This window comes from Nonomuraea jabiensis (assembly GCF_014204795.1).
GTDB lineage: Bacteria > Actinomycetota > Actinomycetes > Streptosporangiales > Streptosporangiaceae > Nonomuraea > Nonomuraea jabiensis.
Window position 1 is genome coordinate 6,366,946 of the sequence record NZ_JACHMB010000001.1, and the last position, 115,343, is coordinate 6,482,288.

A 115,343-nucleotide genomic window follows, 5' to 3' on the forward strand; every position below is an offset into this window, starting at 1 on the left:
GCCCGCGGCGGTGCTGTCGTAGTCGACGAGCTTCAGCGCGGCCAGGTCGGCGGTCTTGTCCGACCGCTTCGCGGCCGGGTTGGTCGGCGCCTGGTACGCGTGGACGGTCGGCCCGATCTCCTGCGCCCCCGGCGTCAGCGCCCAGTCGATGTACTTCTTCGCGCCGGCCACGTTGTGCGCCCCCTTGACCAGCGCCACGCCGCCCACCTCGTAGCCCGTCCCCTCGGCCGGGAACGTGACCCGCAGGTCGGTGAAGCCCTGCTCCCGCGTGGCCACGCAGTCGTGGGAGAACACGACGCCCACGCCGATCTCGCCCCTGGCGGCCTGCTGCGCGGGCGCCGCGCCGGACTTGCTGTACTGCAGCACGTTCGGGTGCAGCCGCCTCATGTACGCCAGCGCCTCGTCGTCGGCGCCCCTGTGCAGCACCACCTGCGTCCACAGCGCCGTGTACGCCGTGCCGGACGTGGCGGGATGCGCGATGCCGACGTTCTGCCTGAGCGCCGGGTCCAGCAGGCCCTCCCACGACGTGGGCGCCGGCACGTGCTTCTCGGCGAGGACCTCGGTGTTGTCGCAGAAACCGAGCACGCCCACGTACACGCCGGTCCAGGTGCCGTCGCGGTCCTTGTACCGGTCGGGGATGGTGGCCGCGTTCGGCGAGACGTAGTCCTGCAGGAGGCCGTCGTCGGCCGCCGCGGCGTACCCGTCGGCCGGGCCGCCGTGCCAGACGTCGAACTCCGGATCGGCACGGCCCGCCTTGATCCGGGCCAGGGCCTCACCGCTGGACAGGCGGACGAACTCCGCGGGGATCCCCGTCTCGGAGGTGAAGACCGAGGTCATCGCCGCGCACCATTCCTCGGTGGCGCCGCACGCGACCACCACTTTCCCGGCGTCGGCGCTCGCCGCTCCGGGTGCGCGCGTGCACCCGGAGCAGGCGAGCACGAGGGCGGCGCCGATCGACAGGACCGGACGTGAGCGGACAAGAGGTGAAGCCATCGTCGACCTCCTGGAGCGGCTGAAGGGTTGCCATGCCGCAAAGCTAGGCCGTGGGGCGGGCCCCGCCGGTGACAGCGCGGTGAGCGTTGGTGACGGCGCCGTCACCTACCGATCGGGCTGGTCGGGCATCAGGTAGCCGGCGCCGCGCACCGTCTGCACGTACCAGGCGGCGTCGAGCGCCTCCAGCGCCGACCGCAGCCGGTAGACGGTGGACTTGACCACGTCCCGGCCGCCCTTCAGGTTGGTGGTGCCCCACACCTCCCGCAGCAGGTCCTGCCACGACTGCGGGGTGCCCCGCCGCGCCGCGAGGTGGGCGAGCAGCTTGCACTCGGTGTCCGTCAGGGTCAGCCGCCGCTCGCCGATGGTGACGGTGTGCCGGGCGGCGTCGATGACCAGGTCACCCGCCCGCAGCAGCGCGGGGCCGGTGTAGCGGCGCAGCACGGCCCGCGCCCGCAGGACGAGCTCCCTCGGGTGGAACGGCTTGGTCACGTAGTCGTCCGCGCCCCGCTCCAGCCCGGCGATGACCTCCTCGGGCCGGGAGAGCGCGGTGACCAGGATGACGGCGACCTCGGGGTACTTGGCCTTGATCAGCCCGCAGAGGGCGAGCCCGCCGAACGCCGGCATGAGCACGTCGAGGACGACCAGGTCCACGTGGTGGGTGCGGAGCAGGTGCATGGCGGTGGCGCCCTCGTGCGCCTCGATCGCGTGGAAGCCCTGCGTCGTGAGCGCGAAGGCGATGATCGCGGTCATCTGGGGTTCGTCGTCGACGACGAGCGCGGTGGACATGGAGGCTCTCCCTAGCCCGGCAGCGTGAACAGGAAGGTGGTGCCGTGCATCGACGTGGTGTCCACCATGATGGACCCGCCGTGCAGCTCGATGATCGTCTTGGTGATGACCAGGCCGAGCCCGGTGCCGTCGGCCAGCGGGCGGCCGGTCACGAACCTCTGGAACAGGCGCCGCCGCTGCTCCCTGGTCATCCCCGCGCCGTCGTCCGTGACGTACACCGCGATCCCCGTGTCGATGACCGCCACCCGCACGTCGATGCCGCCGCCCACGGTGGTGAACCGGCTGGCGTTGGACAGCAGGTTGGTCAGCGCCTGCACGATCAGCATGGGGTCGGCCTGGATATGCGGCGTGACCTGCGGGGTGTCGAGAGTGATGCGCTGCTTGCGCTCGGCGCACAGGGCGCGCATGGCGATGACCACGTCGCGCGCCACGACCGAGACGTCCACCTGCTCCAGCCGTGGCGTGAACAGCCCTGCCTCGATCTTGGCCTGGGTGAGCAGGCTCTCGCACAGGGCGATGACCTGCGCGCACTGCTGGTCCACGATGGTGATGAAGCGCTGCTGGTCCGGGGTCAGCGGCCCGGGGCTGCCCTCTCCCAGCAGGTCCGCCGCTCCCTTGATCATGCTGAGCGGCGTACGCAGCTCGTGGCTGAGCGCCGTCACCTGCTCGGCCCGCCGCTCGACCAGCTCGCCCAGCCTGGCCAGCTCGGCCTGCTGAGCCGCGGTCGCCCGCCGCATGGCGGCGACCGCCAGCCCGGCGCCGCCCACCAGCCCGGCGACCGCCGCCGTCGCCGGCCACGTCCCGGTCAGCACCGCCGCCACCGCGCCCGCGACCCCGATCACGCCGGTCAGCAGGGGTAATCGCGGCGACGTGGCGATGCCGGACAACTCCTTCCATCCCATCCACGCCTCCCTCGCCGGAACGTGCGGCATCGTGAAAAGGATGGCGTGCCGGTACGCGCGGCGGAAGCGGTGAGTTCCCTCTTGGCCCGGGAGGCCACGGCTGAGCCCGGCGTGGGTCCACCGGCACTGTCCCTTCGGCCAGGTCCAGCGCGCGCTTGGGCGAAGCCGGGGCGTGTGGTGGGCTCGGTCCGCCGTGGCGGTCGGCGCCTGGTCATCGCAGCCCAGGTGCCGGGGATGGGCGTGTGGGTGGAGTTGTGGCGTTGAAGTTGACGACGACTAGGGGGATGTGTCATCCTGAGGCGGGAGCGAGGTTGACTACAACATTAAATGTTGCCCTCCATGTCCCTTCTGGTTTATGCTGCCATTCCGCGCTGCCTTTCGCGACCCCTCATGTCCCGGTGACTGCCGGGCGCTCGGCATGCGCGCATTCGGTCCGCCGCTAGCTCCCGGAAGGACATCTGTTGGCAGCCTCGCGCAACGCCTCCGCCGTACCCGCTGGTCCCCGTCGCGTGTCTTTCGCGCGCATCCAGGAGCCCCTCGAAGTTCCTGACCTTCTCGCTCTGCAGACCGAGTCGTTCGACTGGCTGCTCGGAAACGAGAGGTGGAAGGCCCGGGTAGAGGCGGCTCGCCAGGCCGGGCGCAAGGACGTCCCGGCTCAGTCGGGCCTCGAAGAGATCTTCGATGAGATCAGTCCGATCGAGGACTTCTCGGGGACCATGTCCTTGTCGTTCCGCGACCACCGGTTCGAGCCGCCGAAGTACTCCGTGGAGGAGTGCAAAGACAAGGACATGACCTTCTCCGCCCCGATGTTCGTGACGGCGGAGTTCATCAACAACACCACCGGTGAGATCAAGAGCCAGACGGTGTTCATGGGCGATTTCCCGCTCATGACGCCGAAGGGCACGTTCATCATCAACGGCACCGAGCGTGTCGTGGTCTCGCAGCTGGTCCGTTCGCCCGGTGTCTATTTTGAACGCAATGTCGATAAGACGTCCGACAAGGACCTGTTCGGCTGCAGGGTCATCCCGTCGCGGGGTGCCTGGCTGGAGTTCGAGATCGACAAGCGCGACAGTGTCGGTGTGCGCATCGACCGCAAGCGCAAGCAGCCCGTTACGGTGCTGCTCAAGGCGCTGGGCTGGACCGGCGAGCGGATTCTGGAGCGGTTCGGCCAGTACGAGTCGATGCGGGCCACCCTGGAGAAGGACCACACGGCCGGCCAGGATGACGCGCTGCTGGACATCTACCGCAAGCTGCGGCCGGGTGAGCCGCCGACCAAGGAGTCGGCGCAGACCCTGCTGGAGAACCTCTATTTCAATCCCAAGCGGTACGACCTGGCCAAGGTCGGTCGTTACAAGGTCAACAAGAAGCTCGGCTCGGACACCGACATCAACGTCACCGTCCTGACCGAGGACGACATCGTCGCGATGGTCGAATACCTGGTGCGGCTGCACGCCGGTGCGGAGTCGGCGGACCTGCCGCTGGAGACCGACGACATCGACCACTTCGGCAACCGGCGGATCCGCAACGTCGGCGAGCTCATCCAGAACCAGGTCCGCCTGGGCCTGGCCCGCATGGAGCGCGTCGTGCGCGAGCGCATGACGACCCAGGACGTCGAGGCGATCACGCCGCAGACCCTGATCAACATCCGCCCGGTCGTGGCGTCCATGAAGGAGTTCTTCGGCACCTCGCAGCTGTCGCAGTTCATGGACCAGACCAACCCCCTGTCCGGCCTGACGCACAAGCGGCGGCTGAACGCCCTGGGTCCCGGTGGTCTGTCCCGTGAGCGGGCCGGCTTCGAGGTCCGGGACGTGCACCCGTCCCACTACGGCCGGATGTGCCCGATCGAGACCCCCGAAGGGCCCAACATCGGCCTCATCGGCTACCTCGCCTGTTTCGGCCGGCTCAACGCCTTCGGGTTCATCGAGACGCCTTACCGCAAGGTCGTCGACGGCAAGGTCACCGAGCAGATCGACTACCTCACCGCCGACGAGGAGGACCGTTACGTCAAGGCGCAGGCCAACACGGCGCTCAATCCCGACGGGTCGTTCGCCGAGTCCCGCGTCCTGGTCCGCACCAAGGGCGGTGAGACCGAGCTGATGCGGGCCGAGGAGGTCGACTACATCGACGTGTCGCCGCGCCAGATGGTGTCGGTGGCGACGGCCATGATCCCCTTCCTGGAGCACGACGACGCCAACCGGGCGCTGATGGGCGCGAACATGATGCGCCAGTCGGTCCCGCTGCTCAGGAGCGAGGCGCCGCTGGTCGGCACCGGCATGGAATACCGTGCCGCGACCGACGCCGCCGACGTCGTCAGCGCCGACAAGGCCGGGGTGGTCGAGGAGGTCTCCGCCGACTACATCACGATCTCCAACGACGACGGCACGAGCACGACCCATCGGCTGGCCACCTTCGACCGCTCCAACCAGGGCACGAGCTTCAACCAGAAGCCCATCGTCGCCGAGGGCGACCGGGTCGAGGTCAACCAGGTCATCGCCGACGGCCCCTGCACCGACAAGGGCGAGATGGCGCTGGGCAAGAACCTCCTGGTGGCGTTCATGCCGTGGGAGGGTCACAACTACGAAGACGCGATCATCATCTCGCAACGGCTGGTGCAGGACGACGTGCTGTCCTCGATTCACATCGAGGAGCACGAGGTCGACGCCCGCGACACCAAGCTGGGCCCCGAGGAGATCACCCGGGACATCCCGAACGTCTCCGAGGAGGTCCTGGCCGACCTCGACGAGCGCGGCATCATCCGCATCGGCGCCGACGTCACGCCTGGCGACATCCTCGTCGGCAAGGTCACTCCGAAGGGTGAGACCGAGCTGACGCCGGAGGAGCGGCTGCTGCGCGCGATCTTCGGTGAGAAGGCCCGCGAAGTGCGTGACACCTCGCTGAAGGTGCCGCACGGCGAGCAGGGCAAGGTCATCGGCGTGCGCGTGTTCTCCCGCGAGGAGGGCGACGAGCTGCCGCCGGGCGTCAACGAGCTGGTCCGTGTCTACGTGGCCCAGAAGCGCAAGATCACCGACGGCGACAAGCTGGCCGGCCGGCACGGCAACAAGGGCGTCATCTCCAAGATCCTGCCCGTGGAGGACATGCCGTTCCTGGAGGACGGCACGCCGGTCGACATCATCCTCAACCCGCTGGGCGTGCCCGGCCGGATGAACGTCGGCCAGGTGCTGGAGACCCACCTGGGGTGGATCGCCGCCCGCGGCTGGGACATCTCCGGCATCCAGGAGGCCTGGGCCGAGCGGCTGCGTGACAAGGGCTTCGAGAAGGTGGCCCCGCGCACCAACATGGCCACGCCGGTCTTCGACGGCGCCCAGGAGGAGGAGATCGTCGGCCTGCTCGACAGCACCGTGCCCAACCGCGACGGCGACCGGCTGGTCCAGCGCAGCGGCAAGGCCCGGCTGTTCGACGGCCGCAGCGGTGAGCCGTTCCCCTATCCCATCGCTGTCGGCTACATCTACATCCTGAAGCTGCTGCACCTGGTCGACGACAAGATTCACGCGCGTTCGACCGGTCCGTACTCGATGATCACCCAGCAGCCGCTGGGTGGTAAGGCGCAGTTCGGTGGCCAGCGCTTCGGTGAGATGGAGGTGTGGGCGCTGGAGGCGTACGGCGCCGCCTACGCCCTGCAGGAGCAGCTGACCATCAAGTCCGACGACGTTCTCGGCCGGGTGAAGGTCTACGAGGCCATCGTCAAGGGCGAGAACATCCCCGAGCCGGGCATTCCGGAGTCCTTCAAGGTCCTCATCAAGGAGATGCAGTCGCTGTGCCTCAACGTCGAGGTGCTCTCCAGCGACGGCAGCTCCATCGAGATGCGCGACACCGACGAGGACGTCTTCCGCGCGGCGGAAGAGCTCGGCATCGACCTGTCCCGGCGTGAGCCGAGCAGCGTCGAGGAGATCTGAGCCCTACGGCGGTCGGTCCGGCGCCTCCAGGGGAGGCGCCGGACGGCTCAGGCCGCGCCCGGCGCGGGGAGCGCCTGCTCGGCCCAGATGCACTTGCCGTCGGCGGTGAAGCGGGTGCCCCAGCGCTGCGAGAGGGCCGCGACGAGCTGGAGGCCGCGCCCGCCCTCGTCGGTCTCGGCGGCGCGGCGGATCCTCGGGGTGGTCTGGCTGCCGTCGGCGACCTCGCAGATGAGCGTACGGCTGCGCAGCAGCCGCAGCCGGAGCGGGCCCTTGGCGTGCCGGATGACGTTGCCGACCAGCTCGCTGGCCACGAGTTCGGTGGTCGTGACGAGGTCGTCCAGATGCCAGGCGGCGAGCTGGTCGCGTACGTGCTCGCGGGCCTCGCGGGCCGCGATCGGGTTGTCGGGAAGGGCCCAGGAGACGACGTCCTCGGCCGGCAGCCGGTGGGCGCGGGCGATGAGCAGGGCGGCGTCGTCGGGGAGCTGCTTGCGGGTCGGCAGCATGGCCTCGATGACGGACTCGCAGAGCCGGTCGAGGTCGCTCTCCGACAGGCCGCGGCGCAGGCCGGTCAGGAGCCGGGTGAGCTCGGCCAGGCCGCTCTCGATGTCGCGGGTGGAGGACTCGATCAGCCCGTCGGTGTAGAACACGAGCAGGCTGTCCTCCGGCACGCGCAGCTCGTGCGTGCTGAGGGGCGGCGCGGCGGCGCCGAGGGGCGGGTCGGGCGTCACGTCGAGGACGTGGACCGCGCCGTCGGGGCGGACCAGGGCGGGCGGCGGATGGCCGGCGCTGGCCAGGACGCACTCGCCGCTCGTCGGGTCGTACACCGCGTACAGGCAGGTGACGTAGGAGTCGTCGCCGAGGTCGCTGACGAGGTCGTTGAGGTGGGCGAGCAGCTCTCCCGGCGGCAGTTCGAGGTCCGCGAGGGTGCGTACGGCGGTGCGCAGGCGCCCCATGGTGACGGCCTCGGTCAGGCCGTGGCCCATGACGTCGCCGATGACGAGGGCGACCCGGTCCGCGGACAGCGGGATGATGTCGTACCAGTCGCCGCCGACCGCCGCGGTGCCGCCGGGCAGATAGCGGGCCGCGGCGGTGAGGCCGGGCAGGGACGGCAGGGCACGGGGGAGCAGGTGGCGCTGCAGCTCCTGGGCGCGGGTGTGCTCCAGGTCGTACATGCGGGCCCGGGCCAGGGCCTGGGCGATCAGCCCGCTGAGCGCCGTGAGCAGGGTGCGCTCCTCGCTGGTGAACTGGTGGGGCCGGTCGAAGGAGATCACGCAGTAGCCCAGCGGCTGGTCGGGCACGCGCAGCGGGAGGATGGCCCAGCTGTCCATGCGCGAACCGGCGGGGCCGCCGGCACCAGGCGGCCGCTGCTCGGCCGTCGACGTGATGAAGATCGGCACGTGGGACCGGAGCACGTCGGCGTAGACGGAGGGGACGGGGGCCGCCCCGTTCTGGAACTCGCCGAGGAGGTCGGTGGGGGAGCCGATGGACTCGACCAGGTGGAGGTGATCGCCCTCCCGGGTCAGGACGGCCAGCCCCGTGGCCCCGAACGGCGGCAGCACCTGCTCGGCGATGACCCGCATGACGTCGCGGAGCGTCACCGCGTCGCTGAGGGTGCGGGTCAGCTCCTGGATCCGCGCGGACCGCTCGGCGGCGGCCTGTTCGGCGGCCTCGCGCTGCTCGTCGTGGATGCGCTTGTCGGTGACGTCGGCGAGGTAGAGCGTCAGCCCGTCCGGCACCGGCACCAGGCGTACGTGGTACCACCGCTCGTCGGCCGGCCAGCGCATGTCGAAGCTGGCGGGCACGCGCTCGGCGACGACCTGGCGGCACATCGCCTTCAGCTCCGGCAGGCGGGCCGGGGCCAGCTCCCACAGCACCCGGCCGTTCAGGTCGCTGGACCCGAGGAGCCGCTCGGCGACGAGGTTGACGAACATGATCCGCCCGTCGCGGTCCACGGCGAGGAAGGCGTCGCTCATGTCGCGCAGCGCGCGGCCGGCCGACTCGCGGGCCACGCGGCTCTCGGTCGTGTCCCAGACCGTGCCGACCATGCGGACCGGCTCGCCCCGCTCGTCCAGCACCAGGCGGCCCCGGGCGTGCATCCAGCCCGTGGTCCCGTCCGGGCGGCAGGCGCGGTACTCGACCTCGTAGATGGCCCGGGTGCGGATGGCCTCCTCGGTCGCGGCCATCACCCGGGGCAGGTCCTTGGGGTGGACGATGTTCGACCAGGTGTCGATGTGGTGCGGCCTGGTCGCGGGGTCGATGCCCAGCATGGTCAGCGCCGGCTCGTCCCAGTAGAGCTCGCCGGTGCGGATGTTCCAGTCCCAGGACCCGATCTTGACGGCCTTCAGCGCCTTGCGCAGGCCGGAGTCGGTCGAGCGTTCCGGCCACCACGAGCCTTTCGGACCCGAGTCGGCGCCGGTCCTGGCCAGCCTCCTGGCCAGCCAGCCGGCCAGCGACCGCAGGAACTCCCGCTGGCCGTCGGTCGGCTCTGCGGCTCCGTCGCAGAGCACGGACAGCACGCCGAACGGCGGGCCGGGACCGCGCAGCGGGACGGCCGCCGCCGTCGCGGGCCTTTCCAGGCCGGATCGCGAGACGGGCAGGCAGGCGGGCGTCCCGTCACGCAGGACGCGCACGATCATGTCCCGGGTGCCGTCCCAGGCCTCCTGCGCCGCCGGGGGCAGCCCGGACGCGGCCACCAGCCGCGGCTCCCGGCTGCCGACCGGCCCGGCCCAGTGGATCATCCCGCCGAGCGCGTGCAGGTCGGCGACCGCCTGGTCCAGGGCGTACTCCAGCACCTCGATGTCGCTCAGACCGGCGCACACCGAGGTCAGCACGCTAAGGCGGTCCTCCCCCGAAGCAGTGACGGAGGAACGGTTCACCGCCATCCTCTCGCCCCCCAGTAGTCACGAGAGAGTAGGCCACCAGCCCGATGCCGGACGCTTCTTCCACAGACTAACGAAACGGCCGCCAAGGACAGGTAAAGCGGGTCAGCGGGCCGCGGCGGAGTACGCCTGCTGGAGGGCGGACAGGAACACGTCGGCCGGCTGGGCGCCCGACACGCCCCAGGTGTTGTTGAGCACGAAGAACGGCACGCCGCCGGCGCCGAGCCGTTGCGCCTCGCGGACGTCCGCGGCCACCTCACCGGCGTACGCGTCGCCGCCGACGACCCGCCGCACCTCCTCGTCGGGGAGCCCGACCTCGGTGCCCAGGCGTACCAGGGTGTCGGGGTCGTCGACCGCCTCGCCCTCGACCAGGTGCGCGCGCAGCAGCCGCTCGTGCATCGGATCGTCCAGGCCGTGCTCGGCGGCCAGCTGGCCGAGCCGGTGCGCGTCCAGGGTGTTGACCGCCACCGCGCGGTCGAAGTCGTAGGCCAGGCCCTCGGCGGCGGCCAGCTCGGAGACGTGACCGGTCATCTGCCGTACCTGGGCCGCGGTGCCGCCGACCTTCTTGGCCAGCATGTCGTACACCGGCTCGCGGACGCCCTTGGGGTGCGACGGATCGAGCTGGAAGCTGTGCCAGCGCACCTGGACCTGGTCGGCGTGCTCGAACCTGCCGATGGCCGTCTCCAGGCGCCGCTTGCCGATGTAGCACCACGGGCAGACGACGTCGGACCACACGTCGATCCGTACCTTTGCGCTCACAGGTAGCACACCCCGTCCGTGCACACCGGCGCGGCATCGGTGCCGACGGGGATCAGCGTCGGGAGGCCGGCCGGTTGAGGGTCGGTCTGGTCGGTGCCGTCGACCGGCGCCGGCGTCTCGAAGGGGGAGACAGACATGGTCACTTCCTAATAGTTACTTCTTGTATGCAACCTAAGGATAGGTAACCCTAGAGGTAACCAGGAAGAAGGTACATTCATGTCAGTTACGCACATGCGTGTGCCCTGGAAGGGAGGACTCCGGTGTCAGGCCCGTACCTGAACGTCCCCGTGCCCGTCCCAGCGGACGGCGACTGCCCCATCCGCGAGGTCCTCGACATCGTGGCCGACAAGTGGAGCGTGCTGATCGTCGTGCTGCTCGGGCAGCGGATCCACCGCTTCAGCGAGCTGCACCGCTCGATCGAGGGCATCAGCCAGCGCATGCTCACCCTCACCCTGCGCACCCTCGTACGTGACGGCCTCGTGGCCCGGACCGCCTACGCGACCGTCCCGCCGCGCGTCGAGTACGAGCTGACCGAGCTCGGCCGCACCCTGCTCGACCCGCTGACCGCGCTCGACGCCTGGGCCCGCGAGCACCGCGACGACATCGTGGCCGCCCGCCGTAAGCATGACGCCCCGGAAGCGGAGGCCGCCCGGGGGTGAGGGCTCTCACCCGCTGGTGCTGCGGCCGTACAGGTCCGCCGGGCGCACGGTGATGGCCGTCACGAGCAGGCCGTCGGCGGCGAGCCAGCGGCCGGCGAAGCCGGTCAGCTCGCGCCCGAGCACCTGGGGGCCGGGGACGAGGAAGCGGGCCGTGAAGGTCCCCGTACGGGTGAGCGTGACGTGGGCCTCGTCGAAGTCCAGCCAGCGCCGCGTCAGCGGGAACCACGCCTTGTAGACCGCCTCCTTGGCGCAGAACAGCAGCCGGTCCCAGTGGACGCCGGGACCGAGCCGGGCCAGGGCGGCGCGCTCCCGGTCGAGGGCGATGGCCGGCAGGACGCCGTCGGGGAGCGGCTCGTGGGGCTCGGCGTCGATGCCGACGGTCAGCGCGTCCAGGGAGACCGCGGCCGCCCGGTATCCGGCGCAGTGCGTGATCGCCCCGGCCACCCCCGGCGGCCAGCCGGGAGCGCCGCGCTCGCCGGGCAGGATCGGCACCGCGGGCAGCCCGAGCCGGTCCAGGGCGCGGCGGGCGCAGTGGCGGGCCGTGGTGAACTCGCGGCGCCGCTTGTCCACCGCGCGCGCGATGACGGCCTCCTCCTCGGGGAAGAGGGTCGCGTCCGGCGGGTCCCCGAACGCCTCCTCGGCGGCCACCCACGGCGGCAGGATCTTCTCGATCATGGCACGGGCAGGATCTGGCGGAGCCGGCCGGGCGGGGTGGGGCGGGAGCGCCACTCGCGCGGGTAGCCCAGGGAGACCTCCTCGAAGCGGACGCCGTCGTGCCAGGTGGTGCGGGGGATGTGGAGATGGCCGTAGACGGCCGCGCAGGCGTTGAAGCGCAGGTGCCAGTCGGCGGTGCGCTCGGTGCCGCACCAGATCGCGAACTCCGGATGGCGCAGGACCAGAGTCGGCTCGCGGACCAGCGGATAGTGGTTGACCAGCACCGTCGGGACGCCCGGCGGGAGGGCGGCCAGGCGGCGTTCGGTCTCGGCGACCCTGGCGGCGCACCAGGCGTCGCGGGAGTCGTGCGGGTCCGGATGGAGGAGGAACTCGTCCGTGCAGACCACGTCCTTGGCGTACGCGAGCGCGAGGGCCTCTTCCTTCGTCTCGGCGTCGGGGGTGCGGAAGGTGTAGTCGTACAGGACGAACAGCGGGACGATCACGGCGGGGCCGCCGGGGCCCGTCCAGGTCGGGTACGGGTCCTCCGGCGTGACCACGCCCAGGCTGCGGCAGACCTTCACCAGGTGCTGGTAGCGCTCCTCCCCGCGCAGCTGGACCGGGTCGGAGGGATGCGTCCACATCTCGTGGTTGCCCGGCACCCACACCACCTTCGCGAAGCGGCGGCTGAGCAGGGTCAGGGCCCATTCGAGGCCGGCGACCTCCTCCGACACGTCCCCGGCCACCAGCAGCCAGTCCGAGGGGTCGCCGGGCCGCAGGTCCTCGAGGATGCGCCTGTTCTCCGCGTAGCCGATGTGCAGGTCGCTGATGGCCAGCAGCGCGGTCATGCGCGGATCGTCTCCAGGGACTTGAGGATCGTCTCGGCCACGGCGGCGTTGTGGTCGCGGACGAAGAAGTGGCCGCCGGACAGGACGTGCAGCTCGAAGCCGCCGCTGGTGTGCGCCTCCCACGCCTGCGCCTCGGCCAGGCTCGTCAGGGGGTCGGCGTCGCCGGTCAGCGCGACGATCGGGCAGCCCAGCGGCGCCCCGCCCGCGAACCGGTAGGTCTCGATCGCCCGGTAGTCGGCGCGGATCGTGGCCAGCACCATCGCCCGCAGCTCGGGGTCGTCCAGCACCGCCGCCTCGCTGCCGTTCAGCGCCTTCAGGTGCGCCACCAGCTCGTGGTCGTCGAGCAGGTGCATCATGTCGTGGCGGACCCGGCTGGGCGCGCGCCGCCCCGACACGAACAACGTCACAGGCCCGTGGTCGCCGAGGGCCAGGGCGGTCTCGAACGCGACGAGCGCCCCCATGCTGTGCCCGAAGAACGCCCGCGGCCGGCCGTCCCCGGGGCCCAGGACGTCGGCGATGCGGCCGGCCAGCAGCCGCAGGTCGTTGACCGGCGGCTCGTGGCGGCGCTCCTGCCTGCCGGGGTACTGGACGGCGACCAGCTCGGCGGCGGGCGCCAGCGCCGCCCCCAGGGGGTGGTAGAAACCGGCCGAGCCTCCGGCGTGCGGGAAACAGATCACCTGCGCGTCGCTGTGCGGCGACGGATGGGAGCGGTGCAGCCAGGGATTGGCTCTCGTCACGGCGTCTCTCCTTCGGTTCTGGGGGCCTTCAGCGCGGGGACACTCAGTTCGGGGACGGGGAGTCGCGGAACTCGGCGGCGACGGAACGGACGTAGCGGCCGTAGCTGGACGCGGAGAGCTCGCTGCCCAGCCGGTCACAGGCCTCGGCGTCGATGAAGCCCATCCGGAGCGCGATCTCCTCCACGCAGGCGATGCGCACCCCCTGCCGCTGCTCCAGCACCTGGACGTACTGGCTGGCCTGGAGGATGGACTCGGGTGTCCCGGCGTCCAGCCAGGCGAACCCGCGCCCGAGGTCGACGAGCCGGGCCTTCCCACGCTCCAGATAGGTACGGTTCACGTCGGTGATCTCCAGCTCGCCCCGGGCGGACGGCTGCAGGTTCTTGGCGATGTCCACCACGTCGTTGTCGTAGAGATACAGGCCGACGATGGCCCGGTTGGAGCGGGGGTTGGCGGGTTTCTCCTCGATGGAGATGAGCCGGCCGTCGGCGTCGGTCTCGCCGATCCCGTAGCGTTCGGGGTCGCTCACCGGATAGCCGAACAGCACGCAGCCGTCCACGTCGGACGTGCTCTGCTGGAGGATGTCGAAGAACGAGTGGCCGTGGAAGATGTTGTCACCGAGCACGAGGGCCACCGAGTCGTCGCCGATGTGGTCGGCCCCGATGATGAAGGCGTCCGCCAGGCCGACCGGCTGGGCCTGCTCGGCGTAGGTGATGTCGAGCCCCAGGTGCGACCCGTCGCGCAGCAGGCGGGTCAGCTGGGGCAGGTCCGTGGGGGTCGAGATGATCAGGATGTCGGTGATGTTCGCCAGCATGAGCGCCGACAGCGGGTAATAGATCATCGGCTTGTCGTTCACCGGGAGAAGCTGTTTCGAGACGGCCAGGGTCAGCGGGTAGAGCCGGGTCCCGTGACCGCCCGCCAGAATGATGCCCTTCATGTCTGATTCCTTCGATGAAAACTCGTAAACGGAGATCAATCAGTGGGGGTGAGGGTGATCCTGCTCGCGGCGTGCCGTTCCACCTGCGCGCGGCTGTAGAGAAGCGGGAAATACTCGCCCGACCTCCAGCGCTCCGCGAGGTCCCGGTAGTGCGGGCTGCGCGGGTCGCCGGACTGGCCGGGCGCGTTCACGGCGCGGGAGTTGTCCCACCGGCCGACGTCCAGCACCATCTTGAACGAGGCCCCCGACGACTGCTGGAAGGTGGCCGCGCTGTAGGCCGACGCGTCCACCGTGTACGCCGAGCCGCCCCGGGGGAAGGGGCCGACGTCGGCGCCGACGGGGCTGGTGAACGTGGTGTACTGCAGCGCCCCCCATCTCCACGTGCGCGGGTCGGCGCCGAGCCGCCCGGCGACCTCGCGGTAGGCGGCGGCCAGCGACGTGTCCAGCAGCTTGTCCCGCGCGGCCGTCCCGCCGGAGCCGAACCATCGCTCCGGGTTCTCCAGCGCGTCGACCAGCAGGCGGGCGTCGACGATGGGGATGGAGTCCGCCACCTCGGGCGGCAGCACGGCGCGGCGGAAGGCCGGCGCGAGATGGCGCGAGAACCACGGCTCGAACAGCGCCGCCTCCGGCGAGTCCGCGTCCGCGACCCCGTCGTAGGAGCGGAGCAGCCGCAGCGCCCGCGTGGTGTCCGGGTCCGTGCTCGTCAGGCCGTCGAGCACGCGCACGATCCGCCGCGCGGGCGTGGACACCTTGTCGGCCTGCAGGCGGATGGAGTCCTCGACCGTGCCGCGCGGGCTCGACGCGAGCACCTCGTCGATGCGCTGCCTGCGGTAGGGCGGGTCCCACTCGAACCCGAGCTCGTCGGGGTGGCCCGAGGGGAGGTTGAACTCGTTCGCCGAGGCGACGAACCCCTGCGGCGGATTGTAGGAGCGGGGCAGGCGGGCGCCGTCGAGGAAGCCGTCCCACTCGTAGCGGCCGTCGCCCGGGACGGGCAGCAGGCCGTCGTAGCCGTCGCGCTTGGGGGTCAGGGCGCCGGGCACCCAGCCGATGTTGCCCGAGACGTCGGCGTACACCTGGTTCTCGGGAGGGCCGCCCCAGGTGCGCATGGCCGCCGAGAACTCCGTGAAGTCGCGGGCCCCCATGTACGTCATGCTGCCGAAGTAGGGGGACGTGCCGGGCTCCAGCCAGGTGGTGCGCACGGCGTACGCGAGGTTGCGCTGCCGGTCGATCTTGATCACCGGGCCGTGCCTGGTGAAGGGGAGCTCCACGTCGACCGGCGCCGCGCCCGCGACCGGCACCCGCTCGGCCGTCGTCCTGAACCGCTCCCAGCCGCCGCCGTACCGGTACCTGCCCGGGTCGGCGGGGTCGAGCTCGTAGACGTAGAGGTCCTCCTGATCGGCGCCGAAGATGGTCAGGCCGAACGCGATGGTGCCGTTGTGCCCCATCGAGATCCCGGGCAGCGCGGGCTCGCCGGCCCCGATGACGTCGAGCCCGGGGGCCGACAGGTGGGCCATGTAGCGCAGCGAGGGCGCCGTCAGCGACCGGTGCGGGTCGCCGGCCAGGATGGGGCGGCCCGTGGCGGTGCGGCCCGGCGAGATCGCCCAGCTGTTGCTGCCACCGTTGCTGCCATTGGGGTCCGCGGGGGAGGCGGGGGCCGGGCGTAACGCGCCGTTCTCGAAGACCACGCCCCGCGTGGCCAGCTCGTACGTCCGCAGCACGTCCATGGGCACGGCGCAGGGGTCGAGCCCCTTGGGCACGGCGGCGTCACGCTCGGGCTCCAGCCGCCACAGCGCCGCGGACGCCTTGGCCCCGCCCGCGCAGACGACGAGCGAGCGCAGCACCTCGCTGTAGAGGTTCTTGCCGATGCCGTGGCTCCTGATCCGCACCACGTCCTCCGGCCGCCACAGCGCGGGCGCGTAGCCGAGCTGCCGGAACTCGGGCGGCAGCAGCTCCGGGTTGCGCCCGAGCCGGCGCACGTAGGCGTTGATGCCCTCGGTGAAGCGGGTCGCGGCCCGTTTCGCCGCCGGGCCGTAGCTCGCCCACTCCCGGTCCATGTCACCGCGGTAGAGGAACATCCGCGCCGCCTTGTCCTGCTCCACGTACGCAGGGCCGAACACCGAGGAGAGCTCTCCCAGGCCGCGCCGCCGCCACAGGTCGATCTGGAACAGCCGGTCCCTGGCGGCGTTGAAGCCCTGGGCGAGGAAGAGGTCGTCGGTGTCGCGGGCGTAGATGTGCGGCACGCCCCACCGGTCCACGATCAGCTCGACCGGCTGCTTGAGGCCGGGGATCCGCAGGGTCTCCGCCTCCTGCGGGCGGGCGGCGGCGGGCAGCGTCGTCAGGGCCAGGACGAGCCCGGCGGCCAGCGCCGTTCCGGCACGCAGGCGTCTCCTCATGGCACAGCACCTCTCGTTCAACGCGGCTCATATCCTTTGAGGGGCTTCCACCAGTCGCGGTGCTCCAGATACCAGCGCACCGTCTCCGCCAGCCCCTCGGTGAACGGGACGCGCGGCGCGTAGCCCAGCTCCTTCTGGATCTTGGTGATGTCCACCGAGTAGCGGAAGTCGTGGCCCTTGCGGTCCGCCACCGGCCGGACCATGGACCAGTCCATGCCCATGATGTCCAGCACGCGCCTGGTCAGCGTCAGGTTGCTCAGCTCGGTCCCGCCGCCGATGTTGTAGACCTCCCCGGCGCGGCCGGACTCCGCGACCAGCGCGATGCCGTCGCAGTGGTCGTTCACGTGCAGCCAGTCCCGGACGTTCGCGCCGTCGCCGTACAGGGGCACCTGCAGCCCGTCCGCCAGGTTGGTGACGAACAGCGGGATGACCTTCTCGGGAAACTGATACGGGCCGTAGTTGTTGGAGCATCGGGTCACGCACACGTCCAGCCCGTGCGTCCGGTGGTAGGCCAGGGCGAGCAGGTCGGAGGACGCCTTCGACGCCGAGTACGGGGAGTTCGGGCTGAGCGGATCGTCCTCCGAGAACGAACCCTCCGGCGTGGAGCCGTAGACCTCGTCCGTGGAGACGTGCACGAACCTGCCGACCCCGGCCTCCAGCGCGCACTGCAGCAGCGCGTGGGTGCCGAGCACGTTGGTCCTGACGAACTCCGCCGACCCCTCGATGGAGCGGTCGACATGCGATTCGGCGGCGAAATGGACGACCAGGTCCACCTTCTCCATCGCGTCCCGCACGAGCGGCACGCCGGCGATGTCCCCGTGGACGAACCGCAGCCGGGGGTCGTCGAGCACCTCGGCCAGATTCTCCAGGTTCCCCGCGTACGTCAGCTTGTCCAGCACCACGACCTCGGCCTCCGCCAGCGCCGGATAGTGCCCCTGGAACACCCTGTTGACGAAGTTCGACCCGATGAAACCGGCGCCACCCGTCACAAGAATGCGCATCCTCAGTCCTCTTCGTAGGCCCTGTCCGGTCCGCCCGGCGGCGACTTCCATGACAGGACGCGCGCGGCGGCGTCGGCCAGTGAATTCCGGATATTTAGGGGGGACCGGCACCGGAAAAAGCTCTTCGGTCCCGCCGCGCCGTACATTTAGGGGCCGTTTAGGGGCTGACGGTACGGCACCCGGTCGTGCCTGCCGAAACCCGGTAGGGGTGGGGATAAGGGTTGGTGTGGGAGGGGTGCCCATGTAGCGTTCTTGCTGATGAGACCGGCCGAATTCAGCGCCGTCTCGGAAAATCGGTCGCACCCGTGCCCACGGCTTGTGAGAGGTGGCGAACGTGCGAGAAAAGACCTCCTTTTCGGAATCAAATCTTTTTGAGGGCGGACGACGTTGCTGACTATCAGCCCCACCGGCTCCCCTGTCGTTCAGGAGGAGCGCGAGCGCGATTTCCGTGAACCCGCCGTCCGCCTGGCCCGGCTGCTCGACGCCGGCTCCGTCGTGCCGCTGCACGACCCGGACGACAGCGGGGTGACCGCGGTGCGCGGGCGCGTCGCGGGACGGGACGTGATCGCCTACTGCACCGACGCCCTCAACATGGGCGGCGCGATGGGCGCGGAGGGCTGCCGCTGGGTCGTGGCCGCCATCGACGCGGCCGTGCTCGAAGGCGTTCCCGTGATCGGCCTGTGGCACTCCGGCGGGGCCCGGCTGGCCGACGGCGTCGAGTCGATGGACGGCGTCGGGAAGGTGTTCCGGGCGATGACCCGGGCCTCCGGCCGGGTGCCCCAGATCTCGGTCGTCCTCGGACCGGCCGCCGGAGCCGCCGCCTACGGGCCCGCGCTGACGGACGTCGTGATCATGTCGCCGGCCGCCCGCATGTTCGTGACCGGCCCCGACGTCGTACGCACCGTCACGGGCGAGCAGGTCGACATGGAGTCCCTCGGCGGCCCCGGCGCCCACGGCCGCAAGTCGGGCGTGGCCCACGTGGCCGTCGAGAGCGAGGCGGAGGCGTACCAGACGGCACGGCGCTTCACCGAGCTCTTCAACGGGCCGCGCACCTTCGACCCGGACCTGGTGAAGGACGGCGACGACCTCGGGGTGCTGCTGCCGGAGAACCCGCGCCGCGCCTACGACGTGCGGCCCCTGGTCCGCGAGCTCCTCGACGGCGGCGCGTTCGAGGAGCTGCAGCCGCGCTGGGCGGCCAACGTCGTCATCGGCCTCGGCCGGCTCGCCGGCGGGACCGTGGGCGTCATCGCCAACAACCCCCTGCGCAAGGGCGGCTGCCTCGACTCGCTCAGCGCCGAGAAGGCCTCCCGGTTCGTCCGCATGTGCGATGCGTTCGGCATCCCGCTGGTCGTGCTCGTGGACGTGCCCGGCTACCTGCCCGGCGTCGGCCAGGAGTGGGACGGCGTGATCCGGCGCGGCGCCAAGCTCCTGCACGCGTTCGCCGAGGCCGTCGTGCCCAGGGTCACGCTCGTCACGCGCAAGTCGTACGGCGGCGCGTACATCGCGATGAACTCCCGCTGCCTCGGGGCGACGGCGGTCTTCGCCTGGCCCCAGGCCGAGGTCGCGGTGATGAGCGCGGAGGCCGCCGTGGGCGTCCTGCACCGCAAGCGGCTGGCCGCCACCCCCGACGAGGACCGCGAGGCGCTGCGGCTGAGCCTCGTCGAGGAGCAGATCCGCACGGCCGGCGGCGTGGGCCGGGCCCTGGCGCTGGGCGTGGTGGACGAGGTGGTCGAGCCCGCGCACACCCGGCGGAGGATCGCCGAGGCCCTGGCCACGGCGCCGGCGCGGCGCGGCGACCACGGCAACATCCCCCTCTGACGGCGCCCTACTGATGGGAAAGGCGTACTGGCAGTGGCCAAGCAATCAACGGGAATCCTGGGAACGGGTTCCTACCTGCCCAAGGAAGAGGTCGCCAACGAGGAGGTGGCGGCCAAGGCCGGCGTGACCGCGGAGTGGATCCTGCGCAAGACCCACATCTCCGCCCGCCGCCATGCCGCTCCCGACGAGGCCACCTCCGACCTCGCCGTCCGGGCCGCCAGGAACGCGCTGAGCCAGGCCCGCGTCGACATCGACCAGATCGGCTACATCATCGTCTCCACCTCGACCGGCGACTCGCCCCAGCCTCCGACCTCCTGCCTGGTCCAGGACGCGCTCGGCGGGCGCGGCGCCGCCTGCTTCGACATCAACGTCGTCTGCAGCGGTTTCGTGTACGCGCTGGCGCTGGCCGACAGCCTCGTCGCGCTCCGCCCCGACACCTACGCGCTGGTGGTGGCCGCGGACGTGTACTCGCGCATCCTCGACGCCACCGACCGCCGCACGGCCGTGCTCTTCGGGGACGGCGCCGGCGCGGCCGTCGTCGGCCCGGTGCCGGAACACTCCGGGATCATCGGCTTCGACCTGACCAGCGACGGCACGGCCAGCCAGCTCATCCGGGTCGACGCCGGCGGCAGCAGGCTGCCCGCCTCCCACGAGACGGTCGAGGCCGGCGACCACTTCTTCCGCATGGACGGCCGCGGGGTCAGGAACTTCGTGATGGAGCACGTGCCGCCCGTCCTGGAGGGCCTGGTGAGCCGCGCGGGGTTCCGGCCGCACGAGGTCGACGTCTTCGTGCCGCACCAGGCCAACGGGGTCATGGTCACCGAACTGGTCGAACGCGTCGGCCTCACCGGCGCGCGCACCGCCCGGACGCTGGAGCGGTACGGAAACGTGGGCAGCGCCTCGGTCCCCGTGGCGCTCGACGAGGCGAACCGGTCGGGCCTCATCAAGGACGGCGATCTCGTCCTGCTCGCCGGGTTCGGCGGCGGCATGTCCATCGGGGCGTGCCTTCTTCACTGGTCGGCGCCGACGGTGCCGGTGTCACAGGAGGCGTGATGAGCGAGATGCGCAAGGTCGGCATCGTGGGGAGCGGGGTCATGGGCTCAGGCATCGCGGAGGCGTGCGCCCGCGCCGGGCTCGACGTGATCGTCGCCGTGTCCACGGAGGCGTCCCTCGCGCCCGCGCGGCGGCGCGTGACCGAGTGGCTCGACCGGGGCCTGCGCCGGGCCACGATCACCGAGGCCGAGCGGGACGCGGCGCTGGCCCGCGTCTCCTTCGTCACGGACCTCGCCGAGCTCGGCGACCGGCAGATCGTCTTCGAGGCCGTCCCCGAGAGCGAGTCGATCAAGCTCGACGTGCTGGGCGCGCTGGACAAGATCCTGGACGACCCGGACGCGATCCTCGCGTCGAACACCTCGTCCATCCCGATCATCCGGCTGGCGCGGGCCACCAGCCGGCCCGCCCAGGTGATCGGGGTGCACTTCTTCAATCCGGTGCCCGCGCTCCCGCTGGTGGAGCTCATCGGGTCGCTGCTGACGGCGGACGAGACGTACGCGCGGGCGGAGTCGTTCGTCGCCGGGACGCTCGGGAAACAGGTGATCAGGTCGCAGGACCGCGCCGGTTTCGTGGTCAACGCGCTGCTCATCCCGTTCCTGCTGTCGGCCGTGCGGATGGTGGAGAGCGGGTTCGCCCGCGCCGACGTCGTCGACCGGGGCATGGTGCTGGGCTGCTCCCACCCGATGGGCCCGCTGAAGCTGGCCGACCTGATCGGCCTGGACACGGTGGCCTCGATCGCGGAGGCCCTCTACGAGGAGTTCAAGGAGCCGCTCTACACGCCCCCGCCGCTGCTGCTGCGCATGGTCGAGGGCGGCCTCCTGGGCAAGAAGACCGGCCGCGGATTCTACGAATACGCCTAGCGGCCGGCGGACATCACAGAAAGGTTTTCGGACATGCAGATCCGCCAGCTCGGGGTGGACGGCGCGTTCCTGGTCGAGCCCAAGGTCTTCCACGACGACAGGGGGCTGTTCCTCGAGGCGTTCAGCCAGCCGGCGTTCCAGAAGGCGGTCGGCCACCAGCTCTCGGTCGCCCAGGTCAACTGCTCGGTGTCGCGGCGCGGGACCATCCGCGGCCTGCACGCCACCGCGCTGCCGGGCCAGGCCCGCTACATGACCTGCCCGCAGGGCGCCATCATCGACATCCTGGTCGACATCCGGGTCGGCTCGCCCACCTACGGCGAGCACGTCGCGGTCGAGCTGAGCGCGGAGAACCGCCACGCGCTCTACCTGGCCGAAGGGCTCGCCCACGGGTTCGCGCCGCTGACGGACCAAGCCACGGTCGTCTACCTGTGCTCCAGCACGTGGTCGCCCGACACGTCGATCCAGATCGACCCCCTGGACCCGGAGCTGGCCCTGCCCTGGCCGCCCAAGCGCGACCTGCTGTCGGAGAAGGACCTCGCCGCCCCGTCCCTGCGCGAGGCCGAGAAGCTCGGACTGCTGCCGGACTACTCCGCCTGCCGCGCCCGCTACGCCGAACTCGAGGACCCCGCCCTCGTCGGCTGACGACGGGCGAGACAGGCAAGGAGCACAGCCAATGATCCCGTTGTTCAAGGTGCCGATGTCCGACGAGGCGCCGGCCGCCGTCGCCGAGGTGGTCGGCAGCGGCCAGATCGGCCAGGGGGCCAAGGTCGTCGAGTTCGAGGAGGCGCTGGCCGCCAGGATCGGCAACCCCAGGGTGGCCACCGTCAACAGCGCCACCGCCGGGCTCCAGCTCGCGCTGCGCCTGGTCGCCGGCGACGACGACGGCCAGGGCGAGGTGCTGTCCACGCCGCTGACCATGGAGGCCACCAACTGGGCGATCCTGGCCAACCGGCTGCGGATCAAGTGGGTGGACGTCGACCCGGCCACCCTCAACGTCGACCTCGACGACCTGGCCAGGAAGATCACGCCCAGGACCCGCGCCATCATGGTCGTGCACTTCGCCGGATACCCGGTGGACCTCGACCGGCTGGCCGCCATCCTCGACGACGCCGAGGCCGCGTTCGGCTCCCGGATCACCGTGATCGAGGACTGCGCGCACGCCTGGGGCGCCACCTACCGCGGCGCGCCGATCGGCACCCACGGCAACATCTCCGTCTTCAGCTTCCAGGCCATCAAGCACCTCACCACCGGCGACGGCGGCGCGCTCGCGCTGCCCACCGACGAGCTGCACGAGCGGGCCAGGCTGCTGCGCTGGTTCGGCATCGACCGCAGCGCCGACCGGCTGCGCAACCCGCCCGACGTGCCCGAGTGGGGCTACAAGTTCCACATGACCGACATCAACGCCTCGATCGGGCTGGCCAACCTGGCCAAGGCGGACGAGGTGGTGGCCAGGCACCGCGACAACGCCGCCTTCTACGACCGGGAGCTCGCCGGCGTGCCCGGGCTGGAGCTGACCGAACGCGCTGGCGACCGCCAGTCCTCCTTCTGGATCTACCCGATGAAGGTGGACGACCGGGACGGGTTCCTCAAGCGCATGGACGCGGCCGGGATCATGGCCAGCAACGTGCACGAGCGCAACGACCTGCACACGTGCGTGCGCGAGTACGCCGCCCTGCTCCCCGGCCTGGAGCGGGTCGCCAGGCGCGTGGTGTGCGTGCCGGTGGGCTGGTGGGTCACCGACGAGCAGCGCGGCCACATCGTGGACACCATCAAGGAGGGCTGGTGACCTCGCCGCGGACCGCGATCGTCTTCCCCGGGATGGGCCCGGTCGCCTTCGCCGACGTCGCCGACTTCATGCGGGGCGATCCCGCGGCGCGGCGGCTGATCGCCGCCGCCGACGACGTCCTCGGCTACTCGCTGGTGGACCGCTTCCAGGAGTCCCGGAGCGACTACAGCGAGGCCGCCCAGGTGGCGTTCATGGTGAACTGCGTGGCCCTCGCGGACTGGGCCGAGCGGACCCTGGGCGTGGAGCCGTCGGTGTGCGTCGGCCCGAGCTTCGGCGGCAAGGCGGCCGCCGCGTACTCGGGCGCCCTGTCCTTCGAGGACGCCGTGCGCATGACGGCCGGCCTGGCCCGCTGCACCGACGACTACTTCGCCCACGAGCACCGGGACATCGTCACCCACTCCTTCGTGCGCACCCCCGAGCCCGCGCTGCGGGAGGTGCTGGCCGAGCTGGACGAGCGCGGCGAGTGGTACGACCTGTCCTGCTACATCGACCACGACTTCTACATGCTCTCCCTGGCCGAGCGGCAGGTGGAGTGGCTGCAGCAGCGGGTACGCGCCATCGGCGGGCTCCCGCTGTACACGATGCGCCCGCCGATGCACTCGGCCGCCTTCCGGCCGCTGCGGCGGCGGGCCGAGGAGGAGGTCTTCGACGGCCTCCGGTTCGCCGACCCGAGGCTGCCGGTGGTGGACGACCACGACGGCGCCCTGCTGACGACCGGGGACGGCGTGCGGACGATGCTGCTCGACGGCTTCGTACGGCCCCTGCGCTGGCCCGAGGTGGTGGCGGCGCTGCGGCGCCTGGAGGTGGCCAGGGTGTGCGTCTCCGGCCCGGACAGCCTGTTCGGCCGGGTGGCGGTCACCAGGGAGAGCTTCGCGGTGACACCGGTGAACCCGAGACTGGCGATGATGCCCCGCCCGGCTCCGGTGGCGTAGCCCGGCATGCGACGAGGCCACGGCTCACCTGGTGATGAGCGCGTGGCCTCGTCGCGGGCGTCAGCCGGCGGTCTCGGAAATCCGGCCCAGCGTGTTCCACAGGACGGCGGGGGTCTGGAAGGTCTCGGGGGTCAGCGCGTCGTCCCGGAATCGCACCCCGTACGTGTCCTCCAGGTCGCCCAGCAATTGCACGATGCCGAGCGAGTCGAGGCCGAAGTCCAGCAGCGCGACATCCTCCCGGAGTTTCTCGTCGGCCGGGAGAAAAGGCAGGTGCTGGCGCAGGATCTCCTCGAAGCGGTTGTCCCACATGGCGCGCGGATTCCTTTCTCAATCGAATTATCTGGACCTGACGTTATAGCGCGGAATCCCTGATGTCCACGGATTTGACAGAAGAATCTGATAAACATATTCCGGGCGGTCGCCCGGAATAATTGTGGCCGGAGGAACAATGACCGGAGAATGCAGCCCCGCCCTCTATGAATTCTTTCTGCGCGGTCTGGCGAAGTCGCCCGGCCGGGCGGCGTTCCGGGCCGGCGCGGACACCTTGACCTACGACCAGGTCCACCGGCTGGCCCTGCTGTGGGGCGGCGCGCTGCTGCGCACGTCGCCCACCGCCGTCGGGGTGCTCGCCGCCAAGGGGACCGTCTCCTACGTCGGGATCCTCGCCGGCCTCTTCGCCGGGGTGACCGTCGTGCCGCTGCAGCCGGACTTCCCGGCCGCGCGCACCAGGCAGATGATCGAGGCGGCCGGGGTGTCGGCGCTCGTCGTCGACGAACGCGGGCAGAAGATCGCCGAGGAGCTGCGGGGCCAGGGCATGGACCTCGCCGTCCTCGCGCCCGAGGCCGACCCGATGGACCCCGGGCTCGCCCTCCCACGGCCCCGGCCGGTTGATGCCGGCGACATCGCGTACGTGCTGTTCACCTCGGGTTCCACCGGGACGCCCAAGGGCGTGCCGATCACCCATGGCAACACCGCCCACTACTTCCGGTTCCTGGCCGGTCGGTACGACTTCACCAGCGACGACGTCTTCTCCCAGACGTTCGACCTGACCTTCGACTGCGCCATGTTCGACCTGTTCTGCGCCTGGGGGGCCGGGGCGACGTCCGTGGCCGTGCCGCCGCACGCGTACCGGAACCTGCCGCGCTTCCTCGCCGAGCAGGGGATCACGGTGTGGTTCTCCACCCCCAGCGCCATCTCGATGGTGCGCAGGACCGGTGGTCTCGGCGCCGCCGCCATGCCGTTCCTGCGCTGGAGCTTCTTCGCCGGAGAGGCGCTGAAGGTCGCGGACGCCACCGACTGGCAGCGGGCCGCCCCCGCCTCCGTCCTGGAGAACCTGTACGGCCCGACCGAGCTGACCATCACCATCGTCGGTCACCGCTGGTCCCAGGAGACCTCGCCCGGGCTGGGCGTCAACGGCCTGTCGCCGATCGGGTACGTCAACGACGGCCACGACCACCTGCTGCTCGACGACGAGGGACGGCCGACCGACACCGAGGGCGAGCTGTGGATCACCGGCCCGCAGACCACCCCCGGATACCTCGACCCCGAGCAGAACCACGGCCGGTTCGTCGAGCGCGACGGCCGCCTCTGGTACAACACCGGCGACCGCGTCCGGCGCGCCGCCAACGGCGAGCTCGTCTATCTCGGCCGGGGCGACGCCCAGGTCCAGGTGCAGGGCTGGCGCGTCGAGCTGGCCGAGATCGACCACGCCGTACGCGGCTGCGACGGCGTCGAGGACGCGGTGACGGTGAGCACCACGGCCGACGACGCCACCGCGCTCGTCGTGTTCTACACCGGAGCCCCCGCGCCGCCGGCCCGCTTCGCCGCCCAGCTCCGCAGGACGCTGCCGGCGGGCCTCATCCCCAGGCACTACCACCACCTGGACGAGCTGCCGCTGAACCCCAACCGCAAGGTCGACCGGGCCGGCCTGCGGGCCCGGGCCGCGGAGCTGGTCGGCTGAGCCGCGGACGCGGGGCTGGTTCAGCCCCGCATCCCGCGGCGCAGCGAGAAGATCATGTCCTCGCGCATCTTCTTCGTGATCTCGGCGTGCGCGATCACCGACGCGCCGTGGAAGGTCCCCGGATACAGTACGAGCTCCGTCGCGACCCCCGCCTGGACGAGCCGCTGGGCGTACTCGATGCCCTCGTCGCGCAGCGGGTCGAACTCGCACACCACCACCAGCGCCGGGGGCAGGCCGGTGAGGTCGCCGGCCCGCATGGGCGCCGCGTAGGGGGACACGTCCGGTCCTCCCGGAGCCGGGCCGTCCTTGAGGTAGTACCGCCACATGGCCTCGTTGTTGCGGCTGTTCCAGCTGGGCGTGTCGACGAAGTCCCGCATGGATCGCGTCGTCATCCGGTCGTCCAGCACCGGCACGTCCAGGAACTGGAAGCAGATCTCCGGGCCGCCGCGGTCGCGGGCGAGCAGCGAGACCGCCGCCGAGAGGTTCCCGCCGGCGCTGTCGCCGCCGACCGCGATCCGCCCGGGGTCCACGCCGAGCTCCCCGGCCGCGGCGTGCAACCACCTCAGCGACGCGTACGTGTCCTCCAGCGCTCCGGGGAACGGGGTGTCAGGGGAGAGCCGGTAGTCGACCGACACCACGACGGCGCCGACCCGGTCGGCGATCTCCGTGCACCGGGCGTCGAACACCACTAAGTCGGAGGCGACGAATCCGCCCCCGTGCAGGTAGAGGAGCGCCGGACGGGGGCGGTCCGCGGCGGGCGGCCGGTAGAGGCGTACCTTCACCGGTGGCGCGCCCTCGGGGCCGGGGATCTCGCGATCGCTGATGTCCACGGGCTGCTCGGGCGTGTAATGCGGGAGCTTGTCGTGGAAGGCCTGCTCTTCTTCGGGGGTGAGGGTGATCTCCCGGTTGACGACCTGGGAGAGTTCGACGTCGGGGATCATCGACGCCCACGGCGCGAGCTCTGAGTCGAGGTTGTAGCGCATGAGTTCATCCTCCGTGCCGGGGCGGGGCCGGGTCATCCGCCGAATGGCCGCGGCCGGGCGGGTGCGCCCGGCCGAACGGCGGTGTTCATGGGGTGGCGTTGCTACTGCGCGGTGGCGCCGCCGTCGATGGCCAGGGCCGCGCCGGTGATGAAGGCCGCGTCGTCGCTGAGGAGGAACGAGACGAGCGCGGCGATCTCGTCGGGACGCGCCGCCCGCCCCGAGGGGTTGGGCACCCGGGTCTCCAGCGGCCCGTCCAGCGGCGCTCCCAGCAGGTTGCGGAGCAGCGGGGTGTCGACGTTGCCGGTGACCAGCGCGTTGACCCGTAGGCCCCGCTCGGCGTTCTCCAGGGCGACGGCCCTGGTCAGGCCCACCACGCCGTGCTTGGCGGCCACGTACGGCGCCGCGCCCGGGATCCCGGCGCAGCCGTAGGTGGAGGCGTTCGTCACGATCGAGCCCCCACCCGTGGCCAGGATCGCCGGGACCTGGTGCTTGAGGCCGTAGAAGACGCTGGTGAGGTTCTGCTCCAGGTCCGCCCGCCAGTGGGCCTCGTCCACGTCGGACACCAACCCGGTCCCGTTCACGCCGCCGACGTTGTTGAACGCCCCGTCCAGCCGGCCGAACTCCGTGACCGCCGAGCGCACCACCCGTTCGGCGTCGGCCTCCACCGTGACGTCGGCCGGGACGAACAGCGCCCGGCCGCCCTTCGCCTGGATGTCGGCCGCCACCTGCGCGCCGACATCCTCGCGCCGGGCCGCGATCACCACGGCGCCGCCGTCGGCGGCGACCCGCTCCGCGACGGCCTTGCCGATGCCGGAAGTCCCTCCTGTGATCACGACGACCTTGGAAGCCAGGTCAGCAGCCACGTTTCATCCTCCGCAAGCTAGTTGTCCGCGGGTTCGCGGAACCGGTTGATCTGGTCGATGTGGCGGGCGCGGAACTCGGGGTCGTCGACGCCGAGACCGGGGCGCGGCGCCAGGCAGAGCACCCCGACCTTGCCGCTGTGGGCGTTCGCGTGGACGCGGCGGGTCGCCACCCCGACCTCGTCGAGGTCGTAGACGGCGGACAGGGTGGGGTGGACCGCCCCCTTGGCGATGAGCCGGTTGGCCTCCCAGGCCTCCCGGTAGTTCGCGAAATGGGTGCCGACGATCCGCTTCAGCGCCATCCACAGGTAGCGGTTGTCGTACTGGTGCTGGTAGCCGGAGGTGGAGGCGCAGGTGACGATCGTGCCGCCGCGGCGGGCCACGTACACGCTCGCGCCCATCGTTTCCCGGCCGGGGTGCTCGAAGACCACGTCGGGGTCGTCGCCGCCGGTCAGGTCCCGGATCCGCGCCCCGAACCGCTTCCACTCCTTGGGGTCGGGCGTCTCCGGGTCCTTCCAGAACCGGAAGCCCTCCTCGGCCCGGTTGATGATCAGCTCGGCGCCCTGGGACCGGACCAGCTCCGCCTTGTGGTCGCTGGACACCACGCACACCGGGATCCCCCCGGCGCGCAGGACGAGCTGGGTGGCGTACGAGCCGAGCCCGCCCGCGGCACCCCAGATGAGCACCACGTCGCCGACCTTGATCTGCGCGCCGTTGCGCGAGATGAGCTGGCGGTAGGCCGTGGAGTGCACCAGGCCGGAGGACGCCGCCTCCTCCCAGGTCAGATGGGCGGGCTTGGGCATGAGCTGGTTCGCCTTGACCAGGCTGAGCTGCGCCAGCCCGCCGTAGTTGGTCTCGTACCCCCAGATGCGCTGGTCGGGGTCGAGCATGCTGTCGTCGTGGCCGTCGGCCGAGGAGAGCTCGACCGACAGGCAGTGCGCCACGACCTTGTCCCCGACCTGCCAGCGGTGGACGCCGGGGCCCGTCTTCAGCACGACGCCGGACATGTCCGAACCGAGCACGTGGAAGGGCTGGTCGTGGATCCCGGCCGACGGGACCGCCTTCGCGTAGCGCTTCAGGAAGCCGAACGTGTGCATCGGCTCGAAGATGGCGCTCCACACCGTGTTGTAGTTGATGCTGCTCGCCATCACCGCGACGAGCACCTCGCCCGGGCCGGGCTCCGGCGTGGGGACCTCGGACAGCGTCAGCGACTTCGCCGGATCGCGGTTCTCGGCCGGGATGTCGCCGAACATGTCCACGTCGTCGTGGAGCACGACCGCCGCCCGGTAGCTCTCCGGGATCGGGAGGTTCCTGAGCTGCTCGGCGTCGTACTGCTCGGACAGGATGACGTCTCTGATTTCCTTCATCGATGCTCCTTGGCGGGAGTTCGAGCGGGTGGGGGTCTGGGGCCGGCGACAGGACGCGCGGCCCGCCGGGTCAGGACGCGCCGAGCTGGTCGTCCAGCGCGGCGAAGAGCTCCTCGTCGGAAAGGTCGTCGAGGTCCTGCTCGACCTCCTCCGCCGCGCCGTTCACCCCTTCGGCCGCGTGCAGGATGGCCCGGAAGCGGTCGCTGAGCTGCGCCCGGTCCCCGGCGGACAGGGCCTGCTCCCGTAGCAGCCGCTCCATCTCGTCGAGCTGGGCGAAGATCGAGCCCGACGACGTCTCGGGAACGAGCCTGTCCTGGACGAACCGGGCGAGGGCGATCGGGGTGGGATAGTCGAAGACCAGGGTGGCCGGGAGCTTCAGGCCGGTCGCCCGGCCCAGCCGGTTGCGCAGCTCCACCGCGGTCAGCGAGTCGAACCCGAGCTCGTTGAACGCCCGGTCCGGCTGCACCGGGTCCTCCGAGGTGTGCCCCAGCACCGCCGCGGCCTCCGCGCGTACCAGGGACACCACCAGGCGCTCCCGGTCGGCCGGCGGCAGGTCCGCGAGCCGCGCCGCGAACGCCGTACCGTCGTCCTCGTCGCCGCTCTCGGCGGCCGGCGGCGCGTCGAGCGCCCGCGTGAACTCCGGTATGGCGCTCACCAGGGGGCGCGGGCGCGCCAGCGCGAAGGCGGGCGCGAAGCGCTCCCAGTCGATGTCGGTCACCACCAGGTGGCCCTCGCCGCTGCCCAGCAGCTGGCCGATGGCCATCGCCGCGGCGTCGGGCGCCATCGGCCGCAGGCCGCTCCTGCCCAGCTGCTCCCCGGCGTCCTCCATCATCCCGCCGCCGCCCCAACCGCCCCAGGCGATCGAGGAGCCCGCGAGCCCGCGCGTCCGCCGGCGCCGCGCCAGGCCGTCGAGGAACGCGTTGGCGGTGGCGTAGGAGGCCTGACCGCTCGATCCCCAGACGGCCGCGCCGGAGGAGAACATCATGAACGCCTCCAGCGGCCGGTCACCCAGGAGCTCGTCCAGGTTGATCGCCCCGATGACCTTGGAGCGCGCGAAGCCGGCGAAGTCCTCCAGCGTGGTGTCGGGCACGAGCACGTTGTCGTGTCCGACGCCGGCCGCGTGCATCACCGCCGTCAGCTCGGGGAGCGACTCCAGCAGGTCCCGAACCGCCGCGCGGTCGGCGACGTCGCAGGCCGCGACCGTGACCTTGGCGCCCAGCTCCGTCAGCTCCGCCTCCAGCTCCGCGACGCCCTCGGCGCCGCTCCCGCGGCGGCTGGCCAGCACCAGGTGGTCGGCGCCCTCCCGGGCGAGCCACCGCGCGACGTTCGCTCCGACTCCGCTGGTGCCGCCGGTGACCAGCACCGTTCCGCGCGGCTTCCAGCTCCGCGCCGGATCCGCCTCGCCGTACGGCGAGCGCACCATGCGGCGCGCCCGTACGACGCCCGAGCGGATCGCCACCTGGTCCTCGCCGGTCGTGCCCGCGATCACCCCTTGGAGCAGCGCGATGTCCTCGGCCTCCGGGGCCGGGGGAAGGTCGACGATGCCGCCCCAGGTGTCCGGGTGGTCCACCGCGAGCACCGCCCCGAGGCCCCAGACGGAGGTCTGGAACGGGCTGACGGATTCGGCTGCCTTGTCCTCGGCCTTGTCTTCGGTGGCTTCGTCGGTGGCTTCGTCGGGGGTGACTGCGCCGGAGGTGGCCAGCCACAGGGGCGCGCTCACCTCGGCATCGGCCAGCGCCTGCACCAGCGTGACGGTCGCCGCGACACCCCGGGACAGCGTCGGATGCTCCTCGTGGGGCTCGTCGTCGAGCGGCAGGAGACAGAGCACACCGGTCAGCCCGGGCCGGGACTCCGCGCGGATGGCTTCGGCGAGCGCGGCGCGGTCCTCGCCACCGACCATCAGCGGATACACCCGGGCGGCATTCGCGGACAGGCCGTCCAGGACGTCCCGGACGATCCGCGGGTCCCCGCCCGCGGCAGGCACGGCCACCAGCCACGTCGTACCGGTGATCCCGGCCGCGTTCGGCGCGCTCACCCCGCGCCACACCAGCTTGTAACGCCAGTCGTCGAGCACGGACCGCTTGCGCTCCGCGTCCCGCAGGGACGACAGGGCGGGAAGCACGGTCCTCAGCGCTTCGGCGTCCACCTTCAACCGGACGGCCAGCGCCTCTGGCTCCTCCGACTCCAGCGCCTCCCAGAACCCGTCGTCCCGGGCCCCTTCGGCTGCGTGCCCCTGGGAAGGCGGCTCCAGCCAGTAGTGGTGGTGTTGGAAGGGGTAGGTGGGCAGGTCGGTGGTGGTGGCGGGGGTGTTGGTGAAGAGCTTCTGCCAGTTGATGGCGGTGGTGTGGGTGTGGGTGGTGGCTATGGCTTGGAGGAGGGTGTGGGTTTCGGGGTGGTTGGGGCGCAGGGTGCCGGTGAAGGTGGCGTGGGTGTCTGGGGGGATGTTGTGGGGGGCGATGTTGGTGAGGGGGGTGTCGGGTCCGATTTCGAGGTAGGTGGTGACGCCTGTTTGGTGGAGGTGGGTGATGGTGTCGGCGAATTGGACGGGTTGGCGGGCGTGGTGGGCCCAGTGGGTGGGGGTGAGGGTGTGGGTGGGGGTGGCGGTGGTGTTGGTGATGAGGGGGGTGTGGGCTTGGTGGTGGGTGAGGGTGTGGGCGAGTTGGTCGAGGGGGGCGAGGATGGGGTCGAGGAGGGGGGAGTGGAAGGCGTGGGAGACGTTGAGGTTGCGGGTTTTGCGGCCTAGGGCGGTGAAGTGGGTGGTGATCGTTTGGATGTCGTGGGCGTTGCCGGAGATGACGGTGCTGGTGGGGGAGTTGATGGCGGCGATGGCGGTGTGGGGGGTGAGGTGGGGGGTGATTTCTTGGGGGGTGGCTTGGATGGCGGTCATGGCGCCGCCGGGGGGGAGGGTTTGCATGAGGTGGGCGCGCCTGGTGATGAGGGTGGCGGCGTCGGTGAGGGTGAGGATGCCGGCGGTGTGGGCGGCGGTGATTTCGCCGAGGGAGTGTCCGGCGAGGTAGTGGGGGTGGATGTCGTAGTGGGTGAGGAGGTGGGTGAGGGCGGTTTGGAGGGCGAAGAGGGCGGGTTGGGTGTAGTGGGTTTGGTTGAGGAGGTGGGCTTGGGGGGTGTGGGGTGGGGCCCACATGATGTCGCGGATGGGGTGGTCTAGGTGGGGGTCGAGGGCGTCGCAGGCGTTGTCGAGGGCGTGGGCGAAGGTGGGGAAGGTGTTGTAGAGTTCGCGGCCCATGCCGGGGTGTTGGGCGCCTTGTCCGGAGTAGAGGAAGGCGATCTTTCCGGGACGCGCCCGCCCGGTGATGACGTGCACGCCGGCCCAGGCGCTGCTCTCGCCACCTGAGCGGGAGGGGGTGGGGGTGTGGCGTGGGGCGGTGGTCGCCGTGTTCGCGCTGTCGCCGCCATTCCCGTCGCCCGTGCCGACGCCGTTCCCGTGGGCCGTGTCCACGCCGTTGGTGGCGCCTGTGCCTACGCCGTCACCGTCGCTTGTCCCGACGCCGTTGGTGGCGATCGTGCCGACGCTGTTCCCGTGGGCCGTGTTCACGCCGTTGGTGGCGCCCGTGCCGACGCTGTTCCCGTCGCTTGTGCCCACGCCGTTGGTGGCGGCCATGCTGACGCCGCTGGTGGCGGTCGTGTCCACGCCGTCTCCGCTGGTCGTCTCCATGCCGTTTGCCTTGGCCGGGCTCACGCCGTTTCCGTTGGGCGTGCCGACGCCGTTGCGGCCTCCAGCGTCACTGCCACCCCCGGTGCTTGTGCCGGTGAGGTGGTGGAGGGCTTGGTGGAGGTCGTCGGAGGTGCGGGCGAGGATGACGGCGCGCTGCTCCAGGTGGGCGCGAGTGGTCGCGGTGGACAGGGCGATGTCGTGGAGGGGGACTTCGGGGTGGGTGGTGAGGTGGTCGGCCAGGCGGGCGGCCTGGGCTGCCAGGCTGGCCTGGTCGCGGGCCGACAGCGTGATCGGGACCAGCGGCAGGGGGCGCAGGGCCTCGCCGCCGGCGGTCGCACCGGCCCCGGAGCCGGTGGCCGGACCGGCGCTGGTGTCGAGGGCGGGGGCCTGCTCAAGGACGAGGTGGGCGTTCGTGCCGCTGATGCCGAAGGAGGAGACGGCGGCGCGCCGCGGTTTGTCGGTGTGGCCGGGCCAGGTCTGGGCCTGCTGAAGGAGGCGGATCTGGCCCTGTTCCCAGTCGACGTGGGTGGTGGGGGTGGAGATGTGCAGGGTCTGCGGGAGGAGCCCTTCGCGGGCGGCCATGACCATCTTGATCACGCCCGCCACACCGGAGGCGCACTGGGTGTGGCCGAGGTTGGATTTCACGGTGCCCAGCCACAAGGGGTTTTCTTCGGGACGAGCGCCGTACACCTCAAGGAGAGCTTGGGCCTCGATGGGGTCGCCGAGTTTGGTGCCGGTGCCGTGGGCTTCGACCGCGTCGATGTCACCGGGCGTCAGGCCCGCGTTGGCCAGTGCCTGGCGGATGACCCGCTCCTGGGAGGGGCCGTTGGGGGCGGACAGGCCGTTGCTGGCGCCGTCCTGGTTGACCGCCGACCCGCGGATCACGCCCAGCACCCGGTGGCCGTTGGCCTGCGCCTCCGACAGCCGCTCCAGCAGCAGGATGCCCACGCCCTCGGAGAACACGGTGCCGTCGGCCTCGTCGGAGAACGCCTTGCACCGGCCGTCTCGGGCCAGCCCCCGCTGGCGGCTGAACTGGACGAACAGCTCGGGGTTGGGCAGCACGGTCACGCCGCCCGCGAGTGCCAGCGTGCTTTCGCCTCTGCGTAGCGACTCGCAGGCGAGGTGGATGGCGACCAGGGAGGAGGAGCAGGCGGTGTCCACCGTCAGCGCCGGGCCTTCGAGACCCAGGGTGTACGACACCCGCCCGGACATGACCGAGCTGGACGTGCCCGTGACCAGGTAGCCTTCGACGTCAGCCGATGGTGACTCCGAGCCGTACCCGGTGTGTGTCCCGCCGATGAAGACGCCGGTGGGGGTGCCGCGGAGGGTGCCCGGGTCGAGCCCGGCCCGTTCGAGCGCCTCCCAGGAGGTCTCCAGCAGGAGTCGCTGCTGCGGGTCGATCGCGATCGCCTCGCGCGGGCTGATCCCGAAGAAGCCCGCGTCGAACCCGGCCGCGTCCTTCAGGAACCCGCCCTCACGCAGGTACGTGGTCCCCACGTGATCGGGGTCGGGGTGATAGAGCGACTCCAGGTCCCAGCCCCGGTCCTCGGGGAAGGAGGAGATGCCCGAGCGGCCCTGGACCAGCATGTCCCACAGGTCCTCCGGCGAGTTCACCCCGCCGGGGTAACGGCAGCTCATCGCCACGATCGCGATCGGCTCTCCCACCCCCGCACCCGCGGACGCGGTTGTGGCCGCGGCTCGCACCGGAGCCGACGCCGCCGCCGTGCTGCCGCCGGTGACGCGCTGGAGCAGGTGCGCCGCCAGGGCGGTCGGTGTGGGATGGTCGAACACCAGCGTCGCGGGCAGCTTCATCCCGGCTGCCCGGCTGAGCCGGTTCCGCAGCTCCACCGACGAAAGCGAGTCGAAGCCCAAGTCCTTGAACGGGCGTCCGGCTTGGATCTCCTCGCCCGAGGCGTGTCCCAGTACCGCCGCCGCTTCCGCGCACACCAGCGACACCAGCACGTGTTCCTGCTCCGCCGTGGGTAGGCCCGCCAGACGGCGTTCCAGCGCCGACCCGCCACCGGAAACCGGTTCGGTGCGGGCGGCACGACGCGCGGGCGTGCGAGCCAGCCCACGCAGAATCGCCGGTACGCCGTCATGGCGGTTGCTGAGGGTGTGGGTGTTGATGGGGAGTGGGAGGAGGTGGGGTTGGGGGGTGGTCAGGGCGGTGTCGAGGAGTTGGTTGCCTTGGGTGGTGGTGATGCGGTGGTAGCCGGCTTGTTCGATGCGGGTGATGTCGGTGGTGGTGAGGTGGGCGCTCATGCCGCTGGGTTGGTGCCAGAGTCCCCAGGCGAGGGATTGGGCGGGCAGCCCCGCGGTCTGGCGATGCGTGGCGAGGGCGTCGAGGAAGGCGTTGGCGGCTGAGTAGTTGCCTTGTCCGGCGCTGTCGAGGGTGGCTGCGGAGGAGGAGTAGAGGACGAATGCGGCCAGGTCGAGGTGTTGGGTGGCCTGGTGCAGGTGCCAGGCGGCGTCCGCCTTCGGGCGCAGTACGCGGTCGATCTTGTCGGGGGTGAGGGAGGTGACCACGCCGTCGTCGAGGACTCCTGCGGTGTGGAAGACGGCGGTGAGCGGGTGTTCGGCGGGGATCCGGTCGAGGAGGGTGCCGACTTGTCCGGGGTCGGACAGATCGCACGCGGTGATGTCGACGGTCGCGCCGGCTGCTTCCAGGTCGGCGCGTAGCTGGTCGGCGTCGGGGGCCTGGTCTCCTCGGCGGGAGGCCAGCAGCAGATGCTTGACGTGGTGCTCGGTGGCCAGGTGGCGGGCCAGGATCGCGCCCAGGCCGCCGGTGCCGCCGGTGATCAGTACCGTGCCGTCGGGGTCCATGCTGCGCGGCATGGTCAGGATGATCTTGCCGGTGTGGCGGGCCTGGGCCATGTGCCGGAAGGCTTGGCGGGCCTGCTGGACCGGCCAGCACCGCACCGGCAGCGCCGCCAGCCCGCCGCTGGTGAACAGGTCCAGCATCTCGGCCAGCATCTGTCCGATCCGCTCGTGACCGGCATCCATCAAGTCGAAACTGCGGTACCGCACCTGCGGATGAGTCCCCGCCACCAGGGCGGGATCGCGGCGGTCGGTCTTGCCCATCTCGATGAACCGGCCACCCTCGACCAGCAGGTCCAGGGAGGCGTCGGTGAAGGGCCCGGCCAGCGAGTTGAGCACCACATCCATCCGCGCCCCGCCCATGACGGTGGCGAAGGCGTCGGCGAAGTCGAGGTCCCGGGAGGAGGCGATGTGGTCGTCGGCCACGCCGAGAGCGCGTAGCAGGTGCTGCTTGGCGGGTGAGGCGGTGGCGAACACCTCCGCACCCAGGTGGTGGGCGATCTGGATGGCGGCCATGCCGACACCACCGGCGCCGGAGTGGATCAGCACCCGCTCACCACGGCTCAGCCCGGCCAGATCGACCAGGGCGTACCAGGCGGTGGCATACGCGACCGTCACCCCGGCTCCCTGGGCGAACGACCAGCCCTCCGGCAGGCCGACCACCAGCCGCTGATCGACCACCACCCGAGGACCGAACGCGGCCTCACCCAGCCCCATCACCCGATCGCCGACCCGCACCCCGTCCACCCCGGGCCCGACCTCGGCCACGATCCCGGCGAACTCGCCGCCGATCGGCTCTCCCTGCTCGGGCACCATGCCCAACGCCACGACCACGTCACGGAAGTTCAACCCGGCCGCGCGCACCTCCACCCGCACCTCGCCGGCGGCCAGATCCCGATCGGCCTCCGGCGTGGGAACCAACACCAGCTCCTCCAGGGAGCCCTTGGCGGGGCAGTCCAGCCGCCAGGCTCCCGGTCCCTCGGGCACCACCAGATCGCCCGCGGTGTCCGCGCGCGCCAGCCGAGGCACCAGCACCTGGCCGGCCCGCACCGCCAGCTGCGGCTCGTCCTCCACACCCAGCACAGAGGCCAGGGCGGTGAGGGAGTCGGCCGCGTCGTCGAGGTCGACCAGCAGGATCCGGCCCGGGTTCTCGGCCTGCGCAGAGCGCACCAGTCCCGACACCGCCGCACCGATCAGAGCACCATCGGCACTACCGGTCTCAAGGCCGGTTGTCACCGCGCCGCTGGTGACCAGCACCAGCCGGGAATCGGCCAGCCGCTCATCGGCCAGCCAGCCACTCAGCACATCCACGACCCGGTCCAGCTCCGGCCGCAGCCCGGCAGGCACCGAAAGACGCAGCACCACGGCGGCGGGAAGAGCCCGGCCGGACACGACCGCATCACCCAACGCCGCCGCATCCACGAACTCGCCGACTCCGCCCCCAGCAGCCTGGACCGCCGCGGCCAGAGCAGGCCACCGCTCACCCAGCACCGCCACATCCCCGGCCACAGAGCCGGCCTGCTCACCGGGGAGCGGCACCCACTGCACGCGATGCAGCGCATCATGCCCAGGCTGCGGACGCGACGACAGTCCGCCGGCCGGAAGGGGGCGCGAGATCAAGCTTGTGATGGTGGCTACCGGCGCGCCGGTGGTGTCGGTGATGTGGATGCTGGTGGCGCCGTCGTCGGTGGGCTGGGCGTGGACGCGCACGCGCTGGGCGCCGGAAGCGAGGAGCTCCACCCCGTTCCAGGCGAACGGGAGCGCGACGCCCTCAGCCTGCTCGATGAGACCGGTGGCGTGCAGGGCGGCGTCCAGGAGGGCCGGGTGGATGCCGTACTGATCGGCTTCGGCGGCCTCTCGCTCGTCGAGCTCGACCTCGGCGAACACCTCGTTGTCGCGGATCCAGGCCCGCTTGAGTCCTTGGAAGGCCGGACCGTAGCCGTATCCGGTGCCGGCCAGTGTCTCGTAGTGGCCGGACACGTCCACCGCCTGCGCGCCCGCGGGCGGCCACTGCTCGCCCGCGGGACTCGGCGTGGTGCTGGTCGTGGTCAGGGTTCCGGTGGCGTGGCGGGTCCACGGCTGTCGGCCGGTGCGGGCGTGCACCGCCACCTCGCGACGACCATCCTCATCAGCGGTGGACACTGCCACCTGGAGCTGGACCGCCTCCTCACCCTCGATCACCAGCGGCGCCTCAAGCGTCAGCTCCTCCACCACCGGGCAGCCGACCTCGTCACCCGCCCGCACCACCAACTCCACGAAGCCGGTACCGGGGAACACCACCGTCTGTCCCACCCCGTGATCGGTCAGCCAGGGGTGTGTGGCAGTCGAGATCCGCCCGGTCAAGACCATCCCGTCCTGGCCGGGCAGTTCCACGGCCGCGCCTAGCAGCGGATGATCGACGCGGGCCTGGCCCAGCCCGCCCGCGTCCGACACCCCCGCCGGGGTGCCGTCCAGCCAGTAGCGCCGGTGCTGGAAGGCATACGTGGGCAGCTCGACACCAACGCTGGTACCGGGCAGGAGTGTCTGCCAGTCCACCGCCACACCTGCGACGAATGCCTCGCCGACCGAGCGGATGAACCGGTCGGGGCCGCCCTCGCCACGGCGTAGCGATCCCACCGCGATCCCGGAGGTGCCGGTGGCGTCCAGGATGTCCTGCACCGCCATCGCCAGCACCGGATGCGGAGAAGCCTCGATGAACGCGCTCTTGCCATCGGCCAGCAACGCCCTGACCGCGCCCTGGAAGTCCACCGGCCGGCGCGCGTTGGCGAACCAGTACTGCGCCCCCAGCTCCGAACCCGCCAGCAGCCCACCGCTCACCGTCGAATAGAACGGCACCCGGCCCGGCCCGGCCTCCACCGGGCCCAGCATGTCCAGCAGCTGCTCGCGCAACGGCTCGACCATGACCGAATGAGAGGCCACCGTGGTCGCGATCACCCGCGCCCGCACCCCCTCGCCCCGCAGCCGCTCGACGAACTCTTCCAGCGCCTGAGGTGGTCCGGCCACCGCGCAGGAGGCCGGGCTGTTGTCCGCGCTCACCTCCAACCCCGCATCCAGCGAGGCGACACGTTCACGCACCATCTCGGCGGGCAGCCCGACGGCGGCGATCGCGCCGCGTCCCCACAGCTCGGCGGCGAACAACCGGCTGCGCAACACCACCACCCGCACGGCGTCAGCCAGCGACAACACCCCGGCCACACAGGCCGCCGCGACCTCGCCTTGCGAATGCCCGATCACGGCTGTCGGGCGGACGCCCACGGACTCCCACAACGCCGCCAAAGCCACCCCGACCGCAAACGCGACCGGCTGCAGCTTCTCGATCGCCTGTAGCCCAGCCCCGTCAGCGTCGGCCAGCACCTGCGCCGGATCCCAGTCCACCCACCGCCGGATCTCGGTGAAGCACTCCTCCAGCCGGGCGGCGAACACCGGCGACGCCTGCGCCAGCTCCACCCCCATCCCAGCCCACTGCGCCCCCTGACCCGGGAACACGAACACCGCATCCCGCCCGCCGGCAGCCGACCCGGTCACCACCTGCGCGTCAGCCTCGCCCGCCGCCAGCGCCCGCAGCCCGCCCAGCAGCTCCTCCCGGTCCGCGCCCACGACCACGGCACGGTCCTCGAAGGCCGCGCGGGCACGTACCAGCGACAACCCGACACCCTCGACCGGCACCTCCGGCCGGGCATCGACATGGTCGGCCAACCGGGACGCCTGGGCGCGCAACGCTTCCTCACCGCGCCCCGACAGCACCCACGGCACCACACCCGACACCACGGGAGCACCCCCGGGCGCGTCCAGCTGCGGCTCGGGAGCCTGTTCCACGATGACGTGCGCGTTCGTCCCGCTCACCCCGAACGACGACACCCCGGCCCGCCGCGGCCGGCCGTCCGGCTGCGGCCACTCCCGCGCCTGCTCCAGCAGCCGAACCTGACCCCGCTCCCAATCGACATGAGTCGTGGGAGCGGACACGTGCAGCGTCTGCGGCAACAACCCGTGCCGCATCGCCAGCACCATCTTGATCACACCGGCCACGCCCGCGGCCGCCTGCGTGTGGCCGATGTTCGACTTCAGCGACCCCAGCCACAGCGGTTCCGCCGGGTCACGGTCCCGCCCGTACGTGGCCAGCAACGCGTGCGCCTCGATCGGGTCGCCGAGCGCGGTCCCGGTCCCGTGGGCCTCGACCGCGTCCACCTCGGTACCCGGCACGCCCGCGTTCGCCAGCGCCTGACGGATCACCCGCTCCTGCGAAGGACCGTTCGGCGCCGTCAACCCGTTACTGGCCCCGTCCTGGTTGACCGCCGACCCCCGGATCACCCCCAACACCCGGTGACCGGCTGCCACCGCATCCGACAACCGCTCCATCAGCAGCACGCCGACGCCCTCGGAGAAGCCGGTGCCGTCGGCGTCGGCGCTGAAGGCCTTGCAGCGGCCGTCGGCGGCGATGACGCGCTGGCGGCTGAAGGCCGTGTACGTCCCCGGCGCGGACATCACGGTCACCCCGCCCGCGAGCACCAGCGGGCTCTCCCCGGTGCGCAGCGACTGGCAGGCCAGGTGGATGGCCACGAGCGACGCCGAGCAGGCGGTGTCCACCGTGACGGCGGGTCCCTCCAGGCCCAGCGTGTACGCCACCCGCCCGGCGACGACACTGGGCGCGGCGCCGGTGACGAGGTAGCCCTCGACGTCGGGGGGCGCCTGGTGCAGCCGGGGGCCGTAGTCCTGCGGTTCGGCGCCGATGAAGACGCCGGTCCGGCTCTGGTGCAGGGTCTGGGGGTTGATGCCGGCCCGTTCGATGGCCTCCCAGCAGGTCTCCAGGATCAGCCGCTGCTGCGGATCCATCGCCACGGCCTCGCGCGGGCTGATCCCGAAGAACGCCGCGTCGAACTCCGCGGCGTCGTGCAGGAAGTGGCCCACCCGCGCGTACGTGGTGTTGCCGGAGTCGGGGTCGTCGTCGAAGAGCCGGTCGAGGTCCCATCCCCGGTCCGTCGGGAACCCGGTCACCGTCTCCCGGCCCTCGGTGATCAGCTCCCACAGCTCCTCGGGCGTGGCCACGCCGCCGGGGTAGCGGCAGGCCATGCCGACGATCGCGATGGGTTCGTCGGAGCCGACCGCCGCCGTGATCTCGGCGCGCTCCCGCTCGCCGAGCCCGAGCGCCTCGGTGAGCAGGTAGTCGGCGAGCGAGGCCGGCGTCGGGTGGTCGAAGGCGAGGCCGATCGGCAGTTCGGTGCCGAGTTCGGCGACGAGCCGGTCGTGCAGTTCGACCGCCGCGAGGGAGTCGAGGCCCATGTCCTTGAAGGTCTGCTCAGCGGAGACCGTCTCCAGCATCCCCGGCAGTACGGCGCTCATCACGTCGAGCGTCGTCCGGCTCACCAGTTCGATCAGGGCCGCCCGGCGTTCCGCCATGGACAGGTCCGCCAGTCGGAGCGTGAAGGCCGCCGCTTGTCCGGCGCTCGTCGTCGGGGTGCCGCTGGCTTCGAATTCGCTGTTTCCGGACTGGCTCATCTGTTTGACTCTCCATATGAACCGCAGTGATCCTGTCCGCGGCGGTTGAGCCGGGACAGCCGACGATGGATACCTGCAGGGCAGGCAGGTGGTTCTACTCGTACATGCGGACGAAAAGCACGTGGGACGAGGAGACGACCTTGTCGCCGCGCATGACGACCTCGGTGGGCGCCGGGCGGCCGAGGAACATGAGCAGGCTGGCCGTCATGCCGTAGGCCCCCGCGTTCGGGATGGTGACCACGTCCCCGGGGCGGAGTTCGGGTACGGCGACGTTCCGGCCGAGGATGTCGCCCGGCGTGCAGAGGGGGCCGACGAGGTTGGCCTTCTCCACGGGCTCGGAGGACTCGAACTGGATGGAGACCGGCAGCAGCCGCCCGAGCCCGGACATGCCGCCCAGCGTGTTGATCCCGGCGTCCAGGATGACGAACCTGCCGCCGCGGCTCTCCTTGACGTTGGTGACGGTGCAGACGAGCCGGCCGCAGTCGCCGACGAGGTACCGACCCGACTCGCACGCGACCTGGGGGCTGCCGTTCCGCCAGCCGGGGAAGTGCGAGTCGAGGACCTCCTCCAGCGCCGCGCGCAGGCCGCCGTAGACGGGGCGTTCGCCGGGGGAGAGGTAGGGGGAGGCGAAGCCGCCGCCGATGTCCAGCAGCTCCGGCTCCAGGCCCGTCGAGTCGCGGACCTCGGCCGCCGCGGTGATCGTGTGCTTGAACTCGGCGATCAGGGATTCCTCGTCCTTGGCGTTGCTCAGCGAGAACAGGTGCATCCCCGACAGACGGGTGCCGGGCACCGACCGGAGCTCCGGCATCAGCTCGGGGAGCGTCTCGCTGTCGAAGCCGAACTGGGAGGGCGCCCCCGTCATGCGGATGCTGGTGGTGGCCCCCGAGGCGGTGCTGTTCACCCGCAGGAGGCAGTCGGCGACCGCGTCCTGTTCCCAGGCGGCCTGCCCGATCCGGCGCAGGTCGTTGAGCGACTCGACGGAGAAACGGCGGACGCCGGCCTCCAGCGCGGCCTCCACCTCCTCGGTCGTCTTGCCGGGCCCGGTGTAGAGGATGTCGAGCGGGTCGAAGCCCGCCAGCAGAGCCGCGGAGAGCTCGCCCGTGGAGCTGATCTCGGCCTTGCACGCGGAACCGCCGCTCACCCGCAGCGCCTCGGCGATCTCCGGATGGGGGTTGGCCTTGAACGAGAAATAGACGACCGTCCCCTCGGGCAGGCAGGCGCGGAGGTCGTCATGAGCGGCGACGGCACGTTCGAGGTCGTAGACGTACAGCGGCGATCCGTAGCGAGCAGCGAGCTCGGCGTCGCTCTTCACGATGTCGGTGGCGTCGTTCAAGAATCTCTCCTTGGGCAAGGGCATGAAGAGCGGCGGCCCAAGTCAGGCCAGGCCGGCGAGGAATTCGAGCATGACCTGCCGGAAGAGCTCCGGCTCCTCCAGATGCGGCGAGTGGCTGGACTCCTCGAAGACCTTTCCGCGGGCCTGGGGGATGAGATCGAGGAAGGGCCGTATCGACTCCGGCGTCACCTCGTCGTGCCGGCCCGAGATCACCAGCGTGGGCACGGCGATGTCGGCGAGGAGATCCGTGACACCCCAGTCCTTCAGGCTGCCGATCACGTGGAACTCGCACGGCCCGTTCATGGCGTGGTAGACGGTCGGATTGCTGAGCGTGTCCATGAACGTGGCCTGGAACTCGCGCGGCCACGGCCGGATCCGGATCACGTGCCGGTTGTAGAAGACCATCATCGCGTCGAAGTATTCGCGCGTCTCCGTCGTCCCGGCGGCCTCGTGGGCGAGCAGGGTCTCGTTCACGCCGGCCGGCAGGAGGTCGCGCAGGATCTTCAGTTCCTTGCGCCATTCCGGGTACGAGGCCGGCGAGTTCGCGATGACCAGCCCGCGCAGCCCGGGCGGCCGGTGGGAGGCGTGTTTGGCGGCCAGCAGCCCGCCCCAGGAATGCCCGACGAGCACGTAGTCGCCGGCGATGCCCAGCCGGTCCACCAGGTTGCCCAGCTCGTCGTCGAACAGGTCCGGCGTCCAGAACCCCGGGTCCGCGTCGTCGAGGTGGGTGGAGCCGCCGTTGCCGAGCTGGTCGTAGTGGACGACCGGCCAGCCCGCGTCGGCGAGGTCCGCCAGGGGAAGCAGGTAGTCGTGGGTGCCGCCGGGCCCTCCGTGCAGGACCACGACCGCCGGTTTCCCCTTGCCCGGGGTGCCGGTCATCCGGTACCAGGTCACGTGGTCGCCGAACGGCAGGGTTCCCCTTGCGCTGGGGGCTCGGGCCAAGTCAACCACCTCATCACGCTCGGCGCGGAGACGGCGCCCCACGCCTGGGCCATTCATCGCGGCGCCGCCCGATCGTCGGTCGTTCACACAGGTGGGCGGCCATGCCGACGCTAGGTGAAGGCCGATTGCGGGCGGACCCCTACGCGACCCGTGCGCATCCCCTATAGAGCGGCTTTCCGCGTTCGGCGTCCGCCGCGTCGCCCCGGTATCCGTATAGCGTTCCGTCCCGAACATTCTTTGGCCGGCGACGGGTCGGCGGCGTCGCTGTTCCGCGCCCGGGTGAACGCGAATCCAGAGCCGAGGTCGATCCGATGAAGCACCTGCTGCTGCGCCTTTCCGAACTCGATCCCCGCGCGGGCGACGAGCTCCGGGTGATCAGCTTCTTCGACGCGCTCTTACAGAACGGAACCGATCTGGACCGGCTGCTCACGGAAGCCGCGCGGCTCGCGGAATGCCCCGTAGGGGTGAGCGTTCCCGAGCTGGGGGTGTTTCGGCGCGTGAGCGCCGAGGGCGGCTCGCTCGCGGGGCCGGCGGATCCGGACGCCAGGAAGCACGGGCTCGTGAACGGCGGCGAGGTGTGGATCGAGCGGCGCGGCTCCGCGTTCCCCATCGATGCCATGCTGGTCGAGCGGTTCGCCATCGCCTGCGCCGCCGTCCTCGGCAGGGCGCGGCCCGCGCCGGCACTCGGGGATCCGGCGCTGGTCGAGCTCGTTCTCAGCGCGGCCGCCGACGAGGCCGGGCGGTCCCGGGCGCTGAAGCTCCTCGGGTTGAGGCCGGACCGGTGCGTGCAGGTGTTCGCCGTCGCGGGTGAGGTCCCCGCGTTCGGGGGCAGCGCGGCCCGTCTCGGGGACCTGTACGGGGTCATCGTCTCCGGCCCGCCCTGGCCCGGCGACGACGCTCTCGCGAACCCGCATGCCATGGTCGGGGTGAGCCCGCGCCTTCCGTCCGCGCGGGCGGCGTACGCCTGGCACCTGGCCCGTACCGCCCTGCGCTTCGCCGGCCCGGGGGAGCTGTGGGGCAGGGTCGTGCACTGGGACCGGCTGGGCGGCTTCGCCCTCCTCGCAGAGCACCTGTCGCCCGAGGTCATCAGCGGATCCCCCGACGTCGTCGCGTTGGACCGCCTGGCGGCGGGCCCCAACGGGGACGCCGTCCTGGCGACGCTGGACGCGTTCGCGGCCAGCGACTCGGTCCGCCAGACCGCCTCCCGGCTCTACATCCACCGCAGCTCCGTCGCCGCCCGGCTGGCCAGGGCAGGGAACGAGCTCGGCTTCCCGCTGCACTCGGCGGACGGCCGCGCCCGCCTCACCCTCGCCCTGGCCCTGCGACGGCTCAGGAGCCCGATCGGCGAGCACCCCAGTGCGGGACATGTCCCCAGGGGGGCCGGAGGGGTGATCTAGGGGTCGGTGGCTCTCACGTGGGTGATTACTGTCTCGTGAGAGTCGATGGGGCTGCGGCGTACCTGCTCACGACACGTGAGCGGCACACCGGGCTCAGCCTTTGAGCGGGAGCGTGCCGACGCGTACCACCGCCCGATCGACATCCTGACCGACCCGCGCGACACGCCGGAAGGATGACTGAATGCGCGTCGTTGTCACCCAACTCGCGGCCACCGCTCACCTCAACCTCGTGGTGCCGATCGGCTGGGCGCTCAAGGCCGCAGGTCACGAGGTCGTGATCGCGGCTCAGCCCGACATCATGCCCGCGGTGAGGCAGACGGGCCTGCTCGGCGTCGCCGTCGGCGACGAGGCCAGATACGCCGAGCGGCTCGCCGAGCTGGCGCCCGAGGAGACCATCTACGGCTCCGGATACTCCATCACGGAGATCCGGCCCGAGGTCCTCACCTACGAGTACGTACGCGACTGCCTCGCGGCCTTCGCCTCCCCGCTGGCGCTGGAGGTGAACACCGACGCGTCGGTGTTCGACGGCCTCGTCTCCTTCTGCCGCTCGTGGCGTCCTGACCTGGTCATCTGGGACAGCATGACGTACACGGGGCCGGTGGCGGCCGCCGCCTGCGGCGCCGCGCACGCGCGCACGACCATCGGCCGCGACCACCTGGGCCGGCTGCGCGAGCTCTTCCTGCGCCTGCGGGCCGAACGCCCGGACGCCGCCGGCGAGGACCCGGTACGCGACTGGCTGACCGCCAAGCTGGAGAAGTACGGCTGCGAGTACACCGACGACCTCGTCCTCGGCCAGACGACCATCGACTCGCTGCCCTCCTGGCTGCGCGTGCCGACGGAGTACGACTACCTGCCCGTGCGCTACGTGGCGTACAACGGCCCCGGGACCATCCCCGACTGGCTGCACACGGAGCCGGAGCGGCCGCGGGTCTGCGTCACCCTCGGCAACTCCTACCAGGAGGTGTGGGACGGCCGCGCGGAGCTGGGATACCCCGAACTGTTCGAGGCGGTCGCCGACCTGGACATCGAGGTCGTGGCCCTGCTGGGCCCCGCGTCCGTGCCCGACGGGGTCACGGTCCCCGGCAACGTCCGGATCCCCGGGTTCGTGCCGCTGGACCCGCTGCTGGGGAGCTGCTCGGCGATCGTCCACCACGCGGGGACGGGCAGCACCCTTACGGCGCTGCTCAACGGCGTCCCGCAGCTCATCGTCCCGCACGCGCTGCACGACGAGGACCAGGTCGCGGCGGCCATCGACGCCTACGGGGCAGGCGTGCACCTGCCGCCGGAACGCTTCTCCCCGAGCAGCCTCCGCACCGAGCTGCAGCGGATCCTGAACGATTCCGCCTTCGCCGAGCGCGCCCGCAAGGCCCAGGAGGAGATGCGGGCCACCCCGACCCCGCACGACCTGGTCAAGGACCTGGAAGAACTCGTGATCCGCCACCGGAAGGCGATCGGCTAGCCCGCCCGCGCCGGCCCTCCGTCCCGCACGCCTCGCCGCGTTCCACCTCACTACCCGAAGGCTGGTTGAGATTCCCATGGCCACTGATGACAAGTTCCGGGACTACCTCAAGCGTGCTACCGCCGACCTCCAGCGAACCCGCCGGCGGCTGCGTGAGGTCGAGGCGAAGGAACGCGAGCCGATCGCGATCGTGGCGATGAGCTGCCGCTACCCCGGCGGGGTGAACTCGCCGGAGGACCTGTGGAACATGCTGGTCGAGGGCCGGTCGGGGATGTCCCCCTTCCCCGAGGACCGGGGCTGGGACATGGAGACGCTCTACGACCCTGACCACAACGTCAGCGGGACGACGTACGCGCGTGACGGCGGCTTCCTCGAAGGGGCGGGCGACTTCGACGCGGGCTTCTTCGGGATCAGCCCGCGCGAGGCCCTGGTGATGGACCCGCAGCAGCGCCAGGTGCTGGAGGTCGCATGGGAGGCGCTGGAGCGGGCCGGGATCGACCCCGGCACGCTGCGCGGCAGCCCCACCGGCGTCTTCGTCGGCGGGACCCAGACCGGGTACGTCTCGGGGCTCGGACCGTTCCCCGAGGGCGCCGAGGGGTACGTGCAGACCGGCAACACCAGCTCCGTCATCTCCGGCCGGGTCGCCTACAGCCTGGGCTTCGAGGGCCCCGCGGTGACGGTGGACACCGCCTGCTCCTCCTCGCTCGTGGCCATCCACCTGGCCTGCCAGTCGCTGCGCGGCGGGGAGAGCACGCTCGCGCTCGCGGGCGGCGTGACCGTGATGCCGACGCCCGAGCTGATGGTGGACTTCAGCCGGCAGCAGGGGCTGGCACGCGACGGCAAGTGCAAGGCGTTCTCCGACGACGCCGACGGCACCGTGTTCTCCGAGGGCGTCGGCATGCTCCTGCTGGAGCGCCTCTCCGACGCGCGCGCCCGCGGCCACCAGGTCCTGGGGGTGATCCGGGGGTCGGCGGTCAACCAGGACGGTGCCAGTAACGGGTTGACGGCTCCGAACGGTCCTTCGCAGGAGCGGGTGATCCGTCAGGCGCTGGCGAACGCGGGTGTTTCGGGTGCCGAGGTGGACGTGGTCGAGGCCCACGGCACCGGGACGGCGCTGGGTGACCCGATTGAGGCTCAGGCGTTGCTGGCCACGTACGGGCAGGGCCGGGAGTCGGCGGAGCCGTTGTGGCTGGGCTCGGTGAAGTCGAACATCGGTCACACGCAGGCCGCCGCGGGCGTGGCCGGTGTGATCAAGATGGTCATGGCCGCTCGCGCGGGCGTGCTTCCCCGGACCCTGTACGTGTCGGCGCCTACCACCCATGTCGATTGGGAGCAGGGCCGGGTGCGCTTGCTGGAGCAGGCGCAGGAGTGGCCGCAGCCGGAGGGCCGGCCGCGGCGGGCCGGGGTGTCGTCGTTCGGCGTGAGCGGGACGAACGCGCACGTCATCGTGGAACAGGACCTCGAGCCTGCCACGCCTGGTGACGCGCCGGCCGAGACGCGGGAAGGCGCACTGGCGGCGGGCGTGCCGGTGGTGCCGTGGGTCGTCTCGGGGCGGACCCCTGAGGCTCTGCGGGCGCAGGCACTCCGGTTGGCCGATCATGTGGCGGCCTCGCCTGAGCTGTCGGTTGCGGGTGTGGGGTTGTCCCTGGTGCGTTCGCGTGCGGTGTTCGAGGACCGTGCCGTGGTCGTGGGCGCTGATCGGGAGGAGCTGCTGTCCGGGCTGCGGGCGCTGGCGGCCGGCGAGGCTGACGCGCAGGTCGTGACCGGGTCGGCTGCCGGCGGGCGGGATGCGGTGTTCGTGTTCCCGGGTCAGGGGGCGCAGTGGGCCGGGATGGGGGTGGAGCTGGCGCAGGCGTCGCCGGTGTTCGCCGCCCGGCTGGAGGAGTGCTTCACCGAGATCCGGCGGTGGGTGGACTGGGATCCGGCGCAGGTGCTGGCCGACGCTGACGGGGTCGGGCTACAGGCGATCGAGAAGCTGCAGCCGGTCGCTTTTGCGGTCGGGGTGGCTTTGGCGGCGTTGTGGGAGTCCGTGGGCGTCCGCCCGACAGCGGTGATCGGGCATTCGCAAGGCGAGGTCGCGGCGGCGTGCGTGGCCGGGGTGTTGTCGCTGGCTGACGCCGTGCGGGTGGTGGTGTTGCGCAGCCGGTTGTTCGCCGCCGAGCTGTGGGGGCGCGGCGCGATCGCCGCCGTGGGACTGCCCGCCGAGATGGTGCGTGAACGTGTGGCCTCGCTGGATGCGGGGTTGGAGGTGAGCGCGGACAACAGCCCGGCCTCCTGCGCCGTGGCCGGACCACCTCAGGCGCTGGAGGAGTTCGTGGAGCGGCTGCGGGGCGAGGGGGTGCGGGCGCGGGTGATCGCGACCACGGTGGCCTCGCATTCAGTCATGGTCGAGCCGTTGCGCGAGCAGCTGCTGGACATGCTGGGCGTGGTGGAGGCCGGGCCGGGCCGGGTGCCGTTCTATTCGACGGTGAGCGGTGGGCTGCTGGCGGGTTCGGAGCTGGGGGCGCAGTACTGGTTCGCCAACGCGCGCCGGCCGGTGGACTTCCAGGGCGCGGTCAGGGCGTTGCTGGCCGATGGCAAGAGCGCGTTCATCGAGGCTTCTCCGCATCCGGTGCTGGCGATGGCGGTGCAGGACATCCTGGACGCCACCGGCACCTCCGGGGTCGCGGTGGGATCGCTACGCCGGGGCGAGGGCGGCCCCGACCGGTTCATCCGCTCCGTGGGCGAGGCGTTCGTCGTAGGTGTGGCGGTGGACTGGCAGACACTCCTGCCCGGTACCAGCGTTGGTGTCGAGCTGCCCACGTATGCCTTCCAGCACCGGCGCTACTGGCTGGACGGCGCCCCGGCGGGGGTGTCGGACGCGGGTGGGCTGGGTCAGGCCCGGGTGGATCACGCGCTGCTCGCGGCGGCGGTGGAGTTGCCCGATCACGGCGGCATGGTGCTGACGGGGCGGATCTCGATCGCCACGCATCCCTGGCTGGCCGATCACGCGGTGGGAGAAACGGTGCTGTTCCCCGGCACCGGGTTCGTCGAGCTGGCTGTCCGCGCGGGTGACGAGGTCGGTTGCCCGGTGCTGGAAGAGCTGACCCTTGAGGCGCCGCTGGTGATCGAGGGCGACGAGCCGGTCCAGCTCCAGGTGGCCGTGGCCGCAGCCGAGGAGGACGGCCGCCGCGAGGTGACGGTGCATGCCCGTACCGGCCGGCGACCCTGGACCCGTCACGCCGCCGGCACCCTCACCGCGACGACCGGCACCGCAGCCTCTGCCGATGGGCAGTGGCCGCCGGCGGGCGCGCAGGCGGTGGACGTGTCCGGCCACTACGAGACGCTCGCCGGCTCGGGGTACGGGTATGGTCCGGCCTTCCAGGGTCTCAAGCGGGCCTGGATTCGCGACGGCGAGGTGTTCGCCGAGGTCGAGCTCGACGAGCGGGAGGCCGCCGAAGCCGACCAGTACGGCATCCACCCGGCGCTGCTGGACGCCGCGCTGCACGCCACCGGCCTGATCGAGCAGGCTGATGGGGTGGAGCTGCCGTTCGCCTGGAACGGGGTGGAACTTCTCGCTTCGGGCGCTCAGCAGGTGCGCGTTCACATCCGTCCGGCTGAGGACGGCGCTTCCAGCATCCGCATCACCGATCCCGCCGGCGCACCGGTCGCGGTCGTCACAAGCCTGATCTCGCGCCCGCTCCCGGCCGACGGACTGTCGTCACGGCCCCAGCCTGGGGATGAAGCGCTGCATCGGGTGCAGTGGATACCGCTGCCGGGCGAGCTGCCGGGCTCCCTCGCTGGCGACGTGGCGGTGGTGGGCGAGCGGTGGCGTGCCCTGGCCGCTGCCGTCGAGTCCACCGGTGGTGGTGTCGCCGAGTACGCGGATACGGCGGCGCTGGGTGAGGCGGTCGCGTCCGGACTCGCTGCTCCCAGGACCGTGGTCATGCGCCTGGATGTGGACACCGCCGGTGAGCCGCTGGAGGGCTTGCGGCCTGAGCTGGACCGGGTCGTGGCCGTGCTGAGCGACTGGCTGGCCGATGAGCGGCTGGCCGATTCCCGGCTGGTGCTGGTCACCAGCGGTGCGGTGACAACCGGCACCGAGGCCGGCGGCGCTCTTGCCGGGGCGGCGGTGTCAGGTCTGGTGCGCTCGGCGGAGGCCGAGAACCCGGGCCGGATCCTGCTGGTCGACCTCGACGACGCGGCCGACTCCCTCACCGTCCTGGCCTCTGTGCTGGGTGTGGAGGACGAGCCGCAGCTGGCAGTGCGCACTGGTCGGGTGCTGGTGCCTCGTCTGGCGCGCGCCGACACCACAGGTGATCTGGTGGTGCCCGAGGGGCCGGGAGCCTGGCGGCTGGACTGCCCCGCCAAGGGCTCCCTCGACGGGCTGACCTTGATCCCGGAGCCGCAGGCCGATCGGGACCTGGCCGACGGTGAGGTACGCGTAGACGTCCGCGCGGCCGGGGTGAACTTCCGCGACGTGGTCGTGACCCTCGGCATGGTGCCCGAGCAGGGTGAGCCGATCGGTGGCGAGTTCGCCGGCGTGGTCACCGAGGTCGGGCCGGGCGTGGCCGGGCTGCGGGTCGGGGATCGGGTGATGGGGCTGGGCGATGCCGCGTTCGGTCCTCGGGTGGTGGTCGATCAGCGGCTGGTGGTCGGCCTGCCGGAGGGCTGGTCGTTCGCCCAGGGGGCCGGGGTGACGGTGGCGTATGCCACCGCCTGGTACGGGCTGGTCGATCTGGCCGGGCTCTGCCGGGGGCAGCGGGTGCTGATCCACTCCGGCGCTGGTGGTGTTGGCATGGCCGCCATCCAGATCGCCCGCCATCTGGGTGCGGAGGTCTTCGCCACCGCCTCACCCGCCAAGCAGCACCTCCTGCGAGCCCTGGGCGTGGCCGACGATCACATCGCCTCCTCCCGCGATCTGGACTTCGCCGACGCCTTCGCCACAGTCATGGGCGGGGCGCGGATGGATGTGGTGCTGAACTCGCTGGCCGGGCCCTTCACCGACGCCTCTCTCGACCTGCTCACCCCTGGCGGGCGGTTCATCGAGATGGGCAAGACCGACCGCCGCGACCCCGCCGACGTCGCGGGCACGCACCCGCACGTCCGCTACCGCAGCTTCGACCTGATGGACGCCGGGATCGAGCGGGTCGGGCAGATGCTGGCCGAGATGCTGGACCTGTTCACCAGCGGCGGGCTGGCGGCGTTGCCCGTGCGGTGCTGGCCGGTGCAGCAGGCGCGCCAGGCGTTTCGGCACATGGCCCAGGCCCGCCACACCGGCAAGATCATCCTGACCATGCCGCGCAGCATGGACCCCGACGGCACAGTGCTGATCACCGGCGGCACCGGCGGCCTGGGCGCGATCCTGGCCCGCCACCTGGCCACCGAGCACCACGTCAAGCATCTGCTGCTGGCCTCCCGCCGAGGAGACCAGGCACCCGACGCCGACCAGCTCCGGACCGACCTGGAAGCAGCCGGCGCGACCGTCGACATCACGGCGTGCGATCTGTCCGACCCCGCACAGGTCGGCGAGCTGTTGCAGCGCGTCCCAGGGGAGCACCCGCTCACCGCGGTCTTCCACACCGCCGGAGTCCTCGACGACGGCGTGGTCACCTCCCTCACCCCCGACAAGATCGACCGGGTGCTGCGGCCGAAGGCGGACGCCGCCTGGCACCTGCACCAGGCCACCCAGCACCTGGACCTGGCCGCGTTCGTCCTCTACTCCTCCTCGGCCGCGACCCTGGACAGCGCCGGGCAGGGCAACTACTCGGCGGCCAACGCCTTCCTGGACGCACTCGCCATCCAGCGCCACGCCAGCGGCCTGCCCGCGCAATCCCTCGCCTGGGGACTGTGGGCGCCAGACACGGGTGGCATGACCCGCCAACTGGCCAAGATCGACCTCGATCGCCTCGCTCGTTCGGGATTCACGGCGATGGGCGCCGTCGACGGCATGCGACTGCTGGATGTCGCTCTCACCAGGCCAGAGCCCTTCCTCGTACCGCTGCCCATCGACACCCGCATCTTGAGCACTCGTCATGACGGTGTCCCGGCGATTCTGCGTGGGCTGGCTCGCACGCCCGCGCGGCGCGCCGCCACCACCGGGCGCGCTTCGGACGGCGGGTCGGCGCTGGAGCAGCGGCTGGCAGGGTTGCCGGTGGCCGAGCAGGAGCACGTGCTGGTGTCGCTGGTGTGTGCGGAGGCGGCTGCGGTGCTCGGGCATGCCTCGGGCGAGGAGATCCACGTCGGGCGGCCGTTCAAGGATCTGGGGTTCGACTCGCTGACCTCGGTGGAGCTGCGCAACCGGCTCAGCCGGGCGGCGGGCATGAAGCTTCCGGCGACGCTGGTCTTCGACCACCCCACGCCGGTGGCGCTGGCGGCGCACCTGCTGCAGCGGGTGAACGGCGGCGACAGGGTGGCGTCCGGAGCGCAGGCGGCGCGGGCTACGACAGCTCCTGCCGGAGTGGGGGAGCCGATCGCGATCGTGGCGATGAGCTGCCGTTACCCCGGCGGGGTGAACTCGCCGGAGGACCTGTGGGACATGCTGGTCCAGGGCCGCTCGGGCATCTCTTCCTTCCCCGAGGACCGGGGCTGGGACCTGGAGTCGCTCTATCACCCCGACCCCGATCACGTGGGGACCACGTATCTGCGGGAGGGCGGGTTCCTGAAGGACGCGGCCGGGTTCGACGCGGGCTTCTTCGGGATCAGCCCGCGCGAGGCGATCGCGATCGACCCGCAGCAGCGGCTCCTGCTGGAGACCTCGTGGGAGGTGCTCGAACGGGCGGGGCTCGACCCGGACTCGCTACGCGGCACTCTGACCGGCGTCTTCATCGGCGGAACGCAGACCGGTTATGGCGCGGGCCCCGGCTCGTACCCGGAGGAGATCGAGGGGTATCTCCAGACCGGAAGCGCCGGTTCGGTCATGTCGGGGCGGATCGCCTACACCCTTGGTCTCGAAGGCCCGGCGCTGACGGTGGACACCGCCTGCTCGTCCTCCCTGGTCGCCATCCACCTCGCCTGCGAGTCCCTGCGCAGAGGGGAAAGCAGCCTGGCGCTGGCGGGCGGCGTGACGGTGATGGCGACACCGGAGCTCCTGGTGGACTTCAGCCGTCAGCGGGGGCTGGCCCGAGACGGCCGGTGCAAGGCGTTCTCCGACGAGGCCGACGGCACCGTGTTCTCCGAGGGCGTGGGCATCCTGCTGCTGGAGCGGCTGTCGGAGGCGCAGGCCAACGGCCATCGGGTGCTGGGTGTGATCCGCGGGTCGGCGGTCAATCAGGACGGGGCCAGCAACGGCCTGTCCGCCCCGAACGGCCCCTCCCAGGAGCGGGTCATCCGCCAGGCGCTGGCCAACGCGGGCCTGACGCCCGGTGACATCGACGCGGTCGAAGCCCACGGCACCGGCACCAAACTCGGCGACCCCATCGAAGCGCAGGCACTGCTGGCCACGTACGGGCGTGATCGTGACCCCGCGGACCCGCTGTGGCTGGGGTCGTTCAAGTCCAACGTCGGGCACGCCCAGGCCGCTTCCGGCGTGGGAGGGGTGATCAAGATGGTCATGGCCGCCCGCGAAGGGCTCCTCCCGCAGACCCTGCACATCTCCACCCCCACCACCCACGTCGACTGGGAGCAGGGCCAGATCCGCCTCCTTCAGGAGGCCCGGCAATGGCCCAACCGGGCCGACCAGCCACGCCGAGCCGCCGTCTCCTCCTTCGGCATCAGTGGCACGAACGCTCACCTCGTCCTTGAGCAGGCCCCCGCCCTCGACACCGATGCCGGTGCGGCCGCCAGCTCCGGGGCCGGTGCGACCGCCGACGGCGAGGCCCTGCGCCCCCTGCCGCTGGTCCCGATCACGCTGTCGGCCCGCGACCAGGCCAGCCTGGCAGCCCAGGCCGCCCGCCTGGCCGACCACCTCACCACCCACCCCGAGCTGCCCCTCCACGACGTCGCCCTGTCCACCACCACCCGGGCCAACTTGGAGCAGCGCGCCGTCATCCTCGCCCGTACCTCCGACGACCTCCACCAAGCCCTTCACCAGCTCACCGCCACCAACGGCGCAGGCACGAGCCTGAATGGCACCGCCATCAGCTCAGAGGCAGGCAACGGCGTCAGCGCGGCCAACAGCACGCAAAACGGCAACGGCACTGCGGCCGGCAACGGCGTCACCCTCGTCACCGGGCGGGCGCGCCCCGGAAAGATCGCCTTCCTCTACTCCGGACAAGGCGCCCAACACCCCGGCATGGGCCGCGAACTCTACAACACCTTCCCCACCTTCGCCCACGCCCTCGACAACGCCTGCGACGCCCTCGACCCCCACCTCGACCACCCCATCCGCGACATCATGTGGGCCCCACCCCACACCCCCCAAGCCCACCTCCTCAACCAAACCCACTACACCCAACCCGCCCTCTTCGCCCTCCAAACCGCCCTCACCCACCTCCTCACCCACTACGACATCCACCCCCACTACCTCGCCGGACACTCCCTCGGCGAAATCACCGCCGCCCACACCGCCGGCATCCTCACCCTCACCGACGCCGCCACCCTCATCACCAGGCGCGCCCACCTCATGCAAACCCTCCCCCCCGGCGGCGCCATGACCGCCATCCAAGCCACCCCCCAAGAAATCACCCCCCACCTCACCCCCCACACCGCCATCGCCGCCATCAACTCCCCCACCTCCACCGTCATCTCCGGAAACGCCCACGACATCCAAACGATCACCACCCACTTCACCCAACTAGGCCGCAAAACCCGCAACCTCAACGTCTCCCACGCCTTCCACTCCCCCCTCCTCGACCCCATCCTCGCCCCCCTCGACCAACTCGCCCACACCCTCACCCACCACCAAGCCCACACCCCCCTCATCACCAACACCACCGCCACCCCCACCCACACCCTCACCCCCACCCACTGGGCCCACCACGCCCGCCAACCCGTCCAATTCGCCGACACCATCACCCACCTCCACCAAACAGGCGTCACCACCTACCTCGAAATCGGACCTGACACTCCCCTCACCAACATCGCCCCTCACAACGTCCCCTCCGACAGCCACGCCACCTTCACCGGGACCCTGCGCCCACATCACTCGGAAACCCAGACCATCCTCGAAGCCATAGCCACCACCCACACCCACACCACCGCCGTCAGCTGGCGGAAGCTCTTCACCAACACCCCCGCCACCACCACCGACCTGCCCACCTACCCCTTCCAGCACCACCACTACTGGCTCCGGCCGACGTCGGCTGCCACGGACGTGAACGGGCTGGGCCAGGCCCCCGCGGACCACGCTCTGCTGGGCGCCGCGGTGGAGCTGCCCGACCAGGGCGGTGTGGTCCTGACGGGGCGGATCGCGATCGCCACGCATCCCTGGCTGGCCGATCACGCGGTGGGCCAGAAGGTGCTGTTCCCCGGCACCGGGTTCGTGGAGCTGGCGATGCGCGGGGGCGACGAGGTCGGTTGCTCGGTAGTGGAGGAGCTGACGCTCGAGACGCCACTGGTGATCGAGAAGGACGAATCGGTCCTGATCCAGGTGGCCGTGGCCGCCGCCGACGACGGCGGGCGGCGCGAGGTGGCGGTGTACGCCCGCAGCGGTGATCGGCCGTGGACGCGTCATGCCGCGGGCACCGTGGCCGCGGCGGACGGCGACGAGGCGGCGGGGTCCGACTGGAGCCAGTGGCCACCGGCGGGAGCGCAGGCGGTGGACGTGTCGGGCCACTACGAGGCGGTGGCCGCCACCGGGTACGGATACGGGCCCGCCTTCCAAGGGCTCAAGCGGGCCTGGGAGCGCGACGGAGAAGTGTTCGCCGAGGTGGAACTCGCCGAGCGGGAGGCTGACGAGGCCGGTCGCTACGGCATCCACCCCGCGCTGCTGGACGCGGCGCTGCACGCCATCGGCGTCGCCGAACGACTCTCCGACGCCGCCGACGAGAAGGTCGCTCTGCCCTTCGCCTGGACGGACGTGCGGCTGCACGCCTCCGCCGCCAGCCACCTGCGGGTACGCCTGCGCCGCGCCGAAGACGGCGCGGTGACCATAGAAGCAGGGGACTCCGCAGGACAGGCGGTGGCCTCGATCGGCTCGCTGATCCTGCGCGAGCTCGCGGACCAGAAGCTGTCCGCCGCCGCGTCCTTGTCGTCGCTGCTGCGGATGGACTGGGTGCCGTTGGCGGATGAGCCGGCGTACGCCGCGGCGGCAGAGGTGACGATCGTCGGCGAACGGTGGCCGGCCCTGGCCGCGGCCGTCGAGTCCGCCGGTGGCGGCCTGGCGGAGTACGCGGATGTGGCGGCGCTGGGCGAGGCGGTCGCATCCGGGCACAGCGCTCCGGGAGCCGTGGTCATGCGCCTGGACGTCGAGGCGGACGGCCGAGGACCGCTGGAGGAGCTGCGGTCGGAGCTGGACCGGGTCGTAGGCGTACTGAACGAGTGGCTGGCCGACGAGCGGCTGGCGGAGACCCGGCTGGTGCTCGTGACCACCGGTGCGGTGACAACCGGCACCGAGGCCGGCGGCGCGCTGGTCGAGGCGGCGGTGTCGGGTCTGGTGCGCTCGGCGCAGGCCGAGAGCCCGGGCCGGATCCTGCTGGTCGACCTGGACGGCGCGGCCGAGTCGCTCCCCGCCCTGGTCTCCCTCCTGAGCACGGCGGACGAACCGCAGCTGGCGGTACGGGCCGGTCGGGTACTGGTGCCGCGGCTGGCCCGGGCCGACGCCTCCGGCGATCTCCAGGCGCCCGAAGGAGGGAGCGGGTGGCGGCTGGACAGTCCCACCAAGGGCTCCATCGACGGCCTGACCCTGATCCCGGCACCCGAGGCCGACCGTGAGCTGGCCACCGGCGAGGTACGGGTGGAGGTCCGCGCGGCCGGACTGAACTTCCGCGACGTGCTCAACTCCTTGGGCATGTACCCGGGTGAGGCCGGGCCGATGGGCGTCGAGTTCGCCGGTGTCGTCGCCGAGGTCGGGCCCGGCGTGACCGGGCTGCGGGTCGGCGATCGGGTGATGGGCATGGGGGAGGGGACGTTCGGTCCCCGGGTCGTTGCTGATCATCGGATGATGGCGAGGATGCCGCAGGGGTGGAGCTTCGCTCGTGCGGCCTCGGTTCCGGGCGCGTTCGCGACCGCCTGGTACGGGCTGGTCGATCTGGCCGGGCTGAGCCGTGGTGAGCGGGTGCTCATCCACTCCGGGGCCGGTGGTGTCGGCATGGCCGCCATCCAGATCGCCCACCACCTGGGTGCGGAGGTGTTCGCCACCGCCTCACCCGCCAAGCAGCACCTGCTACGCGCTCTCGGGGTGGCCGACGATCACATCGCCTCCTCCCGCGACCTGGACTTCGCCGACGCCTTCGCGGCGGTCACCGGCGGAGCGGGGGTGGACGTGGTGCTGAACTCGCTGGCAGGCCCGTTCACCGACGCCTCCCTGAACCTGCTCGCCCCTGGCGGCCGGTTCATCGAGATGGGCAAGACCGACCTGCGTGATCCGGCGGACCTCGCGAACGCCCGCTACCACAGCTTCGACCTGATGGACGCCGGACACGAGCGCATCGGACAGATCCTGGCCGAGCTGCTCGACCTGTTCGCCCAGGACGACCTGGCGGCGCTCCCCGTGCGGTGCTGGCCGGTCCAGCAAGCCCGCCAGGCCTTCCGGCACATGGCCCAGGCCCGCCACACGGGCAAGATCGTCCTCACCGTGCCGCACAGCCTGGACCCCGACGGCACCGTACTGATCACCGGCGGCACGGGCGGCCTGGGCGCCATCCTGGCCCGCCACCTGGCCACCGAGCACCACGTCAAGCACCTGCTCCTGGCCTCCCGCCGAGGAGCGCAGGCACCCGGCGCGGACCAGCTCCAAGCCGACCTCCGGGCCGCCGGCGCGACGGTCGACGTGACCGAGTGCGACCTGTCCGATCCCGCGCAGGTCACCGCGCTCCTCGACCGGATCCCGGCGGAGCACCCGCTCACCGCGGTCTTCCACGCCGCCGGGGTGGTGGACGACGGTGTGGTCACCTCCCTCACCCCGGACAAGATCGACCGGGTGCTGCGGCCGAAGGCGGACGCCGCCTGGCACCTGCACCAGGCCACCCAGCACCTGGACCTGGCCGCGTTCGTCCTCTACTCCTCCTCGGCCGCGACCCTGGACAGCGCCGGGCAGGGCAACTACTCGGCGGCCAACGCCTTCCTGGACGCCCTGGCCGTCCACCGCCAGGCCGCGGGGCTGCCCGCGCAGTCCCTCGCCTGGGGCGTGTGGGCGCCGGACACGGGTGGCATGACCCGCCGGCTGAGCGGGATCGATCTGGAACGGCTGGCGCGCTCCGGGTTCACCGCGATGGACGCCGGCGAGGGCATGCGACTGCTGGACGCCGCTCTCACCAGGTCGGAAGCCTTCCTCGTACCGCTGCCCATGGACGCCCGCTCGCTCGCCGCACGCGAGGACGGCATCCCCGCCGTCCTGCGCGGGCTGGTCCGCACCACCGCGCGCCGCACCGCCCAGAGCGCGCCGGCCCCGGACGACGGCGAGCCGGCGCTGCAGCGCCGCCTGGCCGGGCTGTCCCCGGCCGAGCAGGAGCACATTCTGGTGTCGCTGGTACGTACGGAGGCCGCCGGCGTGTTGGGCCACGCGTCCGAGGCGCAGGTGGATCCGGACAGGAGCTTCAACGAGCTCGGATTCGACTCCCTGACGTCGGTGGAGCTCCGCAACCGGCTGAGCCGGGCCACCGGGCTCCGGCTGCCGGCGACGCTGATCTTCGACTACCCCACCGCGGTCGCCATCGCCGAGTTCCTGGGGAGCCAGATCCTGCCGCAGAAGGAGCCGGTCGAGTCGCAGGTCCTGCACAGCCTCGACGAACTGGGCCGGTTGCTGGGCAAGCTCCCCACCGACGTCGAGGCCCGGTCCGAGATCACGCTTCGCCTCCAGAAGCTCGTGGACGAGTGGCGCGGAGGCCCGGCAGGTGCGAACGGGGAGAACGACGTGCGCATGGCGAGCGCGGACGAGCTCTTCTCGCTGATCGACAAGGGTCTGTGAGATCCCCGACCCGGTCGTCCGACAGGTAACGCTCGAAAACCCCTTAGGAAGGTGGGACGTCATGGCTGACGAAGAGAAGCTCCTCGCGTACCTGCGGCGGGTGACCGAAGACCTCCAGCAGGCCAACCGACGTCTGCGTGAGGTCGAGGCCAAGGAGCACGAGCCGATCGCGATCGTGGGCATGGCGTGCCGCTACCCCGGCGGGGTGAACTCGCCCGAAGACCTGTTGAACCTGGTGCTGGACCGCCAGCAGGGGATCGTACCGTTCCCCAAGAACCGGGGCTGGGATCTGGAAGCGCTCTATGACCCCGACCCGGACAGCAGCGGCACGACCTACGCCCGTGCGGGCGGCTTCCTCGACGGGGCCGACGAGTTCGACCCGGCGTTCTTCGGGATCAGCCCGCGTGAGGCCGTGGCGATGGACCCGCAGCAGCGGCTGGTGCTGGAGGTCGCGTGGGAGGTCCTGGAGCGGGCCGGGATCCATCCGGGTTCGTTGCGCGGCACGTCCGCGGGCGTCTTCATCGGCGCCTTCGCCAACGACTACGAAGTGGGCCGAGGCCCCCTGCCCGAAGGCAGCGAAGGCTACCTGGGCACGGGCAACTCCAGCTCCGTCATCTCCGGCCGGGTCGCCTACACGCTGGGGTTGGAGGGCCCGGCGGTGACGGTCGACACCGCCTGCTCCTCCTCGCTCGTCGCCATCCACATGGCGTGCCAGTCGCTGCGCGGCGGGGAGAGCACGCTCGCGCTCGCGGGCGGCGTGACCGTCATGGCCACCCCGGAACTTCTCGTGGACTTCAGCCACCAGCGGGGTCTGGCGCGGGATGACCGCTGCAAGGCGTTCTCCGACGAGGCCGACGGCACCGTCCTGTCCGAGGGCGTCGGGGTGCTGGTGCTGGAGCGGTTGTCGGATGCGGTGGCTGCCGGTCACCGGGTGTTGGGGGTGATCCGGGGGTCGGCGGTCAACCAGGACGGCGCCAGTAACGGGTTGACGGCGCCGAACGGTCCTTCGCAGGAGCGGGTGATCCGTCAGGCGCTGGCGAACGCGGGGGTTTCGGGTGCCGAGGTGGACGCGGTCGAGGCCCACGGGACCGGGACGGCGCTGGGTGACCCGATTGAGGCTCAGGCGTTGCTGGCCACGTACGGGCAGGGCCGGGAGTCGGCGGAGCCGTTGTGGCTGGGGTCGCTGAAGTCGAACATCGGTCACACGCAGGCGGCCGCGGGCGTGGCTGGTGTGATCAAGATGGTCATGGCCGCTCGCGCGGGCGTGCTTCCCCAGACTCTGTACGTGTCCGCTCCCACGACTCATGTCGATTGGGAGCGGGGTCAGGTTCGGCTGCTGGAGCAGGCGCGGGAGTGGCCGCAGCCGGACGGCCGGCCGCGGCGGGCCGGGGTGTCGTCGTTCGGGGTGAGCGGGACGAACGCGCACGTGATCGTGGAAGAGGCTCCCGACCTGCAGCCGCTGCCCGTCACTGCCGATGAGGGCGAGAGCCTGAACGGGGAGGCCGCACGCCAGGACGCGCCGCAGGATGTGCCGGTGGTGTCGGGCTTGGTGCCGTGGGTCGTGTCGGCCCGTGGCGAGGAGGCGTTGCGGGCGCAGGCGCTGCGGTTGGCCGATCATGTGGCGGCCTCGCCTGAGCTGTCGGTTGCGGGTGTGGGGTTGTCGCTGGTGCGTTCGCGTGCGGTGTTCGAGGACCGTGCGGTGGTCGTGGGCGCTGATCGGGAGGAGTTGCTGTCCGGTCTGCGGGCGTTGGCGGCGGGCGAGTCTGTCCCGGGCGTGGTCTCCGGTACGGCGTCGGGGCGGCGGGATGCGGTGTTCGTGTTCCCGGGTCAGGGGGCGCAGTGGGCTGGGATGGGGGTGGAGCTGGCGCAGGCGTCGCCGGTGTTCGCCGCCCGGCTGGAGGAGTGCTTCACCGAGATCCGGCGGTGGGTGGACTGGGATCCGGCTCAGGTGCTGGCCGACGCTGACGGGGCCGGGCTGGGCTCGATCGAGAAGCTGCAGCCGGTCGCGTTTGCGGTCGGGGTGGCTTTGGCGGCGTTGTGGGAATCCGTCGGCGTCCGCCCGACAGCCGTGATCGGGCATTCGCAAGGCGAGGTCGCGGCGGCCTGTGTGGCCGGGGTGTTGTCGCTGGCTGACGCCGTGCGGGTGGTGGTGTTGCGCAGCCGGTTGTTCGCCGCCGAGCTGTGGGGGCGCGGCGCGATCGCCGCCGTCGGGCTGCCCGCCGAGGCGGTGCGTGAACGTGTGGCCTCGCTGGATGCGGGGTTGGAGGTGAGCGCGGACAACAGCCCGGCCTCCTGCGCGGTGGCGGGACCTCCTCAGGCGCTGGAGGAGTTCGTGGAGCGGCTGCGGGGTGAGGGGGTGCGGGCGCGGGTGATCGCGACCACGGTGGCCTCTCATTCGGTGATGGTCGAGCCGCTGCGGGAGCAGCTGCTGGACATGCTGGGCGTGGTGGAGGCCGGGCCGGGCCGGGTGCCGTTCTATTCGACGGTGAGCGGTGGGCTGCTGGCGGGTTCGGAGCTGGGAGCGGAGTACTGGTTCGCCAACGCGCGCCGGCCGGTGGACTTCCAGGGCGCGGTCAGGGCGTTGCTGGCCGATGGCAAGAGCGCGTTCATCGAGGCTTCTCCGCATCCGGTGCTGGCGATGGCGGTGCAGGACATCCTGGACGCCACCGGCACCTCCGGGGTCGCGGTGGGATCGCTACGCCGTGGCGAGGGCGGCCCCGACCGGTTCATCCGCTCGGTCGGCGAGGCGTTCGTCGCGGGCGTGGCGGTGGACTGGGACAAATTCCTCACCACGACCGACACAGGCGTCGAGTTGCCGACCTATGCCTTCCAGCACCGGCGCTACTGGCTCGAAGGCGTCCCTGCAGGGATGTCGGACGCGGGCGGACTGGGCCAGGCCCGGGTGGACCACCCGCTGCTCGGAGCGGCGGTGGAGTTGCCGGATCAGGGTGGCGTGGTGCTGACCGGACGGATCTCGACCTCCACACACCCCTGGCTGGCCGATCACGCGGTGGGAGAAACGGTGGTGTTCCCCGGCACCGGCTTCGTGGAGCTGGTCGTCCGCGCGGGTGACGAGGTCGGCTGCCCGGTGCTGGAAGAGCTGACTCTGGAAGCGCCGCTGGCCATCGATGCGGAGGAGTCGGTCCAGCTCCAGGTGGCGGTGGCGGCCCCGGGCGAGGACGGACGGCGTGACGTCTCCGTGCATGCCCGCACCGGCCGACAGCCGTGGACCCGCCACGCCACCGGAACCCTGACCACGACCAGCAGCACTCCGAGTCCCGCGGGCGAGCAGTGGCCGCCGGCGGGCGCGCAGGCGGTGGACGTGTCCGGCCACTACGAGACGCTGGCGGGCACCGGATACGGCTACGGTCCGGCCTTCCAGGGACTCAAGCGGGCCTGGATCCGAGACAACGAGGTGTTCGCCGAGGTCGAGCTCGACGAGCGGGAAGCCGCCGAAGCTGGCCGGTACGGCATCCACCCGGCTCTCCTGGACGCCGCCCTGCACGCCACTGGCCTGATCGGACAGGCTGATGGGGTGGAACTGCCGTTCGCCTGGAGCGGCGTGGAACTCCTCGCCTCCGGCGCCCAACGCGTGCGCGTTCACGTCATTCCAGAAGGTGGTGCTTGGAGCATCCGGATCGCTGATGGCACTGGTGCTCCGGTCGCGTCCGTCGCGAGTTTGATCACGCGCCCCCTGCCCGCCGGCGGTCTGGCGTCACGCCCGCAGCCCGGGCGCGAGGCGCTCCACCTGGTGCAATGGGTGATTCCCCGCAGCTGGAACCCGCCTGCGGCCGAAGGGGCAATAGCTGTCGTGGACGCGGCCGGTGAAGACGGCAGTGTCACCGATGCTCTGCGCCGCAGTGGGCTGAAGGTGCGCGCATACGCCGAGCTTCACGAGGCAGCGACCGACGATGACATCACGACCCTGGTCATCCCGCTTCCTCAGGCGGACGGCCAAGGACCGCTGGAGGAGTTGCGGTCGGAGCTGGACCGGGTCGTAGGAGTGCTGAGCGGCTGGCTGGCTGCTGAGCGGCTGGCCGATTCCCGGCTGGTGCTGGTCACCAGCGGTGCGGTGACAACCGGCACCGAGGCCGGCGGCACTCTTGCCGGAGCGGCGGTGTCGGGTCTCGTGCGGTCGGCGCAGACCGAGAACCCGGGCCGGATCCTGCTGGTCGATCTCGATGCCGCGGCCGAGTCGCTCGCCGCTCTGGGCTCGCTGCTGGCGGTGGAGGACGAGCCGCAGCTGGCGGTACGTGCCGGTCGGGTCCTGGTGCCGCGGCTGGCCCGGGCCGACACTTCCGGCGACCTGCCCGTGCCTGAGGGGACGGGTGGGTGGCGGCTGGACAGCCCCGTCAAGGGCTCCATCGACGGGCTGACCCTGATCCCGGCACCCGAAGCTGACCGTGAGCTGGCCACCGGTGAGGTACGGGTGGATGTGCGAGCGACCGGACTGAACTTCCGCGACGTGGTCGTGACCCTGGGCATGGTGCCCGAACAAGGTGGGGCGATCGGTGGCGAGTTCGCCGGTGTGGTCACCGAGGTCGGGCCCGGTGTGGCCGGGCTGCGGGTCGGCGATCGGGTGATGGGGCTGGGAGAGGGGACGTTCGGTCCCCGGGTCGTGGCCGATCATCGGATGATGGCGAGGATGCCGCAGGGGTGGAGCTTCGCTCGTGCGGCCTCGGTTCCGGGCGCGTTCGCGACCGCCTGGTACGGGCTGGTCGATCTGGCCGGGCTCTCCCGTGGGGAGCGGGTGCTGATCCACTCCGGAGCTGGTGGTGTCGGCATGGCCGCCATCCAGATCGCTCACCATCTGGGTGCGGAGGTGTTCGCCACGGCCTCGCCTGGCAAGCAGCACCTCCTGCGAGCCCTGGGCGTGGCCGAGGATCACATTGCCTCCTCCCGGGACCTCGACTTCGCCGATGCCTTCGCCACGGTGATGGGCGGGGCGCGGATGGATGTGGTGCTCAACTCGCTGGCCGGGCCCTTCACCGACGCCTCTCTCGACCTGCTCACCCCTGGCGGGCGGTTCATCGAGATGGGCAAGACCGACCGCCGCGACCCCGCCGACGTCGCGGGCACGCACCCGCACGTCCGCTACCGCAGCTTCGACCTGATGGACGCCGGGATCGAGCGGGTCGGTCACATGCTGGCCGAGATGCTGGACCTGTTCACCAGCGGCGGGCTGGCGGCGTTGCCCGTGCGGTGCTGGCCGGTGCAGCAGGCGCGCCAGGCGTTCCGGCACATGGCCCAGGCCCGCCACACCGGCAAGATCATCCTGACCATGCCGCACAGCATGGATCCCGACGGCACGGTACTGATCACCGGCGGCACCGGCGGCCTCGGGGCGATCCTGGCCCGCCACCTGGCCACCGAGCACCACGTCAAGCATCTGCTGCTGGCCTCCCGCCGAGGAGACCAGGCACCCGACGCCGACCAGCTACGCGCCGACCTGGAAGCAGCCGGCGCGACCGTCGACATCACCGCATGCGACCTGTCCGACCCCGCACAGGTCAGCCAGCTGTTGCAGCGCGTCCCCGGCGAGCACCCGCTCACCGCCGTCTTCCACACCGCCGGAGTCCTCGACGACGGCGTGGTCACCTCTCTCACCCCGGACAAGATCGACCGGGTGCTGCGGCCGAAGGCGGACGCCGCCTGGCACCTGCACCAGGCCACCCAACACCTGGACCTGGCCGCATTCGTCCTCTACTCCTCCTCCGCAGCCACCCTCGACAGCGCCGGACAGGGCAACTACTCAGCCGCCAACGCCTTCCTGGACGCCCTCGCCAGGCATCGCCAGACCGCGGGGCTGCCCGCCCAATCCCTGGCCTGGGGGCTCTGGCACCAACCCAGCGGTATGAGCGCCCACCTCACCACCACCGACATCACCCGCATCGAACAAGCCGGCTACCACCGCATCACCACCACCCAAGGCAACCAACTCCTCGACACCGCCCTGACCACACCCCAACCCCACCTCCTCCCACTCCCCATCAACACCCACACCCTCAGCAACCGCCCCGACGGCGTACCGGCCATCCTCCGGGGACTCGTCCGCACCCCCGCACGCCGCACCGCCCACTCCGGCGGGCCCGGCCCGGACGACAGGTCAGGGGTGCAGCGGCGCCTGGCCGGGTTGTCACCTGCCGAGCAGGTCGACGAGCTCACCCTGATGGTGCGCGAGTGCGCGGCGAAGGTGATCGGGTACAGCGAGCCGGAGGCGATCCGGGCGGAGCAGAACTTCCTCGAGGCGGGTTTCGACTCGCTGACCGCGATGGAGTTGCGCAACGTCCTGAGCAAGGCGACGGGGGTGCGGATGCCGGCGACGGCGGTCTTCGACTACGGCACCGCCGTGGGGCTGGCCCGGTACCTGGCGGAGGAGATCGCGATCGACGCCGCCGGCGGGACGGCTCCCACCGGTGCGCCGGAGCAGGACGGGAGCGGGTCGCTCAGCTCGCTGCTGCGTGCGGCGGCCCCTGCCGGGAAGCTGCAGGACGGGCTGGACATGCTGGAGGCCGCGGCGCGGCTCCGGCCGTCGTTCGGGACGCTGGACGAGCTGGACCGTTCGTACCCGCCGCTGATGCTGGCCTCGGGCCCGGGGCTGCCGAAGCTGTTCTGCTTCAGCACGCCGATGGCGCTGGGCGGCGCGGCGCAGTTCGCGCGGCTGGCCGTGCACTTCCAGGGAGTGCGTGACCTGTACGCGCTCCAGGTGCCGGGCTACGCCCCGGACGACAGCCTTCCGGAGAACGTGGACGTCGTGGTGCGCATGTGGGCGGAGTCCATCCGGGAGACGGCCGGCGACGACCCGTTCGTCGTGGTCGGCTACTGCGGCGGCGGCAACTTCGCGCACGCGGCCGTCACGTACCTGGAGCGGATGGGGGTACGCCCGGCGGGGCTCGTCCTGCTGGACACCTTCCTGCCGGACAGCGACGTCATCGACGAGCTCGGCGGCCAGATGCTGGAGGGGATGTTCGACCGGGCGGAGACGTACGGCCCCTTCAGCGACACGCGCATGACGGCGATGGGGCGGTACTACCGGCTCTTCCGGGAGACGGAGGTGGAGGAGATCGAAACCCCCGTCCTCTTCCTCCGGCCGGACACCCCCCTGCCTTCCGGCCCCGACGGGGAGAGGTCGCGGGACGGGAACTGGCGGGCCGCCTGGCATCTGAAGCACGACCTGTGCGAGGTCCGCGGTGACCACCTCACGATGATGGAGGGCGAGTCGGCATCCATCGCACAGGCCGTACAGGAATGGCTGGAGCAGTCCGACCGGCGTTCGAACGGCGCGTGAGCGGCGAACGAGCCGGACGGGAGCGGCAAGGTCAGTGATCCTCGGTCAGGGGCGGATCCGAGCGGGACCCCAGTCGAGGGGGAGAGGGGGAGCCTCCCGTCTCCCCCTCCAGGAACCGCGCGATGCCGTCGAGGAGACGCTGCAGGCTGAACTCGAAGATCTCCTCCAGGTCCGCGATGACCTCCGGGCTGTTGCGGACCGCGGCCTGCCGGGGATACCGGTCGGTTCCCAGCTCCTCGAGCACCGCGGGGAACTTCACGGCTCGCCACTGGCTCAGCGAGATCCCGCCGCCCCGCCGTTCGGAGGCGATCTCGCTCACCCGGAGCAGGGCGAGCCCTTGGGCGATGCCGCTCACGCCGAGATAGATCCGATGGGTCATGATCGGGTCCAGGCCGAGGCCGTCGAGCGCGCCCAGGCCGCGTTCGAAGCGGGCGAGGAGGCTGGGGACGAGCGGCGGCTGGACCGTCGCGATGACCTCCAGGGCCCAGGGGTACGTCGAGTACAGCGACCACTCCCATCGGGCCGCGGCCTCGAGCTCGGCCCGCCAGCCTCCGGGGGCCCGGGGGGCGGAGTCCCCGTCTTCGCTGAACACGGCCTCGACCATCAGGTCGATCAGCTCGTCTTTTCCGTCGATGTAGTTGTACAGCGACATCACCTTGACCCCGAGCACGTTGGCGACGTGCCGCATGGACATGCTCTCCAGGCCGTCGGCGTTGGCGATCCGGATGGCGGTCCACACGATCCGCTCCCGGGAGAGGCCGGCCTCGGTCCGATGGGGATCCTCACGCGCGGCACGCCCGCTGGGCGCGGGACGCGCCGGACGGGGAGGTGACGGCGGCTGGTCGCTCTTCTTCTCCCGCCCTCCCTGGTCGGTCCGCGACTCGAGGCGGGCACGGTAGGCGCGGGCCTGGCACGAGCGCGAGCAGTAGCTGGGTTTGCGCCCGCGGGGAGGGGCCGTGAGCTCCTTCCCGCACTGTACACACGTCAGCATGGCAGTCTGATTTCGTCACGATCTTCCATTGTGACGAAATTATATCACGCACGAAATGTGATGAAAAGAAAGGGTGGTGCTTGTGACGAAAATATTCTTCAATCAAGGTCGCCTGTCAGAAGGTATCCGCGAGCAGGGCGCATGTAGGCGGAATGTAGAGGAAGCTGTAAACATTTGCTTGACAAGATCCTTCAGGGTGCTGACATATGGTGTACTGTAAGTCTTACGTACACAGTATGAGAGGGGTGTGAATGGATATCGCTGAAAGCGACGCCAAAGCGGGGTGGAAGCAATGGGCCGGCCTGGCGATCCTCATGCTGCCTGTGCTGCTCATCTCCATCACGGTGACGGTGCTGTTCTTCGCGCTCCCGTCTCTGACCGCCGAGCTGGAACCGACCGGCACGCAACAGCTGTGGATCGTCGACATCTATGCCTTCCTGCTGGCCGGGCTGCTCATCCCGATGGGCAATCTGGGTGACCGGATCGGCCGCAGGCGGCTGCTGCTGGTGGGCGCGGTGGTGTTCGGCGTGACGTCGGCCATCGCGGCATACGCGCCCACCACCGAGTTGCTCATCGTGGCACGTGGCCTGCAGGGAGCCGCGGCGGCGACGCTGATGCCGCCCACGCTCGCCCTCATCCGGGTGCTGTTCACCGATGCCCGTCAGCTCCAGATGGCCATCGCCATCTGGGCGGCGGTGTTCACTCTCGGCAGCGTGGCCGGGCCGATCGTCGGCGGGTGGCTGCTGGAGATGTTCTGGTGGGGGGCGGTCTTCCTGATCAGCGTCCCGATCATGATCCTGTTACTGCTGCTCGGCCCGTTCCTGCCGGAATACCGAGACCCCAACCCCGGGAAGTTCGACATCCTCAGCGCGCTGCTCGTCCTGCTCGCCGCGCTGCCGCTGGTCTACGCGGTGAAGCTGGTCGCCGAGCAGAACCTGTCCCCGACGATGTGGCTCGCCGCCGCGATCGGGTTGTTGTTCCTGGCCCTGTTCGTGCAGCGGCAGCGGAAGCTGCCCGACCCCATGCTCGACCTGGCGCTCTTTCGCCGCCAGGCGTTCACCGTGTCCCTGATCACCGCCACCCTCGCGGTGTTCGCCCTCGTCGGGACGTTCTATTTCATCACGCAGTACCTGATGTCGGTGCTCGAGATGCGGCCGATCGTGGCCGGCCTGATGACCGTGCCGACGGCCGTCAGCTCGGCGGCGGGCTCGGTGCTCGGGGCGGCGCTCACCCGGTGGCTCCGGCCCGGCTACATCATGGGCTCCGGCATGCTCTTCGGGGCCGTCGGCTTCCTGCTGATCTCGCAACTGGGCACGGACGTCAACCTGCCGCTGCTGTTCGGCGGGCTGTTCCTGCTGGGCTGGGGGATCGGGTCGGTGCAGGCGCTGGCCTCGAGCATGGTGGTCGCCACCGCGCCGCCCGAGAAGGCGGGATCCGCCTCGGGGCTGTTCGAGTCCTCCACCGAGTTCGGGCAGGCGCTCGGGGCGGCCATTCTCGGCAGCATCGGGGTGGCCGTCTACCGCAGCACCCTCGCCGGGGATCTGCCGCCCGAGGTGCCGCGTGAGGCCGCCGCGCTGGCGAACGAGACCATCGGCGGTGCCATGGCGGTCGCCGGCGAGCTCCCGCAGGCGGTGGGGGCGGCCCTGGCCGCCGTGGCGCGCGAGGCGTACGTCGACGGGATGCAGGTCGCCTCGCTCGCGGGCGCGGGCATCATGTTGATCATGGGGATTCTCGCGTTCATCAACCTGCGTAGTGCCGAGAATCCTTCTTGACACCCGGACACAACGGACGAAACAGAAACCTGTAAATGGGGCGTCCGAGCGGGCGGAAGACCGGATCGGAAAAGGGGGGACAGCACCATTGAGCGCATGACAGAATCCGGGCACTCTTCGAGGTATAGGGAAAATCCCGCGCGGCGCGATTGATCCTCGGCGCGTTCGCGCGGGCAGGCGCTGGCCGGTGCCATTACGGATCACTCTTATAGTCGAAGGGAAGTCGGAGACATGTACGACCAGAGCAGTCATACCTTTTTGAATTTCAAGGGCTATGGCGCGGTACATGAAACCGGCACCCCGGCCGACGACTTCCGGGAGAACGCCCGGGACGACTACCGGACGACCGTCGAGCAGACGGCCGCCTTTCTCGCCGCCAAGGCGGGGATAGACGGTTCGTGCACGGTGCTCGAGGTGGGCGACGACTGCGAATGCCTGCTCATCTACCTCGCCAAGTGGTTCGGCTGCCGAGGCGAGGGGATCTTCGACAGCGAGGAGTACGTCAGGTTCGCCCAGGACCTGTGCACGAACCAGATACACCGGCTCGACATCGGGTTCCGGCGGGCATCGGTGATGCGGCTCCCCCACGAGCCCGGGAGTTTCACCCATGTCGTCAGCCACGGCGCCCTGCACAAGGTGCCGGACAAACCTCACAGCTATTCAGAGATCCGCCGCGTGCTGCGAAAGGGGGGTGTTCTCGCCTTCAGTGATTTCTACCAGCCCCGGAAATGGATCAGCGCGCGTACCCGCACCGAGGTCTACGACAAGTTCGGCTGGAACGACGGGTACACGCTGCTGAAATACCATTCCGTGCTGGAGGAGGCCGGATTCGACATCGACTCGGTCTTCAACGTGACCGGCTTCCTCCGGCGGACCTTCGAAGGGAACGCGGAGGCGGCCCGGACGCGCGCCGAGCAGATGACCGATCCCGAGGCCCGGGAGAAGATGCTCGCCTTCTCCTCGTCGTGCGAAGAAGTGCAGGCCGCGATCGACCGGGGAGAGGTCGGCTGGGCGATCTTCGTCGTCCGCAAGCCGGACGTGTCCGGCCCGCAGACCCCGGATGCCGCATAGCGCGGGCCGTCACCCGGGCACGGACGGTCACTTGGGCGCGGGCCGTCACCCGGGCACGGACGCCGAACCGGGCAGGTGACGGGAATCGTCCGCGACGAGCACGCCTCCGCCCGAGGTGCCGAACTCCTTCGACGAGAACAGGCGCGGAAGATCGTTCCGGCCGTTCACGCCGAGCTTGCGGTAGATGCGCGTCAGGTGCTGCTCCACGGTGCTGATGGTGATGTGCGCTCTCGTCGCGATCTCCCGGTTCGTGTAGCCCAGCGCCGCCATGGAGGCGACGCGGTACTCGGCGGGGCTCAGGGCGTTCTGGTCGTTGCCCGCGGCGATCGCGCCGAAGTCGCTCTCGAACGCGTGCTGCACCGACCTGCGCAGGGGCTCGGCATGACAGCGCTGACCGACGCGATCCGCCTGCTGGCCGATGAGCCGGGCCTTGTCGGTCTCGCCCAGGGCGGCGAGGGAGTGGCTGAGGCGCGCCAGCGCGTGCGCCAGCTCCATCTTGTGGCCGGACTCCTGGAGCATGTCGACGGCCTTGCGAAGCAGCGGTGGCCGGCGTCCGACCTCCTCGGCGGAGGCGAGCACCATCAGCGCGAACCCCCGGATCCGGGGACTGTGGCCGTGCGGAAGGGCGTGGTGCAGCTCCAGGTACTTCCGGGCGCGGGCGTTGTTCTTCAGCACGACCGAGACGCCCGCCGCCCCCAGGCGCCAGGGGATGAGCAGGGGCGTGTCGATCTCCCACGACCGCATCAGCGTGCCGCATTTCAGGATGTCGCTGAGGCCCGCGTGCGCCTGGCCGACCGCCACCCGGTAGTGGCCTCGCGCGAACAGGTAGTGCAGCCCGTACCGGGTCTGGTAGACGGTCTCCGGCAGGGGGTGGCGCAGGTACTGCTCGGCCTCCTGGTACTGGCCCATCTCGGTGTGGGCCTCGATGAGGCTGGCCAGCGGCAGCGCCGCGAACACGCCCAGGCTCCTCGGGGGGAGGGTGCGCAGGGAGAGCTCCCCGTACTCGACGGCCTCCATCATCTCGCCCCTGAGCTCGGCGATGTGCGCGCGGAAGGCGGCGAGCACGCTCAGCCACGTGGGCGAGGAGCGCCGCTCGGCCACCGCGCACAGGTTCTCGACGAGGGAGGCCGCCTCCTGCGTGCGGTCCGAATAGATGAAGCAGAACAGGGCCGCTTCGACCAGCTCGATGTTGCAGCCTTCGAGCTGGACCGAGTGCAGGACCTTCTCCGCCGTCTTCAGCGCCGCCTCGGTCTCGCCGTTGCGCAGGTTGGCGGCGAGCGCGGAGATCGTCCGCGCGTACGAGAGGGCCGGATGTCGTTCGCTGCCCTCGCGTAGGGGGGCGGGCTTGTACGTTCCCCGCAACCGGTGCAGGACCGGCGGGTGCGTGCTGGCCAGCCAGTGGTCGGCCGCCAGGCGCCACGCGGCGGCTCCGCCCGCCTCCTGGCCCTCGTCCTGCTCGGCCTGCTCCAGCAGCGCGAACATCTCCTCGGCCTCGTCGTACTGGCCGTGCCAGAGCATGCACGTGAGCAGCCAGTGCACGTCCCTGGCGGGCAGCCGGCCGTCCCGCGCGGCCTGCACGAGCATGGGGAGGTACATGGTGGCGGTGGAGGGGTTGATCCGCCAGGTGGCCTTGGCCAGCGCCAGGGTGACCTGGATCCGTTCGTCGGTGCCGGAGCACAGGTCCGCCGCGTACCGGAGATACCGCACGGCGAGCTCGTACTCGTCGGTGGCCAGCGCCTGGTCGGCGGCCTCCCGCAGGACGTCCAGGGCCCAGGGCTCGTGCTTGGTGCTGGCGGCGACGAGGTGGTCGGCGATCACGGTGGGCTGCACGCCGGTCGCGTGCAGCAGCTGGGCGGCGCGCCCGTAGAGCTCTTTGAGGACGTCCGGCTCGATCGAGTCCAGGACGGCCTCCCTGGCGGCGGGGTGGCGGAAGCCGTCCATGCCCAGCAGGCCGATCTCCGCCAGCCACTCCAGGGTGCGGACGACGGCCGGCTGCTTGATGTGCAGCATCTCGGCCAGCAGCGGGGGAGAGGTGGACGCGTCCAGCACGGCGGCGGCGCGCAGGACTCGTAGGGGGGTGCTGCCGATGCGGTTGAGCAGCGTACGGACGGACCCGGAGAAGCCGTCGTCGACCACCAGCTCCTTCTGGTCGCCGCCGGCGTTCTGCTGGTCCTCGATCAGCGAGCGCACCAGGAGCGCGTTTCCACCGCTGACCTGGTGGATCGCGTCCGCCAGCGGGTCATCGGGCCCGATCCCGAGGCGGGCCTGCGCGATCCGGGAAATGGTGCTCGACGAGTAGGGGGCCACCTTGATGCGGCGGCACTGCGGATGGTGCATGAGGTCGCTCTGGATCCTGAGCGGCACCCCGTCCGGGCCCTCGTTCACCGTGAACACCATGAAGACGTTCGCGGAATGGAGCCGGTTTATGAAATGCAGCAGAATATCCAGAGACACCGAATCCGCGTATTGCACGTCCTCGATCGTTATCAATACCGCGCCGTGCCGCGCGTGGTTGGTGATGATCTCCCACAGGCCGTGGGTGACGCCGATCCAATTGAGGTCCTCCGGCCGGATCCCCCGCGGTCCCGCGTTGAATACGGCCTCCTGCAGCAGCTTCAACGCCGGCGGCGTCTCGCCCGGTACGGCACTCAAGCTCTGGGAAACCTGGTGGATGACGCCCAGTGAGATGTTCTGCTCGTTGCGTAAGCAGATGGCGCTCAGGTGGGTGGCGCCCGACCGCACCGCGGAGTCGGCGAAAGCGTGCAACACCCGGCTCTTGTCGAACCCGGGCGGGCCGGTTATCATCGCAATTCTTCCCCAGCCATGCTCACTCTCCGCGAGCATGGTATTGAGGAGGGTGATTTCTGATTCGCGTTCGGCGAACTGCATCGACTCTCCTTCACCTGTTGGGTCGTAGAGGAAGTTCAATCAGCAACCGGACGGCCCTGGCGGGAGCAGTCCAGGTTTCCTCGATCGCCGACTTCGTTACGTTTGAGCCGAGGTTTTCGGCGTGGCGTGGAAGGCGTCCGGCCCCTCTCGCGCGTGGGCGGTGAAGGCATCACCGGCCGCCTCCGGGCGGCGTGGTGGCCGGGCTTCGGCGCGGCGGGCGGCGGCGGTCTGCCGAGCCACGACCGCAGGTCCTCGTACGAGCCGGCCCCCGACCGGGGTGGCTCGATATTCGCGCAGCTCGAAGCGGCCGTCCGGCGATCCGGGGCGGAGCCCGCCAGGAGCGGCCCGCCGGGTCCGGACGCCGCGGCTTCCTGGAAGCGGTCGCGGCCGGCGCGCCGGACATGGCCGTCACCGCCGCCGGCCGCGCCGCGGCGGTGTCGCTGGGAGCCGGCCGTCGCCGGGCGGTCGCCGTGCATGAGAACGGAAAGGATTCCCTGGCCCCCTTTGAAATCGATGACCCGCGGCAACGCTACAACCGGACGGCGGAACGCACTCCGGCGGGGTCGCCGCCCGGCAGGGAAAGCAGGTCCGGCGACGCGGGGACAGGTTTCGCAAGGTTCGCCGCGATTTCACGGTTGCGCTCCGGTGTCGCCGGGCTGACAATCCAATAAACATTGAGTGAGGCGGTGCCTTTCCCGCTCTCGTCGGCGCCCGTGAATTCCTGTACCATCTGTGGCCACGTTCCCATCATGCGTAGTGAGCGGCTTGCGTCGCCGGTGGGCTGGGAAAACACACCGTTCGGCAGGCCGTGCACCCCCGAGCGAATCACAAAAGGGCGCCAAACCGTCACGGTAATGTTATGTGCCGGTCCCAGTCAAGGAAAGGCCACCTCGGTGGCGCGGGTCCGGCCAGGCTTCGATCACTGTAGTCCGGAATGTCAATACGCGTAAACGGGGGGCCGGATGATTCTCCGCCGCAACGGTGCTCAACTGGGGCGATGAAGCCCGGTTATTTTCGGGCGGCCGTTTCCTGGAACGTACCAAGCCGGTCGGTGCTAATCCATCTTCGCCGTGGCCGTCGTGGCCTTGTGCCCCAGGGACCCTTGCAGGTGGACCGTCCTTCCGCCCGCCGGGTTGTGAACATTCCACAGAATTTCAAGATCATCTATGGCGTGAGTTGATCGTGCCCGTACGATGATCTTCGAGCGTCGCCCGGCCGCCCTGGTCGCGGCCGGGACGGACGGCGGGGCTCCGCCGGATCTGGGGGGTCTACGTGCCCCCCTGCACCCTTATAGGGGTGGAGTAGGGGGTCAGCTCGCCGGAGGCCCGGCGTAGCTTCGGAAGCGGCCTGGCCGGCTTCCGGTTGCACGCGCATGCGTCCCGGCTGCCGGAGAAATTCCTTTCCCCGGCTTGAGGCGGGAGGCTCATATTGAACGGGTTGAATTCCACGACGCATTCTCCGCGACCGCGGCTCATTCACGAACTGCTGGATGACGCGGCGGCGACGAATCCGGACGGGACCGCGGTGCGCGACGCCCGCGGCGGCTGGAGCTACCGGCGGGTCGTCGAGCTCAGTCACGCTTTCGCCGCCTGGCTGGCGGCCACGGGCGTCGAACCCGGCGACCGGATCATCGTGCAGCTGCCCAACCTGCGCGAGACCGTCCCCATCCTCTACGGCGCGTCCCGGCACGGTGTCGTCTTCGTGCCCCTGAACCCCGGGATGAAGGCGTACCACCTGCGCTCCGTGCTGGCGGACTCCGAGCCCAAGCTGGTCATCGGGGCCGGCGAGGCGCTGCGGGAGACCGCCGACGTGCCCGTGTACGCGATCGACGAGCTCTGGAAGGAAGTGGAGGCGTTCGCCGGGCGCCCGGTCCCGGGCGGACCGGCCGAGGTCCGGCCGGAGGACGTCGCGGTCCTGATGTACACCTCCGGCAGCACGGCGGCGCCCAAGGCGGTGGTGGGCCCGCACGCGCAGGTGACGTTCGCGGCGTCGGCCATCAACGCCGTGCTCGGCTACCGTCCAGGGGACGTCGTCTTCTGCCGGTCGCCGATGTCCTTCGACTACGGGCTCTACCAGATCTTCCTGTCCGCCCTCGGCCACGCGGAGCTGGTGCTGGCGGGTGAGGGCTCCGACCTGGCGCTGCTGGGCCGGCTCCAGGAGTGCGGCGCGACCGTCGTGCCGATCGTGCCCTCGCTGGGCGCCATGCTCACGACCCTGGGCAGGCGGGCCCCCGGCTCCGTGCCGACCGTGCGGATGTTCACCAGCACCGGCGCCGCGCTGCCGGCCTCGACCATCGAGGGCCTGCGCGAGTGCTTCCCCGGTGCCCGGGTGGTGCGGATGTACGGGGTCACCGAGTGCAAGCGGGTCACCATCATGGAGCCGGAGCTGGAGCGCGAGCGCCCCGACTCGGTCGGCCGCCCCTTGCCGGGCACCCGCGTGCTGATCCTCGGCGACGACGGCTCGCCGCTGCCCGCCGGGGAGACCGGGGAGATCGTGGTGGTCGGGCCCAACGTGATGGCGGGATACTGGCGCGCCCCCGAACTGACCGCCCGCGTCTACCGCCGCGACGCGGCCACCGGCGAGACCCGCCTGCACACGGGTGACTACGGATTCCTCGACGAGGACGGCTACCTCTACTTCGAGGGCCGGCGCGACGACATGTTCAAGCGCAAGGGCACCCGGATGAGCACCATCGAGATCGAGGCCGCCGCGATGGACATCCCGGGCGTCCGGGCCGCCGCGGTGCTGCCTCCGGGCGAGCGGCACGATCTCGCGATCATCGTGGAGGGCGACCTCGCTCCCCATGCCGTCCTGCGCGAGCTGGCGGACCGCCTGGAGCCCGCGAAGGTGCCCGCGATCTGCCGCGTCCTGCCCTTCTTCCCGCTCACCCTCAACGGCAAGAACGAGCGCAAGGACCTCGTACGGTTCCTGGAGGAGGCGCCCTGAGCACTCCCGGACCGGGCCTGGGGAAGGCTTTGCCTCCTGCCGGGAGACGCCGCGGGCCGCTCCCGCTAGCGTGAGAAGTGCTTGTGCGCCGTACTGGCGCTTCCCGGGAGCCCCACGTCGACGCTCCGTCAGCCCGCCTCAGCCGGGCGCTCGTCACCTCACGGAGTGATCTCTGATGCTCGAACGCCTGCTCGTCGCCGCCGCCCTGGTGGCGCCCGTGCTCATCGGTTCGGTCTCGCTCTCCGCCCCGTCGACCGCTACGGCCGGCGCCGCCACGGTGGCGCAGGCCCCGGCCGCGATCCCGCCCGCTCCGGTCCCTCCGGATGACGACGACGAGTAGGAGGTCCGCCGCCCCGCGCGGGGTTGTCCAGAGTTTGTGTACCGCGTAAGCTTACGTGGTACACAAACTCTGGAGGTCACGCATGACCACGATCGCCCTCGCGCTCCCGCTCCTCTGGCTGGCCTGGCTGGCCCTGACCGAGTGGGTGCCGATGTTCCCGCTCAACGACCTGAAACCCGGGAACCTGCGGCCACGGCTGCTCGCCGCGACGATCAACTACCCGTTCCCGCTGCTCATCGCCGCCGGCATCGCGTTGCGCCGGCCGTGGTCGCTGGTCGCCGCGTCGGCGTTATGCGGGCTGATCCTGGCCGGGCACCTGGTCAGCTGGTGGCTGCCGTACCTCGGGCTGAGCTCCGCCGCCCAGCGGCAGGTCTACGAGCGCGACTACGCCCGCACCCTCAAGATCCTGCCCGCGGCCGGGCACGCGGTCGTCCCCGACGTCCAGCACATGGTCGTCGGGCTGCTCAGCGTGGCCATGCTCGGCACCACGCTGGCTGTCACACTGGCCGCATGAGCACCAAGCCACAGCGCGGCCGGGGCGGGCGGCCGCCCCAGCTGACCACCGAGCAGATCGTCACCGCGGCCATCGCCCTCCTCGACGAGGAGGGCCTGGACGCGGTGACCATGCGGGGCATCGGCGCCCGCCTCGGCGTGGCCGCGATGTCGCTCTACCGGCACGTGCCCAATCGCGACGCCATCCTGGCCGCGATCGTCAATCGCCTGTTCGCCACCGCGCTCGCCGGGTTCGACCCCGGCCCGACGTGGACGCAGGCGGTGACGCGGTTCGCCGTGGCGTACCGGCGCATGCTGCTCGACCACCCGCACGCCGTGCCGCTGCTGGCCACGTACCCCGTCGACGTCGAAAGCGCCCTGCCGCTGCTGGCGGGCGTGCTCGACCGCTTCACCGCCGCCGGCATCGAGCAGGACGAGTCCCTGATCACCATCCAGTCCGTCGGCGTCTACGTGCTCGGGCACGCCCTCGCCCAGGTGGGCACGCCGCCCGGCGCCGACGCCCCCACCGCTCCGCCCGACCCCGCCGCTCTCGACTTCTACGAACGGTGGTTCACCACGGGGCTGGACGCCATCGTCACGGGCTTCCAGCAGCGGCTCCATCCTCGGTAGGCGACCGCCACCGGGGCGCAAAGGGGGCAGGTCAGAGGGCGTTGACGAGGACGACGTAGGCCGCGGTGCCGATCCCGACGCTCAGGATCGTACGGCGGCCGAACGCGAGGTGGACCCCCGCCGTGACGGCGACCGCGAGCAGCGCGTACAGCGTCGCCCGGGGCTCGGCGACGATGGTGCCGTGCAGGGCGGTCACGGCGAGGATGGCGAGGATGCCGACCGGCATCCACACCGACAGCTGCCGCACGATCGCCGAGCCGCGCAGCCTGCGCAGCACCGCGAAGGGGACGGCACGCAGCGCGAGGGTGATGGCGAAGACGATCGCGAGGACGGCGACGAGGTAGGCGGTGCCAGGCATCGGCGGCGGTTCCTGACCAGGTGGAGCGGGAAGGAGAAGGCGTAGAAGACGTGCCGGAAGTTGACCACCAGGACGGTCGGCGCGACCGCGGCGAGCGGCGTGGCACCGGCGACCATGCCCACCAGCAGCAGTTCGAGCGATCCGGCGAACGCGGACACCGGCAGCGCGGGGGCCAGCCACCAGGACAGGCCGGCCTGGACGACCAGCAGGCCGAGGGCGATCCCCAGCGGGAAGATCCCCAGCCCCGCGGAGAAGGGCGTCATCCGCGGCTACCGGGCGGTCATCGATCCCGCCGCCGTGGGCCGGTCGTTCGAGGTCCTGGTCGACCTAACCCTCGACGCCCAGGACGCGGAGACCGTCGAACGCTTCGAGCAGACCCTGGCGCGGGCCGCGGAGGTCATCGAGCTGCGGCGGCTGTTCGGCAGCCCCGACTACTTCGTCCGCGTGGCCGTCGCCGACCTGGCCGCCTACGAGACCTTCCTCAGCACGTACGTCATGACCATCCCGCGGATCAGGAACGTCACCTCGCACTTCACGATGAAGAACGTCAAGCCGGCCCCATAGCTATGACACCCGGTCCAGCCGGGCGAACTGCTCGTCGGTCAGCGTGAAACCGGCCGCCGCGACGTTCTCCTCCAGGTGCGCCACGGAGGTCGTGCCGGGGATGGGGAACATGGCCGGCGAGCGGCGCAGCAGCCAGGCCAGCGCGGTCTGGGCGGGGGTCGCCCCGATCTTGGCCGCCACGGTGGCCACGGGGCCGCCGGCCTTGGCGTGGTCGCCGACGGCGATCGGGAAGAACGGGACGAACGCGATCCCGTGCTTGGCGGCGTAGTCCACCACCTCCTCGTGGGTGCGGTCGGTGAGGTTGTAGAGGTTCTGGACGGCGGCGACGGGGGCGATCCCGCGGGCCTCCTCCAGCTGGTCCACCGTCGCCTCCGACAGGCCGATGTGGCGGATCTTGCCCTCCTCCCGCAGCCGCGCCAGGGCGCCGACCTGGTCGGCGAGCGGGACCTGGGGGTCGACGCGGTGCAGGTAGTACAGGTCGATCACGTCGCGGCGCAGGCGGCGCAGGCTCAGCTCGGCCTGCTGGCGCAGGTACTCGGGGCGTCCCAGCGGGATCCACTCCTCGACGCCCGGCCGGGCCACGCCGCCCTTGGTGGCGATCGTGACGTCGTCGGCGTAGGGGTGCAGGGCTTCGGCGATGAGCTCCTCGTTCGCGCCCAGCGCGTAGGCGTCGGCGGTGTCGATGTGCCGTACGCCGAGCTCGACCGCGCGGCGCAGGACGGCCAGAGGGCCCTGCCGATCGGCGGGCGCCTCCCAGATCGTGCCGTCGGCCGACAGCCGCATGGCGCCGAAACCGATGTTGCCCACTTCGAAGTCGCCAATTTTCATGATTTCTCCCTAAAGGTTGAGCGTTCAAGTGTGGACGCTACACCTCGAAGGTTGAGAGTTCAAGCTAGGATGGGCGGCGTGGAGACACGGTGGCTCGACGACGACGAGCAGCGGACCTGGCGGGCGTACCTGTGGACGACCCGGTTGCTCGGCGACGCCCTCGACCGGCAGCTGCAGCACGACGCCGGGATGCCGTACACGTACTACATGATCTTGGCGACGCTCTCGGAGGTCCCCGATCGGCGCATGTCGATGACCGACCTGGCCGCCCAGGTCTACTCCTCGCTCAGCCGCCTGTCCCACGCGGTGGCGCGGCTGGAGGAGCGCGGCTGGGTACGGCGGTCACCGCACCCGGACAACCGGCGGGTGACCATGGCCGAGCTGACCGGCGACGGCTTCGCCGCGCTCGCGCAGGCGGCGCCCGCGCACGTGGAGGAGGTGCGCAGGCGCCTGTTCGACCCGCTCACCGGCGAGCAGGTGGCCCAGCTGCACGGCATCCTGCGGGCGCTGTGGAAAGGGCTCGATCCCGAGCCGGGCGGGGCGTATCCCGGGGTCTTCGGCCCCGAGGCGTAATGCGCGCGCGGGATCAGCGCCGGATCAGCGCGCCATGGGGGTCTGCAGCAGGCGCTCCTCCTCGGCCGTCCGCTCGTCGTACGCGGTGCGGGCGTCGGAGATCTCCCGCTGGTGCTCCTCGGTCCAGACGACCAGCGACTTGATCACCTCGTGCAGCGAGAAGCCGAGCGGGGTCAGCTCGTACTCCACCCGCGGCGGCACCACCGGATAGACGGTGCGGATCACGAGCCCGTCGCGCTCCAGCTGGCGCAGCGTCACGGTGAGCATGCGCTGGCTGACGCCGTCGATGGCGCGGCGCAGCTCGGAGAAGCGCATCGTGCGGCGGTCGAGCAGGGCGATGACCAGCAGCGACCACTTGTCGGCGACGCGGTCGAGGATCTTTCGCACGTCGCAGTCGGCCCGGGTGTCCCACTGGATGACCTCGTCGTCCATGGTTCCCGTGCAGTAACCGAGTGCCTTTGAAGTGCCGTCTTCCATTACTTCCCCATGGTCACGCAAGATTCCTTTGTTACGAAAAAGAACCATAGGAGTCGTTCCCGTGTCCACAACCACGCACTCTTCTCCGCCGTCGTTGCGCATGACCCCCAAGGCGTGGGGGATGTTGTTCGTCCTGTGCGGCGCGATCTTCCTTGAGGGGATCAACGTCGCGATGCTCAATGTGGCCCTGCCCGCCATCCGGGCCGACCTCGGCCTGTCCACGGGTGAGCTGCAGTGGGTGATCAGCGCCTACGTCCTGGGCTACGGCGGGTTCATGCTGGTCGGCGGCAGGGCGGCCGACCTGTTCGGCCGCCGCCGGATGTTCCTGGCCTGGCTGGCGGTCTTCCTCGTCGTCTCCGCCCTGGGCGGGCTGGCCGGGGAGGGCTGGATGCTCATCGCCGCCCGTTTCGTGGCGGGCGTCGCCGCCGCGGTCATGACCCCCGCCGGGTTGTCCATCATCACCACGAGCTTCGAGGAGGGGCCGCGGCGCAACCAGGCGCTCCTGGTGTACTCCGGCACCGCCGCCGGCGGCTTCTCCCTCGGGCTGGTGCTCGGCGGCCTGCTCGCCGCCGTGGACTGGCGCTGGGTGCTGTTCGCGCCGGCCGTGCTCGCCCTGATCATCCTGGTCCTGGCGGTGCCGCTGATCCCCGCCAGTCCCATGGAACGTTCCCAGGAGCGGAGGCTGGACGTCGCGGGCGCGGTGACCATCACCGCCGCCATCATGCTGCTGGTGCTCGGCGTCGAGCGCGCCGCCCACGTGGGCGCCGGGTGGACGGCCGGCGCGCTGGTGACCGGGCTGGCGCTGGTCGCGCTCTTCCTCGTGATCGAACGCCGCTCCGCCGCGCCGCTGGTGCGGCTGGGCATCTTCCGCTCCGCGCCGCTCGTCCGCGCCAACCTCGCGGGGCTGCTGTTCTCCGGGGCCTTCTTCGGCTTCCAGTTCATCGCGGTCCTGTATCTCCAGGAGGTGCGCGGCTGGACCTCGCTGCAGACCAGCCTGGCCATGCTGGCGGTCGGCGCGGACGCCGTCCTCGCGCCGACCCTGACCCCGCGGCTGGTCAACCGCTTCGGCAACGCGCGGGTCATCCTGGCCGGGCTGCTGGCCGCCCTGCTCTCGTACGTGCTGTTCCTGCCCATCGGCATGGACACCGTCTATCTCGCGATGTTCCCCACCATGATCATCCTGGGGGTGTCGTTCGCCCTCGCGTACGGCCCGCTCACCATCGTCGCCACCGACGGCGTGGACGAGAGCGAGCAGGGCCTGGCCGGCGGGCTGCTCTACACCTCCTTCCAGTTCGGCGCGGCGCTCGGGCTGGCGGCGAGCACCACGGTGATCGTGGCCGTGGCGGACGCGGGGGATCTGCTCGGCGCCTACCGCACCGCGCTGGCCGTGCCGATCGCCGCCGCCGCCCTGGCCGTCGTGGTCAGCGCCTTCGGCCTGCGGAAGGGAGCGGCCCGATGACGTCCTTCGCGGAGATCCAGGCCGAGTTCGACGCCATCGTCGGCGCCACCGTGTACGCCACCATGGTCACCGTGGACGCACGCAACCGCCCGCGCACCCGGGTGCTCATCCCCATCTGGGAGAGCGTGGACGGGCGGCCGCTGGGCTGGCTGGCCACCTACCGGACCCCGGTCAAGGCGGCCCACCTGGCCGGCAACCCGCACACCTCGTTCTCCTACTGGAAGCCGGGCAACAACTCGGTCGCCATCGACGCCGTGGCGAGGTGGGTGGACGACCTGGACGTGCGGCGGCGCGTGTGGGACCTCTACCGCGCCACCAGCCCCCGGGGCGCCGGGTACGACCTGGGCAACTTCTGGCGCTCGCCCGCCGACCCCAAGCTGCACGTCCTGCGCCTCGACCCCTTCCGCGTCCAGGTCATCCGCGGCATGGATCTGCGCAGCCGCATCTGGACGGCGGACTGAGCGAGCGGGTCAGGCGTGGCTGATGATCACTTTGCCGAAGCCGCCGCCTGACCCGCAGTAGGCGAGGGCGTCGGGGACCTGCTCGAACGGGAAGACCCGGTCGATCACCGGGCGCAGCCGGTGCGCCTCGACGGCCCGGTTCAGCTCCAGGAAATGGGCCCGGCTGCCGGTGGCGATCCGGCGCAGCACCGAACCGGCCGCGAACAGGGTGGCGGGGTCCACGGGCGCGGCCCCTTTGGCGCCGGACAGCCAGTAGCCGACGAAGGCGACCTCGCCACCGGCCGCCACGGACCGCAACGACTGCTCCAGCGGCCCCGTCGCGTCGACGACGCGATCGGCTCCCTGGCCGTCGGTGAGCGCGTGCACCTCCTTCCACCAGACCGGGTTCTCCCGGTAGTTGATCACCTCGTCCGCCCCGAGCGCCCTCAGCCGCTCGGCCTTGGCGGGGCCGGACGTGGTCACGATCACTCTGGCCCCGGCCAGCTTGGCGAAGAGCAGGACGAACAGCGACACGGCGCCCGACCCGAGCGTCAGCACGGTCATGCCGGCGTGCGGGGCGCCGCCGGAGGTCAGGGAGTTCCACGCGGTCACCGCCGCCAGCGGCAGCGCCGCGGCCTCCTCGTACGACAGGTGCTCGGGCAGGTGCACGACCCCGTCCTCGCTCAGCAGCGCGTACTCGGTCAGCACGCCGTCGATCATGGTGCCGAGCTGGGCGGCGTCCTCGCGCCGGAACGGGCCGTCCAGCCAGCGCGGGAAGACGGTGGCCGCCACCCGGTCACCCGGCCTGACGCGGGTGACGTCCGCGCCGACCGCCACGACCTCTCCCACTCCCTCGCAGCCGGGCACCACGCCGGGGGTGACCGGCAGCGGGTACTCCCCGGACAGCACGCGCAGGTCGCGGAACCCGAGGGAGTTCGCGCGGATCCTGACCACGACCTGCCCGCGCCCGGGTTCGGGCACGTCGCGGTCGTGGAGCGTCAGCCCGGCGAGGCCACGTCCGGGCACGAGGCGGTAGCTCTTCATCTGATGTCCTTTCCGGCTCTTCATGAGTAGGCACGATCGTGCGGGGCGGCCGTGATGGCCGGCAATTCCCCGGAGGGAATCGCGGGCCCGCACGGCGACCGGATAGAACAGAGCAGTGAGCACCACCATCAGGGAGAACGGCGTCGGCACGGAGCTGCGACGCTGGCGCGGGCTTCGCCGGGTCAGCCAGCTCGAACTGGCCACGCTGGCCGGAACGACCCAGCGCCATCTGAGCTTCATCGAAAGCGGCCGCTCCAGGCCGGGGCGCGCGATCGTGATCCGGCTGGCCGAGTCGCTCGGCCTGTCGCTGCGGGAGCGCAACGACCTGCTCACCGCGGCCGGTTACGCGCCGGTGTTCGCGGAGTCGGGCCTGGAGGAGTCGGCGCTGCGGCCGGTCCGCGCCGCCCTGGAGCAGATCCTGCACGGCCACCTGCCGTATCCGGCGCTCGTCATCGCGCCGTACGGCCGCGTGGTGGCGGCGAACGACGCCGTCGAGGTGTTCACCGAGGGCGCGGCGCCCGAGCTGCTCGAACCGCCGGTCAACATGCTGCGGCTCATGCTCCATCCGGACGGGATGGCCCCCAGGGTGCGCAACCTGCCCGAATGGGGCCGGCACATCATCGAGAACCTTCGTGCGAGAACCCGCCGGAGCCCGGACCCGCGCCTGGACGACTTCGTGGCCGAACTGGCCGGATACGTCCCCCAGGCGCCGGTCGGGCCCGAGCACCTCGGCTTCGCCGTCCCCATGAGGCTGGCCTCGGCGGACGGGGAACTGCGCCTCATCACGACGCTGACCTCGTTCGCGACGGCGACCGACGTCACGCTCGCCGAGCTGCACCTGGAGGCGTTCCTGCCCGCCGACCAGGCCACCGCCGAACTCCTCCGGCGCCGGGCCGAGCGCTGAGCGGTCAGCTCACCGAGAGGCGGTCGACGTTGGGGCCTCCGTTGGACGTGGTGGCGGTTGCTCTGATCTTGTTCACCCCCTGGGCGAGGTCGGCGGTCAGGGTGACGGTCTGCCAGGTGGTCCAGGCGCCGGTGCCGGTGAAGTCGCGGGTGACCGAGGTGCCGTTCACCGCGATGGTCATCGGCCGGTTGGCCGTGGTGCCGTTGGCGAAGCGGAGCTCCAGGGTGACCGGCCCGGCCGTCGCGGCGTTCACCGTCCACTCGACGTAGCTGCCCGTCACGTTGTCGTAGTTCACGAACCCGGTGCCGGTGTAGCCCGCGTGGTTGGACTCCACCACGCCCTGCGAGATCGTCGCGTCCTCCGCCTGGTAGACGGCGGGGCCGCTGCCGGTGGTCTCGGTGACGGCGTTCGACGGCGCAGAGGAGTTGCCCGCCGCGTCATGGGCTCTGACCGTGAACGTGTACGGCGTGCCGGCCGCCAGGCCGGAGACCGTGGCGGTGGTGCCGGTGACGGTCGTGGCCAGGGCGTTGCCGTTGTAGACGTCGTAGCCGGTGACGCCGACGTTGTCGGTGGAGGCGTCCCAGGCCAGCGAGACGCTGGAGGAGGTCTTGCCGGTGGTGCGCAGGTTGCCGGGCACGGACGGGCTCTGGGTGTCGGGCGGCCCGGTCGGGACGGTGAGCGTCGCGGTGTTCCACCCGGCCACCCGCACGCTCGGCGAGCCGGTCAGGTCGGAGGCCCGGTAGGTGGCGGTGAGGGTCCTGGATTCCCCCGGCCAGAGGCTGATCGCGTTGTCCGACCACTGGATCGGCAGCACGGGCTTGCCGGCCGCGTCGACCACGTCGGCGTCGAGCATGAAGGCGGGAACGGCGCCGGTGCCGGTGTTCTTGATCGTCACGGTGACCCTGCCGTCGGAGGGCGCCGAGGCGGTGGCGGTGATCGGGGTCTGGGCCAGGTTGTTGAGGCCCTTCAGGTTGGCGTAGCTGGAGGTCGGGACGTAGTACCAGTCGTTGTTGTCCCAGTCGATCACGTCGTCCGAGGTGGACAGGGCGTAGACGTTGCGGTCGATCTCCTGGCCGTCGCGCAGCAGCGTCAGCCGTACCAGGTAGGTCGTGGAGAGACCGCTGACGGCCGGCACGGTCACCGCCGTGGCCCTGCCCCCGTCGGCGGGGACGCTGACCGTCGCGGTGTTGCTGTACTTGGCGGATCCGTCCATGTTGAACAGGTCCGTCTTGACGGTCAGGCCCGAGGCGGCCGAGACGCCGGAGTTGACCACGACGACGGACTTGTTGTCGTAGGAGTACTGCACGTGCAGCGGCTTGTTGGCCTCGCGCGCACCCCAGTAGGAGCCGCCCTGGTCCAGGTAGTAGTCGAAGAGCTGCCAGTGGAGCGAGGACCAGCCGCTGTTGAGCATCCAGTAGATGACGCCCGTGGACGGGTTGCTCGAGTCGGTGAAGTTACGGCCGTAGGCCTCGAACTGCGCCCGGACCGCCTCGTACTGGGCGAGCTGCGCCTTCTTCATGTAGTCCGTCAGGCCGGACGGCACTCCGTACCGGCCTCTGAGGGCGTTGTGGTAGATGGTCAGGTCGTCGAAGGTGCCCGACGGCGAGCGGTGGTACTGCGTCGCGCTCGGGCTCTGCCAGAGCGAGTCGATCTGCGCGGAGGTCATCATCCGCTTGAGGGAGTCGAGCGTCGGGACGTCGGGGCCGGCGCTGGTCTCGGAGTTGAAGCCGAACGCCCCGCCTTCGCGCTTGTTGTACCAGTAGTTCGGCGGCACCCAGTCGTACGGGCCGGGCATCTTCATGCCCGAGCTGCCCAGTTGCGGGCTGGACTTGTCGGAGGCCACGGACACGATCGGGAGCTGCCACTCGGCCGCGGTGAGGGCGTCGAGGTAGTTGGTCTCCTTCTGGGCCGGCGGCGGGTTGTCCGAGCCGATCAGGAACGAGATCACGCTGGGGTGGTTGCGCAGCCGGGTGGCCTCCGCCTGCATGGACGCCTTGGCGATCGGATAGTCGGAGCTGCTGAAGGAGCCTTCCCACTTGTCGCAGCACTCCCAGCCGGGCAGGGTCAGGATGCCGTACCTGTCGGCCAGGTCGTAGAGCTCGTCGGTGTCCAGGTGGCCTTCGACGCGGATCGTGTTGAGGCCGAGGTCCTTGACGTAGCGGATCTTGTCTTCCAGGTAGCCCAGGTTCTTGCGGAGGAAGATGTCGGGGGACCAGCCGCCGCCCCTGATGAGGATCGGCCTGCCGTTGATCTTGTAGTAGCGCCGCCCGCCGGCGTTCTTGCCCGACTCCACCTTGCGCACGCCGAAGCGCTGGGTCAGCGTGTCGCTCTCCACGCCGCCGGCCGTCGCCGTGAGGTTCAGGTCGTAGAGCGGCTGGGCGCCCATCGTGTGCGGCCACCACACCTGCGGGTTGGCCAGCGTCTGGTTGAACGTGATCCGCTTGGTCTGGTTCGCGGCCAGCGCGACGTCCTGCGAGAACGCGAGCGGGCCGATCGTCCCCTTGACGGTGGCGTTCACGGCGCTGCCGGTGGCGTTGCGGACGTCGACCTTGATGGTGAGGTCGGCGCGGTCGAGCGCCGGGACCGCGAGGTTCGTGATCACATGCGCGTCGCGCAGCGAGACGTCGGCGCTGCGCCTGATCAGGACGTCGCGGAAGATGCCCATGTTGTCGTCGCGCGGCAGCTGCACCCAGTCGATCCAGCCGATCGTGAGGTGGTTGTCGGGGTTGTTCGGGTTGACGCGGAAAGCCACCGAGTTGACGCCCGGGTGCACCAGGGCGGTGATGTCCCGCTCGTTGCGGGTGTAGGCGCCGGCCACCTGGGCGGCGGTGGCGACCTGGGTGCCGTTCACCCACACGTCGGCGCTGGAGATCACGCCGCTGACGTCGAGGAAGGTCCGCAGCCCGGACTCGTCGCCGAGGGTGAAGTCGGAGCGGTACCACCACGGCACGTCGAAGTCCGACGTTGGGATCGACTGCATGTTGGTGGAGTAGAAGGGGTCCGGGTAGACGTTGTTCTGCAGCAGGCCGGCGAGCACGGTCGAGCGGGGGCCCACCGGATACCAGCCGGTGGCCGCGTAGCCGGGCGTGGAGATCGTGGCCCCGGAGTCGGCCACCTTCGCCGAGGATTGGATCTTGTATCCCGTCAGGGCGGTCGTCGCCGGTACGGCCTGCGCGGAGGCGGGCAGTGCCACGCCCGCGGCGTTCGCCAGCAGTGCGCAGGCGGATAACAGGATGAGGATGAGCCGAGAGCGCGCCATGGGTCCCTCGCTAGGCTGGTCCATTCGTTAATAAACCTTCTTAACAAATAAACCCGAGCGCGGCAAGGACGCGAACCGATCTTCGGCGGCGTACGTCAAGAGGGCATGACATCACGCTTTCTCGCCTTGCTCGCGCTCGTGGCCGGGCTGGTCGTGTTCACCGGCGGCACGGCGTCCGCCTGCCAGTGTGTGAAACGGACCGCGCAAGATCGGATGGAGAGTGCGGTCGCCGTGTTCACCGGGACGGTGACGCGGGTCGGCGCGAGTTCGGACGAGAGCAGTGGAGGGCACGTCATCGCCGTCCTGCGTGCCGATCACGTCTACAAGGGGGAGGCACGCGAGTGGTTCCAGGTCTCCACCCGTAGGGAAGGACCGGCCTGCGGGTACGACTTCGCCGCGGGCAGCCGCCACCTGGTGTTCGCCGGCGGGCGTGATGAGGCGCTGACCACGTCCAGCTGCTCGGGCAGCCTGCAGGTGCCGGCCGGCGAGCGGCCGCTGCGGCGTGACGATTACGAGGGGCTCACCGGGGAGTTGATCGCCGCCCTGGGCGCGCCCACCCGTGTCCGCCACACCTCCACCGCGAAGCCCGCCGCCGACCCCGCCACGGAGTCCGCCGCTGAGTCCGCCGCCCAGCCCGCCGGTCCCAACGGGGGCACCGGCGGGCTGGTGGCCGTCCTGGCGGCGCTGGGCGTCGTGGCGCTGGCGGCGGGAGGCGGCTGGGCGTACCGCAGGCGCTCCTCCACCTGACCGGCGCCCGTCAGGTCAGGGTCGGCACGGCGCCGCACTCGGCCCGCTCGACCGTGACACCCGGCAGCCCCCTGGCCCATCGGCCGGTGAGCTCGCCGAGCCGCGCGGCCTGCGGGGGAGTGCGGCCCAGCCCGATGGCGTACCGGGTCGATCGAGGACCTGTCCCGAAGGGCCGCGGCCAGGCGTGGACGTCCCGCACCCCGGCCGCCTCCAGGGCGGCGAGCAGGTCCAGCATCCGGCCTTTCACGCGGCCGAGCGTCGCGTCGAGCTCCTCGGGGCGGTCGGAGCGCACGGTCAGCACCGCCCAGGCCGCGTGGCGCCGGTGGAGGGGCGGCGGCGCGAGCAGGTCGGCGGAGCGGCCGCTCTCGACGAGCTCCCATGCCTCGTAGAGCTCCCGGGCGAGCAGGTCCAGGCCGCCGGGCGTGACCTGGCGGGCGCAGTTGCGTACGGGGGCGCTGGGCGTCAGCACCGCGATCGGGGCCGGCTGGGGCGCGGCGGGGCCGAGGGCGACCGGGTCCCGCCAGTCCCAGGCGGCCCACGTACTGAAGAAGCTCAGCAGGTCGCCGCCCTCGCGTACGGTGTGCGCGGCCATGACCGTCCAGGCCAGGCCGGGCAGCCCGCCGAACGGGGCCGAGTCCAGCCCTCGGGCCCGCGCCCACGCCTTCACCTGCCGGGCGAGCACGGCGAAACGGGCGTGGTGCGCGCCGACGGCGGCGCGGATCGCGTCCGCGTCGCTGACTGCGCTCAGAGCGATCGCGGCCGCCTCGCCCAGCTCGGCGCGGCGGGCCGGCGCCTGCTCGGGAGGCAGCGATCCGGTGGGGACCACGGTCAGGTCCACCTCCAGCTCGTCGGTACGGAACCGCAGGCCCGGCACCCGCGCCGCGATCACCTGGCGCAGCCGGTCGACGCCGGGCAGCGCGGCCCGTACCCGGGCCTCCACCTCGGCCATGTCCGTCTCGCCGGGCAGCGCCGCCACCAGGTCCAGGTCCGCGCCGGGGAGTTCGCAGCCCATGCGCCGGGATCCGGCGACGGACACGACGCCCGGTCGCAGCGCCTCCGCCAGCCGCCGGGCCACCCGATCGGCCGAGGTGCCGCGCCGCTCCTTCCCGCCGGTCGCGGGCTCGGCGATCCAGCGGATCTCGCCCGTGCCCAGGGCGACCCGCGCCCGGGGACGCATGGGCTCGTCCGCGCGGCGCGACAGCAGCACCAGCTCTCCCACCTGCGCCGTCATCCCGGCCAGGCGGATCGGGTCGTCCGTACGGCCGAGCGTCAGGTGCGGCGTGAAGCCTTCGGGGCGGCCCTCGCAGCGGGGGAAGCGCCGTTCGAGCGCGCGACGCAGCCGGGCCCAGGGCGCCGGGTCGCCGGCGGCGGGGTCGAGCCAGGCCGTCGAGTGGTCGCGGTGCCGGAACGTACGCACCCCTTCCAGCCTGGCGGTGAACGGCGCGACCTCGGCCGCCGCCGCGGCCACCAGGGACGCCGCCGCCTCGAACTCCGACTCCGGCACGAAGCCGAAGAGCAGGTTGACGTGCGGCGGCCAGCGGTCGATCTGCGGATCGTGCGCCTGGCGCACGGCCTGGATCGGCGGCCACAGCTCCCGCGGCGGTAGCCACGCCACCGCCGTCCGCGCCGTCGGCGGCACGTCGAGCACCCCACCGAGCACCCCACCGAGCACCCCACCGAGCACCCCACCTGGCTCCGCACCGTCGAGGTCCAGGACCGCTTCCACCCCGTAGTGGTCGGAGATGTACAGCCCCTCGGGGGTGGGGGTGTCGCCGCGCAGGGCCGCCGAGATCACCCGAGGCCGGCCGCGCAGCAGGATCCGGTCCAGGCGCGAGGCCCGGCCGGACAGGGAGGAGAGCGCCGCCAGCGGGTTGGCGTGCGGGTCGAAGGTGGGGGTCCGGTCGGACCCGTACGCCTCCGTCCAGGCGTCGCGCAGGCCGAGCGCGGAGGCGGGGGTGTCCGTGCCGTCGTTGAAGTCGCCCAGCAGGAGCACGTCGCCGTCCACGCCGGCCAGCCCCTCGGCGATCCTGGCCAGCTCGGCCCGCCGCCTGGCCGCGCCGTCGGCGGAATGGTCGCTGGTCAGGTGGGTGGCGGCGACGACGAGGACGCCGGTGGCGGTGTCCACGGCGATGGCGGCCACCGACTTGTGCGGGCCGAGCTCGTGCCGGGCCGCCTCCCGTACGGGCAGCCGGCTGAGCAGCAGCAGGCCGCTGTCGTCGACGTCCGGGCCGTACGGGTCGGTGCCGAGGGTGTAGCCGGCGCGTACCCAGCGGGCGGCCAGCAGCATCGACAGCAGCGCGGGCTCGACCTCCTGCAGGGCGATGACGTCGGCGTCGGCCGCTTCGAGGGCCGCAAGCAGCAGGGGGCGGCGCCGGGCCGTGTCGAGGCGATCGCTGTCGTAGCGGTCCCACAGCGTGTTCCACGTCAGCACGCGCGGAGCCGGATGCCCGGAGCGCCCGCGTCCCGTGGCGGGACGCCATCCGGCCGCCGGATCCCAGGCGTGCGGGGTCCTGGCCGTGAAGAACGGCGGACGCAGGCGGCGCGGGTCGCGCGCCCGGCCGGCCTCGCAGGTGTCGACGCGGTCCAGGCCCGTGGCACGGTCCCAGACCAGCTCGCCGTCCGCCTCCACGAACAGCACCCGGTGCCAGGGGATGTCGCCTCCCGGGGTGAAGGCGGGCAGCGCGACCCGCTTGGGGTCGGCGTCGCGCTGGCCGACTCCCAGGACGAACCGGGACGGGTCGAACCGCGGATCCCAGCGGACCCGGTGGTAGATCTCCTCGCTGGTACGCATCACGCCTCCAAGGTCCCGTCCGCGTCGTCGACGGTGCCGCGCGCTCCGACGTACCAGGTGCGGTGGGCCTGCCCGGGATACGGCGGGCTGAACCGGCGCGCCTGCGCGGCCAGCACGTGCGGCGGCACCGGATGGGCGCGGCGGGCGTTGCGCCGGTGCAGCTCGTCCTCCTCCACCAGCACGACCGCGTGCGTGGTCAGCGCGTCTCGGCGGCGCGCCACGGCGTGGACGAGGGAACGCTGGTGCTGGTTGAGCGAGGTGGCGTCCCACACCACGGTGCCGCCGGCGGCCAGGGCGGCGTCGAGCCGGTCGAGCCCCTCGCCGAGCACCTCCCGGTTGGCCCGCTGGTCCGCCCGCGAGCCCCGGGCCTGGCGCAGGTCGTCCAGCGACAGGTACGCGTCGACCCCCGGCAGGCCCGCCGCGAACGTGCTCTTCCCGCTGCCCGACGGCCCGACCAGCTGCACCAGCCCGGGAAACGGCCTGGATCGCCACCGCCAGGTCGCCGCCACGGCCTCCTCGACCGTCGCGATCCGCCCCCTGGCCCAGGAGTCGCGGGCCTCCGTCCAGCACCGGTCGGCCGCCTCCGCCCCGAGCCCGGCCAGGGCCTCGCGCAGGCCGGCGCGTAGCGGCTCCAGCGGCTCCGGCCCGAGCAGCCCGGCGTCCTCGGCGTGCAGGGCCGACCATTCGACCTGCTCGCGGGCCTGAGCGCGCTCGTCGTCCGCGCCCCCGGCCGGCACGGCCGCCGCCACGGCGTGCAGCACGCCCAGGTCGGCGGCCAACGCCATGCGTCCCAGCCCCACCCGCCGCTCCTCGTCCGGGTACGGGCGCCGCAGCGCACCGTGCAGCCCGACCAGGTCCGCGACCCGCCGCGCCGCCCGCATGCCCAGCGGCCCCGCCAGCCGCGCCGCCAACGTGGCCCGCGGCACGGCGTGCGCCACCACGGCCAGCACCCCCGCCAGCCGGGCATCGCCACCCCGGCCGATCGCGTCCAGCCGCGCCGCCACCTCGGCCACCGCTTCCGGGGGCACCGCTTCGAGCTCGGGCAGGCCCACCGCGGCCGGCAGGGCGCTCACGTCGGGGTCCGCGCCCGAGCGCACCGACCACAGCGCCGCGGCCGGGCCCAGGGCGTTCGGCACGACGGTGGCGTGCATCCAGTGCGTGTCCGTCCGCACGTGCCGCGGCCGCACCCACTTGGCCACCCGCCCCGCGAACTCCTCCCGCCCGAAGCCCTCGGCGGCCCGCACCACGTAGCCCTCCTGCCGGTCCAGGTCCAGCCGCAACCCCCGCAGGGCCCGCTCGTCGAAGACGCCGCGCCACAGCACCGGCGGCACCGGGATCCCCAGCCCGCGCAGGAAGGCGACCGTGCGATCCCAGCCCAGGCACCGATCGCCGTCCCAGACCGAGAACCCGTAGAACCAGCTCTCCAGCTCCTGGTACGCGATGGAGTGCCGGGCGTACATGTTCTCCCCGCACACGCGCCACCCCGCGGGGATCCGCCCGCCGATCCGCCCCTGCAGACCCTTCACCCACGCCCGGGACGGATGGTGGGCCGAGTCCAGCGACCTGGCGTGCATCCCGTCGGCGTACAGGGTGGTGTTCTCCCCGTCGAGCTTCTCGGTGACCACGACCTCGCGCCCGCGCAGCCCGGACAGGTCACCCGCGCGCACGTCGTCCGGGGTCGCGCCGGGCGACCAGGGCAAGTGAGGGGTACGCGGATAGTGCACGCGCATGATCCCTCCCCCCGCTCGGCCGGAGTCAATGTACAAGCGGCAGGAAACTCGCCTCCATCGAATAAATCGCCATTTCGGCAGGCATACGAAACTTTCATCGGGCGAATCCCGCCTGCTGACCAGGCGAAATGGCGTGACGGTTGACAAGGCGCGTTGACAGCCCGGCAAGGCCGTGTCGATACTTTCGCTACATCTCCGATAGTTTCGGAATCGTCGCGAGGAGGAAGCACATGCTCATCCGCCGTGCCTGCGCCTTGGTCGTGGCGCTGGTCGTCGCCGTTGTGATGCCGCCCGGCATCGCCAACGCGGCCCCCATAACCTCCAACCAGACCGGCACCAACAACGGCTACTTCTACTCGTTCTGGACCGACAGCCCCGGGTCGGTGTCCATGAACCTGGGATCCGGCGGCAATTACAGCACCTCATGGAGCAACACCGGCAATTTCGTCGCCGGTAAGGGCTGGAATCCCGGCGGGCGCAGGACCGTGAACTACTCGGGCAGCTTCAATCCGTCCGGCAACGCCTATCTGGCCCTCTACGGCTGGACGAGAAATCCGCTCGTGGAGTATTACGTCGTCGACAACTGGGGCACCTACCGGCCCACCGGCACGTACAAGGGCACGGTGACCACCGACGGCGGCACGTACGACATCTACCAGACGACGCGGTACAACGCCCCCTCGATCGAGGGCACGAGAACCTTCAACCAGTACTGGAGCGTCCGGCAGTCGAAGAAGACGGGCGGAACCATCACCGCCGGCAACCATTTCGACGCGTGGGCCCGCTACGGCATGAACCTGGGCAGCCACGACTACATGATCCTCGCGACAGAGGGATATCAGAGCAGCGGAAACTCCAACATCACGGTGGACGGCTCCTCCGGAGGAGGGGGCGGTGGCGGCAACCCCGGCGGCGGCTGCACCGCGTCGTTGTCCGCGGGACAGCAGTGGAGCGACCGCTACAACCTCAACGTCGCCGTCAGCGGTTCGAGCAACTGGACCGTGACGATGAACGTGCCCTCCCCGGCGTCGATCATCGCGACGTGGAACATCACCGCCAGTTACCCCAGTGCCCAGGTGCTGACCGCCAGGCCCAACGGCAACGGCAACAACTGGGGCGTGACCATCCAGCACAACGGCAACCGCACCTGGCCGACGGTCTCCTGCAGCGCGAGCTGACCGCCGGCCCGGCCTGAAAGATCTTTCTGGTCCATTTCTCTCGACCATGAATGCCCGCTGGGTCACAATCGGCGCTGGTGCCACAAGCACGCTACAGAGCCACCACAGGCAAGGAGCGGGTCATGGTAGACGCGACCTTTGCAATCTTGGGCCCGGTGCGGGTGAGCTGGGCGGACGGCCGCCAGGTGCATCTCACCGGCAAGCCGCGCGCCGTCCTGGCCAGCCTGCTGCTCAACGTCAACACGCTGGTGTCCAGGGAACGGCTGGTGGAGGCCCTGTGGGAAAACCCCCCGGCCTCCGCCATCCCCAACCTGCAGACCTACATCGGGCAGCTGCGCAGGAGCCTGTCGCTCGACACGCGGCTGCTCACCAGGGAAACGGGCTACACCTTCGAGGCGCGCGCCGAGGAGGTGGACCTCCTGCAGTTCGAACAGGCGACCCGGCTGGCGCGGAAAGAGGCCGAGGCGGGCGACGTCCGCGCCGCCGTCGTCCAGTTCGAGAGGGCCCTGGCGATGTGGCGGGGCAAACCCGCCGAAGGCACCAGGCTCTCCGGTCACATGCTCGCCCGCGTGACCGAGCTGGAAGAGCGGCTGGCCGTGGTCAGGCTGGACTGGGCCGAAGCGAAGCTCGCCCTCGGCCGGCCCGTGGAGGTGATCGAGGACCTCCGCGCGTTCGTCGCCGAGCAGCCGCTGCGCGAGCGCGCGTGGCGGCTGCTCATGCTCGCGCACTCGCGAGCGGGACAACGGGACAAGGCGCTGGAGGCCTTCCGGCACGCCCGCTCGGTGCTCACCGACGAGCTGGGCCTGGAGCCCGGCGAGGAGCTCCAGCAGCTGCAGGCCGCCATCCTGGCCGGCACCACGCCCGTGAGCGAGCCCGCACCCTGGACGCCGGTCTGCCAGCTCCCCTCGGACGTCAAGCACTTCAGCGGCAGGGAGGCCGAGCTGTTCGAGCTGGACGGGCTCCTCCCGCTCCCGGACGAGGCGCCGCCGCGCACCGCCACGACCTGCGTGATCACCGGCACCGGCGGGGTCGGGAAGACCGCGCTCGCCGCGCACTGGGCCCACACGGTGCGCGACCGCTTCCCCGACGGCCAGCTCTACGTGGACCTGCGGGGATTCAGCCCCGGCGAGACGCCCATGTCACCGTCGGAGGCGGTACGGATCCTGCTGGGCTTCCTCCACGTGCCCCACCACCGCATGCCCGCCACCTTCGGAGAGCAGATCGGGCTCTACCGGAGCCTGCTGGCCGGCCGGCGGGTGCTCGTCCTCCTCGACAACGCCCGCGACCCGGACCAGGTGCGCCCGCTGCTGCCCCCGTCCCCGGAGGCGCTCACCCTGGTGACCGGCCGGACCGCGCTCACCGGCCTGATCGCGGCCGAGGGCGCCCATCTGCTGCGCCTCGCGCCGCTCTCCGACGCGCAGGCCGGCCAGCTGCTGAAACGCCGCCTGGGCCAGGACCGCATGGCGGCCGAACGCCAGGCGGTGGACGACATCATCAAGACGTGCGCGGGGCTGCCGCTGGCCCTCGGGATCGTCGCCGCGCGGGCCATCATCAACGCCGGCCTTCCCCTCACCGCGCTGGCCGACGAGCTCCAGGCGGAGCCCACCCGGCTGGACGCCCTGCAGACCGACGAGCTCAGCACCGACCTGCGGGAGGTCTTCGGCTCCTCCTATCGCGTGCTGGCCCCCGAGGCGGCCGAGACCTTCGCCCATCTGGGCCTGGTGTCGGGCCCGGACACGAGCGTGCTCGCCGTCGCCAGCCTCATCGGCCGCCCCGTGGCGCACACCCGAACGCTGCTGCGCATGCTGGAGACCGCCCATCTGGTGGATCAGCACGTTCCCGGCCGTTACCGGATGCACGATCTCGTCCGCCTCTACGCCATCGACCGTGCCCGCCTCGACCTGAGCGCGGACGCCCGTACCGCCGGCGTGCGCCGTCTCGTGGACTTCTACCTGCACACGGCGTACGCCGCCGACCGCCTGCTCTCCCCGCGCCGGCGCAGCGCCGTCCGGATGGAGCCGCCGGCCCCCGGCTGCGTGACGGACGCCCTGGCGGACGTGGCGGCGGCCCAGGCCTGGTTCAAGGCCGAGCACGCCTGCCTGCTCGCCGCCCAGCGGCTGGCCGCCGAGCACGACCTTCATGGCCCCGTGTGGCAGCTGGCCTGGGCGCTGGACACCTTCCACCTGGGCCACAACCTGCTCCAGAGCTGCGTCTCGGCCTGGCGCCTGGCGTCCGGCGCCGTCGAGCACCTGACCGATCCGGCCGCCCATGCCCTGGTCCACCAGCTGCTCGGCCGCGCCTGCACCCGGGCGGGGCTCCACGCGGAGTCGCTGTCCCACTTCGCCGAGGCCCTCCGCCTGTACGAGCAGCTGCAAGACGTCGCCGGCCAGGCCCATGTCCGCCATACGCTCGCCCTGGCCTGGGGCCACCGGGGCGAGCCCGCGCAGGCGCTGGTCCATCTGGAGCCCGCGCTGCGGCTGTACAGGGACATCGACGACGCCATGGGGGAGGCCAACGCGCTCAACTCCCTGGGGTGGGCCACCGCGATGCTCGGCGACTTCCCCAAGGCCCAGGAGTACTGCGAGCAGGCGCTGGCCCTGCTCCGCAGCCACGGCGACCGCAACGGCGAGGCGGCGACCCTCGACAGTCTCGGCTACATCGCCCACCACACCGGCCGCCACGCCCGGGCCCTCGACTACTACCGCGGGGCCCTGAGGTTGCGGCGGGAGACCGGCAACGCCAGCCAGGAGGCCGACACGCTCTCCCACCTCGGCGACACCCACCACGCCCTCGGCCAGGACGACGAAGCCGCCCGGGCCTGGGGCCAGGCCCTGGCCATCTACCAGGACCAGCACCGCACCGAGAAGACGGAGCAGGTGCGGGAGAGGCTCGACGGCTTGGGCGCGAGATCCTCCTAGAGGGCGGGCTGGAGGGGCTGCTCGGTCCAGATGCACTTGCCGGTGTCGGTGTAGCGGGTGCCCCAGCGATGGGAGATCGCGGAGACCAGCTGGAGCCCGCGGCCGCCCTCGTCGGTGTCGGCGGCGCGGCGGATGCGGGGCGTGGTCAGGCTGCCGTCGGAGACCTCGCAGGTCAGCACGGCGCTACGCAGCAGGCGCAGGTGGATGGGGCCCTTGGCGTGGCGGACGACGTTGCCGACCAGCTCGCTGGCCAGCAGCTCGGTGGTCATCGACAGGTCGTCCAGGTGCCAGGCGCTGAGCTGGGCGCGGACGTGTTCGCGGGCCTCGCGGGCGGCCTTGGGATGGTCGGGCAGCGGCCAGGTGGCGATGTCGTCCTTCGGCAGCGCATGGGTGCGCACGACGAGCAGGGCCGCGTCGTCGGCGGTGCCCTGCCTGCCGGGCAGCAGGGTGGCGGTGAGGCTGTCGCACACGGATTCCAGGCATTCGGCGCAGTGCAGCGGGGTCGCGTCCCGGCCCTGGTGCCGGCACGCCGCCGCCGGCGGGATCCCGGGGACCGTGTCGCCCAGCGCCTTGGCGAGATCGGCGATGCCCTGGTCGATGTCGAGGGTGGCGGATTCGACCAGGCCGTCGGTGTACAGCACCAGCAGGCTGCCTTCGGGCAGCTCCATCCGCACGGTGTCGAAGGGCGGGGTGGCGGCGCCGAGGGGCGAGTTCGGATCGGCGTCGGGGAAGTGGACGGCGCCGTCGGGGTGGACGACGGCGGGCGGCGGATGGCCGGCGCGGGTGACCACGCAGGAGCGGGTGGTGGCGTCGTAGACCAGGTACAGGCAGGTGGCGTAGAAGTCGTCGCCGAGGTCGCTGACCACGTCGTTGAGGTGGGTGAGCAGCTCGTCGGGAGGCAGCTCCAGGTCGGCCAGGGTGCGCACCGCGGTGCGCAGGCGGCCCATGGTGGCCGCCTCGGCCACGCCGTGTCCCATGACGTCGCCGATGACGAGGGCGACCCGGTCCGCCGACAGCGGGATGACGTCGTACCAGTCGCCGCCCACCTCCATGTCCTTGCCGGCGGGCAGGTAGCGGGCCGCGGCGGTGACCGCGGGCAGGTCGGGCAGCCCTCGGGGGAGCAGCCCGCGCTGGAGTTCCTGGGCGCGCGTGTGCTCCCGGTCGTACAGGCGGGCCCGCTCCATGGCCTGGGCGACCAGCCCGCTGAGCGTGGTGAGCAGGTTGCGCTCCTCGCCCGTGAACTGGCGCGGCTCGGCGAAGGAGACGACGCAGCTGCCGACGGCGCGTCCCGAGGCGATCAGCGGCAGGAAGGCCCACGCCTTCTTGCCGCCCGCCGCCGGCAGGTCGGCCGTCTCCGGGTAGCGCTCGATGTACTCCTCGACCGAGTTGATGAACATCGGCGTGCGCTCCCGCAGGGTCTGAGAGATCGGGACCCCCGCGGAGGCGGGTATCCGGGTCACCCGGTCGACGAACTCCTGCGAGTACCCGGTGAACCCGACCGGCCGCAGGTGGTCGCCCTCCAGGAAGGTGAGCATGAGACCGGCGGCGCCGAACGACGGCAGGATGTGCTCGGCGGAGGCGTCGAAGACGTCCCGCACGCTGACCGCCTCGGCCAGCGCCCTGGTCAGCTGCTTGATGCGGGCGGACCGCTCCAGGGCCGCGCGCTCGGTCTGACCCGTCCGCTGGTCGGCGATCGCCTCCAGGTCGTCATGGGTCTTGGTGATGTCCCACAGCGTGCCGATCATGCGGGCCGGCTCGCCGTTCTCGTCGACCAGCAACCGGCCGCGGGCCCGTACCCAGACGGTCGTCCCGTCCGGGCGGCACACCCGGTACTCGGTGCTGTACATCCTGCCCGCGCGGATCGCCTCGTCGATGTCGGCCAGCACCCACGGCAGATCCTCGGGGTGGACCAGGGCCATCCAGGTCTCGATGCGCCCGTCGAAGGTGCCCGGCTCGATGCCGAGCAGGGTCAGCATCGCGTCGTTCCAGATGGCGTCCCCGGTCCGGATGTCCCAGTCCCACGTGCCGATGGTCTCCAGGTGCCGCGGCAGGTGGGAGCCGGCGGCGCCCGGTCCGCCCTTGGGTCCCGAGCCGGGCGGGGGCGCGGAGGACCTGCCCAGGCGCTCGCCCACCCAGCGGCCCAGCAGGTCGAGGAAGGCTCGCTGGGCGGGCGACGGCTCGTGCGCGGAGGCCGTCACGATCGACAGCGCGCCGACCGGCCCGCCGGGGCCGAGCAGCGGGACGGCCGTCATTGTCGTGCCGGCCGGCCAGGATCGGGCCTCGGCCGGGGCGGAGCCCTGCTGGGGGATGCCGACGGCGGCGTTCGCCATGGAGACCCGGACGGGCGCGGCGGTCCGGAAGGCGCGTGCCGGGGCGAGCGGTCCGTTCCCGTCGACGCGCTCCCACACGTGGGCGAGCGCGGGCGGTAGCCCGCTGGTCACGGCGAGCCGCAGGCCGCCGCCGTGGCCGGGGCTGCCGAGGTGGATCATCCCGCCCAGCCCGGCAAGATCGGCCACGGCCTGCTCCAGCGCGAACCGCAGGAGCTCGATCCCCCACAGATCGTCACCGACCTCCGCGAGCAGCCGTCTTCGCTCCTCGGAAACCTGGTCCGCCCACACCGTCCGCGGACCGTGCGCACGCTGTTCGCCCATCCCATCCCCTCACCACGTCGCCGGGGCCCTGGGGGGAAACTGTCCATATTGGGGTATATGTACCGAGTATAACGACCCACAGCGCACGACCTCTTGCTCCACTCGCCCGAGCGTGGTGCGGGGCGCCCCGCGGCATGCGAGCATCCAGACGGCGGATGATGAGCCGGCTCCGGAGGGTTGAGGGAAGCGTGTTACGAGTCGAGTTCGGCGTGCTGGGCGAGATCTGCGCCCGGGCCGGCGGCCAGGCGATCGAGCTGGGGCCGGCCAGGCAGCGAAGCGTGCTGGCGGCGCTGCTGGTGAAGGTCAACCAGCCGGTGTCCCTCGACCAGCTGACCGACTGCGTGTGGGGGGAGGAGCCGCCCCGCCGGCCGACCGCGACCCTGCACAGCTACCTGTCCCGGCTGCGTACGTCCCTGCCGGCGGCCTGGGACGGCGGCATCCGCCGCGGCGGCGGCGGCTACCTGCTGCGGGCCGACGAGAGCGCGGTGGACCTGCACCGCTTCCGCGACCTGCGGGACCGGGCCCGCACGAGCGACGACGCCACCGCCGAACGCCTGTACGAGCAGGCGCTGGAGCTGTGGCGCGGCGAGCCGTTCGCCGACCTGGACACCGCCTGGGCAAGGGAGCAGCGGCACCTCCTGCAGGGCGAGCGGCTGGCCGCGCGCCTGGCCTACCACGACGTACGGCTGCGCCGCGGCGGCCACGCCGCGCTCCTCGGCACCCTGGAGTCCCTGGCGGCCGAGCACCCGCTGGACGAACGGCCGGCCGCCCAGCTGATCCTCGCCCTCTACCGCAGCGGCCGCCAGGGCGAGGCCTTCCAGCAGTACGAGCGGATCCGCAAGCGGCTGGCCGCCGACCTCGGCGTGGACCCCGGCCCCGACCTGCGGCTCCTGCACCACCAGATGCTCACGGCCGGAGTGGCGCCCGCCCCCGCCGAACCCGCCCCGGCGCCCCCCACGCCCCCACCCGCCGGGGTCGTGGTGCCGCGCCAGTTGCCCGCGCCGCCGCCGGTGTTCGTCGGACGCCCGCGCGAGCTGGCCACCCTGGACGACGCGCTGACCGGCGACGGCGGGGACCGGGTGGCGATGATCTCCGCCATCGGCGGGTACGGCGGCATCGGCAAGACCTGGCTGGCCCTGTACTGGGCGCACCACCACGTGGACCGCTTCCCGGACGGGCAGATCTACCTGGACCTGCGCGGATTCGACGCCGGGAACGCGCCGATGCCGGTGGAGACGGCCCTGCGCCTGCTGCTCGGCGCGCTCGGCGCGGACCCCGCCGCCGTCCCGCAGCGGCCGGAGGAGCAGACCGCGCTCTACCGGAGCCTGACGGCCCGCAAGCGCCTGCTGATCGTGCTCGACAACGCCCGCGACACCGCCCAGGTCGTCCCCCTGCTGCCGGGCACGCCCTCCTGCACCGTGCTGGTCACCAGCCGGAACCAGCTCCCCGGGCTGATCGCCGGCCACGACGCCCGGCACGTGCCGCTGGACGTGCTCGACGCCGCCGAGGCCCGCCGGCTGCTGCTGCACCACCTGGGGCCCGAGCGGGTCGACGCCGAGCCGGAGGCGGTGGCCGCCTTGGTGGAGCGCTGTGCCGGGCTGCCGCTGGCGCTGAGCATCATCGCGGCCCGCGCCCTGATGAGCCCGTGGCTCCCGCTCGCGTCCCTGGCCGAGGAGCTGCGCGAGGAGTCCACCCGGCTCGACGCGCTGGACGCCGGCGAGCTGTCGGCGGACCTGCGGACCGTGTTCGCCGCCTCGTACCGGGCGCTGGAGCCGGAGGCGGCCCGGCTGTTCCGATTACTGGCCCTGCACCCGGGACCGGACATCCCGCCGCCCGCCGCGGCCGGCCTCCTGGGCAGGGACGCCCGGCGGCCCATGGCCGGGCTGGTCCGCGCGCACCTGGTCACCGAGCACGCGCCCGGCCGCTTCGCCCTCCACGACCTGCTGCGCGACTACGCGGCCGAACGGGCCTGCGCCGAGGACACCGAGGCCGAGCGCGACGCGGCGCTGCGCCGCCTGCTCGACCACTACCTGCACACCGCGCACGCGGCGGCCCTGCTGTTCTACCCGAACCGCCGGGCGATCCAGCTGACCGAACCCCTCGCTCCCGGCGCCGTCCCGGTCGTCCTGCGCGACCACCAGCAGGCCGCCGACTGGTTCGCCGCCGAGAGCCAGGCGCTGCTGTGGGCGGTCAGCCGGGCCGCCGACGCCGGGCTGGCCACGCACGCCTGGCAGCTGGCCTGGTCGCTGGCCGACTACCTCAACCGCCAGGGCCGCTGGCAGGACATCCTCACCACGCAGCAGGCCGCCCTGGAGGCCGCCCGGGGCCAGGGCGACCTCGTCGGGCAGTGCCGGGCGCACCAGACCATCGCCCGCACCCATCTGCGGCTCGGCCGCTACGACGACGCCCGCGCCCAGCTCGATCACGCGCTCGACCTGTCCACCCGGCTCGGCGACCTGGCACTCCAGGCTCGCGCTAACCACAGCCTCACCATGGTGTTCAGCGCTCAGAAGCGCCACGGCGAGGCCCTCGCCCATGCCCTGCGGGCGCTCGAACTGTACCGGGACCTGGGCGACAAGAGCAGCACCGCCGACATTCTCAACTCCGTCGGCTGGGAGCACGCCGAACTCGGGCACCACCGCGAGGCCATCGACCACTGCGAGCAGGCCGTCGCCCTGTACGAGTCGCTGGGCGACCCGTACGGCCAGGCGGCCGCCCTGGACAGCCTGGGCTACGCCTACCACCGCGCCGGCGACCACGACCGGGCCGCCGGCCGCTACCGGCACGCCCTGCGGCTGTTCCGGGAGGCGGGGGACCGCGCGGAGGAGGCGGCGTGCCTCCTCCACCTCGGCGACACCCACCGCTCCGCCGGTGACGAAGCGGCGGCCCGCCAGGAATGGCGGGCCGCGCTGGACATCCTCGACGAGCTCGACCGGCCCGGTGACGATCCGGTACGGAGCAGGCTCACCGCCCGTCTCGGCCTGGCCGGGGACCGCTGACGGCTCTCACCCGCTCACGGTGGACGTCCTCAGCTTCGGGTCGGCGGCGATCTCGGCCTCGGTGAAACGCTCCGTGACCCACTGGCCGCGCGAGAACAGCACCGTCTGGTCGGTGTGGTGCGGCGAGCTGGGGTCGGCCGAGAGCGAATAGGTGAGGATGGTCCGCGTACGGGGCCCGGCGGGGGTGAGCTCGACGGCCATCATGAAGGTCGAACCGGTGTCCACCTCCGGGTAGCGCCCGTCCGCGCCGAGCGCGCCGCGCATGCGTACCCTGTCGAAGCAGCCCTCCCCTTCGGTGCAGCCGGGGATCGGGATCGAGGAGTAGTGCTGCGCCTGGCCCGGGGTGAGCGTGAGGGGGATGCCGCCGGCCTGGAAGGCGGCCACGGCGTCGGCCAGGGCCAGCCGTACCACCGGGTCGTCGCTCTTGAGACCCCGGGGGGTGGCCACCGGGCGCTCGGGATCGAACGGCACCCGCCACGGGCTGTAGACGGGCTCTCCCGGCTTGGTGGGCCGCCCCAGCCGCTGGAAGAACTCGCGCCACAGGATGGCCCCCTGGCCGTCCAGGGTGGCCCGCCCGTTCCACTCGCGCAGCGTGCGGCAGGCCTCGCGCACGTCCACCCGCTTGCCGGCGGACGTGGTCAGGGTGCTGTCACGGCACAGCGCCGGCAGGTCCGAGCGCATGAGCTCGAAGGTGTGGTTGCGCTTGCCCTGCACGGTGGCCTGCAGCGTCTCCAGGGTGAAGCCGGGAGCGCCGAGCCCGTCGGCCCCGGACCGCCGCTGGGCGATCATGTCCAGGCTGACGCGGGGGCGCGGCTCCAGCTCGGTACGCGCCTTGCCGAACACGCGCGGGTAGCCGGTCAGCGGCGCCGACGGGTTCGTCATCCAGAAGGTGTTGTTGGAGTTGGCCACGTAGTCGGCGCGGGTCAGTCTCGGCCGGCTCGCGGGCCCGAAGATGCCGGGCACGACGGCGTCGCGGTCCCTGCCCCACAGGCACGCGGAGGTCGAGCCGTCCAGGACGTACTCCTCCAGGCCCGGGATGGGGGAGGGCTTGCCGCAGCGCTCCGCCTGGGCGTCGGTGACGTGGGGGACCATCGAGGTGTCGGCGAAGTAGGCGCTGCCGCCGGCGTCGGTGGCGAGCGTGTGGACGAACGGCATGCCCTGGTAGGTGCTCTGGGCGGCGCGCAACTGGGTGAGGTCCCGAGCCCTGGCCATCGCCAGCCACTCGTCGGCCGCGCGCAGGTTGCCGGCGTTGGCGTCGGCCAGCGCGTAGGCGACCTTGCCGGTCTGCCCGGCGGCCAGCACCGGGCCGTAGCGCGAGGTGTGGAGCAGGTGGTCCACGACGGTGCCGTCCTGCAGGGTGACCTGCACCTCCTGGCGGCCCATCGGCTCGGTCCGGCCGTCCACCCGATAGCTGGTGCGGTCCACGAGGTCGAGCTGGTAGAGGGTGAACCGCTGGGCGTGGGAGACCGTGTGGGTCCAGGCCATGGTCGCGTTGTGGCCGATCTGGACGACCGGCGTGCCGTACAGGCTGCCGCCGGAGACGTCGAGCACGCCGGGGATGGTCAGCTGCACCTGGTAGAAGCGGCGGATCCCGTTCCAGGGGAAGTGCGGGTCGGCCAGCACCATGCCGTGGCCGTCGCGCGTCGCGCGGCGGCCGAGCGCCCAGGCGTTGCTGCCCGCGGCGGGCCTGCGCTCCGGCCCCTCGGCTGCGGCCTCCCCGACGACGTACTCCTTCATCCCGCCGATGCCGGTCATCCGGCTGAGGTCGAGCAGGTTGTTCCAGATGTCGGTCGCGGTGATGGGGCCGACCCAGGCCTTGCCCCGGCAGGTGGGATCCGGCAGGTTCGCCACGCCGGTCCGCTCCAGGTAGCGGTTGTAGCCGGCGACGTAGCCGTCCACGAGCCGGCGCAGCTCGTCGGTCGGGCCCAGCGGCGCTCGCCGGGCCAGCAGCCGAGCCACCACGCCGGAGTCGGCGACGCTCTTGTAGTAGACGTCGCTGACCAGGTTGGCGACCGGGCGGACCGGCTCGTCGGACTTCGCCTGGGGGCCGAAGTACCGGGACCGCTCGCCCCGCAGCGTCACCACCCAGGAGGCCAGCACGCAGAGGTTGTCCTGCGCGAAGGCGTAGCCGTACCCGAATCCGAGCCCGCCGTAGTCCTTGGCGGAAATGTGCGGAATGCCGTACTCGGTGCGCCGGATCTCGGCGGAGTAGCGGCCGTCGTCCGCCAGTGCCGGCACGTCGGTGCGCACCACCACCATGACGGCGGCGACCAGGGCCAGCGCGATCAGCGCGGCCGGTTTCAGCTTCAACGCAACTCCTATTCGAAACGCGCGTTGTCGGGCGCGGTCATGCGCCTGAGCAGGGGGAGGGCGGTGAGGATCACCAGGAGGGAGGCGGCCAGGCCGCCGCCGAGGGAGGCGAAGTAGACCGGTCCGGGCATCGCCAGTGAGGCACCCTTCATCGCGAGCTGGGCGACGAGCGGTTCGGCCACGGCGAAGCCGGCGCCGGCGGCCAGCACGGCGGCCAGGACGAGCGGCAGCGCCGACTCCAGCAGCACCACCGTGGCCAGGGTCCGCGTGGGCGTGCCGGCCAGCCGCAGCAGCGTGAACGGCTGCCTGCGCTCCACCAGGCCGCCGCCGACCGCCACCACGAGGCTGCAGCCGCCGACGACCAGGGTGAGCGCGACCATGGCCAGCGCGATGCTCTCCGCGCGGGTGTAGAGGTCCGCCCTGACCTGGGCGATCTCGGCGAAGGTCAGCGGCGCCTGCGCGGAGTAGCCGGCCACCAGGGTACGCAGCCGCTCCAGCGTGGCCGCGTCGCCCGTGCGGATCATGACGGCCATCAGATCGAGCCCGGCGGTGGAGGCGGGCTCGCTGGCCGGTCCCGCCAGCGGGAGGAGCTTGTCGATGGTGAGGGGGTTGTCGGCGCCGACGACGCGGTCGAACCGGCCCAGCACGGCCTGCGCGCCCTCGGGGCAGCGGCCGAGCACGGGGAAGCGGGCCAGGTTCGAGCACTCGACGACGGAGGTCATGGGCGGCGAGCCGTCGGCCGGCGGGCGCAGGCTCTCCAGATCCGCCCTGGCGTAGATGGGCAGCACGTCCACGCCGGGCTGGGCACGTACCTGGGCGAGCAGGTCCGCCGACGCCCGCGGCGACAGGCTCGCGATGCCCGGCCGCCAGAGCGTGGCGCCCAGCACGTCGTTGAGCGTGCCGCCGGCCACGGCCCGCTGGCCCGCGACCACCGTGGGCACGAGGGCCGCGATCGTCGTCCCGATGAACACCGCCAGCACCAGCCCGCTGACCGACCTGAACGCGGTCTTCGGGTCGGCGGCCAGCCGCTGGGCGGCCAGCAGCGTCGCCGCGCCGCGGGTCAGCCGGGCGGCCAGGCGCGCGCCGAGCATCGTCAGCCATGGCCCGGCCAGCACGAGCCCGGCCATGACGAGCGCGATCCCCGCGTTGGCCAGGAGGGGGTCGGGCTTGCCGTCCTTGAACGCCGGCCCCGCGAACAGCCCCAGCCCCGCCAGCAGCGGGATCACCCGCCACGCCCGCGGCGGCGGCGGGGCCGCCTTCCTGGCCACGCCGAGCGGTGAGATCCGCACCCGGCGCAGCGACCACAGGGCGGCGCCCGCCGAGACGAGCGGCACGCAGGCGAGCACGGCCGCGTACTGCCAGGGGGTCGGGACGGCCAGCTCGGGGAAGAAGCGCGAACCGGTGATCCGGATCCCGGCCACGACCGGCCGTACGAGCTGGAAGAGCACGACGCCGGCCAGCGCGCCGAGCAGCGCGCCCAGCGCGGCGTCCACCGCGGCGAGGATGTTGATCTGCCGGGAGGTGGCGCCGACCAGCCGGATCGCCGCGAAGCGCGTCTCGCGGCGGGCGGCGGCCAGCCGGGTGGCGGTGCCCACCAGCACCAGCAGCGGGACGATCAGCCCGATGGCGGCGATGCCGAACCCGAATTGGTACACGTCCGCGCTCTGGTCGACCGCCGGCTCGGTGGCGACCATGTCGACCCGCCGGGTGCCGATCATGGCGGCGACCTGCTGCGGCGTCCCGCCCACCACGATGACCAGCTCGTCGGGCCCGGCCAGCGCGGCCCGGCCGATCAGGCCCGCCCGCGTCCCGGGGAAGCGGGCGGCGAGCTGCTCGCGCGGCGCCGAGTCCAGGAGCCGGGCCAGCGCGGGCGAGGCGTAGTACTGGCCGGGGCCGGGCATGCGGGACAGGCCGGGGATGACCGGCGCGCGGCCGCCGAGCCCGGCGGCGTCGAGCCTGGTGATCGTCCGGCCCGCGTAGAAGTCCTCGCGGAGGTTCCACAGGGCGCCGTCGCCGGTGGCGTCCAGGGCCCAGCCGCTGGGCGCCGTGCCGCGCGTGCACTCCCAGCAGGGCCGGTCGCCGGTCGCCTGGAAGGCGTTGAACAGCGACAACGTCGCCAGCAGCACCACGACGCCGACCGCCACCCCGGCCACGATCAGTGCCAGCCGGGCCGCCGTCTCCCTGCCGCTGCGCAGCGACAGCCGCAGCCCCAGCAGGATCATCGGAGGACCCCGCCGGCGTACGGGTCGGTCACCTTGCCGTCGCGCACCACGACCTCGCGGTCGGCGCAGGCGGCCACCCGGGCGTCGTGCGTCACCACGATCACGGTGGCGCCCTCCTCGCGGGCCAGGCCCACCAGCAGGTCCATCACGTGCTCGCCGGTCAGCGAGTCGAGCGCGCCGGTCGGCTCGTCGGCGAAGATGACGCGCGGCTTCGTCACCAGCGCCCGCGCGATGGCCACCCGCTGCGCCTGCCCGCCCGACAGCTCCCCGGTACGCCGGCCGCCCAGCCCGGCCAGCTCCAGCCGCTCCAGCCAGGACTCGGCCCGCGCGTAGGCGTGCCTGCGCCTGGTACGGCCGAGCAGCAGCGGCAGCGCCACGTTGTCGGCCACCGTCAGCTCGGGCACGAGCTGGCCGAACTGGAAGACGAACCCGAAGGCCGTGCGCCGCAGCTCGCTGCGGCGGCCGTCGTCCAGCGTGTCGAGCCGCCGCCCGTCGAACCACACCTCGCCGGTGTCCGGGGTGAAGATCCCGGCCAGGCAGTGCAGCAGCGTCGACTTGCCGGAACCGCTGGGCCCCATGATGGCCAGGACCTCGCCCGCGGCCACCGACAGGCCGGCCTCCCGCAGCGCGGGCGTGCTGCCGAAGGAGCGGCTGATGCCCTCGGCCCGCAGCAGAGCGTTGACGATCATCGGGCGCGCACCGTTTCCGCCAGCGCCCCCAGCCTGGCCTGGGTGACGTCGATCCACCGCAGATCGGCCTCCAGCCGGAACAGGGCATGGTCGGCGAGCAGCGTGTCGATCAGCGCGCCGCCGCGCTTGATCTCGGACAGCTCCCGCATGCGCCGCAGATGCGTGGCGCGCTGGGCGTCGAGGTAGCCCGCCGCGTCGCGGCCCAGCATCAGCGCCAGCACGACCTTCGTGAACAGCACCGTCTGCAGGTACGGCTCGGCCGCGACCGGCTCGGCCAGCCACTTCTCGACCTCGCTCCGGCCGACCGGGGTGATGGCGTAGCGCTTGCGGTCCGGGCCGTCGCCCGGCTCGCTCTGCCCGGCGGCGATCTTGCCGTCCCTGGCCAGGCGGGCGAGCGTGGAGTACACCTGGCCGAACGGCAGGGACTTGCCCCCGCCGAAGTAGGTGTCGTAGTCGCGTTTCAGGTCGTAACCATGGCTCGGCTCCCGCTCCAGGAGGCCGAGCAGCGCAAGGGGAACGCTCATGTCCGGAGACTATACTCTGAGGGTATATCTGCGGCGTATATCCGCGGAGTATGACCGCCCGGGCTTGCCCGTGCCGGCGACGGCGAGGTGCTGTCCGGGCGGCAGCATGGCGACGAACGCCGGTCCGCGACCGGTCCTAGAGCCGGATGCTGATCTGCGCGCCGTGCTCGTGGAAGCCGAGTGCGCGGGCGACACGCCGCGACGGCTCCGGGCGGGCGCGCCACTGCGGCAGCAGCCCGAGCGTCAACGCGTCGGCGACCGCCGCGGAGGCCGCCAGGCGGGCCAGCCCCCGGCCGCGGCACCGTGGCGCGGTCAGCACGCTCACGTGCGCGGCCGTGTCCAGCCAGGGGCGGAAGCCGGCGGCCGCGAGGACGTCCCCGCCGTCGCGGACGGCGTAGGCGGCCGAGGTGATCTCCTCCAGGCCGGACTCGTCCGCCTCCTCCTCCGGGACCGATTCCAGCAGGGCCCGGATCGCCGGGTGATCGGCCGGCAGGCGGTCGACCTCGGCGGTGGCCGGGGCGGGGACGAAGTCGCCGGCGTCGAGATAGGCCAGTGTCGCCGGGCCCAGGACGTCCAGGACCGGCAGGAGTTCCGGAAGCCGAGCGAGGCCGGTGTCGCCGGGGTCGAGCAGGGCGCTTCGTACCGGCTCGGCGAGGGCGGCGTCGGGGACGGTGGCCAGGATCGCCCCGCCCAGCGCGACGACGCCCGTCCATCCCGGCGGGCACAGCGACGACCCGGGCGAGATCACGACCTTCACGTCCCCGTTCGCCGGAAACGTGACGGGGACGCCGGCCAGGCCCGCCCACAGGTCACGCGCCCGGTCCAGCGCACTCCTCGGCATCCTCCCATGATCGCTACCGCGGGCCCCCGGGGCCAACCCGGGTGCCGCCGAAGAGCGCCGCGTGGCCGGCGACGAAGTTCTTGACGCTCGTCGCCGGCCGTCCGGTGAGGGTCTCGACGTCGCGGGTCAGGCGGGCGTAGCGGCCCCGCGCGTGCATCCGCGCCATGGTGGCGATGTGCTCGGCCAGGTGGTCGGGCAGCTTCGCCTTGCGGAGGTCCTGCTCGATCCACTCTTTCAGCGGCAGGTCCACGTACGTGATGCGCCGCCCCAGGGCCTCGGAGTACTCCGCCGCCACGGCGTTCATGTCCTCCGAGCGCGGGCCGGTGAGCTCGTACACCTTCCCGACGTGCGACGACGGGGCGGCCAGGACGGTCGCGACGACCTCCGCCACGTCGCCGGCCGCGACCGGCGAGGTATGGGCGGCCCCGAACGGCAGGCGGATCTCGTCCCGCTCGGCTATGGAGGCGGCGGCGAAGAGGGTGAAGAAGGGGTGTTCGAGGAAGACCGTGGGCCGGACGACGATCAGCGGCAGCCCGGACCAGGTGAGCGCCTGCTCGGCGAGCCAGTGCAGCCGCTGCTGGCGTGACTCCTCCGTGCTCGTGGTGGTCATCCCGGAGACGGTCATCTGCGAGAGGTTGACGAAGGCCCCGATGCCGGTGGTCTGGCGGGCCACGGTCGCCATGGTGACCGCGGCCTCCAGGTACGACGGCGAGACGCTCATGCTGAAGAACACCCGGCCGACGCCGCGCATGGCCGGCACGACGTCGGCGGCGCGCGTCATGTCGGCGACGACGACCTCGGCCCCCGTGGCCCGCAGCGCCTCGGCGCGCTCGTCCTCGCGATGGACCAGCGCCCGGACCGGGAGCCCCTGACGCCGCAGCGTCTCCACGACGGTCCGGCCGACCGCTCCGACGCTGCCGGCGGCGCCCGTGACGAGAATCGGTCTGTCCTGGGGCATCGGTCACCTCCCGGACCTCACCCCAGCAGACTCGCGCCGGTTCGGCCACCGGGACGCCCGGCGAATGGCGATGTCGTTAATCCGGGACCATCAACATTTCGCCGGCAGCGGCGTCGAAGGGGGAGCTCAGGAGGGATCGACGTCGGCGACGGCGACGGAGAAGACGACCCGTTCCTCCTCGCCCTCGGTGAGCCCCCAGAGCTCGCCGGTGGCGTACCACTGTGACAGGTCCTCCGGCCGGTACGCCCAGCTCGTGTGGGCGCTGATCGTCCGGGGCGTGGCGGCGACGTTCACGGTGGCGAAGCGTCTCCTCGGGTCGGGGCCGGGGTGGGAGCCGGCCGCCATGTTGAGGTAGAGGAGGTCGCCGTCGGACTGGACGCCTTGCACGTCGCTGATGGCGTTGGCGGGGTCGGCCGGGACGGTGGACACCCAGGCCTGCACGGGCGCGTTGACGAGCCGGTAGTCGCCGTCCGGGGCCGGCTGGAACCGGTAGCGGACCAGTTTGGTGCCGGCCGGGGAGCCCGCGGAGCCGCTGGAGGCCTTGTAGGTGCCGGCGATCAGGCTGGCGCCGCCGGAGCTGTGGCGGTCCAGGGAGACGTAGTCCAGGCGGATGGGGGTGATGTAGTGGCGCACCTCGGGGATGACGTACTTGTAGTCGCCGCCGCTCCCGTCCCGCTTGCGGTAGATCTTGCGGGTGTCGAACACCCGGATGGTGTTGTACGTGGAGTCGGGGCCCGAGTAGCCGTTCCAGTTGGTGCTGGAGGTCATGAACAGGTAGGGCCCGTACCAGGCCAGGCCGCCGCCGTGGCCGTAGACGCGCCGCAGCTTCCCCTGGCTGTCGACCCACACGGGCAGGACGTTGCGGTAGCGGCGGTCGTCGAGGTCGACCACCGACAGGTTCACGGAGTTGGTGCGGTAGTCGGGGTTGTCCGGGTCGGGGGAGTTCAGCCAGACCCAGCTGGTGATGAGCGCCCGGTGGTCACTGCCGATCGGGGTGCCGTCGAGCTGGGCCTCGCCCGAGGTGGCCAGCCCCTGCGGCACCCAGGGGGAGTGCGGGAGGTCCTCCTTGTCGCCCTGGGCGCCGGTGTTCCAGCAGAACCAGGAGCGGACGGGCACGCGCGGCAGATAGGCCGCCCGGGCGGCGCAGCCGGGGTCCTCGTCGCCGGGCAGCGCGACGCGGTCGGTTCCGCTGAGCGCCCCGCCGATGCCCACCTGTTCGTACTCCGCCGCGAGCGGCACGGTGTACGGGTCGGACCCGGCGCGCAGGTCGAGACCCGTCAGGCTCAGGGGTTGGAGCGGCGCCGGGGCCGTCGCCAGGGCCGAGGCGGCGCCGGGCGACAGCGCGGGCGCGGCCAGGAGGAGCGCGGTGCCCATCCGTACGAGCCAGGTCAAAGCGGTGGTCATGGAGGTGCTCCTCGTTCGACGCCGAGCTTCGAACGTAGTGTGATCACTTCCGGGGCCGCAGACAAGATCGCGTTCTCACGTGAACAGCTGGCCGCCGTTGACGTCGATGGTGGCGCCGGTGACGGCCCTGGCGTGGTCGGAGGCGAGGTAGAGGACGGCGCGGGCCACGTCCTCCTCGGTGGCGACGCGGCGCAGCGCCATCGCCGAGACGTCGCGGGCAAGGATCTCCTCGAACGGCACGCCTTCCGCCGCGGCCCGCGTACGCATCCAGTCGTCGAGCACGTCGCCGGCGATCCAGCCGGGGGCGACGCAGTTGACGCGCACCCCGTACGGGCCGAGCTCGTCGGCGAGGCAGTGGGACAGCAGGTGCGCGGCGGCCTTGCCGGCGGCGTAGTCGCTGCGCCCCGCGTAGCCCTTGCGGGAGGACATGGAGGTGAGGTTGACGATCGAGCCGGAGCGCTGGGCCACCATGTGCGGCGCGATGAACCTGCAGGCCAGCAGGGTGCCGTAGCCGCCCGTCTCGACGGCCGCGCGCCAGGCTTCGAGGTCGCCGTCGGACATGTCGAGCACGTTCCTGCGGTGCGAGCCGGGGAAGGCGGCGTTGACCAGCACGTCCACCCGGCCCAAGCGGTCGATCACGGTGCCGGCGAGCCGCCGTACGTCCTCGATCCTCGTCACGTCGGCGGGCACCGCCAGCGTGCCCGGCACCTCGGCGGCGGTCCGCTCGACGGTGGCCGCCGTGCGGGCGGCCACGACGACCCTGGCGCCCTCCTCGCTCAGCAGGCGCGCCAGGGTCCGCCCCAGCCCGGGGCCCGCCCCGGTGACGACCGCGACCTTGTCATCGAGCAGCACGCACCGACTCTACCAAGCGTTTGCTCAATGGCTGCCACACCGCGTCGGGGACGCCGCCGGGGTTGTCGGCGATCCGCGTGGCCGCCTCCGCGAGCGCGAGGGCGGCGCGCTCGATCAGCAACCTGGAGGCCGTGCTACTGAGCGCGGGCCCTGGCGTCACCGCCGGGCGGCGGTGGCGCTGAGCTCGGCGACCGTGGCGGCGACCCGGTCCACCTCCTCCTCGGTGTTGTAGTAGTGCGGTGACAGGCGAAGGGCCCACTCCACGTCCTTGTCGCGGAAGTCGTACTGGGCGAACTCGCGGAAGCTGAGGGCGGAGTTGATCCCCCGCGCGTCCATGGCCTCCTTGAAGGGTTGCGGCTGCCAGCCGTCGATCTCGAAGGTGACCAGGGCCGCCGGCCGCGCGCCGCGATCGAGGAGCCGGACGCCGGGGATGCCGGCCAGCCGGTCACGCAGCCGGGCTCCGAGGGCGGGCGTGCGTTCGGCGATGCGGCGCACGCCGACCTGGAGGGCGTACCTGGTGGCCACCGCGCTGCCGATCACGGCCGAGTAGGGGAACTCCCAGTCCTCGAAGCGCGCGGCGGTCTCGACCGGGCGGTAGCGTCCCGGCTCGACCCAGCGGGCGCCGTACATGTCGATGAACAGCGGCTCGTAGCCGGCGCGCAGGACCCGGTCGGAGACGTACAGGAAGCCGGAGCCGCGCGGGCCGCGCAGGAACTTGCGGCACGTGGCGGTGAGCAGGTCGCAGCCGATCTCCTCGACGTCGATCTCGTACTGGCCGACCGTCTGGCAGGCGTCCACGAGATACAGCAGCTCCAGCTCGCGGCAGTGGCGGCCGATCTCGGCGACCGGCTGGACCAGGCCGGAGTTGGTGGGCACGTGGGTCACGGCGACCAGCCGGGGCCGCCGCTCGCGCATGAGCGCGGCCATCGCCTCGACGTCGACGCCGCTGCCGTCGGCGTGGTCCGGGGCGTGCACGATCTCGACGCCGAACCTCTTGCGCAGCGACAGGAAGGCGATCTGGTTGGAGATGAAGTCGTTGCGGGTGGTGAGGATGACGTCGCCGCGCTCGAACGGGATGGCGGACAGCGCCCTGGTGTAGGCGTCGGTCGCGCTCCCGGCGAAGGCGATGTTCTCGGGGGAGCAGTTGAGGAGCCCGGCCGTCGCGGCGTAGAAGTCGCGGACCTCCTCCTGCCGCGCCGCGGCCGCCTCGTATCCGCCGATGGCCGCTTCCAGTCGCAGGTGGGCGAGCATCGCCTCCAGCACCGGGCTGGCCAGCAGGCCGCAGCCGGCGTTGTTGAAGTGCACCACCGATTCGCAGCCCGGGGTGTCGGCGCGAAGGGACCGAAGCGTTTCCGGGGAGAAGGGGAAAGCGTTACTCTTGTCTCTCATGTCCGAGAGTAACATTACTGACTCTCTCGTCACGAGCCTGCGGGCGGAGATCGCCGGGCTGGCCGCGGGCGACCGGCTGCCCAGCGCCCGTGACCTGGTGCGCCGTCACGGGGTGAGCCCGGTGACGGTGACGCGGGCCTTCGCCCTGCTGGCCGCCGAGGGGGCGGTGGTGACCCGGCCGGGCAGCGGCACCTTCGTCGCGGCGCGCCGCGACCGGTCCGCCGACTGCGTGGGGGACACCTCCTGGCAGACGGTCGTGCTCGCGGACCGCAGCATGCCCGCGCTGACGGCGGGCGAGCTGCTCGGCCCGCCGCCCGGCGCCATCACGATGGCGGGCGGCTACCTGCACGGCTCCCTGCAGCCCGTCAAGGCGCTGGCCGCCGCCCTGGCTCGCGCGGCCCGCCGCCCGGACGCGTGGGAGCGCGCGCCGGTGGCCGGCCTGACCCCGTTGCGTACGATCTTCGCCAGGCAGGCCGGCGGCGACGTCGGCCCCGACGACGTGCTGATCACCAGCGGCGGGCAGAGCGCCCTCTCCATGGTGTTCCGTGCCATTGCCGCGCCCGGCAGCCCGATCCTGGTCGAATCGCCCACCTATCCGGGCGCGCTGGTGGCCGCCCGCGCGGCGGGCCTGCGTCCCGTGCCCGTGCCCCTGGACGGCGACGGCCTCCGGCCCGACCTGCTGGCCGACGCCTTCGCCACGACCGGGGCCCGGCTGCTGTACTGCCAGCCGACCTTCCACAACCCGACCGGCGCCGTCCTGTCGTCCGAGCGTCGCCGGCAGGTGGTTGACGTGGCCCGCGCGGCCGGCGCGTTCCTGGTCGAGGACGACTTCGCGCGCCACCTCGGGCACGGCGCGCCGGTGCCCCGCGCGCTCGTCGCCGACGACCGCGACGGCACCGTGGTCCACGTGACCTCCCTGACCAAGCCCGCCTCGCCCAGCCTGCGCATCGGCGCGGTCATCGCCAGGGGCCCGGTGATGGAACGGCTGCGCGCGATGCGGCGGGTGGACGACTTCTTCATCGCGCGTCCCCTCCAGGAGGCGGCCGTCGAACTGCTCAGCACCCCGGCCTGGGACCGGCACCTGCGCGCCCTGGCCCACGCGTTGCGCGAACGCTGCGCCGCGCTGGTCACCGCGCTGGCCCGCGAGGTCCCCGGCTGGGTGCCCGGGCACGTCCCCACCGGAGGGCTGCACCTGTGGGTGCGGATGAGCGGGGGCCACGACCACGCCGCCGTCGAGGCGGCGCGGGCGCGGGGCGTGGTCATCAGCGCGGGCCGCGACTACTTCGCCGCGGAGGCTCCGGGCGGCTACCTGCGGCTCGGCTTCGCGGCGGCCGCCGACGTCGCCGAGCTGGTCGAGGGTGTGCGGCGGCTCGGCGGGCCGCCGCGTTCCCTCACTGGGTGAGCGTCCATCCGTTGATGTAGCCCTTGTCGCCGGATGTGACATCCTCTACGCGGAGTTTCCAGCTGCCGCTGGCCGGTGAGGTGCTGGCATTGACGTGATAGGTCTCGTTCAGGACGTCGGCGTCGTCCTTGGGGGCCGGTGCCCGTAACGGGTAGACCTTGCCGTCCGGGGCGACCAGGTCGAGCTTGAGGTCGCCGCGCCAGGTGTGGTTGATCTCGACGTAGACGGTCACGTTGGAG

The 115,343-nt window shown here is 71.7% G+C and carries 69 protein-coding genes and 1 pseudogene (2 of these 70 only partly in view); 29 read left to right on the forward strand and 41 right to left on the reverse strand.

Translation table 11 applies throughout. The annotated features are described in order from the left end of the window. The 3 genes from HD596_RS29225 to HD596_RS29235 form a co-directional block, all read right to left on the reverse strand. On the reverse strand, positions 1 to 993 hold the 5' portion of the coding sequence (locus HD596_RS29225; RefSeq protein WP_185072506.1) for an ABC transporter substrate-binding protein. Its footprint begins 60 nt before the window's first position; only the first 993 of its 1,053 coding nucleotides appear in the window; it begins with the start codon at positions 991 to 993; the stop codon falls past the left edge of the window. A 105-nt stretch (positions 994 to 1,098) separates the two neighbouring features. After that, positions 1,099 to 1,779 (reverse strand): response regulator transcription factor, encoded by a 681-nt coding sequence (locus HD596_RS29230; protein WP_185072507.1) that lies wholly within the window; start codon positions 1,777 to 1,779, stop codon positions 1,099 to 1,101. An 11-nt stretch (positions 1,780 to 1,790) separates the two neighbouring features. Further along, positions 1,791 to 2,681: a HAMP domain-containing sensor histidine kinase gene (locus HD596_RS29235; RefSeq protein ID WP_185072508.1), complete on the reverse strand. Its 891-nt coding sequence runs from the start codon at positions 2,679 to 2,681 to the stop codon at positions 1,791 to 1,793. A gap of 461 nt (positions 2,682 to 3,142) precedes the next feature. On the opposite strand from HD596_RS29235, the gene rpoB reads away from it, so the two are divergent. Continuing rightward, positions 3,143 to 6,595 (forward strand): DNA-directed RNA polymerase subunit beta, encoded by a 3,453-nt coding sequence (rpoB, locus tag HD596_RS29240; RefSeq protein WP_185072509.1) that lies wholly within the window; start codon positions 3,143 to 3,145, stop codon positions 6,593 to 6,595. A gap of 47 nt (positions 6,596 to 6,642) precedes the next feature. Here the strand turns inward: rpoB and HD596_RS29245 are convergent, their stop codons facing one another. The 3 genes from HD596_RS29245 to HD596_RS29255 form a co-directional block, all read right to left on the reverse strand. Continuing rightward, on the reverse strand, positions 6,643 to 9,471 hold the full coding sequence (locus HD596_RS29245) for a SpoIIE family protein phosphatase (protein ID WP_221519576.1): 2,829 nt from the start codon (positions 9,469 to 9,471) through the stop codon (positions 6,643 to 6,645). Positions 9,472 to 9,579: 108 nt separating this feature from the next. Then, positions 9,580 to 10,233, reverse strand: a complete 654-nt coding sequence (locus tag HD596_RS29250) for a DsbA family oxidoreductase (protein ID WP_313044967.1) — start codon at positions 10,231 to 10,233, stop codon at positions 9,580 to 9,582. Further along, the gene (locus tag HD596_RS29255; protein ID WP_185072510.1) at positions 10,230 to 10,370 is read right to left on the reverse strand and encodes a hypothetical protein; all 141 of its coding nucleotides are present in this window, start codon (positions 10,368 to 10,370) and stop codon (positions 10,230 to 10,232) included. Before HD596_RS29255 ends, HD596_RS29250 begins: the two co-directional genes overlap by 4 nt. Positions 10,371 to 10,493: 123 nt before the next feature. On the opposite strand from HD596_RS29255, the gene HD596_RS29260 reads away from it, so the two are divergent. Next, positions 10,494 to 10,892 (forward strand): winged helix-turn-helix transcriptional regulator, encoded by a 399-nt coding sequence (locus tag HD596_RS29260; protein ID WP_185072511.1) that lies wholly within the window; start codon positions 10,494 to 10,496, stop codon positions 10,890 to 10,892. A 6-nt stretch (positions 10,893 to 10,898) separates the two neighbouring features. Here the strand turns inward: HD596_RS29260 and HD596_RS29265 are convergent, their stop codons facing one another. From HD596_RS29265 to rfbB, 6 genes are read right to left on the reverse strand one after another with little or no spacing between them, the layout of a single operon-like run. After that, on the reverse strand, positions 10,899 to 11,567 hold the full coding sequence (locus HD596_RS29265) for a 4'-phosphopantetheinyl transferase family protein (protein ID WP_185072512.1): 669 nt from the start codon (positions 11,565 to 11,567) through the stop codon (positions 10,899 to 10,901). Further along, the gene (locus HD596_RS29270) at positions 11,564 to 12,391 is read right to left on the reverse strand and encodes a metallophosphoesterase family protein (protein WP_185072513.1); all 828 of its coding nucleotides are present in this window, start codon (positions 12,389 to 12,391) and stop codon (positions 11,564 to 11,566) included. The genes HD596_RS29265 and HD596_RS29270 overlap by 4 nt, the downstream gene beginning before the upstream one ends. Then, positions 12,388 to 13,128, reverse strand: coding sequence for a thioesterase II family protein (locus tag HD596_RS29275; protein ID WP_185072514.1), 741 nt, complete (start codon positions 13,126 to 13,128; stop codon positions 12,388 to 12,390). Before HD596_RS29275 ends, HD596_RS29270 begins: the two co-directional genes overlap by 4 nt. Positions 13,129 to 13,171: 43 nt before the next feature. Then, a complete protein-coding gene (gene rfbA / locus HD596_RS29280; protein ID WP_185072515.1) occupies positions 13,172 to 14,062 on the reverse strand; it encodes a glucose-1-phosphate thymidylyltransferase RfbA in 891 nt (296 codons plus the stop codon). 35 nt (positions 14,063 to 14,097) lie between these two features. Beyond that, positions 14,098 to 16,455 (reverse strand): penicillin acylase family protein, encoded by a 2,358-nt coding sequence (locus HD596_RS29285; protein WP_185072516.1) that lies wholly within the window; start codon positions 16,453 to 16,455, stop codon positions 14,098 to 14,100. A 17-nt stretch (positions 16,456 to 16,472) separates the two neighbouring features. Further along, positions 16,473 to 17,456 (reverse strand): dTDP-glucose 4,6-dehydratase, encoded by a 984-nt coding sequence (gene rfbB, locus HD596_RS29290; RefSeq protein ID WP_185072517.1) that lies wholly within the window; start codon positions 17,454 to 17,456, stop codon positions 16,473 to 16,475. Positions 17,457 to 17,846: 390 nt separating this feature from the next. Between rfbB and HD596_RS29295 the strand changes: the two genes are divergently transcribed. From HD596_RS29295 to HD596_RS29320, 6 genes are read left to right on the forward strand one after another with little or no spacing between them, the layout of a single operon-like run. Beyond that, entirely contained in the window at positions 17,847 to 19,274 is a 1,428-nt protein-coding gene (locus HD596_RS29295) for an acyl-CoA carboxylase subunit beta (RefSeq protein ID WP_221520775.1), read from the forward strand. Positions 19,275 to 19,307: 33 nt separating this feature from the next. Beyond that, positions 19,308 to 20,327: a 3-oxoacyl-ACP synthase III family protein gene (locus HD596_RS29300; RefSeq protein WP_185072519.1), complete on the forward strand. Its 1,020-nt coding sequence runs from the start codon at positions 19,308 to 19,310 to the stop codon at positions 20,325 to 20,327. Next, on the forward strand, positions 20,327 to 21,187 hold the full coding sequence (locus HD596_RS29305; protein ID WP_185072520.1) for a 3-hydroxybutyryl-CoA dehydrogenase: 861 nt from the start codon (positions 20,327 to 20,329) through the stop codon (positions 21,185 to 21,187). The genes HD596_RS29300 and HD596_RS29305 overlap by 1 nt, the downstream gene beginning before the upstream one ends. A 33-nt stretch (positions 21,188 to 21,220) precedes the next feature. Then, complete coding sequence (rfbC, locus tag HD596_RS29310; RefSeq protein WP_185072521.1) at positions 21,221 to 21,829, forward strand: dTDP-4-dehydrorhamnose 3,5-epimerase; 609 nt, start codon at positions 21,221 to 21,223, stop codon at positions 21,827 to 21,829. A 31-nt stretch (positions 21,830 to 21,860) separates the two neighbouring features. Then, positions 21,861 to 22,973 (forward strand): DegT/DnrJ/EryC1/StrS family aminotransferase, encoded by a 1,113-nt coding sequence (locus tag HD596_RS29315; RefSeq protein ID WP_185072522.1) that lies wholly within the window; start codon positions 21,861 to 21,863, stop codon positions 22,971 to 22,973. Then, positions 22,970 to 23,905 carry an ACP S-malonyltransferase gene (locus HD596_RS29320; protein WP_221519577.1) on the forward strand — a complete coding sequence of 312 codons (936 nt, stop codon included), beginning with the start codon at positions 22,970 to 22,972 and terminating at the stop codon, positions 23,903 to 23,905. The genes HD596_RS29315 and HD596_RS29320 overlap by 4 nt, the downstream gene beginning before the upstream one ends. A 60-nt stretch (positions 23,906 to 23,965) precedes the next feature. Here the strand turns inward: HD596_RS29320 and HD596_RS29325 are convergent, their stop codons facing one another. Beyond that, positions 23,966 to 24,214: an acyl carrier protein gene (locus HD596_RS29325; RefSeq protein ID WP_185072523.1), complete on the reverse strand. Its 249-nt coding sequence runs from the start codon at positions 24,212 to 24,214 to the stop codon at positions 23,966 to 23,968. A gap of 139 nt (positions 24,215 to 24,353) precedes the next feature. On the opposite strand from HD596_RS29325, the gene HD596_RS29330 reads away from it, so the two are divergent. Further along, a complete protein-coding gene (locus HD596_RS29330) occupies positions 24,354 to 25,865 on the forward strand; it encodes an AMP-binding protein (RefSeq protein WP_185072524.1) in 1,512 nt (503 codons plus the stop codon). A 20-nt stretch (positions 25,866 to 25,885) separates the two neighbouring features. Here HD596_RS29330 and HD596_RS29335 read toward each other — a convergent pair whose 3' ends face one another. The 6 genes from HD596_RS29335 to HD596_RS29405 all read right to left on the reverse strand — a co-directional run bounded on the left by HD596_RS29335 (position 25,886) and on the right by HD596_RS29405 (position 43,333). Further along, positions 25,886 to 26,848 (reverse strand): alpha/beta hydrolase, encoded by a 963-nt coding sequence (locus tag HD596_RS29335; protein ID WP_185072525.1) that lies wholly within the window; start codon positions 26,846 to 26,848, stop codon positions 25,886 to 25,888. 101 nt (positions 26,849 to 26,949) lie between these two features. Further along, positions 26,950 to 27,711: an SDR family NAD(P)-dependent oxidoreductase gene (locus HD596_RS29340; protein ID WP_185072526.1), complete on the reverse strand. Its 762-nt coding sequence runs from the start codon at positions 27,709 to 27,711 to the stop codon at positions 26,950 to 26,952. Positions 27,712 to 27,728: 17 nt separating this feature from the next. Continuing rightward, complete coding sequence (gene ccrA / locus HD596_RS29345; protein WP_185072527.1) at positions 27,729 to 29,075, reverse strand: crotonyl-CoA carboxylase/reductase; 1,347 nt, start codon at positions 29,073 to 29,075, stop codon at positions 27,729 to 27,731. A 70-nt stretch (positions 29,076 to 29,145) separates the two neighbouring features. Next, complete coding sequence (locus HD596_RS62170) at positions 29,146 to 41,058, reverse strand: type I polyketide synthase (protein ID WP_246554922.1); 11,913 nt, start codon at positions 41,056 to 41,058, stop codon at positions 29,146 to 29,148. Positions 41,059 to 41,152: 94 nt separating this feature from the next. Continuing rightward, positions 41,153 to 42,391: a type III PLP-dependent enzyme domain-containing protein gene (locus HD596_RS29400; RefSeq protein ID WP_246554924.1), complete on the reverse strand. Its 1,239-nt coding sequence runs from the start codon at positions 42,389 to 42,391 to the stop codon at positions 41,153 to 41,155. Between the two features lie 42 nt (positions 42,392 to 42,433). Next, complete coding sequence (locus HD596_RS29405; protein ID WP_185072529.1) at positions 42,434 to 43,333, reverse strand: proline iminopeptidase-family hydrolase; 900 nt, start codon at positions 43,331 to 43,333, stop codon at positions 42,434 to 42,436. 311 nt (positions 43,334 to 43,644) lie between these two features. Between HD596_RS29405 and HD596_RS29410 the strand changes: the two genes are divergently transcribed. The 4 genes from HD596_RS29410 (at position 43,645) to HD596_RS29425 (ending at position 66,462) form a co-directional block, all read left to right on the forward strand. Continuing rightward, the gene (locus HD596_RS29410; RefSeq protein WP_185072530.1) at positions 43,645 to 44,730 is read left to right on the forward strand and encodes a helix-turn-helix domain-containing protein; all 1,086 of its coding nucleotides are present in this window, start codon (positions 43,645 to 43,647) and stop codon (positions 44,728 to 44,730) included. A 181-nt stretch (positions 44,731 to 44,911) separates the two neighbouring features. After that, positions 44,912 to 46,189 (forward strand): activator-dependent family glycosyltransferase, encoded by a 1,278-nt coding sequence (locus HD596_RS29415; protein WP_185072531.1) that lies wholly within the window; start codon positions 44,912 to 44,914, stop codon positions 46,187 to 46,189. Between the two features lie 76 nt (positions 46,190 to 46,265). Continuing rightward, positions 46,266 to 59,174 (forward strand): type I polyketide synthase, encoded by a 12,909-nt coding sequence (locus HD596_RS29420; RefSeq protein WP_185072532.1) that lies wholly within the window; start codon positions 46,266 to 46,268, stop codon positions 59,172 to 59,174. 61 nt (positions 59,175 to 59,235) lie between these two features. Continuing rightward, complete coding sequence (locus HD596_RS29425; RefSeq protein WP_185072533.1) at positions 59,236 to 66,462, forward strand: type I polyketide synthase; 7,227 nt, start codon at positions 59,236 to 59,238, stop codon at positions 66,460 to 66,462. Positions 66,463 to 66,493: 31 nt separating this feature from the next. On the opposite strand, the gene HD596_RS29430 is transcribed toward HD596_RS29425, so the two are convergent. After that, positions 66,494 to 67,201, reverse strand: a complete 708-nt coding sequence (locus HD596_RS29430; protein ID WP_185072534.1) for a TetR/AcrR family transcriptional regulator — start codon at positions 67,199 to 67,201, stop codon at positions 66,494 to 66,496. A 503-nt stretch (positions 67,202 to 67,704) separates the two neighbouring features. Between HD596_RS29430 and HD596_RS29435 the strand changes: the two genes are divergently transcribed. Next, positions 67,705 to 69,225: an MFS transporter gene (locus HD596_RS29435; protein WP_185072535.1), complete on the forward strand. Its 1,521-nt coding sequence runs from the start codon at positions 67,705 to 67,707 to the stop codon at positions 69,223 to 69,225. A gap of 231 nt (positions 69,226 to 69,456) precedes the next feature. Continuing rightward, entirely contained in the window at positions 69,457 to 70,296 is an 840-nt protein-coding gene (locus tag HD596_RS29440; RefSeq protein WP_185072536.1) for a class I SAM-dependent methyltransferase, read from the forward strand. Between the two features lie 45 nt (positions 70,297 to 70,341). Here the strand turns inward: HD596_RS29440 and HD596_RS29445 are convergent, their stop codons facing one another. Both HD596_RS29445 and HD596_RS29450 read right to left on the reverse strand, forming a co-directional pair. Beyond that, positions 70,342 to 73,185: a helix-turn-helix transcriptional regulator gene (locus tag HD596_RS29445; RefSeq protein ID WP_185072537.1), complete on the reverse strand. Its 2,844-nt coding sequence runs from the start codon at positions 73,183 to 73,185 to the stop codon at positions 70,342 to 70,344. A 529-nt stretch (positions 73,186 to 73,714) separates the two neighbouring features. Beyond that, complete coding sequence (locus tag HD596_RS29450) at positions 73,715 to 74,035, reverse strand: hypothetical protein (RefSeq protein ID WP_185072538.1); 321 nt, start codon at positions 74,033 to 74,035, stop codon at positions 73,715 to 73,717. Positions 74,036 to 74,622: 587 nt separating this feature from the next. On the opposite strand from HD596_RS29450, the gene HD596_RS29455 reads away from it, so the two are divergent. From HD596_RS29455 to HD596_RS29470, 4 genes are all read left to right on the forward strand, one after another. Beyond that, complete coding sequence (locus tag HD596_RS29455; RefSeq protein WP_246554926.1) at positions 74,623 to 76,131, forward strand: AMP-binding protein; 1,509 nt, start codon at positions 74,623 to 74,625, stop codon at positions 76,129 to 76,131. Positions 76,132 to 76,306: 175 nt separating this feature from the next. Further along, positions 76,307 to 76,471, forward strand: coding sequence for a hypothetical protein (locus HD596_RS29460; RefSeq protein ID WP_185072539.1), 165 nt, complete (start codon positions 76,307 to 76,309; stop codon positions 76,469 to 76,471). Between the two features lie 82 nt (positions 76,472 to 76,553). Then, positions 76,554 to 76,985 (forward strand): hypothetical protein, encoded by a 432-nt coding sequence (locus HD596_RS29465; RefSeq protein WP_185072540.1) that lies wholly within the window; start codon positions 76,554 to 76,556, stop codon positions 76,983 to 76,985. After that, the gene (locus HD596_RS29470) at positions 76,982 to 77,593 is read left to right on the forward strand and encodes a TetR/AcrR family transcriptional regulator (protein WP_185072541.1); all 612 of its coding nucleotides are present in this window, start codon (positions 76,982 to 76,984) and stop codon (positions 77,591 to 77,593) included. The genes HD596_RS29465 and HD596_RS29470 overlap by 4 nt, the downstream gene beginning before the upstream one ends. A gap of 31 nt (positions 77,594 to 77,624) precedes the next feature. On the opposite strand, the gene HD596_RS29475 is transcribed toward HD596_RS29470, so the two are convergent. Both HD596_RS29475 and HD596_RS29480 read right to left on the reverse strand, forming a co-directional pair. Beyond that, a complete protein-coding gene (locus tag HD596_RS29475; protein WP_185072542.1) occupies positions 77,625 to 77,951 on the reverse strand; it encodes a branched-chain amino acid transport AzlD family protein in 327 nt (108 codons plus the stop codon). A 59-nt stretch (positions 77,952 to 78,010) separates the two neighbouring features. Next, positions 78,011 to 78,214, reverse strand: a pseudogene (locus HD596_RS29480) (AzlC family ABC transporter permease); the annotation flags it as partial. Positions 78,215 to 78,248: 34 nt separating this feature from the next. On the opposite strand from HD596_RS29480, the gene HD596_RS29485 reads away from it, so the two are divergent. Further along, entirely contained in the window at positions 78,249 to 78,515 is a 267-nt protein-coding gene (locus tag HD596_RS29485; protein ID WP_313044999.1) for an Lrp/AsnC ligand binding domain-containing protein, read from the forward strand. Here the strand turns inward: HD596_RS29485 and HD596_RS29490 are convergent, their stop codons facing one another. After that, the gene (locus HD596_RS29490; RefSeq protein ID WP_185072543.1) at positions 78,516 to 79,343 is read right to left on the reverse strand and encodes an aldo/keto reductase; all 828 of its coding nucleotides are present in this window, start codon (positions 79,341 to 79,343) and stop codon (positions 78,516 to 78,518) included. It lies immediately after the preceding gene. Between the two features lie 78 nt (positions 79,344 to 79,421). On the opposite strand from HD596_RS29490, the gene HD596_RS29495 reads away from it, so the two are divergent. After that, positions 79,422 to 79,916 (forward strand): MarR family winged helix-turn-helix transcriptional regulator, encoded by a 495-nt coding sequence (locus HD596_RS29495; RefSeq protein ID WP_313045003.1) that lies wholly within the window; start codon positions 79,422 to 79,424, stop codon positions 79,914 to 79,916. A 24-nt stretch (positions 79,917 to 79,940) separates the two neighbouring features. On the opposite strand, the gene HD596_RS29500 is transcribed toward HD596_RS29495, so the two are convergent. Then, complete coding sequence (locus HD596_RS29500; RefSeq protein WP_246554928.1) at positions 79,941 to 80,348, reverse strand: winged helix-turn-helix transcriptional regulator; 408 nt, start codon at positions 80,346 to 80,348, stop codon at positions 79,941 to 79,943. Between the two features lie 106 nt (positions 80,349 to 80,454). On the opposite strand from HD596_RS29500, the gene HD596_RS29505 reads away from it, so the two are divergent. Further along, positions 80,455 to 81,852, forward strand: a complete 1,398-nt coding sequence (locus HD596_RS29505) for an MFS transporter (protein WP_313045005.1) — start codon at positions 80,455 to 80,457, stop codon at positions 81,850 to 81,852. Next, a complete protein-coding gene (locus HD596_RS29510; RefSeq protein WP_185072545.1) occupies positions 81,849 to 82,313 on the forward strand; it encodes a pyridoxamine 5'-phosphate oxidase family protein in 465 nt (154 codons plus the stop codon). The genes HD596_RS29505 and HD596_RS29510 overlap by 4 nt, the downstream gene beginning before the upstream one ends. A gap of 9 nt (positions 82,314 to 82,322) precedes the next feature. On the opposite strand, the gene HD596_RS29515 is transcribed toward HD596_RS29510, so the two are convergent. Further along, positions 82,323 to 83,336, reverse strand: a complete 1,014-nt coding sequence (locus HD596_RS29515) for a zinc-dependent alcohol dehydrogenase family protein (protein ID WP_185072546.1) — start codon at positions 83,334 to 83,336, stop codon at positions 82,323 to 82,325. A gap of 115 nt (positions 83,337 to 83,451) precedes the next feature. Here HD596_RS29515 and HD596_RS29520 point away from each other — a divergent pair, with 115 nt between their 5' ends. Beyond that, positions 83,452 to 84,240: a helix-turn-helix domain-containing protein gene (locus HD596_RS29520; protein WP_185072547.1), complete on the forward strand. Its 789-nt coding sequence runs from the start codon at positions 83,452 to 83,454 to the stop codon at positions 84,238 to 84,240. A 4-nt stretch (positions 84,241 to 84,244) separates the two neighbouring features. Here HD596_RS29520 and HD596_RS29525 read toward each other — a convergent pair whose 3' ends face one another. Further along, positions 84,245 to 87,499, reverse strand: a complete 3,255-nt coding sequence (locus tag HD596_RS29525; RefSeq protein WP_185072548.1) for a glycosyl hydrolase 2 galactose-binding domain-containing protein — start codon at positions 87,497 to 87,499, stop codon at positions 84,245 to 84,247. A gap of 105 nt (positions 87,500 to 87,604) precedes the next feature. Here HD596_RS29525 and HD596_RS29530 point away from each other — a divergent pair, with 105 nt between their 5' ends. Continuing rightward, positions 87,605 to 88,246: a hypothetical protein gene (locus tag HD596_RS29530; RefSeq protein ID WP_185072549.1), complete on the forward strand. Its 642-nt coding sequence runs from the start codon at positions 87,605 to 87,607 to the stop codon at positions 88,244 to 88,246. A gap of 10 nt (positions 88,247 to 88,256) precedes the next feature. Here HD596_RS29530 and HD596_RS29535 read toward each other — a convergent pair whose 3' ends face one another. Further along, positions 88,257 to 91,037, reverse strand: a complete 2,781-nt coding sequence (locus HD596_RS29535) for an RNA repair domain-containing protein (RefSeq protein ID WP_185072550.1) — start codon at positions 91,035 to 91,037, stop codon at positions 88,257 to 88,259. After that, positions 91,037 to 92,767, reverse strand: coding sequence for an RNA ligase family protein (locus tag HD596_RS29540; RefSeq protein ID WP_185072551.1), 1,731 nt, complete (start codon positions 92,765 to 92,767; stop codon positions 91,037 to 91,039). The genes HD596_RS29535 and HD596_RS29540 overlap by 1 nt, the downstream gene beginning before the upstream one ends. Before the next feature lie 230 nt (positions 92,768 to 92,997). Between HD596_RS29540 and xynA the strand changes: the two genes are divergently transcribed. Both xynA and HD596_RS29550 read left to right on the forward strand, forming a co-directional pair. Beyond that, the gene (gene xynA, locus HD596_RS29545) at positions 92,998 to 93,945 is read left to right on the forward strand and encodes an endo-1,4-beta-xylanase XynA (RefSeq protein ID WP_246554929.1); all 948 of its coding nucleotides are present in this window, start codon (positions 92,998 to 93,000) and stop codon (positions 93,943 to 93,945) included. Between the two features lie 122 nt (positions 93,946 to 94,067). Beyond that, positions 94,068 to 96,863 carry an AfsR/SARP family transcriptional regulator gene (locus HD596_RS29550; RefSeq protein ID WP_185072552.1) on the forward strand — a complete coding sequence of 932 codons (2,796 nt, stop codon included), beginning with the start codon at positions 94,068 to 94,070 and terminating at the stop codon, positions 96,861 to 96,863. On the opposite strand, the gene HD596_RS29555 is transcribed toward HD596_RS29550, so the two are convergent. Next, the gene (locus HD596_RS29555; protein ID WP_185072553.1) at positions 96,860 to 99,514 is read right to left on the reverse strand and encodes a SpoIIE family protein phosphatase; all 2,655 of its coding nucleotides are present in this window, start codon (positions 99,512 to 99,514) and stop codon (positions 96,860 to 96,862) included. The genes HD596_RS29550 and HD596_RS29555 overlap by 4 nt on opposite strands. 188 nt (positions 99,515 to 99,702) lie before the next feature. Between HD596_RS29555 and HD596_RS29560 the strand changes: the two genes are divergently transcribed. Then, complete coding sequence (locus HD596_RS29560) at positions 99,703 to 102,513, forward strand: AfsR/SARP family transcriptional regulator (RefSeq protein WP_221519578.1); 2,811 nt, start codon at positions 99,703 to 99,705, stop codon at positions 102,511 to 102,513. Between the two features lie 6 nt (positions 102,514 to 102,519). Here the strand turns inward: HD596_RS29560 and HD596_RS29565 are convergent, their stop codons facing one another. The 9 genes from HD596_RS29565 to HD596_RS29605 form a co-directional block, all read right to left on the reverse strand. Then, the gene (locus HD596_RS29565) at positions 102,520 to 104,823 is read right to left on the reverse strand and encodes a penicillin acylase family protein (protein WP_246554931.1); all 2,304 of its coding nucleotides are present in this window, start codon (positions 104,821 to 104,823) and stop codon (positions 102,520 to 102,522) included. Positions 104,824 to 104,831: 8 nt separating this feature from the next. Beyond that, positions 104,832 to 107,045 carry an FtsX-like permease family protein gene (locus tag HD596_RS29570; RefSeq protein ID WP_185072555.1) on the reverse strand — a complete coding sequence of 738 codons (2,214 nt, stop codon included), beginning with the start codon at positions 107,043 to 107,045 and terminating at the stop codon, positions 104,832 to 104,834. Then, complete coding sequence (locus HD596_RS29575) at positions 107,042 to 107,734, reverse strand: ABC transporter ATP-binding protein (RefSeq protein WP_185072556.1); 693 nt, start codon at positions 107,732 to 107,734, stop codon at positions 107,042 to 107,044. The genes HD596_RS29570 and HD596_RS29575 overlap by 4 nt, the downstream gene beginning before the upstream one ends. After that, a complete protein-coding gene (locus HD596_RS29580) occupies positions 107,731 to 108,258 on the reverse strand; it encodes a PadR family transcriptional regulator (RefSeq protein WP_185072557.1) in 528 nt (175 codons plus the stop codon). Before HD596_RS29580 ends, HD596_RS29575 begins: the two co-directional genes overlap by 4 nt. A gap of 136 nt (positions 108,259 to 108,394) precedes the next feature. Then, positions 108,395 to 109,099 (reverse strand): GNAT family N-acetyltransferase, encoded by a 705-nt coding sequence (locus tag HD596_RS29585; protein WP_185072558.1) that lies wholly within the window; start codon positions 109,097 to 109,099, stop codon positions 108,395 to 108,397. A 13-nt stretch (positions 109,100 to 109,112) separates the two neighbouring features. Further along, complete coding sequence (locus HD596_RS29590) at positions 109,113 to 110,057, reverse strand: NmrA family NAD(P)-binding protein (protein WP_185072559.1); 945 nt, start codon at positions 110,055 to 110,057, stop codon at positions 109,113 to 109,115. Between the two features lie 126 nt (positions 110,058 to 110,183). Further along, positions 110,184 to 111,461 (reverse strand): hypothetical protein, encoded by a 1,278-nt coding sequence (locus tag HD596_RS29595; RefSeq protein WP_185072560.1) that lies wholly within the window; start codon positions 111,459 to 111,461, stop codon positions 110,184 to 110,186. Between the two features lie 75 nt (positions 111,462 to 111,536). Beyond that, complete coding sequence (locus tag HD596_RS29600) at positions 111,537 to 112,313, reverse strand: SDR family oxidoreductase (RefSeq protein WP_185072561.1); 777 nt, start codon at positions 112,311 to 112,313, stop codon at positions 111,537 to 111,539. Positions 112,314 to 112,469: 156 nt separating this feature from the next. Then, positions 112,470 to 113,702, reverse strand: a complete 1,233-nt coding sequence (locus HD596_RS29605; protein ID WP_185072562.1) for an aminotransferase class V-fold PLP-dependent enzyme — start codon at positions 113,700 to 113,702, stop codon at positions 112,470 to 112,472. Between HD596_RS29605 and HD596_RS29610 the strand changes: the two genes are divergently transcribed. Then, positions 113,701 to 115,104 (forward strand): aminotransferase-like domain-containing protein, encoded by a 1,404-nt coding sequence (locus HD596_RS29610; protein ID WP_185072563.1) that lies wholly within the window; start codon positions 113,701 to 113,703, stop codon positions 115,102 to 115,104. The genes HD596_RS29605 and HD596_RS29610 overlap by 2 nt on opposite strands. On the opposite strand, the gene HD596_RS63940 is transcribed toward HD596_RS29610, so the two are convergent. After that, positions 115,094 to 115,343, reverse strand: partial view of a S8 family serine peptidase gene (locus HD596_RS63940; RefSeq protein ID WP_221519580.1) — the final stretch only. Its footprint extends 1,823 nt past the window's final position; only the last 250 of its 2,073 coding nucleotides appear in the window; its start codon lies off the right edge, out of view — the gene reads right to left on this strand; its stop codon occupies positions 115,094 to 115,096. The two genes, HD596_RS29610 and HD596_RS63940, sit on opposite strands and share 11 nt — an antisense overlap.

Coding starts and splice junctions, on each gene's coding strand:
- HD596_RS29440 (WP_185072536.1), top strand. CDS start 69,457: ATGTACGACCAGAGCAGTCATACCTTTTTGAATTTCAAGGGCTATGGC.
- rfbA (WP_185072515.1), bottom strand. CDS start 14,062: ATGAAGGGCATCATTCTGGCGGGCGGTCACGGGACCCGGCTCTACCCG.
- HD596_RS29315 (WP_185072522.1), top strand. CDS start 21,861: ATGATCCCGTTGTTCAAGGTGCCGATGTCCGACGAGGCGCCGGCCGCC.
- rfbC (WP_185072521.1), top strand. CDS start 21,221: ATGCAGATCCGCCAGCTCGGGGTGGACGGCGCGTTCCTGGTCGAGCCC.
- HD596_RS29550 (WP_185072552.1), top strand. CDS start 94,068: ATGGTAGACGCGACCTTTGCAATCTTGGGCCCGGTGCGGGTGAGCTGG.
- HD596_RS29605 (WP_185072562.1), bottom strand. CDS start 113,702: ATGAGAGACAAGAGTAACGCTTTCCCCTTCTCCCCGGAAACGCTTCGG.
- HD596_RS29425 (WP_185072533.1), top strand. CDS start 59,236: ATGGCTGACGAAGAGAAGCTCCTCGCGTACCTGCGGCGGGTGACCGAA.
- HD596_RS29490 (WP_185072543.1), bottom strand. CDS start 79,343: ATGAAAATTGGCGACTTCGAAGTGGGCAACATCGGTTTCGGCGCCATG.
- HD596_RS29460 (WP_185072539.1), top strand. CDS start 76,307: ATGCTCGAACGCCTGCTCGTCGCCGCCGCCCTGGTGGCGCCCGTGCTC.
- HD596_RS29465 (WP_185072540.1), top strand. CDS start 76,554: ATGACCACGATCGCCCTCGCGCTCCCGCTCCTCTGGCTGGCCTGGCTG.
- HD596_RS29235 (WP_185072508.1), bottom strand. CDS start 2,681: ATGGGATGGAAGGAGTTGTCCGGCATCGCCACGTCGCCGCGATTACCC.
- HD596_RS29525 (WP_185072548.1), bottom strand. CDS start 87,499: ATGGCGCGCTCTCGGCTCATCCTCATCCTGTTATCCGCCTGCGCACTG.
- xynA (WP_246554929.1), top strand. CDS start 92,998: ATGCTCATCCGCCGTGCCTGCGCCTTGGTCGTGGCGCTGGTCGTCGCC.
- HD596_RS29580 (WP_185072557.1), bottom strand. CDS start 108,258: ATGAGCGTTCCCCTTGCGCTGCTCGGCCTCCTGGAGCGGGAGCCGAGC.
- HD596_RS29555 (WP_185072553.1), bottom strand. CDS start 99,514: ATGGGCGAACAGCGTGCGCACGGTCCGCGGACGGTGTGGGCGGACCAG.
- rfbB (WP_185072517.1), bottom strand. CDS start 17,456: ATGCGCATTCTTGTGACGGGTGGCGCCGGTTTCATCGGGTCGAACTTC.
- HD596_RS29590 (WP_185072559.1), bottom strand. CDS start 110,057: ATGCCCCAGGACAGACCGATTCTCGTCACGGGCGCCGCCGGCAGCGTC.
- ccrA (WP_185072527.1), bottom strand. CDS start 29,075: ATGAAGGAAATCAGAGACGTCATCCTGTCCGAGCAGTACGACGCCGAG.
- HD596_RS29255 (WP_185072510.1), bottom strand. CDS start 10,370: ATGTCTGTCTCCCCCTTCGAGACGCCGGCGCCGGTCGACGGCACCGAC.
- HD596_RS29585 (WP_185072558.1), bottom strand. CDS start 109,099: ATGCCGAGGAGTGCGCTGGACCGGGCGCGTGACCTGTGGGCGGGCCTG.
- HD596_RS29335 (WP_185072525.1), bottom strand. CDS start 26,848: ATGCGCTACAACCTCGACTCAGAGCTCGCGCCGTGGGCGTCGATGATC.
- HD596_RS29435 (WP_185072535.1), top strand. CDS start 67,705: ATGGATATCGCTGAAAGCGACGCCAAAGCGGGGTGGAAGCAATGGGCC.
- HD596_RS29325 (WP_185072523.1), bottom strand. CDS start 24,214: ATGTGGGACAACCGCTTCGAGGAGATCCTGCGCCAGCACCTGCCTTTT.
- HD596_RS29420 (WP_185072532.1), top strand. CDS start 46,266: ATGGCCACTGATGACAAGTTCCGGGACTACCTCAAGCGTGCTACCGCC.
- HD596_RS29330 (WP_185072524.1), top strand. CDS start 24,354: ATGACCGGAGAATGCAGCCCCGCCCTCTATGAATTCTTTCTGCGCGGT.
- HD596_RS29570 (WP_185072555.1), bottom strand. CDS start 107,045: ATGATCCTGCTGGGGCTGCGGCTGTCGCTGCGCAGCGGCAGGGAGACG.
- HD596_RS29415 (WP_185072531.1), top strand. CDS start 44,912: ATGCGCGTCGTTGTCACCCAACTCGCGGCCACCGCTCACCTCAACCTC.
- HD596_RS29595 (WP_185072560.1), bottom strand. CDS start 111,461: ATGACCACCGCTTTGACCTGGCTCGTACGGATGGGCACCGCGCTCCTC.
- HD596_RS29230 (WP_185072507.1), bottom strand. CDS start 1,779: ATGTCCACCGCGCTCGTCGTCGACGACGAACCCCAGATGACCGCGATC.
- HD596_RS29530 (WP_185072549.1), top strand. CDS start 87,605: ATGACATCACGCTTTCTCGCCTTGCTCGCGCTCGTGGCCGGGCTGGTC.
- HD596_RS29500 (WP_246554928.1), bottom strand. CDS start 80,348: ATGGACGACGAGGTCATCCAGTGGGACACCCGGGCCGACTGCGACGTG.
- HD596_RS29540 (WP_185072551.1), bottom strand. CDS start 92,767: ATGCGCGTGCACTATCCGCGTACCCCTCACTTGCCCTGGTCGCCCGGC.
- HD596_RS29445 (WP_185072537.1), bottom strand. CDS start 73,185: ATGCAGTTCGCCGAACGCGAATCAGAAATCACCCTCCTCAATACCATG.
- HD596_RS29575 (WP_185072556.1), bottom strand. CDS start 107,734: ATGATCGTCAACGCTCTGCTGCGGGCCGAGGGCATCAGCCGCTCCTTC.
- HD596_RS29270 (WP_185072513.1), bottom strand. CDS start 12,391: ATGACCGCGCTGCTGGCCATCAGCGACCTGCACATCGGCTACGCGGAG.
- HD596_RS29535 (WP_185072550.1), bottom strand. CDS start 91,037: ATGCGTACCAGCGAGGAGATCTACCACCGGGTCCGCTGGGATCCGCGG.
- HD596_RS29285 (WP_185072516.1), bottom strand. CDS start 16,455: ATGAGGAGACGCCTGCGTGCCGGAACGGCGCTGGCCGCCGGGCTCGTC.
- HD596_RS29510 (WP_185072545.1), top strand. CDS start 81,849: ATGACGTCCTTCGCGGAGATCCAGGCCGAGTTCGACGCCATCGTCGGC.
- HD596_RS29475 (WP_185072542.1), bottom strand. CDS start 77,951: ATGCCTGGCACCGCCTACCTCGTCGCCGTCCTCGCGATCGTCTTCGCC.
- HD596_RS29410 (WP_185072530.1), top strand. CDS start 43,645: ATGAAGCACCTGCTGCTGCGCCTTTCCGAACTCGATCCCCGCGCGGGC.
- HD596_RS29305 (WP_185072520.1), top strand. CDS start 20,327: ATGAGCGAGATGCGCAAGGTCGGCATCGTGGGGAGCGGGGTCATGGGC.
- HD596_RS29515 (WP_185072546.1), bottom strand. CDS start 83,336: ATGAAGAGCTACCGCCTCGTGCCCGGACGTGGCCTCGCCGGGCTGACG.
- HD596_RS29470 (WP_185072541.1), top strand. CDS start 76,982: ATGAGCACCAAGCCACAGCGCGGCCGGGGCGGGCGGCCGCCCCAGCTG.
- HD596_RS29610 (WP_185072563.1), top strand. CDS start 113,701: ATGTCCGAGAGTAACATTACTGACTCTCTCGTCACGAGCCTGCGGGCG.
- HD596_RS29265 (WP_185072512.1), bottom strand. CDS start 11,567: ATGATCGAGAAGATCCTGCCGCCGTGGGTGGCCGCCGAGGAGGCGTTC.
- HD596_RS62170 (WP_246554922.1), bottom strand. CDS start 41,058: ATGAGCCAGTCCGGAAACAGCGAATTCGAAGCCAGCGGCACCCCGACG.